Genomic DNA, 115,343 nt, shown 5'->3' with positions numbered 1-115,343 from the left:
CGGTGTCCACCCCCAGTTCGCCCCATGGGATCTCTGCCGCAGCGGGATGCGCGCTGAACGAGAGCCGCTTGCTGCCAATGACAATGGCCTTGTCACCCTCGGCGCGGATATTCTCGCGCCACCTGCCTTGCACCGTATCGAACGCGAGCAAATGCGCGGTTGCGTTTGCTTCGCCCTTGATTTCGTTCAGATGAACGACTTCCAGGCGATTGCCGGCGCGGGGGTCATCGGGCTGGCGCTCTGCGGCGCCTAGCGCCGCACGAAGGGCCAAACGACCGATGCGGCCCATCCCGTTGATGCCCACTTTCATCACTTTCATCGCATGCCTCTTTTCCTTTATCCATCAAGGGTAGCATGATCGAATGACAGTTAGATGACTGGCACCTGAAGTGAAACAACATCCAAAAAATCCTCAGAGCCAATCCGCGCACGAGAGAATGCGCTTGAATACCAGATCGATCCGGGGATCAAGGTCGCCCGGATTCATGAACGAGGATGCACGCTGCGCCAACGGCTCCCGACGCGAAAGTGTATTTCATAAGCCGCGCATCAACACTAGAATTGCGCTTCGCCTTTTCGGCGATATGGGGGTGGCCGCCGGCCGCCCCGCCACCGCACCCTTCTGGAGATTTGTGCATGACCGCTCGCATCGAGGCCGCCTCGCCCCATTTGATGAACACCTATGGCCGCGCACCGATCGCGCTGGTGCGCGGGCAGGGCTGCCGAGTCTGGGACGTGAACGGCAAGGAATACCTCGACGGCCTGAGCGGAGTCGGCGTGAACACGCTGGGCCATAACCACGCCAAGCTGGTTGCGGCCTTGCAGCAGCAGCTCACGCAGATCATCCATTCCTCCAACTACTACCACGTGCCCCTGCAGGAGGCGCTGGCCGCGAAGCTGGTGGAACTGTCGGGAATGCGCAATGTGTTCTTCTGCAACTCGGGGCTGGAGGCGAACGAGGCGGCGCTCAAGATCGCGCGCAAGTACGGCGTGGACCAGGGCATCGCCCGGCCCGAGATCGTGGTCTACGAGAAGGCCTTTCATGGCCGCTCCTTCGCCTCCATGGCGGCCACGGACAACCCCAAGGTCCGCAGCGGCTTTGGCCCGCTGGTCGAGGGCTTCGTGCGCGTGCCGCTGAACGACATCCGGGCCATCGAACAGGCCACCGCGAACCGGCCCGACGTGGTCGCCGTGTTCTTCGAGAGCATACAGGGCGAGGGCGGAGTCAACCCCCTGCACACCGAGTATCTGCAGCAGCTGCGCAGGCTCTGCGACGCGCGCGGCTGGCTCATGATGGCCGACGAAGTGCAGTGCGGAACGGCGCGCACCGGCAAATGGTTTGCCCACCAATGGGCGGGCATCGTCCCCGACGTGATGCCCCTGGCCAAGGGCCTGGGGTCGGGTGTTCCGATCGGCGCCGTCGTGGCCGGCCCCAGGGCCGCGAACGTGCTGCAACCGGGCAACCATGGCAGCACCTTTGGCGGCAATCCGCTGGCCATGCGCGCGGGCGTCGAGACGCTGCGCATCATCGAAGAAGACGGCCTGCTGCACAACGCCGCCACCGTGGGCGCGCAGCTGCGGGCGGCGCTCGAGCGCAAACTCGGCGGCTTGGCCGGAGTCAACGACATCCGGGGCCAGGGCCTGATGCTGGGTATTGAGCTGGACCGGCCCTGCGGCGCGCTGATCGCGCGCGCGGCCGAAGCCGGGCTGCTGCTGAACGTGACCGCAGACCGCGTGATCCGCCTCCTGCCCCCGCTGATCCTGTGCAGCGCCGAGGCCGACGAGATCGTCGCGAAACTGGTCCCGCTGGTGCGGGCGATTCTGGCCGAGTGAGGCGCAGCAGGAAACCCCATGAAGCATTACCTGCAATTCAACGACCTGGACGCCGACGAATACGCCCACCTGTTCGAGCGCGCGGCGCACATCAAGAGGAAGTTCAAAGCCTACGAAAAGCACCACCCGCTGGTGGACCGCACGCTGGCCATGATCTTCGAGAAGGCGAGCACGCGCACGCGCGTGAGCTTCGAAGCGGGCATGTACCAGCTCGGCGGCAGCGTGGTGCATCTGACCACGGGGGACAGCCAGCTGGGCCGCGCCGAGCCCATCGAGGACAGCGCCCGGGTCATCAGCCGCATGGTCGATCTGGTGATGATCCGCACCTACGAGCAGGCGCGCATCGAGCGCTTCGCCGCGCACTCGCGCGTTCCCGTGATCAACGGCCTGACGAATGAGTTCCACCCCTGCCAGATCCTGGCGGACATCTTCACCTTCATCGAACACCGCGGCCCCATCCAGAGCCGCACGGTGGCCTGGGTGGGCGACGGCAACAACATGGCCAACACGTGGCTGCAAGCCGCCGCGCTGCTCGGCTTCAAGGTGCACGTGAGCACGCCGTGCGGCTACGAAATCGATGAAAAATGGACCGCAGGCGCGCGGGACGTCGGCACCGAAAGCTACCGGTTCTTTGCCGACCCGCTGGCCGCCTGCGCGGGCGCCGACCTGGTCACCACCGACGTCTGGACCAGCATGGGCTACGAGGCCGAGAACGAGGCGCGCAAGAGGGCCTTCGCCGACTGGTGCGTGGACGCCGAGATGATGGCCGCGGCCCGGCCCGACGCGCTGTTCATGCACTGCCTGCCCGCGCACCGCGGCGAGGAGGTGCAGGCCGACGTGCTCGACGGCCCCCAGTCCGTCGTCTGGGACGAGGCAGAGAACCGCATGCACGCGCAGAAGGCGCTCATGGAATACCTTCTGCTGGGCCGCGACGCATAAGCGCCCGGCTCAGGGCAACTCAAACCCCAGCCGCTGCAGCGCCGCCTGCGCCGCCGGTTGCCGCAGCGCCCGGGCAAATGCCTGCGCTGCGGGGGCTGCGCCCTGGCGCAGCGTCATCGCGTAAGCCGCCCCGACCTGCAGCGCCGGGGGGAGTGGCAGCACCCGCAGGCGCGGCCGTTCGGCCCGCGCTGCGACCGCGTTCGTGCAATAGGTCAGCAACACGTCGGCCCGGTCTTGCTCCATCAGCCACAGGTAGGCGTTGCGGCCCGCGGGCGGCGTGGGCGAGTCGGCGCCGCCCGTGAGCTTCAGGGCCTTGGCGTCGAGCAGCGCGTAGGCCCCGGGTCGCAGCGCGTCGGCCCGGCGAAAGAACTCCCAGGCGTAATCCCCCGAGGGGTCGGCCCGGGGCGTGGAGGTGCCCACCCGCACGTCGCTGCGCAGCAGGGTCGCGAGCAGGGTGTCGGGTGTGGCGTCGATCTTCTCGCTGCCGAGCGCGCACAGGGTATTGCGCGCAAACACCACCGGTGCCTGCCAGCCGGCGCCTGCCGCCAGGCGCTCGGGATGCGCGGTATTTGCCGAGGCAAACAGCTGCGCGGGCGCGCCCTTTTCGATGCGCTCGCGCAGCAGGCCCGACGCGCCAAAGGTCAGCGCCACCTTCTGCCCCGTGCGCGCCTGGTGCTCGCGCGCGATTTCGGTCAGGGCTGCGCGCAGGCTTCCGGCGGCGTAGACCTGCACGGCGTCGGCGTCAGCATCAACGTCGGCCCCGGGCGCGGTCGGCGTGGAGCAGGCGCCAAGCAGCATGGCGCACGCGGCAATCGCCGCAGTTGCCCGGGAACGGCAGGCCATGGCGCTATTTGGGGGCGTTCGGGAAGAACAGCTGCTCGCCGCCGATCCGGTAGTCGGCGATGGCCGCCTGCCCGGCGGGCGAGAGCACCCAGTCGATGAACTTTTGCGCGTCCTGCGCCTTCACGTGCGCGTGCCGGGCGGGGTTGACGGCGATCACGCCGTACTGGTTGAAGAGCCTGGTGTCGCCCTCGACCAGGATCGCCAGGTCGGCGCGGTTCCTGAAGTTCAGCCAGGTGCCGCGGTCGGTCAGCGCGTAGGCACCGCTGGACGCCGCGATGTTCAGCGCAGGGCCCATGCCACAACCGCACTCCCTGTAGCCGCTGCCCTTGCCCGCGTCAGCGTCGGCGCCGGCGAGCTTCCAGTAGCGCAGTTCGGCCGCGTGGGTGCCGCTCTTGTCGCCGCGCGAGACGAAGCTGCCGTTCGCCGCAGCCAGCTTCTGCAGCGCCTGCACGATGTCCTTGCCGCGCGTGCCTGCGGGGTCGTCCTTCGGGCCCACCAGGATGAAGTCGTTGTACATCACGGGGTAGCGCTTCACGCCCCAGCCGTCGGCGACGAACTTCTCTTCGGCCACCTGGTCGTGCACGAACAGCAGGTCGGCGTCGCCCCGGCGCCCCATGTCGAGCGCCTGGCCGGTTCCCAGCGCGACCACCTTGACGTCCAGTCCGCTGGCCTTTTTGAACGCGGGAAGCAGCTGGCCAAACAGTCCCGATTGCTCGGTGGAGGTGGTCGATGCGAGCGTGATGCTCTGCGCGGACGCAGCGGCCCCGCAGGCCAGCAGAACGCCGGCCAGAAGAAAAAGACGGACCCGCGCCGGGGCGCGAAAAAACCTGCAATGCGTCATACCAGTTCTCCTTTGACGAACAAACGGGCGGCCTCGGGCAGCGGGCCGTTGAAGAAATCGTGCACCGGCAGGTCGGCGACCAGGCGGCCATGCTCCATATAGATCACGCGCCGGGCCAGGCGCTTGACTTGGCCCAGATTGTGGCTGCTGAACACCATGGTCACGGGCTGCGCGGCGCCGGCGGCAGCAGCAGCGAAGTCGGCGAGCAGCGCCTCGACCTCGCGCTTGGCGTGCGGGTCCAGGCTGGCGGTGGGCTCGTCGAGCAGCAGCACGTCCGGCCTCAGGGCCCAGGCGCGCGCAAGCGCCAGGCGCTGCTGCTGGCCCGCCGACAGGGTGCGCGCGTTCCGCGCGGCAACCTCCTGCAGTTCCACGCGCTGCAACGCCGCCAGCGCCTGCAGGCGCGCGTCGCGCCAGCGCGTGCCGCGCAGCCACAGCGCCAGCGCCACGTTGTTCTGCGCGCTGGTGCGCAGCATGTGCGGGCGCTGGAACAGCATGGCCTGGCGCAGTGCGGCGTCGCACTGCAGGCCGCCGGCGTGGGCACCGACCAGACCGTGCAGCAGGCGCAGCAGCGTGCTCTTGCCGCTGCCGTTCGCGCCCACCAGCGCCACGCGCTCGCCGGGCGCGATGCGCAGCGTGACCCCGGCGAGCGCCTGCACGTGGCCGTAGCGCAGCGTCACCTGGCGCAGTTCGACCCAGGGTCTGGTGGCGCCGCCGCTCATGCCGCAGCCCCTGCGGGGACGCTGTGCACGACGGCGCCGTCAACGCGCTCGCGCCAACGGCGCAGCGCGGCGATGAGCACGTTCAGCGCGAGCACCACGGCCAGCAGGATCAGGCCCAGCGCCAGCGCCAGGGGCAGGTCGCCCTTGCTCGTCTCGAGCGCGATGGCCGTGGTCATCACGCGCGTGAAGCCGTCGATGTTCCCGCCCACGATCATCACCGCGCCGACCTCGGAGATGGCGCGGCCAAACGCCGCGAGCAGCACGGTGAGCAGGGCGTAGCGCTCGTCCCAGGCGAGCAGCAGACTGCGCAGCGCGGCGCCCGCGCCCATGGAGCGCAGCTGCTCGCCGTGCGCGCGCTCGGCGTCTTCGACCACCTGGCGCGTGAGCGCCGTGACCACCGGCAGCACCAGGATGGTCTGCGCCAGCACCATGGCCTGGAAGCTGAAGAGCCAGCCCAGCGCGCCCAGCGGCCCGCTGCGCGAGAGCAGCAGGTAGACCACCAGCCCGACCACCACCGAGGGCACGGCGAGCAAGGTGTTGAGCAGCGCCAGCGCCGCGCCACGCCCGGCAAAGCGCGCCACGCCGAGCCAGGCGCCCAGCGCCAGACCCAGGCCGCAGGCCAGCAGGCAGGCGCTGGCGCTGACCGAGAGCGAGCGGCGCACGATGCTCCACAGCACGGGATCCAGGGACAGGGCAAGTTGCAGCGCGGTGCGCGCGCTTTCGGTGAATGTGGACATGGCTTGGGCTATCGTATGTGCCCGCACCATATCCAGCGATAGGAAAATCCGTGCATAGGGTTCAACTGCACTACACGCTCAGCCGGGACGCCGGCGATGCACGCATCCGCAATCCGCTGCCCGAACTGCTCCAAGCCGTCGCCGGGCAGGGCTCGATTTCGGGCGCCGCTCGCCGTCTGGACCTGTCGTACCGCCATGTCTGGGGCGCGCTCAAGCGCTGGGAGGAGCAACTCGGTGGCGCGCTGATCACCTGGAGCAAGGGCCAGCCGGCGCGGCTCAGCGAATTCGGCAGCAAGCTGCTTTGGGCCAAGCGCCAAGCGCCAAGCGCAGGCGCAGGCGCGGCTCGCGCCGCAGATTGCCGCGCTGCACGCCGACCTGGAGCGCACGTTTGCCGTGGCCTTCGACGCCCGGGCGCACGTGCTCACCCTGTACGTATGCGCCCCCACCATATCCAGCGATAGGAAAATCCGTGCATAGGGTCCAACTGCACTACACGCTCAGCCGGGACGCCGGCGATGCACGCATCCGCAATCCGCTGCCCGAACTGCTCCAAGCCGTCGCCGGGCAGGGCTCGATTTCGGGCGCCGCGCGCAGTCTGGACCTGTCGTACCGCCATGTCTGGGGGGCGCTCAAGCGCTGGGAGGAGCAACTCGGTGGCGCGCTGATCACCTGGAACAAGGGCCAGCCGGCGCGGCTCAGCGAATTCGGCAGCAAGCTGCTCTGGGCCGAGCGCCAGGCGCAGGCGCGGCTCGCGCCGCAGATTGCCGCGCTGCACGCCGACCTGGAGCGCGCGTTTGCCGTGGCCTTCGACGACCGGGCGCACGTGCTCACCCTGTACGCCAGCCACGACGATGCCCTGGCGGCGCTGCGCGCGCATGCGGCCGCGCAGGCCGACGCGGGCGCGCTGCATCTGGACATCCGCTTTTGCGGCAGCGTGGACGCGATCCGTGCGCTGAACGAGGGGCGCTGCACGCTGGCGGGCTTTCACACGCTGGAGCAGCCGGCGGCCGACTCGCTGAGCGCGCGCATCTACCGGCCGCTGCTGCAACCGGGGCTGCACAAGATCATCGGCTTTGCCCAACGCACGCAGGGCCTGATCGTGGCGCCGGGAAATCCGCTGGCCCTGCGCAGCCTGGCGGACGTGGCGCGCAGCGGCGCGCGCTTCGTGAACCGGCCGCTGGGCACCGGAACGCGCGTGCTGCTCGACGAACTGCTCGCGCAGGCGGGACTGGACGCGCAGGCCATCGCGGGCTACGCGCTGAGCGAGCCCTCGCACACGGCGATCGCGCAGGCCGTGGCCGCCGGTGCGGCCGACGTGGGCCTGGGAATCGAGGTTGCGGCCCGGGCCCACGGGCTGGACTTCGTGGCCCTGGTGCACGAGCGCTACCACCTGGCCTGCCTGAAATCCAGCCTCGAGCAAGACGCCACGCGGGCCCTGCGCAGCCTCCTGCAAACGCCCCGGTGGCAGGCGCAAATGGCGGCGCTGCCGGGCTACCAGCCCTGGCACTGCGGCGCGGTGCTGGCCATGAAGCAGGTTCTGCCCTGGTGGCGCTTCGCGCACGAGAAACGCCGCGCGGAGCCTGGGGAAGAATCCGCATAGCCGCCCCCTGCGCCCCAAAGGCCGGGGATTTCGGCAGTCCTTTTTTCATCGCTGAAGAATCCGTGTTTTTCCGGGGATACCCCCGTCATGATCCAGTCATGCTTGGCCTGCGGCGGCTCGTAGAATCGGGCGCGCTTTCCTGGTGTGCGCCCGGGCCGGGGTAATGCACACCGCTTTTATCCCTTGGAGACAGCATGCAGGCTTTGCTCAAATTCTCGCGCGGGGTCGACTGGCTCAGCACCCAAATCGGCAAATACGTGATCTGGCTGATCCTGGCCTCGACCGTGATCAGCGGCATGAACGCCGTCGTGCGCAAGGCGTTGAACACGAGTTCGAACGCGTTTCTGGAGGTGCAGTGGTACCTGTTCTCCGCGTCGTTCCTGATCGCCGCGGGCTACACGCTGCTCCAGGGCGAGCACGTGCGCGTGGACGTTCTCTCCAGCCGCCTGCCCAAGCGCCAGCAAATCTGGATCGACATCTTCGGCTTCAGCTGCTTTCTCGCCCCCATGTGCCTGGCCATTCTCTGGTACGGCGTACCCTACTTCCTGCGCGCCTACCACTCGGGCGAAATGTCGAACAACGCCGGCGGCCTGATCCGCTGGCCCGTGTACCTGATGATGCCCCTGGGCTTCGGGCTGTTGCTGCTGCAGGGCAGTTCCGAGCTGATCAAGCGCGTTGCCTTCCTGCGCGGCCTGATCGGGGACCCGACGGCGAAGAAAGCGGAAAAGAGCGCCGAGGAGGAACTCGCCGAATCCATCCGCCGCCTGGCCGAAGCCGCCCAGGGCAGCGGCGGCAAGGCCGGCAAGAGCGTTTGAGCGGGGAACCCCAGAACCATGGAATTCCTCCTGCACAACCTGGCCCCGATCATGTTCGCGGGGCTGATCGTCTTTCTGCTCATGGGCTTTCCCGTGGCCTTCAGCCTGGGCGCCTGCGGCCTGTTCTTTGCCTTCATCGGCGTGGAGTTCGGCGTTCTGCCCGAGGCCCTGCTGCAGGCCGTGCCGCTGCGCATCTTCGGCATCATGCAGAACGACACCCTGCTGGCGATTCCGTTCTTCACGCTCATGGGGCTGATCCTGGAGCGCAGCGGAATGGCCGAGGACCTGCTCGAGACCATCGGCCAGCTGTTCGGCCCGATCCGCGGCGGCCTGGCGCTGGCCGTGATCTTCGTCGGCGCGCTGCTCGCCGCGACCACGGGCGTGGTCGCAGCGTCGGTGATCTCCATGGGCCTGATCTCGCTGCCCATCATGCTGCGCTACGGCTACGACCGGCGCCTGGCGTCCGGCGTGATCGCCGCGTCGGGAACGCTCGCGCAGATCATTCCGCCCTCGCTGGTGCTGATCATCCTGGCCGACCAGCTCGGCCGCTCGGTGGGCGACATGTACAAGGGCGCTTTCCTGCCGGGCCTGATGCTCACGGGCTTCTACGCCACCTACGTGATCCTGCTGGCGATCGTCAAACCGCACTGGGTCCCCGCCCTGCCCGCCGAGGCCCGCACCCTGCGCGAAGACAGCGGCCAGAGCGGCCTGCCCTCGCTGCTGGTGCTGACGGCCATCTGCACGGCCGCGTCGATCACCATGGGCCGGAACATGCCCGCGCTGCGCAGTTGGTGGTCGCAGGTGCCGATCGAGCACGTGGCGCTGGACGAGACCATCGTCGTTTCGCTGTGCTTTGGCGTGGCGCTGGCCTTCGTCGCCGCCAGCGTGAACCGGATCGCCCGCCTGGGCCTGCTCTCGCGCATGGCCGAGCGCGTGACCTTCGTCCTCATCCCCCCGCTGCTGCTGATCTTCCTGGTGCTCGGAACCATCTTCCTGGGCGTGGCCACGCCCACCGAAGGCGGCGCCATGGGCGCGCTGGGCGCATTCATCATGGCCATGGCGCGCGGCCGCCTGAGCCTGAGCCTGCTCAGGCAGGCGGTGAACACGACGACCAAGCTGTCGTGCTTCGTGGTGTTCATCCTGGTCGGCGCGACGATCTTCAGCCTGACCTTCCAGGGAGTGGACGGCCCGGTGTGGGTGGAGCATCTGCTCAGCGGCCTGCCCGGCGGTCCGCTGGGCTTTCTGATCGTGGTGAACATCATGATCTTCTTCCTGGCGTTCTTCCTGGACTTCTTCGAGCTGTCGTTCATCGTCGTTCCTCTGCTCGCGCCCGTGGCCCACAAGCTGGGAATCGACCTGATCTGGTTCGGCGTGCTGCTGGGAATCAACATGCAGACCTCGTTCATGCACCCGCCGTTCGGCTTTGCGCTGTTCTACCTGCGCAGCGTGGCACCCGCCGGGGAATACCTGGACAAGGTGAGCAAAAAAATGATCCCGCCCGTGACGACGATGCAGATCTATTGGGGCGCCGTTCCCTTCGTGGCGATACAGATCCTCATGGTCGGCCTGGTGATTGCCTTCCCCGGAATCGTCTCCAACGGCCTGGACAAGGACGAGGCCTACGACCTGGACAAAATCCGCCTGGAGATGGAAGCCGCCATGCCCGACCCCGCAGGAGCCGCCACCGACGACCCCGGCGCGGACATGGACGGCGCCGCCCCCGCAAGCGACCCGTTGAAGGACTTGCTCGACTCGCTGGCCAAGGAAAAGAAGTGAGTGCGCGTGCAATGGGCCGGGCCAGCGCCAGCGCGGCCCGGTCGCACTGCATCGCGTAGCAGCGCGCGGGGGCGCGTGCGCCGCGGCCATGGTGCGCGAGCCATGCACGCACCACCCGGCGCAACCCGCAGGCCACCGCATCACCGCACCGCCAGGGGCTGCCGGGCGCGCAGCGCATTTGCGAACAAATCTGAGCGCGCGCAGCGCACGCCATGCCATAGCATTTGGCGATAGCTCAAAGTTCAAAATCCCGCTTGTGCATGGGCGCAGCCCGATCCACACTCTGACCCGCTTTCTTGCAGACAACGCGATTGCCACAGGAGACGCCGATGCCACACCGCCCCTTTCTCCGCGCCTGGGCTGCTGCCGCCTTCGCCTTGTTCCCGGGGCTTGCCGCGCTGCCCGCAGCGGCCCGGGACGATGCGTTCAAGATCGGCCTGATCCTGCCCATGACCGGCCAGCAGGCCAGCACCGGCCGCCAGATCGAGGCCGCAGCCCGGCTCTGGATGGCGCAAAACGGCGACACCGTGGCCGGCAGAAAGGTCCGGCTCATCGTCCGGGACGACACCAGCCTGCCCGACGTGACGCGCCGCCTGGCGCAGGAGCTGGTGGTGAACGAGAAGGTGGACGTGCTCGCGGGAATGGGCATCACGCCTTCGGCGATGGTCACGGCGCCTCTGGCGACGCAGTCGAAAACCCCGCTGGTGGTCATGGCCGCGGCCACCTCGGGAATCACCGAGGCCTCGCCCTACGTGGTGCGCAGCAGTTTCACCCTGCCCCAGGTGTCGGTGGCGCTGGCCGATTGGGCGCCCAGGAACGGCATCAGAAAAGTGGTCACGCTGGTGAGCGACTACGCCCCCGGAATCGACGCCGAGAAGTTCTTCAGCCAGCGCCTGCTGTTCAACGGCGGCCAGGTCACCGAGGCCCTGCGCGTGCCGCTGCGCGGCCCGGACTTCGCCCCCTTTCTGCAAAAGGTGCGCGACGCCCGGCCCGACGCGCTGTTCGTCTTCGTTCCCTCCGGCGCCGGCGCAGCGGTGATGAAGCAGTTCCTCGAACGCGGCCTGGACAAGGCGGGGATCCGCCTCATCGCCACGGGCGACGTGACCGACGACGACCAGCTCAACGGCATGGGCGACGGCGCGCTGGGCGTGATCTCGTCGCACCACTACTCGGCCGCGCACCCCTCGCCGCTGAACAAGAAATTCGTCTTGGCCTTCGAGAAGGCGAACCCGGGTCTGCGCCCGAACTTCATGGCCGTGGGCGGCTACGACGGCATGCGCATGATCTATGAGGCCCTCAAGAGCACCCGGGGCGCGGGCGGCGGCGACGCGCTGCTGGCCGCGCTGAAGGGCCAGGTGTTCGAAAGCCCGCGCGGCCCCGTGCACATCGACGCGCAGACGCGCGACATCGTGCAAAACGTCTACCTGCGCCGCGTCGAGCGCGTCAACGGCCAACTCTACAACGTGGAATTCGACACCATCGAGGGCGTCAAGGACCCCGGCAAGAGCCGCTGACCCAGGCCGCCGCAGGCGCCCTGCCGCATGCACCGAACCGGCACCGACCCCGACTCCATGCTGACCCTTCTTTTCGACGGCCTGGCCTACGGCATGCTGCTGTTCATTCTGGCGCTGGGCCTGGCCGTGACCATGGGCCTGATGAACTTCGTCAACTTGGCGCACGGCGCCTTTGCCATGGCTGGCGGCTACGCCGCGGTGCTGCTCATGCAGCGGCTCGACGTGCCCTTTCTCTTCTGTCTGCCGATCGCCTTTGCGGGGACGGCGCTGCTGGGCGCGGCGCTCGAGTGCACGCTGTACCGCCCGCTCTACCGCAGAAGCCATCTGGACCAGGTGCTGCTGTCCATCGGCCTGGTGTTCATGGCCGTGGCCGGCGTGGACTATTGCGTGGGCCCGACGCAGCAGATCATGCAACTGCCCGAATGGCTCAAGGGCCGCACGGAATGGGGCAGCGGCGCGCTCACGCTGGGCATGGGGCATTACCGTTTGTTCGTCATCGCCGTGTGCGCGGTGCTCACTGCGGGCCTGCAGTACGTGCTGGTGAAGACCCGTTTCGGCAGCCGCCTGCGCGCCGCGGTGGACGACCAGCGCGTCGCCGCGGGACTGGGAATCGACGTGAACCGCGTGTTCCTCGTGACCTTTGCCTGCGGCTCGGGTCTGGCCGGCCTCGGCGGCGCGCTCGGGGCCGAGATGCTGGGTCTGGACCCGGGATTCCCGCTCAAGTTCATGGTCCATTTCCTGATCGTCGTCGCGGTCGGCGGCACCACGTCCATCACCGGACCGCTGCTGGCCGCGCTGCTGCTGGGAATTGCCGACGTGGCGGGAAAGTACTACATCCCCAAGCTGGGCGCGTTCATCGTCTACAGCCTCATGATCCTGATCCTGCTGTGGCGCCCGCAGGGGCTTTTTGTGCGCAAGGGCGGCTGACGTGAAGCCCCCCCGAACCTTGCTATTGCAGGCCCGCCGCCTGCGCTGGTGGGAGCCGGTGTTCTGGCTGCTGGCGTTTGCCACGCCCCTGGTTTTTCCCGGCCAAGCGCTGATCACCTGCGAAATCGCCATCGCCGCGCTGTTCGCCCTGTCGCTGGATCTGATTCTGGGCTACGCCGGAATCGTCTCGCTCGGCCACGCGGCCTTTCTTGGCCTGGGCGGATACGCTGCGGCGCTGTTTGCCAAGCACGTCCATCCCGACCCGCTCGCGGGGCTGGCGCTGGGCATGGGCGCTGCGGCGCTGCTGGGCGCCGTGGCCTCGCTCACCATCCTGCGCGGCAGCGACCTCACGCGCCTGATGGTCACGCTGGGCATGAGCCTGGTGCTGCTGGAACTGGCGAACAAGCTCGACTGGCTGACCGGCGGCGCCGACGGCCTGCAAGGCGTGGTGCCGGGCCCGGTGCTCGGCCGGTTCGCGTTCGACTTGCAGGGGCGCACGGCGGCCTGGTACGCGCTCAGCGTGCTGCTCGCGTGCTTTGCGCTCGCGCGGCGCGTCGTGCAGTCGCCGTTTGGCGCCACGCTCGTGGCGATCCGCGAGAACCGGCTGCGCGCCCTGGCCATCGGCATTGCGGTGAACACCCGGCTGGCGCAGGTCTACACCCTGGCCGCAGCGCTGGCCGGCGCCGCCGGCGCGCTGCTCACGCAGACCACGGGATTTGCGTCGCTGGACCTGTTCGATTTCCACCGCTCGGCGGACGCGCTGCTGACCCTGGTGATCGGCGCCACGGGCTGGCTCTACGGCGGCATCGTCGGGGCCGTGGGCCTGAAGCTGCTGCAAAACCTGATCGCCGCGTACACGCCGCAGTACTGGATGTTCTGGATCGGTCTGCTGCTCGTGCTGCTGGTCCAGCGCGAGCGCCTGTTTGCCTGGTTCCGGGGGCGCCGGGCATGAGCGCGGGCGGCGTGCCAGCGCCCGCCACGCCGGCGGAGAACGGCCAGACCGTGCTGCTGGCGCAGGGTCTGGTGAAGCGCTTTGGCGGAATCAGCGCCACCAACGGCGTCACGCTCGACCTGCGGAAGGGCGCACGCCATGCGCTCATCGGCCCCAACGGCGCGGGCAAGACCACGCTCATCAACCTGCTCACGGGGGTGCTTGCGCCCACCGGGGGGAGCATCGCGCTCGACGGCCAGGACATCACGCGGCTGGCGCCGCACCAGCGCGTGCGCCGCGGCCTGGTGCGCACCTTTCAGATCAACCAGCTGTTCGACCGCCTCACGCCGCTGGAGACCCTGGCGCTCACCGTCTCGCAGCAGCAGGGCCTGGGCGGCGCATGGTGGCAGCCCCTGGGCGCGCGCCGCGCGGTCATGGAGCGCTGCGCGCAACTGCTCGAGCAGTTCCACCTGGACTCCGTCATGGCCGAGCCCACGCGCGCGCTCGCCTACGGCAAGCGCCGCCTGCTCGAAATCGCCATTGCACTGGCCTGCGCGCCGCGCGTGCTGCTGCTCGACGAGCCCGTGGCCGGCGTGCCCGCGGGCGAGCGCGAGGAGCTTTTGCAGACCGTTTCGGCGCTGCCCGCCGACGTGTCGGTGCTGCTGATCGAACACGACATGGACCTGGTGTTCCGCTTTGCCCGGCGCATGACGGTGCTGGTCAACGGCGCGGTGCTCACCGAGGGCACGCCCGACGCCATCGCCCGCGACCCGCAGGTCAGGGCGGTCTACCTGGGCGACCACGGGGAAGGCAGCAGCGCGCAGGCAGGGGATCGCCATGGCTGAGGCGCTTTTGCGCATCGACGGGCTGAGCGCGGGCTACGGCGCGGCGGTGGTGCTGCAGGGCGTCTCGCTGGCGCTGCCCGAGGGGGACACGCTGGCGCTGCTCGGGCGCAACGGCACCGGCAAGAGCACGCTCATCGACACCCTGGCCGGCGCCACGCGCCAGCATGCGGGGTCGATCACGCTGGGCGGCGTGGCGCTGCACCGGCTGCCCGCGCACGCGCGCGCCGCCGCGGGCATCGGCTGGGTGCCGCAGGAGCGCAGCATCTTCCAGTCGCTGAGCGTGCACGAGAACCTCACGGCCGTGGCGCGGCCCGGTCGTCCGGGGTCGGGCGCCCGGCCCTGGACGCCCAAGCGCGTGTACGAGATGTTCCCGCGCCTGGCCGAGCGCAAGACCCACCTCGGAGGGCAGCTCTCGGGCGGCGAGCAGCAGATGCTGGCCGTGGGCCGCGCGCTGGTGCTCAACCCGCGCCTGCTGCTGCTCGACGAACCGCTCGAGGGCCTGGCGCCCATCGTCGTGCAGGAACTGCTGCACGCCATCCGGCGCATCACGCGCGAGGAGGGCCTGTCGGCGATCATCGTCGAACAGCACCCGCAGGCGATCCTGGCGATTTCCGAGCACGTCGCCGTGCTCGACCGGGGCCGCATCGTGCACACCGGCGCGGCCGCGCAACTGCGCGCGCAGCCCGCGCTGCTCGACCGCCTGCTGGGCCTGGCCAGACAGGACCCTGTCGATCCGCAGATTCCGTACATCAAATAGCCAGTCATGCCGTAACTCGCATGCCCATATTTTTGGCTTTTCTGCCGTGCCCATGGCGCTTGCATCGGGCGGGGCTCTGCCCTGGCGGGGTCGCGCAAGAGGGCGCTGGCCCGGGATCCGCCGCGCATGCCATCGGGATCGGCAGATCCCGCCCGATCGACGCGCATCCCGGCCGCGCGCTGAACGCCCATCGGCTCCCTGCGGGCAACTTCCTGCGCAAGGGAATTTCGCAGCGGAGACGCACGTCGCGGGCCAGCCGGGTAATTCGTCGATTCCGAAGAAATTCGCCGCTGTCACCACCGTGCCAAGCAGCAATTTGCTATACACTCCCGCGCATCACAGATGTAACTCATTTGCCTCTGTAATACCCACCGATTGATCAGCGATTGATCAGTTTTTCGCCATTTTTTTATTGTTCTCGCGTGGGGTAGCTGGTGTCGCGTAAACCCGGAATATCGGTCTTGGCCTGCGCGTCTGGCATACGACGCGGGGGCGTTGCCCCGCACATGCTTGCACGAAATGAAATCGCTGCATGCGCACCCAGGGCAAGGCGCACACCGCAACACGGGTCGGAGCCCGCGTGAGGATCGGTAATACCCCCCTGGGTGCGAAGGCACGGTATGTGCAAGTATTTGCGAAGCAGCGTACCCAAGTACCGGCGCAGCTCACGGGGTGCCCATGTTCCGGTCCCCATGCTGCGCCAAGGATGGATGTCGAGCGCCGCCGTGTCCCATCAGTGCCCACCCCATGCACCCAAAGGAGATTGAGCACCATGAAAGCCAAATCGGAATCTGAATCCAGAAAACCCTCCTCCGTGCCAGCGCTCGGCAGCGATGCGCACACTGAGCGTTTCGTTGCAGCGGCCAAGCTGTTCGGCCCCGACCTGACGGAGGGCTTCCGGCCGACGTACTTCGAATTCGAGGCCAAGTCGGCGACGCTGAACATGCGGCTGCCCAAGGAACTGCTGGGTGCCTTGAAGGCCAAGGCGCAAGCGCAGGGCATCCCGTACACGCGCTACGTGCGCCAGGTTCTGGAATACGTCGTGACGCGCTGACGGGTGTCCGCTCTAGGAAACCCGGTACAAGGCCTGCAAGGTACTGCGGATGAGTTGCGCCATGGCCTGCTGCGTGAGCGTGGCCGGCCCCCGGGCCCTGCACGGCGAGCGCAAGGCCTACGCCGACGTGCCGCCGTTTGCTACCAGTTGGAACAGTAGCTGCGATGAGCCCCCCGGGCCGGCTGCTGCGGCAGGTAGCGGCGCACGCGCCCGGTAGAATCCGCCGCCCGACAGACTCCGGAAAGAAGCCCCCTTGTCCGACCGCCTCGCCGTACTGCCCCAGTACCTTCTGCCCAAGTGCGCGCTCAGCACCCTGGCCGGAAAATTCGCGTCGGCCCGGCTCGGTGGACTGACGCGCGCGGCGATCCGCGGCTTCGTCGCGCACTACGGCGTGGACATGGCCGAGGCGGCGCAGCCCGACGTGGCGGGCTACGCGTCGTTCAATGACTTCTTCACGCGCGCCCTGCGGCCCGGCGCGCGCCCGCTGGCCCCGGCGGACCTGATCTGCCCCGTGGACGGCGCGATCAGCCGCTTCGGCCCGATCGAGCAAGACCAAATCCTGCAAGCCAAGGGCCACGCCTACTCCGTCACCGCGCTCGTGGGCGGCGACGCGGCGCTCGCAGCGCATTTTGCAAACGGGCACTACGCCACGCTGTACCTGAGCCCGCGCGACTACCACCGCGTGCACATGCCCTGCGCGGGAGAACTGCTGCACATGCTGCACGTGCCGGGCACGCTGTTCTCGGTCAACCCCGCGACGACGCGCACCGTCCCGGGGCTGTTTGCGCGCAACGAGCGGGTGGTGTGCTGCTTTGAATCCGCCCACGGGCCGTGGCTGCTGGTGCTCGTCGGCGCGGCCATCGTCGGCAGCATGGCCACCGTATGGCACGGCCAGGTGAACCCGCCGCGCACCGGCCGGCTCCGGCAATGGGACTACGCCCGGGGCCAGGTGAGCCTGCGCCAGGGCGAGGAAATGGGGCGTTTCCTGCTCGGCTCGACGGTGCTGCTGCTGCTCCCCCCGGGCCCCCTGCGCTTTGACCCGCACTGGGCGCCGGCGCGGCCGATCCGGCTCGGCGAAGCCATGGCGCAGCGCTCTGCGCACTGACCCCCTTCCATTCAAGGGACCGCGCGCGCCGCCGCAGAGGCAAACGCCAGCATGGCCTCGAACATGCGCCGCAGCAGCGGCTGCACGCCCGCAGCGACGGCGGGCAGGTAGTCGAAAGGCAGGGCCTCCTGCATGTAGCTGCACTGCGTCATCTCCAGTTGGACCGCGTGCACGCGCTGCGCCGGCTGGCCGTAGTGGCGCGTGATGTACCCACCCTTGAAGCGGCCATTGAGCACCGCCGTATGGCCCGGGGCAGAGCGGGCAATCGCCAGCAGTTCCTGCTCCAGCGCGGGGTCGCAGCTCTTGCCGTCGGCCGTTCCCAGGTTCAGATCGGGCAGCCGGCCGACAAAAAAGCGCGGCAGCACCGAGCGGATCGAATGCGCGTCCCAGAGCATCGCCACGCCATGCCGGGCGCGGATGCGCTCGAGCTCGGCGCGCAGCTGCGCGTGGTACGGAACCCAGATGGCGTCGCGGCGCGCGGCGATTTCGGCAGCGTCGGGCGTATCGCCGTGGGCATAGAGGGGCTGCTCGTCAAAACTGTCCACCGGGCACAGCCCGGTCACGCTCTGCCCCGGGTACAGGCTGCTGTCGTCGGGCGGGCGGTTCAGGTCAATCACATAGCGCGAATGCGTGGCCGCAAGCGTGGACACCCCCATGTCGCGCGCAAAAGCATAAAGGCGCTCCATATGCCAGTCGGTATCAGGCACCTGCCGCGCCTGCGGACCAAAGCGGGCAGCCAGTGCGGGCGGTACATGGGTGCCGGTGTGCGGCATGGAGAGCAGCAGCGGCTGCGTGCCTTGGTGGAAGATAAACGGTGCCGGGGGGGTATCGGTCATGGCGGGTTGGTGGGTTGGCAAATTGGTGGGGCAGGACACTATAAGCCTTGGTGGTGACTCCCCACCACGGCGCGATGGGGGGGGCTGCTGGCTGCGCCAGAGGGCTTGGGATGCGTTGCGCAGGGGTTGCGGGCTACAGGGGCCGCTCTCGAAGGACCGTGAGTCTCTTGCTTTCCAGCGATTTTGATTTACGATGGACACCCATCCGATGGAGGTGCCACATGACAGAAATAACACTTACGACCAAAGGCCAGTTCACCTTCAACCAGCAATTGCTGGATCATCTGGGCGTCAAAGCCGGCGAAAAGGTCCTTGTAAAAAAACTTCCTGACGGTAGTTTAAAAATAGAAGCTGAAAAGAATCAGATCGACATTCTTTCCCTGTCCAGGTCCATGCAAAGCGACATTCAAGCGACGGATGCCGAATTGCAAGATTCGATCCGGCAGTCCTATATCCAACGTGGAAGATCATGAACAGCATCATCGTTGATACGAATGTGCTCGTTCGTTTTCTTGTAGGCGATGACAAGCAGCAAAACAAAATCGCGGAAAGACTTTTCGAGACCGTCGAAGAAATAATCATTCCAACGCATGTTTTTTGCGAACTCGTATGGGTTTTGCTGTCTGTTTACAAATCCAGACCAGAGGAAGTGCACGCAAAGATTTGCGGAATCATAAAAAGCCGGAAAGTTGTAGTCAGAAATGATGAAATAGAAGCCGGTTTGCAGATGATGGAAAAAGGCGGTGACTTTGCGGACGGGGTGAATGCGTATAGCGGTGAGATCATGGCGCATGGCCCATCCGTATTTATCTCGTTTGACCGCCAAGCCGTGCGCCTGCTCGCCAAGCAAGGCATCTCCGCATTGGTGCCAGAATGACTTGGCACCCTCAACATCCGCACTACATCTGCTGTGCCAAGTAGTGGGAAGATCCGCGCCATTCTATCTGTTACAGTCGAGCAATCAAAACAGGAATCTGTTGTGCCAAAAAACAATGTTCCCAAGGTATTCATTTCCTATTCGCATGATTCTCAAGACCATAAAAAGTGGGTTCTTGACTTGGCCACCCGTCTTTGCAATAACGGTATTGATGCGATTCTTGATCAATGGGAACTTGGTCCCGGACAAGACTTGCTGCAATTCATGAACAAGCACTTGCGTGCAGCCAATCGGATTCTGATGATATGCACTGAAAACTACGTTAAAAAGGCCAATGATGGCACTGGCGGGGTGGGATATGAAAATATGATCATCACCGGTCAGCTGTTCAATAACACTGACTCCAACAAGTTCATCCCGTTAATCCGACAAATCGGCACTTCCACCGTACCATCGTTCTTGCAATCCAAAATACGCCTGGATTTTTCAGACAGTCAATTTGAATTCTCGTTCGATGAGCTAATCCGTTCGATTCTTGGTGCCCCGCTATACAAGAAGCCAGCCATCTCAAACAATCCATTCTCCCCTGTATCAAATACACCGGTAGAAAAGACAGGCGACGGGCTTCTGAAGCTCATGAAGATCATCGTTGAGCAATTTGAATTGCAATCCTATTCCAGCGGTGGAATTGTGCCCTCAACCTTACGCGCAAGAATGAACATTTCACGAACCTTGTTTGAGACACTCTTGGATCAAGCAGAAGAGCAGGAACTTATAGGACGATCTTATAGTTTGAACAAAAGCGAATCACTCTATCTCACTAGGAAAGGAAGGGCATATGCAATCCAACATCAACTGGTCCCCTCTGAGTAGCCCCTATCAGCCCTTTTCCCTTCTGTCTTGATATTTTTCCCGTCCTATCCTTCCCCGGCATTCAACAGCAGCTACTCTCCTTGAATTAACCGGGTTCCGGTTCCTATTGCTTGTGCCCCCCTCACCCCTCCTCCCCCTCCCCCAAAAACCCCCCGCTCTGATGCCCCCATAGCCGCGCATACACCCCACCCTGCGTCAGCAGTTGGGCATGCGTCCCTTCTTCAACAATACGGCCCGCGTCCAGGACGATCAGGCGGTCCATTGCCGCAATGGTTGACAGGCGGTGGGCGATGGCGATTACGGTTTTGCCTTGCATCAGGCCGTCCAGGCTTTGCTGGATGGCTGCTTCGACCTCGGAGTCAAGCGCGCTGGTGGCCTCGTCGAGCAGCAGGATGGGGGCGTCCTTGAGCATGACCCGGGCTATCGCCACGCGCTGGCGCTGGCCCCCGGAGAGTTTCACGCCGCGCTCGCCCACATGGGCCTCGTAGCCGCTGCGGCCTTGCAGGTCGGCCAGGCCGGCGATGAAGTCGGTGGCCTCGGCGCGGCGCGCGGCGGCGTGCAGTTCGGCTTCGCTGGCGTCGGGGCGGCCGTACAGGATGTTCTCGCGGATCGAGCGGTGCAGCAGCGAGGTGTCCTGCGTCACCATGCCGATCGCGCGGCGCAGGCTGTCCTGCGTGACCAGGGCGATGTCCTGCCCGTCGATCAGGATGCGGCCTGCGCGCAGGTCGTGAAAGCGCAGCAGCAGGTGGACCAGCGTGGATTTTCCCGCGCCCGAGCGGCCGATGAGCCCGATTTTTTCGCCCGGGCGGATGTCCAGGTTCAGGCGCTCGATGACCGGGTGGCCGGCGCCGTAGGCAAAGTCCAGGTTCTCAAAGCGCACCTCGCCGCGCGTCACCTCCAACGACCGGGCATCGGGTGCATCGACCACCGTGCGCGGGTGGGTCAGGGTGTTGATGCCGTCCTGTATGGTGCCGATGTTTTCAAACAGCATGGTCATCTCCCACATCGCCCAGTGCGCGAGGTTGGACAGGCGCAGCGTCATCGCCGTGACGGCGGCCACGGCCCCGACGCCGACTTGGCCGTGCGACCACAGCCACAGCGCGGTGCCGCAGGCGCCCAGGATCATCAGCGTCACCAGGAAGTGGTTCGTGATTTCAAACTGACTCACCAGGCGCATCTGCGCGTAGCCGGTGCGTCTGAAGGCGTCCATCGCGGCGCGGGCAAATTCGGATTCGCGCCGGGTGTGCGAGAACAGCTTCACGGTGGCGATATTGGTATACGCGTCGGTAATGCGCCCGGTCATCGCCGCACGCGCGTCGGCCTGCTGCTTGCCCATCCGGCCCAGGCGCGGAACGAAGTACGCGCAGGCCAGGCCATAGGCCAGCACCCAGAGCACGAACGGCACGAGCAGGCGCGCGTCGAAGCCGGCCAGCAGCGCCAGGATGGTGACCAGGTAAATACCCGTTCCCACGAGCACATCGACGCCGATGAAGACCATGTCGCGCAGCGCCAGCGCGGTCTGCATGATCCGGGAGGTGATGCGGCCGGCAAACTCGTCGGCGTAGAAGGCCATGCTCTGGCCCAGCATCAGGCGGTGAAAATTCCAGCGCAGCCGCAGCGGGAAGTTGATCGCCAGCAGCTGGTGCTTGATGCCGGTGTGCAGCGCCACGAGCAGCACCGAGCCCAGCATCAGCGCGCTGATGCCGATCAACGCGCCCTGGCGCTCGGCCCAGAGCCGGCCCGGGGTCGGGGTCGAGAGCCAGTCAACCACGTGGCCCAGCACCGCAAACAGCAGGGCCTCGTACACCACGACGGCCGCCGACAGGCCCGCCATCGCGGCGATGTAGCCGCGCAGGCCCCGGGTGCCATCCCACACGAAGGCCAGGAAGCCCTTGGGCGGCAGCGCGGGGTCGGCGGCAGGATAGGGGGGCAGGCGACGCTCGAAAAAATGGAACAAGGCCAAAACTCCTTGAGGGGCTGCGATGGCAGGGGCAATGGATGCGCGCGCGGCGGGTACGCGCAGGCACGCCCGCTGCGGACCAGCGCAGCGGGCGTGCCCTTCGTACCCACTCCGATCGCCTGGAAAGCCCGATTGTTCCGCAACCAGTCAAGCAAGGAGTGACAGCAGGGAAATTACCTCATTCGCCGAGCCGCGCGCGCATGGCGTCGATCACCGCCCGGTAGTCGGGCTGGCCAAAGATCGCACTGCCTGCGACAAAGGTGTCGGCGCCCGCATCCGCGACGCGGCGGATGTTGCCGGTCTTGATTCCGCCATCGACCTCCAGGCGGATGTCCTTGCCGGATGCGTCGATGCGCTTGCGCGCCGCTTCGATCTTGCGCAACGCCGAGTCGATGAACTCCTGCCCGCCAAAACCGGGGTTCACGCTCAGGATGAGGACCAGGTCGATGTCGTCGATCACCCAGTCGAGCACGTCCAGCGACTCGGTCGGGTTGAATGCCAGGCCCGGCTTCGCGCCCCGGGCGCGGATCGCCTGGACGCTGCGGTGCACGTGCACCGAGGCGTCGGGGTGGAAGCTGATGTAGTCGGCGCCGGCGTCGGCGAAGGCCTGCGCGAGCGCGTCCACCGGCTCGACCATCAGGTGCACGTCCACGGGAGTGGCCACGCCGCTCGCCGTTCGGGCATGCGGCCTGAGCGCCTGGCACACCATGGGGCCCAGGGTGAGGTTGGGCACGTAGTGGTTGTCCATGACGTCAACGTGGATCCAGTCGGCGCCGGCGGCGATGACCTGGCGCAGTTCTTCGCCCAGGCGGGCGAAGTCGGCGGAGAGGATGGAGGGGGCGATGCGAAAGCGGCTCATGCCCGATTGTCACGAAATGCCGGGGCAAGTAAAGAAGCCCAAGGACCCCGCAGGCCAGGGACTCCGGGTATCGCCCCCCCTTGACCTGTGAGGGAGATGCGCCGCAGGCGACTCGGGGGTGTTTCCCAGCAGCCGCGTCCACGGTTACCATGCGCCCCATGCCAAAGTATCAGTTTGACGTGCAAGTGCTGCCCGAATACCTGCCCGAGCAGTCTGCGCCGGACTCCGGGGTGTTCGGCTTTGCCTACACCATCACCATCACCAACTCGGGCCAAGGCCCGGCGCAGCTGATTGCGCGGCACTGGATCATCCGCGACGCGCACGGCCATACCGAGGAGGTCAAGGGCCTGGGCGTGGTCGGGCAGCAGCCCCTGCTCAAGCCCGGCGAAGCCTTTCAGTACACCAGCGGTTGCCGGCTGCGCACGGCCAGCGGCACCATGCAGGGCACGTTCCATTGCGTGGCCGAAGACGGCGCGCCCTTCGACACCCCGGTGCCGCTGTTCGTGCTCGATGCCTCGGATGCGCCGGACCCCCGCGCGCCGGACGCGCTCCCGAATGGACGGGTACTGCATTGAAGCACCGGGCGACGACCGACCTGGCCACCCTGCTGGCCGCGCTGGACCCCGAGGCCGACCTGGCGCAACGCCACCTGTGGCTCATCGAACTGCTGGACTGGGTGCGCGGCGCGCGCGACAGCGTCCCCGCCACCGTGGCCCGGGTGCAGGAATTTCTGGACGCCGTCCAGGCCCGACCCGACATCCGGCTGCGCTGGCAGGCCTGGTGGGCTGCCTTGCTCGACCGGGTGGACATCACGACCTTGCTCGCCGATTTCGGATTCGCCCCGCGCACCGGGCTGCTCAGCGAAATGGCCGAGCGCCTGCGCACCCGGCTGCTGCCGGCCAGCCCCGAGACCCTCGACGCGTCGGAACTCTTCATGCTGGCCCTGCCCTGCGGGTTCGACGCGCAATGGCTCGCGGCGCTCGGAGAGGCCCCGCTGCAGCGGCTTGCCGAGTTGCTCACGCCCGCGGCAGGGGCCGCAGCAGACACTGCGCGGGCGACGCGCTGGCAGCAGGCGCTGCTCGACGCCATCACCTACTGCGCGGGGCAGATTCTGGCCACCGGCTTTGTTCCGGAGATGCGCCTGCGCATGAGCGCATCCGCGCGCGCGGCGCAGCCCTTCCACATGCTCATCCACGACGTGGAAGACCTGCGCGTGCAGCTGCTGCATGCGCAGCGCAACCCCGAGCACATCGAAGCGGCCGCGCAGCGCCTGCGCGAACGCCTGGAGGCCTGCCGCGCGGCCGCAGCCACCGTGTACGCGCATTTCGAGGAGAACGGCGTTTCCGTGGGCCTGGTGTTTCGCCTGCGGCAATTGCGCGTGCGCATCCTGCGCGTGCGCGAACTGCTCGACTGCCTGCTCTCGCCCCGGCCCGCGGCGGCGGCCGCACGCCTCATGGTGCGCCTGGTCGTGGTGGGGCAGGAGCGGCGCAGCCTGCGCGCGCTGCTCGCCGCGAACTCCTCGCTGCTCGCCGCGAAGGTGGCCGAGCGCAGCGCCGAAAGGGGCGAACACTACATCGCCCGCACCGGCGCCGAGTACCGCACCATGCTGCGCAAGGCCGCGGGGGGCGGGGCCCTGATGGCCGGCACCACGCTGATCAAGCTCTGGCTCCATGCGCTGGCGCTGTCCGCGTTCTGGGGCGGCTTCCTGTCCGGGGTGAATTTCACGCTCAGCTTCGTGCTGATCCAGCTGCTGCATTTCACGGTGGCCACGAAGCAGCCGGCGATGACGGCGCCGGCCATGGCCGTGAAGCTCAAGGAGCTGGGCGCGAGCGACGCCATCGAGTCCTTCGTCGACGAGATCGCGCACTTGGTGCGCTCGCAGGTGGCGGCCATTTTGGGGAACATGCTCGCGGTGCTGCCCGCGGTGCTCGGGCTGGCCGCGCTCATCGCCTGGGCCAGCGGCAGCCCCATCATGAACCGGCAGCAGGCCGAGCAGGCGCTCGCCTCCCTGCACCTGCTCGGTCCCTCGCTGGGGTTTGCCGCGTTCACCGGCGTGCTGCTCTTTGCCTCGAGCATCGTCGCGGGCTGGGCGGAGAACTGGTTCGTGCTCAACCGCCTGCACTCGGCCCTGCACTACAACCCGCGCATCACCCGGCGGCTCGGCACGCAGCGGGCCGCCCGCTGGGCGTGCTTTCTGCGCGAGAACATCTCGGGCTTTGCAGCCAGCATCTCGCTGGGCTTCATGCTCGGCCTGGTGCCGGTGTTCGCCAAGTTTTTCGGAATCGGCCTGGACGTGCGCCACGTCACCCTGTCCACGGGCCAAGTCGCCGCCGCCAGCGCCGTGCTCGGCCCGCAGGTGCTGCATCTGCCGGCCTTCTGGTGGGCCGTGGCGGCGCTGCCCCTGTTCGGCGCGCTGAATGTGTCGGTGAGCTTCTACCTGGCCTTTCGCCTGGCGATGCGCGCGCAGAACGTCAGCGGCGTGGACCGCGCGCGCATCTACGCGGCCATGCGCGCGCGCATGCTCCGCGCGCCCTGGGGCTTCTTCCTTCCCGCCCGCCGTGCACGCCCTTAAAAATCCGCACCGCGAGCAGGGGCAGGCGCCGTTCCTGCCTCGTACGGGAAAACCCTGTAAATTCGGGCCCAGGCGCTCTGCGCCCGCTCCTTCACCGCGTCGGCCGCTCCCCGGCCGGCGCAAACCGGGCATGACATGAATGAAATCCTGAGCTTCTGGGCGCAATGGCTGCGCCCCTCGGCCGGCCTGCCCACCGTGCAGTGGTCGCTGCTGCTCGCGGTGGCGGCCATGGTCGGCTACCTCGTGCAGCGCCACACGGGGCTGCCGAAGATGGTCGGCTACTCCCTGGTGGGCACCGTCGCGGGCCTGGCGGGTTTCAGCGGCGCCGTCTGGCCGTTGCAGGGAATCAGCCTGTTCCTGCTGGAGCTGGCCGTGGCCATCGTGCTGTTCGAATGCGGCGGGCGCATCCCGCTGCGCTGGTTCCGGCACAACCCGATGGTGCTCGTGCAGAGCATTGCCGAATCGGTGCTGACCTACTTTGCCGTGTACTGGACGCTGATCTGGCTCGACCTGCCCGTGCAGGTCGCGGGCCCGCTGGCGCTGGTGGCGCTGGCCGCGTCGCCCACGGTGCTCACCCGCGTGGTCGCAGACACCCGCGCCGCCGGCCCCGTGACCGAACGCGCCATCGTCCTGACCACGCTGTCCACGCTGTACGCGCTGACGCTGGGCAGCGCCCGCGCGGAGGTCATCGACCGCAAGGGCCTGACGCTGCTGGAGAGCATCTACCCCGTGGTGGTGGTGCTCGGCGTGTCCATCGTCGTGGCGACGGTGCTGGCCCTGGCGCTGCGCACGGCGCTGCGCCTGATGAGCCCGGCGAGCGAAAACACCTCCATGCTGTTCCTGGCGCTGGTCGCCGCGGGAACGGCCGTGGCCGCGCACATGGGCGGCTCGGCCCCGCTCGCGGCGCTGCTCGGCGGCATGCTGCTCAAGCAGCTCAACCCGCGCCCCTGGGCCTGGCCGCACCAGCTGGGCAACGCCTCGTCGCTGCTCACCATGCTGATGTTCGTGCTGGTCTCCACCGTGGCCGCGCAGGCCGCCTGGAACGCGCCGGTGGCCGGCGTGGTGCTCGCGCTGATCGCCGTGCGCCTGCTGGCCAAGGTCACCGGCGTGGCGCTGGGCAACGTGGGCAGCGGCGCGAGCTGGAAGCAGGCGCTGTGGGTGGGCTGCGCGATGACGCCGATGTCGGCGATTGCGCTGCTCATCGCGTCGCGCTTCGTGCAGGCCGCGCCCGCCACCGGCCAGGCAATCGCCGGCGTGACGCTGCCCGCGATCCTGCTCATGGAGATGCTCGGCGCGATCATCGCCAGCTTCGCCATCTACCGCGCGGGCGAAAGCGCCAAACCCTGGGCGCCCCGCGGCCCCGACGGAGACGGTCATGGGTCTTGAAGCCTTCAGCCACTCGGAGCCGCTGACGCTGGGCGTCGAGCTCGAACTGCAACTGGTGAATACCAACGACTACGACTTGGCGCCGTACGCCGAGGACATGCTGCGCCTCATGAAGAAGACCCCGCTGCCCGGCAGCGTGGTGCCCGAGATGACGAACAGCATGATCGAAATCTCCACCGGCGTCTGCCACTCGTGCAGCGAGGTCCTGGGCCAGCTCACGCTGATCCGCAACGCGCTGGTGAAGAGCGCGGACAAGCTCAACATCGCCGTGCTCGGCGGCGGCACGCACCCCTTTCAGCAATGGCACGAGCGGCGCATCTACGACAAGCCGCGCTTTCGTGAGCTGTCCGATCTGTACGGCTACCTGTCCAAGCAATTCACCATCTTTGGCCAGCACGTGCACATCGGCTGCCCCGACGCGAACGCCGCGCTGCTCATGCTGCACCGCATGTCGCGCTACATCCCGCATTTCATCGCGCTGTCGGCGTCCAGCCCGTACGTGCAGGGGCAGGACACGGCGTTCGACTCCGCGCGACTGAACTCGGTGTTTGCCTTCCCGCTGTCGGGCCGCGCGCCGCTCGCGCTGACCTGGGAGGACTTCAACGCGTACTTCGAGAAAATGGCGCGCACCGGTGTGGTCAAGAGCATGAAGGATTTTTACTGGGACATCCGCCCCAAGCCCGAGTTCGGCACCGTCGAGATCCGCGTGTTCGACACGCCGCTGACCATCGAACGCGCCGCCGCGCTCGCCGGCTACGTGCAGTCGCTGGGCGCCTGGTTCTTGGCCAGCCAGCCCTTCATGCCCGAAGAGGACGACTACCTCGTCTACACCTACAACCGCTTTCAGGCCTGCCGCTTCGGCATGGACGCGGTGTACGTCGAGCCGGCCACGGGCAAGCACATGCCGCTGCGCGAACACATCCTCAGAACCATGGACCAGATAGCCGAGCACGCCGCAGCGCGCGGCGCGTCGAACGCCCTGCACATGCTGCGCACCGAAGTCGAGGCGGGCCAGAACGACGCACGCTGGCTGCGCGAATGCCAGCGCACGCAGCAACTGCTCGCCGAAGTCAGCCGCCAGGCCGCGCGGCGCTTTCGCGGCGTGCCGCTCTGAGGCCGAGCGGGGCGCGGCAGGAATGCATGATCATGTGCGTCAAAATTTGAATGCAAATCTTTCTCGTTTGTATTTATAATTTTTCGCATCCTCCCTTTCTCGAAAAACGGCGCCGCCACTGCACCACCGATAGGCCGGACACATGTTTCAGGAGCACCCCCCATGACTTACGCAGCACCTGCGCGACCCAACAGGAATTGGCTCGTCATTGGCATCCTCGCCTTTCTGGTCCAGGGCGGGTGGACACTCTGGGTCAACCTTCCCCATGGACTGGGCCGATCCGCAATTTCGGCCGCGATGCAGGGGCTACTCAGCGGTGTCAGCGCGAGCGTGATGACGCTGATCATGGAGTGGATCTACCGCACGCTGTCGCCATCGCCGTTGCGCCCGATCGCAAGCGCCCTGGGCCCGATCCTGCTCATGGCCGGCGTTCTCTATGCCGTGCATCGTGTGATCGGTACGCCGGAGATCGCGGCAACGATGGCGCTTCCGATGATTGCCATCGTGGCCTACGCCATCGTCTACACCGCCAAGCTTTCGCGTCGCAGCCGCAGCGCGACCGTGCCCACGACAAAGAAAACGCCATAAGCCGGGCCACCGCTCCACGGCCCGCACCTGCTGCCACCCGATTGCCCGGCGGCAGGCCGCGCAGTTACCATCGCGGGCGCAAGCCCCCCAACACCCCCAACCACCGCAGGCGTGCCCCATGAAAATCTACTTCGCCCCCTTCTCGCCCTATGTGCGCAAATGCCTGGTGACGGCGCACGAGCTCGGTTTGAGCGAGCGTGTGCAGTTGCTGCCCGCGAACGCGAATCCGGTGCAGCGCGACCAGGAACTCATCGCGCAGAACCCGCTGGGACAGATCCCGACCTTTCTCACCGACGAGGGCAGCGTGCTGTACGACAGCCGCGTGATCTGCGAGTACCTCGACGCGCTCGGCGGCGGCACGCTGTTCCCGCGCAGCGGCGCGGCGCGCTGGGATACGCTGACGCTTGCGGCGCTGGGCGACGGCGTCCTCGACGCGGCGCTGCTCGCGCGCTACGAGGATGCGGCCCGGCCCGAGGCGCTGCGCTGGGCCGCGTGGCGCGCCGGGCAGTTGGACAAGGCCGAGACCGCGCTGGCGCACCTCGGCGCGCACCCCGCGCTGCTCGCACCCGGCCGCGTCGACATCGGCACGCTGACCGTCGCCTGCGCGCTCGGCTACCTCGACGTGCGCTTTGCCGAATTCGACTGGCGCAGCCGCCACGCGGCGGTGGCGCAGTGGTACGCGGAGTTTTCCCAGCGGCCGTCGCTGCGCGCCCGCTGGACGCTGTAATCAACGGCTGGTGTCGGCCCCCTCAAAGGGGTGACTCGGGAGTGCTCTGCGTCACCGCTCCAGCCACCACTGAATCACCACCTTGGCCAAGAACCCCAGAAAGCCCACACCCAGGCCCAGGAACAGCACAAAGGTGCCAAAGCGCCCCGCCTTGGACTCCCACGCCAGCTGGCCGATGATGAACAGCATGTACAGGATGAACGCCCCCACGCCGTAGGTGAGGAAAAAGCCCGCGATCTGCGCCTCGGTAAAGCCGAAGATCACGCTGCCCCTCCATCACCACCACCCGTCCCGCCGCCGCGTGCGGGCGCAGGCGCGTCGCGCAGCGGCAGATGCGCTGCATCGACCAGGTCGCGGTAGGCATGCCAGCTGGCGTGGCCCAGCAGGGGCATGACGGCGATCAAGCCGAGCAGCAGCGACCCCAGGCCGAGCAGCGTGAACCCCAGGATCAGCGCGGCCCAGAACGCCATCGGCAGCGGATTGCCGAGCACCGCCTGCCAGCTCGTGAGCACGGCCTGGAGCAGGCTCGCGCGGCGGTCCAGCAGCAGGGGCATGGCGACCACGCTGGACGCAAAGATCGGTGCGGCCATGAGGCTGCCCAGCGCCAGCCAGAGTTCAAACAACCAGCCGTCCCCGGCCAACACCACGTGGCGCAGAAAATCCAGCGGCGTCAGGACGGGAACGGGCGCAAGCAGTGTGATGAGCGCGGCGGAGGTCACGACCCAGCCCGTCGCTGCGAGCGCCAGCAAGGCGCCGAACTGCGCCATGCACCAGTAGTCGCGGCCCCATTTGTCGACATGGCCGTCCTGCCAGTTGAGCCACGTCCTGAGCACCACGCCCGTGTTCGCCGGTTCCCCGCGCTCGAGCGCGCGGCTCAGCGCGTACAGGCTCGCGGCCAACGCGGGAGCGACCACCAGAAAACCCGACAACGCGCCCGCCAGCAGCCAGAACCGGTTGTGCGCTACCGCAAGGATGAGCGCACCAAACAGCGCAAGCGCCAGGCCATGCGCAAAGCTGATCCAGCCCGCGCGGGCCATGTCGCGCCAGGCCAGGGCCAGCCACGCCAGGGGCTGCATCAGGCCGATCGTGCGGATGGCGGGCAGGGCGCAGGGATGGCGGGGCATGGCTTGGCGGGTCGGCGCGCGACGGGTGGAGTGTCGCGGCATCGGCCCGCGGGATCAAGCCATGCGCGCGCGGCAGCGCGCCAAAGCCTTGATCCAGGACAAGATTCCGTGCCCTTGCATGGACGGGGGCGGGCGACGGCGCGCAGCTCAGGCCGGCGGCGGCGGCGCAGCCAGTTTGCGCGCCGCCCAGCGGCGCAGCAGGCGCGGCAGGATGAGCAGCGCGAGCACGACGACGATCAGCGCCAGCGAACCCGGGCGCTCCAGAAAGATCGACCACCGGCCTTCGCCAATCGACACGGCGTTGCGCAGCTGCGCCTCGGCCAAGGGCCCGAGGATCATGCCCACCACCACCGGCGCGGCCGGAAAATCGAAGCGGCGCATCAACACCCCCAAGAGGCCCATCGCGTACAGCAGCACCAGGTCGAACGCGCTCTGGCGCATGCCGTACACGCCCAGCGTGGAGAACACCAAAATGCCCGCGTACAGATAGGGCTTGGGAATATTCAGCAGCTTCACCCACAGGCCCACCAGGGGCAGGTTCAGGATGAGCAGCATCACATTGCCGATGTACATCGAAGCGATCAGCGCCCAGACCAGCCCCGCGTTGGTGTCGAACAGCTGCGGGCCGGGCTGTATGCCGTAGTTCTGGAACGCGCCGAGCAGGATGGCCGTGGTATTGGACGTGGGAATCCCCAACGTGAGCAGCGGAATCAGCGTCGCCGTAATGGCCGCGTTGTTCGCCGCCTCGGGGCCGGCAACGCCCTCGATGGCGCCGGTGGTGCCGAACTCCTGCGGGTAGCGGCTCAGCTTCTTTTCCGCCGCGTAGCTCAGAAAGGTGGGAATCTCGCTGCCGCCCGCGGGCACGGTGCCGAACGGAAAACCGATGGCCGTGGCGCGCAACCAAGCGGGCCAGGAGCGGCGCCACTCCTGCCGGGTCATGTGCGTGCCGCTCAGGCGGTTGCGGGTTTCCTGCGTCCGGCCCTCGTACATCACGTTGTACAGAGCCTCGCCCACGGCAAACAGCCCCACGGCGATCAACACCACCTCGATGCCGTCCATCAACTCGGGAACGCCGCCCGTGTAGCGCGCCTGCCCGGTAATCTGGTCGATTCCGACAAGCCCCATGGCCAGACCGACGAACAGCGCCACCATGCCGCGCAGCGTGCTCCTGCCGAGCACCGCGCTCACGGTGGTAAAGGCCAGCACCATCAGCATGAAGTATTCGGGCGGCCCCAGCCGCACCGCGTACCGCGCCACCAGCGGCGCACAGAACGTGACCAGCACGGTGGCAATGCTGCCCGCAACGAACGAGCCGATCGCCGCCGTGGCCAGCGCCGCGCCGGCGCGCCCGTTGCGCGCCATCTTGTTGCCCTCCATGGCCGTGACCATGGAGCCCGCCTCGCCCGGCGTGTTCAGCAGGATCGACGTGGTCGACCCCCCGTACATGGCGCCGTAGTAGATGCCGGCAAAAAAGATCATCGAGGCCGTGGCCTCGACCTTCACCGTAATGGGCAGCAGCATGGCCACGGCCACGGCCGGGCCAATGCCCGGCAGCACGCCCACTGCCGTGCCGATCATGCAGCCCAAAAAGGCCCACAGCAGGTTCATGGGCGTTGCCGCAGTGGCAAAACCCTGCATCAGGAGATTCAGCGTTTCCATGGCGTGCAGACCCTACAGCCACCCTGTGCTGGTCAGGCCGGGCAGGTTGATGGCGAGCAACTGCGCAAACATCCAGAACACCGGGGCAGCCAGGGCCACGCCGATGAGGAAGTCCACGACCCAGGCGCGCAGGCGCAGGTCCAGCCGGCCTTCGGAACTCTTGAAACCCCGCACCGACAGCACGAAGCACAGCGCGCAGCTCAGGATGAAACCGATCCGGGTGATCAGCAGGGCATTCAGCAGCAAGCCGGCCGACACCCAGACAAAGCCCGGCCAGTGCGCACGCGCTTCGCCGGAGCTTTCCTCCAGATCACGAAAGCCCCCCGTGAGCGCCTGCACCACGCAGAGCGCGCCGCAGACCAGCAGCGCCACGCTGACCACCCAGGGGAGGAAGTTCGGCCCCACGCCGCCATAACCCGCCTCGGCGCTGACCGAACTCGCGCCCCAGGCCAGAAACAGCGCAAGCGCCACCAGCCCCGCCCCCACCAGGGTCTGCAAGGGCCTGGAGTGCGATGAATGTCGTTGTGTCATATGTCTCCCCGCCTGCCACTCAGATCATCCCGGATTTGGCCATCGTGGCGCGCAGGCTGGCGAACTGCGCGTCCACGAAGTGGGCAAACTCGTCGCCCGCGAGCCATGCGGGCGTCCAGCCGTTCCTGTCCATGGCGTCCTGCCAGGACTTGTGCTTGACGGTCCTGGACAGGGCGTCGATCAGCGCCTTGCGCTGCGCGGCCGTGATTCCCGGGGCACCGTACACGCCGCGCCAGTTGCCGATTTCCACGTCGATGCCCTGCTCCTTGAGCGTGGGCACGTTCACCCCCTTGAGGCGGACGTCCGAGGTCACGCCCACGGCGCGCATCTTGCCGGTCGCGATGTACTCGGCAAACTCGCTGTAGCCGCTGCCGCCCACGGTGACGTTGCCGCCCAGGACCGCGGCCGTCGCCTCCCCGCCCCCACGGAACGCCACGTAGTTGATCTTCGCCGGGTCCACCCCCACCGCGCGGGCGATCATGGCCGCGGCAATGTGCTCGGTGGAGCCGCGCGAGCCGCCGCCCCATTTCACGCTGCCCGGGTCCTTTTTGAGCTGTCCGACCACGTCCTGCATGGTCTTCAGCGGCGAATCGACGGGCAGCACGAACACGTTGTATTCGCTCGTCAGGCGCGCCAGCGGCGTGACCTTGTCCAGACCCACAGGGGGCTTGCCCGTGATGAGCCCGCCGAGCATCACGGCGCCCATCACCATCAGGGCGTTCGGGTCGCCCTTGCTCGCGTTGACGAACTGCGCCAGGCCAATCGCCCCGGCAGCGCCGCCCTTGTTGTCATACGACACCGACGTTGCCGCACCCGCGTCCTGCATCGCCTTGCCCAGGGCGCGGCCGGTGGCATCCCAGCCACCGGCCGGGTTGGCAGGAATCATCATCTTCAGGGCCAACGCCGTCTGGGCCGGCGCGGGCAACGCGCCCGCGGCAGCCAGGGCGGCCAGTGACTTCAAAAAACCATCGCGACGCATGGAGCCTCCAGAGCAAGATTTGCAAACCATCCAATGATGCGCGATCCCGCATGGCAAACGACCCCCTCGGCCCCCAGGGAAAACACCTACGCAGCAGGCGCAGCGACCGGCATGGGGCGGGACCATCTGTTGCCGCGCGCACACGGCACAATCGCCCCATGAACGACACGACGATGCGCCTGGACAAATGGCTCTGGTGCGCCCGCTTCTACAAGACCCGCGGACTGGCCACCGAAGAAATCGGCAAGGGCCGCGTCACGGTCAACGGCCAGTTGGCCAAACCCGCGCGGGAACTGCGCTGCGGCGACACCGTGGCCCTGCGCCAGGGGCCCGTTGCGCGCACCGTGATCGTGCGCGGCCTGTCCGCCACCCGCGGCCCCGCGCCCGTGGCCCAGCAGCTATACGAGGAAACCGCAGACAGCCTGGCCGCACGCGCGCAGGCCGCGCAGCAACGGCGCCTGGCCCCCGAACCCGCAGCCAGCCTGCAAGAAGGCCGCCCCACCAAGCGCGACCGGCGCGCCATGGAGCGCATGGGCGCGCACGGCTGGGACGACCGCTGGAGCGCTTCGATCGAGGAGTGAGCGCCCCTGACTCAAGCCCCTTGGCGCAGCTTTTTGATGGCTGCAAGGGCCAAACCGCTGGCCTGCGCGATGGCCTCATCATCATCGAGCAAGGCCAAAAGATTGCGCGCAACCGCCAGTCTTCCCTTCTCGATGCCCTCCTGCAACCCCGCAACCCGCCCCTTCTCAATGCCCTCCTCCATCCCCTCAACCCGCCCCTCCTCCATCCCCTGCGCCCGTCCCTTGGTCTCGGCATCGAGCAGAAAGCTTTTCTCGTTGCTCAGCGCATCGAGATACTTCTGATAGCTCTCGATTTCGACCGCGCTATAGCCCTTGAACTCGGTGAGCTTGACCGCGTTGGCCACCGGCGGATAAGACAGAAAGGCTTCATCGGGTACGAAACCAGACTTGCCGGTCTCGCACAGAAAGCGCAACCACAGCGCAGTCACTTGCTTTTCGACCCGCGTTTGGGGCGTGAATTTGGGCAACTCCAAAATGACGAACTGCAAGCCTTGCAAAACCTTGTCGTGCTCGGCGAGTCTGGTGATCTTGTAGTGGTGCAGCCAGCGGTCTTTCTCGCTGGGGGCTTTCTCGAAAACATCGTTGAGCACCGTGACCGAGTAGACCCGGCACAGCGACTGGTAGGCCGCGCCCGAGGAGAGTTGGTTGATGATGGCCTGGGCACCACTGAACAGGATGCGCGAGAAGTAAGCGTCGGTCCACAGCATCTGCATTTCGACGATGAACACCTGACCGCTCTGGTCGCAGCATTTGACGTCGACGATGGAAAACCGCATGCCCGGGACTTGCGGCGCCTGCTCGGTGGGCAGATAGGTCAGGGACTCGATGGGCGCGTCCAAGGGCAGGACGGCGTTCAGAAAGTCCAAGAGCAGATTCGCGCGCGAGAAGACGCGCTTGAAGACCAAGTCGATCTTGGGATCAAGGTAGCTCAGGTTCATGAACGGGTGCTCCTGCTTTGGCTGCGCAGTCTATCGCAGGCGGACGGGGCAGGCGGCAAGGTCAACGGTCGGCCAAACGGGATGCGCTGACTCTGCAACTATCCAGGCGCCAGCGCCTGCACACACCGCACCTGCAAGCGTTCGCGCTGCGCGAGCGTCGCGCCAAAGCGCACGGCGCTCAGGCAGCCGCCCCACACGCAGCCGGTGTCCAGCCCCAGCAGATCGCTGCGCTCGATCCAGCCCAGCGTGGACCAATGCCCGAAGGCCGTGAGCGTGCCCGCCGTGCGCCGCCCCGGAACGTCGAACCAGGGCATCAGGCCCGGCGGCGCCGCGCTCGCGCTCTCCGAGCAGTCAAAGTCCATTGCCCCGCCGGCGGAACAAAACCGCAGCCGGGTGAGTGCATTCACGATCACCCGCAGGCGCTCGGTGCCGGCCAGACCGTCGCTCCAGCGCTCGGGCGCATTCCCGTACATGGCGTGCACAAATGCCGGCAGTTCGGCGCTGCGCAGCACCGCGTGGACTTCTTGCGCAAGCGCCAAAGTATCCGCAGCCGACCAGGCGGGCAGCACGCCCGCGTGCACCATGAGCAGGCTCTGCCCGGCGTGCTCGTGCGCACGGGCCAGGGGCTGCTGCCGCACCCAGTCAAGCAATGCGTCGCGATCCGGGGCGTCCAGCACCGTACCCAAGGTATCGCGGCGCGACGGCTTGCGGGCGCCGTGCGCGACGGCCAGCAGATGCAGATCGTGGTTGCCCAGCAGGCAGCGGATGGCGTCGCCGCTGCCCATGCAGCGGCGCAGCACGGCAGCAGAGTCCGGGCCCCGGTTAACGAGATCGCCCAGCAGATAAACGGTGTCGCGGCTCGCAGAGAAACCGATCCTGTCCAGCAAACGCGCCAGCGCGTCGGCGCAACCCTGAATATCGCCAATACAGTAAAGCGCCATGCGGCCTTCCATGGAATAAAGCCCAAGGGTAACCGGGCCGACGCCGCAGCCCGATGCAACCGCGACCCGCCCCCGGAACACGCGCGCACGCCGGGCCGGTAAAGCCCGTCGCGCGCAGCCCTGCGCTAACGCCCAAACGGCCGCCATCGCCGTGGCGCGCGCCCCCTTGGCCCCCAAACACCATGGCCAAAAATTGAGCGCTTACCTGATTAGCAAAAAATTCACGATTTATTACCCTATGATACGTGGCATGTGGAACCTGCCTGCCCTTGCACATGCCTGCCAACCAAGCAGAAGGTCGGGTTGGCACATGCTGAGGGCCGACCTCCTGAAGGGGCCGTTGTGCGCCGCAGCCGCCCCCCTGCCTGATACCGGGAGGCCCCACCGCGGCGGCCTGCCCGCACCAATCCCCATAAAGCAAGGCTAACCACCGGCTTTGCTCCGGGGCTGCGCCTGATGCCGCCCCTGGACCGGGTTGCGCTGCCTTTTTCTGCGTACCTTGGGAAACGGGAAGCACCCGCCCATCGCGGCTTGCCCGCACCAATCCCCACAAAGCAAGGCCCATTACCGGCCTTTCTCCGAGTCTGCGCATGCAGTCCACGGACCAGATTGCGCTGCCTTCTTCTGCACACCTTGAGGCGGAAGACCCCCGCCCATGGCGGCCTGCCCGCACCCATTCCCATAAAGCAAGGCCCATTACCGGCCTTTCTCCGAGTCTGCGCATGCAGTCCACGGACCAGATTGCGCTGCCTTCTTCTGCACACCTTGAGGCGGAAGACCCCCGCCCATGGCGGCCTGCCCGCACCCATTCCCATAAAGCAAGGCCAAGCACCGGCTTTTCTCCGGGCTTGCACATGCAGCCCACGGACACCCGGTTGCGCTGCCTTTTTCTGCGCACCTTGGAAGCGGGGACCCCGCCCATGGCAGCCAGCCGAAACCAGCCCCCCATGAAGTAACGCCCATCACCGACGCATGCCCACAAAGGGAATGCGCCCAAACCCCATCCAACACCCACCCACCCACCACGAAAAGCACCATGAGCATCCATCTGAACATCACGCTGGCCAACACCCGCCTCAAGGCAGGCGACGCCACCACCGTCACCTTTGCCTTCAACGAGGCCGTCAGCGGATTCGCCAACGACGACGTCGTGCTCACCGATGCCAACGGCACGCTGGGCACGCTCACCCCCAACGCCAACCGCACGGTCTGGACCGCCACCTTCACGCCCACGGCCAACGTCGAGGACGCCAGCAACACCATCAGCGTGAACCTGGCTGGTGTGATCGACGCCGCAGGCACCGCCGGCACCGGCACCGCCAGCAGCGCCAACTACTCCATCGATACCAAGCGGCCCTTGGTGAACTCCATCACCATCGCTGACACCAAACTCTGCGCCGGCGAATCAACCACCGTCACCCTCACCTTCTCCGAAGCAATCGATCGGGACAGTTTCACCCTGAATGACCTGGGCTTCATGCCCAATGCCAGCACCAATGTCGGCACACTGTCCAACCTGCGCACCACCGACGGCATTACCTGGCAGTTCACGCTCACTGCCCCAACTTCCGGTACCTCATCGACTGGCAATAACCTCGGCATGTCTGGAGATTCCATGACCGATATCGCGGGCAATGCGGGTGGTGTAAGGGGGTTGGTAGTTTTCGATGATGCCCCCTTCGACTTTGACCTCGTTCGCCCCACCGCCACGATCACCCTGGCCGACAACGCGCTCACCGTTGGCGAAACCACCACCGTCACCTTCGCCTTTAGCGAACCCGTCACCGGCTTCACGCACGATGACATCGTGCTCACCGACGCCAACGGCACGCTGGGTCCGCTCACGGCCAACGCCGACGGCAAAACCTGGACAGCGACTTTCACGCCCACGGCCAACGTCAACGACACGACGAATACCATCCGCGTCAACCTCACGGGCGTGAACGATATCGCGGGCAACGCCGGTGTCGGCACCGCCAGCAGCAGCAACTACACCGTGAGCACCCGGTCAGCGAACACCGCAGACCCCACCGTCACCATCACGCTGGCCGACACCAGCCTGACCGTGGGCGAAACCACCGCCGTCACCTTTGCCTTCAGCGAGGCCGTCCGCGGATTCACCAACGACGACGTCGTGCTCACCGATGCCAACGGCACGCTGGGCCCGCTCACGGCCAACGCCGACGGCAAAACCTGGACCGCCACCTTCACGCCCACGGCCAACGTCGAGGACAACAGCAACACCATCGGCGTAAACCTGGCTGGTGTGACCGACGCCGCAGGCAACGCCGGAGTTGGCAGTGCCAGCAGCACCAACTACTCCATTGATACCAAGGAGCCCTTTGCGGACTCCATCACCATCGAGAACACCAAACTCTGCGCCGGCGAATCAACCACCGTCACCCTCACCTTCTCCGAAGCACTGAATCGGGCCAGTTTCACTCTGGCGCGCATTCGATCTACCTCCGATGCCGCCGCCAATCCCGCCACATTGTCCGACCTGCGTACCACCGACGGCATTACTTGGCAGTTCACGCTGACGGCCCCGACTACCGGCGCCTCATCGACCGGCAATTACATCCGCGTGCATTTGGGGAATACCGTGACCGATGTCGCAGGCAACATAGGTTGGGGAGTGACGTCTTTCTTTGGCACCCCCTACGACATTGACCTCGTTCGCCCCACCGCCACGATCACCCTGACCGACAACGCGCTCACCGTCGGCGAAACCACCACCGTCACCTTTGCCTTTAGCGAACCCGTCACCGGCTTCACGCGCGAGGACATCGTGCTCACCGACGCCAACGGCACGCTGGGCCCGCTCACGGCCAACGCCGACGGCAAAACCTGGACAGCGACCTTCACGCCCGCGGCCAACGTCAACGACACGACGAATACCATCCGCGTCAACCTCACGGGCGTGAACGATATCGCGGGCAACGCCGGCCAGGGCAGCGCCAGCAGTGGCAACTACACCGTCCAAACACAGCGGCTCACGGCCACGATCACGCTGGCCGACACCAGCCTCATCGCCGGCGAAACAACGACCGTCACCATCGTCTTCAACGAGACCGTCACCGGCTTCACGCGCGAGGACATCGTGCTCACCGATGCCAACGGCACATTGAGCAACCCCACGACCCCTGACAACGGAAAAACCTGGATCGCCACCTTCACGCCCACGGCCAACGTCGAGGACAACAGCAACACCATCGGCGTGAACCTGGCTGGCGTGACCGACGCCGCAGGCACCGCCGGTACCGGCTCCGCCAGCAGCGCCAACTACTCCATCGATACCAAGCGGCCCACTCCGACCAACCTCACCATCGAGGACCCCAAGCTCTGCGCCGGCGAATCAACCACCGTCACCCTCACCTTCTCCGAAGCGCTCAATCAGGACAGTTTCACTCTGGCGCGCATTCGCTCTGCCGCCACCGCCACCGCCAATCCCGGCACATTGTCCGACCTGCGTACCACCAACGGCATGACTTGGCAGTTCACGCTGACGGCCCCGACTACCGGCGCCTCATCGACCGGCAATTACCTCTGCGTGAATATGACGAGTACCGTGACCGATGTCGCAGGCAACGGGAGTCGGACCGAAACGACGTATTTCGATGTCCCCCTCTACGACATTGACCTCGTTCGGCCCACCGCCACGATCACCCTGGCCGACACCGCGCTCACCGTCGGCGAAACCACCACCGTCACCTTCGTCTTCAGCGAGCCCGTCACCGACTTCACGCGCGAGGACATCGTGCTCACCAATGCCAACGGCACATTGGGCCCGCTCACGGCCCATGCCGACGGCAAAACCTGGACCGCCATCTTCACGCCCACGGTCAGCCTCAGCGATACGACCAACACCATCAGCGTCAACCTCGCGGACGTGGCCGACACCGCAGGCAACGCCGGTGTCGGCACCGCCAGCAGCGCCAACTACACCGTGGACACCCTGCGGCCCAGCGCCACGATCACACTCGCCGACACCCGCCTCATCGCCGGCGAAACAACGACCGTGAGCATCGTCTTCAACGAGACCGTCGCCGGCTTCACGCGCGCTGACATCGTGCTCACCGATGCCAACGGCACATTGGGCGACCCCACGACCCATGACAACGGCAAAACCTGGACCGCCACCTTCACGCCCACGGCCGACGTCGAGGACAGCAGCAACACCATCGGCGTGAACTTGGCTGGCGTGACCGACGCCGCAGGCAACGCCGGTACCGGCTTCGCCACCAGCGCCAACTACTCCATCGATACCAAGCGGCCCTTTCCGACCTCCATCACCATCGCTGACCCCAAGCTCTGCGCCGGCGAATCAACCACCGTCACCCTCACCTTCTCCGAAGCGCTCAATCGGGACAGTCTCACTCTGGAACAGCTTGGCTTTACCCGCGATCTCACCGCCAATTCCGGCGCAGGCACATTGTCCGACCTGCGTCCCACCGACGGCATGACTTGGCAGTACACGCTCACCGCCCCGACTACCGGCGCCTCATCGACCGGCAATTACCTCAGCGTGCTTACGACGGCCGTGACCGATGCCGCGGGCAACACGGGTCAGTCCGGATCGACGTATTTCGATAACGTCCTCTACGACATTGACCTCGTTCGGCCCACCGTCACGATCACCCTGGCCGACAGCGCGCTCACCGCGGACGAAACCACCACCGTGACCTTCGCCTTCAGCGAGACCGTCACCGGCTTCACGCGCGATGACATCGTGCTCGCAAACGGCACATTGAGTGACCTCACGACCCATGACAACGGCAGAACCTGGACGGCCACCTTGACGCCCACGGCCAACGTCCACGCCGCGGCGAACACCATCCGCGTGAACCTCAGCGGTGTCACCGACGTCGCTGGCAACACCGGCACCGCCACCGCCACCAGCGCCAACTACTCCATCGATACCAAGCGGCCCACTCCGACCAACCTCACCATCGAGGACCCCAAGCTCTGCGCCGGCGAATCAACCACCGTCACCCTCACCTTCTCCGAAGCGCTCAATCGGGACGACTTCACCCTGAATGACCTGGGCTTCATGTCCAATGCCAGTGTCGGCACACTGTCCGACCTGCGCACCACCGACGGCATTACCTGGAAATTCACGCTCACTGCCCCGACTTCCGGCGATTCATCGACCGGCCATGCCATCAGCCTTAACCTGCGCGGCATCACCGATGTCGCGGGCAACACGGGTCAGCACGTGGAGATGTATTTCCGTGACGTCCTCTTCGACTTTGACCTCGTGCGCCCCACCGCCACGATCACCCTGGCCGACAGCGCGCTCACCATCGGCGAGACCACCACCGTCACCTTCGCCTTCAGCGAGCCCGTCACCGACTTCACACGCGAGGACATCGTGCTCACCGATGCCAACGGCACGCTGGGCCCGCTCACGGCGAATGCAGACGGCAAAACCTGGACCGCCACCTTCACGCCTGCGGCCGACGTCAACGACGCGACCAACACCATCAGCGTCAACCTCGGCGGCGTGACCGACACCGCAGGCAACGCCGGTGTCAGCACCGCCAGCAGCGCCAACTACACCGTGGACACCCTGCGGCCCAGCGCCACGATCACGCTGGCCGACACCCGCCTCATCGCCGGCGAAACAACGACCGTCACCATCGTCTTCAACGAGCCCGTCACCGACTTCACGCGCGCTGACATCGTGCTCACCGATGCCAACGGCACATTGGGCGATCTCACGACCAATGACCATGGCAAAACCTGGACCGCCACCTTCACGCCTACGGCCAACGTCAACGACGCGACCAACACCATCAGCGTCAACCTCAGCGGCGTGACCGACACCGCAGGCAACGCCGGTGCCGGCACCGCCAGCAGCGCCAACTACACCGTGGACACCCTGCGGCCCAGCGCCACGATCACGCTGGCCGACAGCGCGCTCACCATCGGCGAGACCACCACCGTCACCATCGTCTTCAACGAGACCGTCACCGGATTCACAAACGACGACGTCGTGCTCAGCGACGCCAACGGCACGCTGAGCCCGCTCACGGCGAATGCAGACGGCAAAACCTGGACCGCCACCTTCACGCCCACGGCCAACGTCAACGACGCGACCAACACCCTCAGCGTCAACCTCAGCGGCGTGACCGACACCGCAGGCAACGCCGGTGTCGGCAGCGCCAGCAGCGCCAACTACACCGTGGACACCCTGCGGCCCACCGCCACGATCACGCTGGCCGACACCAGCCTCATCGCCGGCGAAACAACGACCGTCACCATCGTCTTCAGCGAGCCCGTCACCGGATTCACGCGCGACGACATCGTGCTCAGCGACGCCAACGGCACGCTGGGCACGCTCACGGCCCATGCCGACGGCAAAACCTGGACAGCGACCTTCACGCCCACGGCCAACGTCAACGACACGACGAACACCATCAGCGTCAACCTCACGGGCGTGACCGACACCGCAGGCAACGCCGGTACCGGCAGCGCCAGCAGCGCCAACTACACCGTGGACACCCTGCGGCCCAGCGCCACGATCACGCTGGCCGACACCCGTCTCATCGCCGGCGAAACAACGACCGTCACCATCGTCTTCAACGAGACCGTCACCGGATTCACAAACGACGACATCGTGCTCAGCGACGCCAACGGCACGCTGGGCCCGCTCACGGTGAATGCAGACGGCAAAACCTGGACAACGACCTTCACGCCCACGGCCAACGTCAACGACACAACCAACACCATCAGCGTCAACCTCACGGGTGTGACCGACACCGCAGGCAACGCCGGTACCGGCAGCGCCAGCAGCGCCAACTACACCGTGGACACCCGACCCGCAGACACCACTGGCCCCACGGCCACCATCACCCTGGCCGACAGCGCGCTCACCGTGGGCGAGACCACCCCCGTGACCATCCGCTTCAGCGAACCCGTCACCGGCTTTGACGCCAGCGACGTCGTCCTCACCAACGCCAACGGCACGCTCAGCCCGCTCACCCCCACCGCCAACCGCACGGTCTGGACAGCGACCTTCACGCCCACGGCCAACGTCAACGACACGACCAATACCATCAGCGTCAACCTCGCCGGCCTGACCGACGACGCTGGCAACGCCGGTACCGCCACCGCCAGCAGCGCCAACTACACCGTGGACACCCGACCCGCAGACACCACCGGCCTCACGGCCACCATCACGCTGGCCGATAGCGCGCTTACCGTGGGCAAGACCACCACCGTGACCATCCGCTTCAACAAGCCCGTCACCAGCTTCGCAAACAATGACATCGTGCTCACCGATGCCAACGGCACGCTCAGCCCGCTCACCCCGAACGCCAACCGCACGGTCTGGACAGCCACCTTCACCCCCACGGCCAACGTCAACGACACGACCAACACCATCAGCGTCAACCTCACCGGCCTGACCGACGACGCGGGCAACGCCGGCGTCAGCAGCGCCAACTACACCGTGGACACCCGGCCGGACACGACGCCCCCGGTGCTCAGCACCGCCATGGTCAGCAACAACCAGCTGGTGCTCACGTACACCGAAGCCAACAGCCTGGACGCAACCCATATCCCGCCCACCACGGCCCTTGAGGTGCGCGTCGATAACGTGCTCACTGCCGTCACCGCCATCACGGTGAACGCGCAGGACAAGACCGTCAGCCTGACGCTGGCCACCGCTGTTTCCACGGGCCAGACGGTGACCGTCGCCTACAACGACCCCACGACCGGCGACGATGCCAACGCCATACAGGACGCGGCCGGCAACGACGCGGCCAGTGTCCCGGCCACGCCGGTGAACAACCGCACACCCGCGCCACAGAGTCCGGCTCCTGCCTCGAGTCCGAATCCGGCCCCGAGCTCGGCCTCGGCCCCGGCCCCGAGTTCGGCCCCGTCGGACAAGGACAGCAAGGACACCAAGGACACGGACGGCGACGGCATTCCCAACAGCGTCGAAGACCTGACCCCCGGCATCCCCGGCCCCGCTGGCGCTGCCCCGGTAGCCGGCGACGGCAACGGAGACGGCGTCAAGGACAGCATGCAGGCAGCAGTGAGTTCGACCAGCCTCGTGCGCAGCCCCACCGGAGAAAGCAGGCCGGCAGGCGCGGCCAGCACCCATGTGACCCTGGTGGCCGACAGCCTGGACGGCAAGCCCAACCCGGGCAGCAGCGCACGCATCACCCACCTGGAACAAAAGAACGCACCCACCGAATTGCCCAAGGGGATGGAAATGCCCCTCGGTCTGCTCCGCTTCGAGGCGACACAGGCCACGGGCCACGGCAGCGAGAAGTTCAGCCTGTACGTGGACCCGGTGCTGGGCGTCAACGGCTACTGGCTCCCGGACAGCACCGGCACCTGGGTCAACTTGGCGAGCAGCCCTTACGGCGGCAAGATGGCAATGGAAGGCGGGCAGCTGCGGCTGGACTTCGAGATCAGCGACGGCGGGCAGTTCGACGCCGACGGCAAGACCAACGGCGTCATCACCGCGCCCGGCGCCGCAGCGAAGATGCCGCTGTCCATCGTGGGGCAGGCGACGGATCTGGCGCATGGCGGGTTCTGGATCTGAGGGCCTTGGGATCAGTGTCCTGCCCCTCAGGGATTGAGACCCACCCCATGATTCCGCTGCGGGACCATGACGCAAACCATGGGATCGCGCCAGCGGGTGCTGGATGATTCCGTAGCCGCCCGTTCATTGAGGGCCTTGGCCATCAAGCCGGGTCCGGTTGCCCGATCGGCATAAAACTCACTGTTTGTCACGATATGATACGTGGCATGAGGAACCTGCCTACCCTTGCACATGCCTGCCAACCAAGCGGAAGGCGGGGTTTGCATATGCTGAGGGCCGACCTCCTGAAGGGCATCGCCGTGCGCTGCGGCCGACGCTGCGACATGATATCGGGGGGGCGGGGGGTCACGGGCCACCATGGCGGCCTGCCCGCACCCATTCCCATTGAAGCAAGGCCAAGCACCGGCTTTTCTCCGGGCTTGCACATGCAGCCCACGGACCCATGGTGCGCTGCCTTTTTCTGCGCACCTTGGGAGCGGGGTGCCCATCCATCGCGGCTTGCCAAAACCAGCCCCCATGAAGTAACGCCCATCACCGGCGCATGCCCACGGAGGGCATGCGCCCAAACCCCATCCAACACCCACCCACCACGAAAAGCACCATGAGCATCCATCTGAACATCACGCTGGCCAACACCCGCCTCAAGATAGGCGAAACCACCACCGTCACCTTCGCCTTCAGCGAGCCCGTCACCGGCTTCACGCGCGATGACATCGTGCTCACCGACGCCAACGGCACGCTGGGCCCGCTCACGGCCAATGCCGACGGCAAAACCTGGACAGCGACCTTCACGCCCACGGCCAACGTCAACGTCAACGTCAACGACCCGACCAACACCATCAGCGTCAACCTCACCGGGGTGACCGACGACGCTGGCAACGCCGGTGTCAGCACCGCCAGCAGCGCCAACTACACCGTGGACACCCTGCGGCCCACCGCCACGATCACCCTGGCCGACAGCGCGCTCACCGTCGGTGAAACCACCACCGTGACCTTCGCCTTTAGCGAGCCCGTCACCGGCTTCACGCGCGATGTCGTGCTCGCAAACGGCACATTGGGCGCCCCCACGACCCATGACAACGGCAGAACCTGGACGGCCACCTTGACGCCCACGGCCAACGTCTACGCCGAGGCGAATACCATCCGCGTGAACCTCACCGGTGTCACCGACGTCGCTGGCAACGCCGGTACCGCCACCGCCAGCAGCGCCAACTACACCGTGGACACCCGGCCAGCGAACACCGCAGGCCCGACCGCCACCATCACGCTGGCCGACACCAGCCTGACCGTGGGCGAAACCACCACCGTCACCTTTGCCTTCAGCGAGACCGTCACCGACTTCACGCGCGAGGACATCGTGCTCACCAATGCCAACGGCATGCTGGGCACGCTCACGGCCAACGCCGACGGCAAAACCTGGACCGCCACCTTCACGCCCACGGACGACATTGAGGACGCCAGCAACACCATCGGCGTCAACCTGGCCGGTGTGCGCAACGCCGCAGGCACCGCCGGTACCGGCTCCGCCAGCAGCGCCAACTACTCCATCGATACCAAGCGCCCCTATCCGACCAACCTCAGCATCGCGGACACCAAACTCTGCGCCGGCGAATCAACCACCGTCACCCTCACCTTCTCCGAAGCGCTCAATCGGGACAGTCTCGCTCTGGCGCACCTTGGTCTTACCCCCGATCTCACCGCCAATCCCGGCACATTGTCCAACCTGCGTACCACCGACGGCATTACTTGGCAGTACACGCTGACGGCCCCGACTTCCGGCGCCTCATCGACCGGAAATTTCCTCCGCATGGATATGGTTTTCATGACCGATGTCGCTGGCAACAGGGGTCAGGCCGGGGTAGTGACTTTCCGTGACGTTCTCTACGACATTGACCTCGTTCGCCCCACCGCCACGATCACCCTGGCCGACAACGCGCTCACCGTTGGCGAAACCACCACCGTCACCTTCGCCTTTAGCGAACCCGTCACCGGCTTCACGCACGATGACATCGTGCTCACCGACGCCAACGGCACGCTGGGTCCGCTCACGGCCAACGCCGACGGCAAAACCTGGACAGCGACCTTCACGCCCACGGCCAACGTCAACGACACGACCAACACCATCAGCGTCAACCTCGCGGGCGTAACCGACACCGCTGGCAACGCCGGTGTCAGCACCGCCAGCAGCGCCAACTACACCGTGGACACCCTGCGGCCCACCGCCACGATCACCCTCGCCGACAGCGTGCTCACCGTGGGCGAAACCACCACCGTCACCTTCGCCTTTAGCGAGCCCGTCACCGGCTTCACACGCGATGACGTCGTGCTCGCAAACGGCACATTGGGCGACCCCACGACCCATGACAACGGCAGAACCTGGACGGCCACCTTGACCCCCACGGCCAACGTCTACGCCGGGGCGAATACCATCCGCGTGAACCTCACCGGTGTCACCGACGTCGCTGGCAACACCGGTACCGCCACCGCCAGCAGCGCCAACTACACCGTGGACACCCGGCCAGCGAACACCGCAGGCCCGACCGCCACCATCACGCTGGCCGACACCAGCCTGATCGTGGGCGAAACCACCGCCGTCACCTTTACCTTCAGCGAGACCGTCCGCGGATTCACCAACGACGACGTCGTGCTCACCGATGCCAACGGCACGCTGGGCACGCTCACCCCCAACGCCGACGGCAAAACCTGGACCGCCACCTTCACGCCCACGGTCAACATTGAGGACAGCAGCAACACCATCAGCGTCAACTTGGCTGGCGTGACCAACGCCGCAGGCAACGCCGGTACCGGCTCCGCCAGCAGCGCCAGCTACTCCATCGATACCAAGCGGCCCTTTGCAACCGACATCACCATCGCTGACACCAAGCTCTGCGCCGGCGAATCAACCACCGTCACCGTCACCTTCTCCGAAGCACTGAATCAGGACCGTTTCACCCTGGATAGCCTTCTTGTTAGCCGCAATTTCCTCGTGGTCACCAATCCCGGCACATTCTCCGACCTGCGCACCACCGACGGCATTACCTGGCAGTTCACGCTCACTGCCCCGACTTCCGGTACCTCATCAACCGGCAATTACATCAGCACGCATGGAGGTTACATGACCGATGTCGCGGGCAATGCGGGTCGTTACACGATGATAGTTTTCGATGATGCCACCTTCGACATTGACCTCGTTCGGCCCACCGCCACGATCACCTTGGCCGACAGCGCGCTCACCATCGGCGAGACCACCACCGTCACCTTTGCCTTTAGCGAACCCGTCACCGGCTTCACGATCGGTGACATCGTGCTCACCGATGCCAACGGCACGCTGGGCATGCTCACGGCCGCCGACGGCAAAACCTGGACAGCGACTTTCACGCCCACGGCCAACGTCAACGACACGACGAATACCATCCGCGTCAACCTCACGGGCGTGAACGATATCGCGGGCAACGCCGGTGTCGGCACCGCCAGCAGCAGCAACTACACCGTGAGCACCCGGTCAGCGAACACCGCAGACCCCACCGTCACCATCACGCTGGCCGACACCAGCCTGACCGTGGGCGACACCACCACCGTCACCTTTGCCTTCAGCGAGGCCGTCCGCGGATTCACCAACGACGACGTCGTGCTCACCGATGCCAACGGCACGCTGGGCCCGCTCACGGCCAATGCAGACGGCAAAACCTGGACCGCCACCTTCACGCCCACGAACAACATCGAGGACAGCAGCAACACCATCGGCGTCAACCTCGCTGGCGTGACCAACGCCGCAGGCACCGCCGGTACCGGCCCCGCCAGCAGCGCCAACTACTCCATTGATACCAAGCGGCCAACACCGACCTCCATCACCATTGATGACCCCAAGCTCTGCGCCGGCGAATCAACCACCGTCACCCTCACCTTCTCCGAAGCGATCAATCGGAACAGTCTCACTCTGGCGCGCCTTCTTGGCTTTACCCCCGATCTCACCGCCAGTTCCGGCACAGTGTCCAATCTGCGTACCACCGACGACATTACTTGGCAGTACACGCTCACTGCCCCGACTACCGGCGCATCATCGACCGGCAATTTCCTCAGCGTGCTTACAAGTGCCGTGACCGATGTCGCAGGCAACACGGGTCAGGCCGGAGCGACGTATTTCGATAACGTCCCCTACGACATTGACCTCGTTCGCCCCACCGCCACGATCACCCTGACCGACAACGCGCTCACCGTCGGCGAAACCACCACCGTCACCTTCGCCTTTAGCGAACCCGTCACCGGCTTCACGCGCGATGACGTCGTGCTCGCAAACGGCACATTGGGCGACCCCACGACCCATGACAACGGCAGAACCTGGACGGCCACCTTGACCCCCACGGCCAACGTCTACGCCGGGGCGAATACCATCCGCGTGAACCTCACCGGTGTCACCGACGTCGCTGGCAACACCGGTACCGCCACCGCCAGCAGCGCCAACTACACCGTGGACACCCGGCCAGCGAACACCGCAGGCCCGACCGCCACCATCACGCTGGCCGACACCAGCCTGATCGTGGGCGAAACCACCGCCGTCACCTTTGCCTTCAGCGAGACCGTCACCGACTTCACGCGCGATGACATCGTGCTCACCGATGCCAACGGCACGCTGGGCCCGCTCACGGCCAATGCAGACGGCAAAACCTGGACCGCCCCCTTCACGCCCACAGCCGACGTCGAGGACGCCAGCAACACCATCGGCGTGAACCTGGCCGGTGTGCGCAACGCCGCAGGCACCGCCGGTACCGGCTCCGCCAGCAGCGCCAACTACTCCATCGATACCAAGCGCCCCTATCCGACCAACCTCAGCATCGAGGACCCCAAGCTCTGCGCCGGCGAATCAACCACCGTCACCCTCACCTTCTCCGAAGCGCTCAATCGGGACAGTCTCACTCTGGAACAGCTTGGCTTTACCCGCAATGTCACCGCCAATCCCGGCACATTGTCCAACCTGCGTACCACCGACGGCATTACTTGGCAGTACACGCTCACTGCCCCGACTTCCGGCGCCTCATCGACCGGCAATTTCCTCAGCGTGCTTACGAGTGTCGTGACCGATGTCGCAGGCAACAGGGGTCGGTCCGCAGTGACGTATTTCGATGACGTCCTCTACGACATTGACCTCGTTCGACCCACCGCCACGATCACGCTGGCCGACAGCGCGCTTACCGTCGGTGAAACCACCACCACCACCACCGTCACCTTCACCTTTAGCGAACCCGTCACCGGCTTCACGCGCGAGGACATCGTGCTCACCGACGCCAACGGCACGCTGGGCCCGCTCACGGCCAACGCCGACGGCAAAACCTGGACAGCGACTTTCACGCCCACGGCCAACGTCAACGACGCGACGAATACCATCCGCGTCAACCTCACAGGCGTGAACGATATCGCGGGCAACGCCGGCCAGGGCAGCGCCAGCAGTGGCAACTACACCGTCCAAACACAGCGGCTCACGGCCACCATCACGCTGGCCGACACCAGCCTCATCGCCGGCGAAACAACGACCGTCACCATCGTCTTCAACGAGACCGTCACCGGCTTCACGCGCGAGGACATCGTGCTCACCGATGCCAACGGCACATTGAGCAACCCCACGACCCCTGACAACGGAAAAACCTGGATCGCCACCTTCACGCCCACGGCCAACGTCGAGGACAACAGCAACACCATCGGCGTAAACCTGGCTGGCGTGACCAACGCCGCAGGCACCGCCGGTACCGGCTCCGCCAGCAGCGCCAACTACTCCATTGATACCAAGCGGCCCTTTCCGACCAACCTCACCATCGAGGACCCCAAGCTCTGCGCCGGCGAATCAACCACCGTCACCCTCACCTTCTCCGAAGCGCTCAATCGGGACAGTCTCACTCTGGCGCGCCTTGGCTTTACCCGCGAGGTCCCCGTCAATCCCGGCACATTGTCCGACCTGCGTACCACCGACGGCATTACTTGGCAGTACACGCTGACGGCCCCGACTTCCGGCGCCTCATCGACCGGCAATTACCTCAGCGTGCTTACGACGGCCGTGACCGATGCCGCGGGCAACAGGGGTCAGGCCGGGGTAGTGACTTTCCGTGACGTTCTCTACGACATTGACCTCGTTCGCCCCACCGCCACGATCACCCTGGCCGACAACGCGCTCACCGTTGGCGAAACCACCACCGTCACCTTCGCCTTTAGCGAACCCGTCACCGGCTTCACGCACGATGACATCGTGCTCACCGACGCCAACGGCACGCTGGGTCCGCTCACGGCCAACGCCGACGGCAAAACCTGGACAGCGACTTTCACGCCCACGGCCAACGTCAACGACACGACGAATACCATCCGCGTCAACCTCACGGGCGTGAACGATATCGCGGGCAACGCCGGTGTCGGCACCGCCAGCAGCAGCAACTACACCGTGAGCACCCGGTCAGCGAACACCGCAGACCCCACCGTCACCATCACGCTGGCCGACACCAGCCTGACCGTGGGCGAAACCACCGCCGCCACCTTTGCCTTCAGCGAGGCCGTCCGCGGATTCACCAACGACGACGTCGTGCTCACCGATGCCAATGGCACGCTGGGCACGCTCACGGCCAATGCCGACGGCAAAACCTGGACCGCCACCTTCACCCCCACGGCCAACGTCGAGGACAGCAGCAACACCATCGGCGTGAACCTGGCTGGTGTGACCGACGCCGCAGGCACCGCCGGTACCGGCTCCGCCAGCAGCGCCAACTACTCCATCGATACCAAGCGGCCCTTGGTGAACTCCATCACCATCGCTGACACCAAACTCTGCGCCGGCGAATCAACCACCGTCACCCTCACCTTCTCCGAAGCACTGAATCGGGACAGTTTCACCCTGAATAACCTTTGTATTACGCGCGATTTCCTCTTGCTCACCAATCTCACCAATCCCGGCACATTCTCCAACCTGCGCACCACCGACGGCATTACCTGGCAGTTCACGCTCACTGCCCCAACTTCCGGTACCTCATCGACTGGCAATAACCTCGGCATGTCTGGAGATTCCATGACCGATATCGCGGGCAATGCGGGTGGTGTAAGGGGGTTGATAGTTTTCGATGATGCCCCCTTCGACTTTGACCTCGTTCGCCCCACCGCCACGATCACCCTGGCCGACAGCGCGCTTACCGTCGGCGAGACCACCACCGTCACCTTCACCTTTAGCGAACCCGTCACCGGCTTCACGCGCGAGGACATCGTGCTCACCGATGCCAACGGCACGCTCAGCACGCTCACCCCCAACGCCAACCGCACGGTCTGGACAGCCACCTTCACCCCCACGGCCAACGTCAACGACACAACCAATACCATCAGCGTCAACCTCACCGGCCTGACCGATGACGCAGGCAACGCCGGTGTCGGCAACACCAGCAGCAGCAACTACACCGTGGATACCCGGCCAGCAGACACCACCGGTCCCACGGCCACCATCACCCTGGCCGACATCGCGCTTACCGTGGGTGAAACAACGACTGTCACCATCCGCTTCAACGAGCCCGTCACCGGCTTCGCAAACGATGACATCGTCCTCACCAACGCCAACGGCACGCTGGGCACGCTCACCCCCAACGCCGACCGCACGGTCTGGACAGCGACATTCACCCCCACGGCCAACGTCAACGACCCGACCAATACCATCAGCGTCAACCTCACCGGCGTGACCGACGACGCTGGCAACGCCGGTGTCGGCACCGCCAGCAGCAGCAACTACACCGTGGACACACGGTCAGCAGACACCACCGGTCCCACGGCCACCATCACCCTGGCCGATCAGCGCGCTTACCGTGGGTGAAACGACCACCGTCACCATCCGCTTCAACGAGCCCGTCACCAACTTTGACGCCAGCGACATCGTCCTCACCGACGCCAACGGCACGCTGGGCACGCTCACGGCCAACGCCGACGGCAAAACCTGGACCGCCACCTTCACCCCCACGGCCAACGTCGAGGACAGCAGCAACACCATCGGCGTGAACCTCACCGGACGTGACCGATGAACGCAGGCAAGCCGTGTATCGAGCACGCCAGCAGCGCAACTACATCGTGAACACCCGGCCCATCAGACACCACCGGTCACGGCCACCCGTCACCTGGCCGACAGCTACACTACCGTGGGCGAACACCACCGTCACCTTCACATCCGCTTCACGACTCCGTCAACTGTTGCGCCAGAGACATCGTGCCGTGGGAATGCCAACGGCACGCTCAGCACGCTCACGTGGCCGACGCACGTCTGGACAGCGACCCGCCGGCGTCAACGACACACGCCAATACCATCAGCGTCCATCTCACGGGCGTGACCGAGGACCGCAGGCAACGCCGGTGTCAGCACTGCAGCCACCACTACACCGTGGACACCCGGCCGCAGGCACACCACCGACGCCACCATGATCAGCGCGCTCACCGGGGCGAGAGACCACCGGATAGCCGCAACGAGCCCGTCACCAACTTTGACGCCAGCGGACATGCTCACCGACGCCAACGGCACGCTGGGTACGCTCACCCACCGCCGACCGCACGCTGGACAGCGACATTCACCCCACGGCCAACGTCAACGACGACGGAGCGTCAATACCGTAACCGATCAGGACCAACGCGTCACCTGCAGCACGGTGAATCCGTGACAGGACACCCACCGACAGCCAACCCGGCCGACAGCGCTGTGGGCGACCACCACGCTTACACACCGTCCCGCTGACGGCCAGGACGGATCCTCACGAGCGCAATGGCACGCTGGGCAGCTCCGGCCAACGCGACGCGGACCGCCACCTTCACCCCACGGCCACGTCGAGACAGCAGGACACCCGGCGTGAAACTGGGCTGGTGTGACGACGCCAGCAGACCGCCGTTACGGCTCCGCCAGCAGACTACTCATCGATACGGCGGCCCTTGGGAACTCATCGCCATCGCTGACGCCAACGGCCGGCGAACACGCCGGCGTCACCTCGCGGCCGACGCACGATCGGGAGCCACTTCCACCGGTGAACAACCCGGCGATTTCCGCTGCCACAGAGTCCGGCTCCGTAGCGCACGGCAACGGAGACGGCAATCCTGCCCAACCCGGTATGCACGCAGCAATGGCTCGGCATCAGCGGTCGAGTATCGCGGGCCACCGGGCCGGAAAGCACAGCGAATAGCAGGCGCACGCAGCACCGCACGTGAACCCTGCACTGCCCGTCAGAGCGCACGGACGTCACCTTCACTTAGCCAACCGTGCCGCAGCGCGCGGATGAAGCGCCCGATGCCAACGGCACGCACCGTGAACGCAACGCCGCCATTGCACGGTCTGGAAGCCGACTTCACTCGGATCTGCTCGCATCGCGTCGAAGCTCACCGGCCACCGATGACACAGCAAGCGAACGCAACGCGCCGCTCACCTGAACACGCCGCCCGCACGTGGACCCACGCGCTGCGAACGGCTTCCTCACGGGACCGCGCACCGGCACGAACTGGTCCCTGGACGCAGCCGGGCGCAACGGCGCTGACGGCACGGGCCAGCTGCGGCCACCTTTGAATCAAAGCGACATGGCGGGCACGTTCGACGACCCGACCAATACCAACAGCGTCATCTACGGCGCCCCGGCGAGCGGTGTCAGATGCCCAGCGCGCGTGAACACAGGCGACGTGTGACTGGCGAATGCCGCAGCTATCACGTTGGCCGATAGCGCACCTCAGGGTAAACAACGACTGTCCCCAATTCAACCGTCACCAGTCACCCACGACTTGACTCCACCGACGCGACAGATCGCGCGTCAACCGACAGCAACGGTCTGCACGTGCTCACGCTCACAGCCAACGCGACACCCGGTCACAGCGAGGTTTCTGTCGGCCCCTCAGTCGGACCAATCAGCGTCAACCTCGACGGCCAATGACCGCTGTCAATCGGTGACAGACGCGATTTCCTCTTGGCACGTCACGACTGGGACAACGCAGACGGCAACACCTCCCGATCCGTGACGCAGGCACCTGCAGCACCGACTACGACTCGAACGATCCAGCGGGGTAGTCGCCGTGGTGAAACACTGTAGAAACTTCCCCAGTCGACACCGGCGTCGACCGACATACGCACGCGGCGACCGCACGGCCGGATCAACGCCGCACCTCGCCAACGTCGCAGCGGGCATCAGCAAGCCGGTTGCGGGTAACGACAGGGCTGCATAGTCAGCACTGAGCCCAACACCGACGGCTTGCCGCCAGAACAGCCACATACACCGCCACCGTGCCCGAGACCGCGTCTTACCGCTCGGCGAGACCACCCCGTCACCTTCACCTCTTACGCGAGACTGGCTGACGCGAGGAGCAAACGGCACGCGGACCTCACCGGCCAACCGCTCACGCTGGCCGGGCTTGCACCGACCGCACGACCGGTTGCAGCGACCTCACAACGCACCTTGGCCGTCAACGACACGCGACCCGACGAACACGCCATCAGCGTCAACTTGACGCCCCTGCACCGACCATCGCAGGCAACGCCGGTGCGACAACGCCACCGAGCGACCAACACCATACCACGACAAACACCCGGCCCGGTATCGACAGACACCACCGTGAACACCCACGGCAAACCATCACGCTGGCCGACTAGCGCGCTTACCGTGGGCGAAACCACCAGCCGTCACCATCCGCTTCAAGAGCCCGTCACTGGCTTCGCAAACGATGACATCGTGCTCACCGATGCCAACGGCACGCTCAGCACGCTCACGGCCAACGCCGACCGCACGTCTGGACAGCGACATTCACCCCCACGGCCAACGTCAACGACACGACCAAGAACACCATCAGCGTCATCTCACCGGCCTGACCGACGACGCGGGCAACGCCGGTGTCAGCATCGCCACCAGCGCCAACTACACCGTGGACACCCGGCCGGACACGACGCCCCCGGTGATCAAAACCGCCACGGTCAGCGACAACCAGTTGGTGCCTCACGTACACCGAAGCCACCGCCTGGCCGCGACCCATATCCCGCCCACCACGGCCCTTGAGGTGCGCGTCGATAACGTGCTCACTGCCGTCACCGCCATCACGGTGAACGCGCAGGACAAGACCGTCAGCCTGACGCTGGCCACCGCGCTGTCTCCAGGGACCAAGCGGTGACCGTCGCCTACAACGACCCCACGACCGGCGACGATGCCAACGCCATACAGGACGCGGCACACGGCAACGACGCGGCCAGTTTCCCGGCCATGCCGGTGAACAACCGCACCCCGCGCCATCACAGAGTCCGGCCCCGGCGGACAAGGCACAGAGTCCGGCTCCGCGGACAAGGACACGACGGACAAGGACATCAAGGACGACAAGGACACGGACGGCGACAGCGACGGCGTTCCGAGCAGCGTCGAAGACCTGGCCCCCGGCATCCCCGGCCCGCTGGCGCTGCCCCGATCGCCGGCGACGGCAACGAGACGACGGCGTCAAGGACAGCATGCAGGCAGCAGTGAGTTCGGTCAGCCTCGTGCGCAGCCCCACCGGAGAAAGCAGGCCGGCAGGCGCAGCCAGCACCCATGTGACCCTGGTGGCCGACAGCCTGGACGGCAAGCCCAACCCGGGCAGCAGCGCACGCATCACCCACCTGGAGCAAAAGAACGCACCCGCCGAATTGCCCAAGGGAATGGAAATGCCCCTCGGTCTGCTCCGCTTCGAGGCAGCGCAGGCCACGGGCCACAGCAGCGAAAAATTCAGCCTGTACGTGGACCCGGCGCTGGGCGTCAACGGCTACTGGCTGCGGGACAGCACCGGCACCTGGGTCAACTTGGCGAGCAGCCCTTACGGCGGCAAGATGGCGCTGGAAGGCGGGCAGCTGCGGCTGGACTTTGAGATCAGCGATGGCGGGCAGTTCGACGCCGACGGCAAGGCCAACGGCGTCATCACCGCGCCCGGCGCCGCGGCGCAGATGCCGCTGTCCATCGTGGGGCAGGCGACGGATCTGGCGCATGGCAGCTACTGGTTCTGAGGACCTTGGGGACCAGCCTGCCCGGCAGTCCCGGGTTGAGACCCACCCCTTGATATCGAGCCCCGCTTGCCGGACTCGCGCCAGCGGGTGCTCGATGATTCCGTAGCCGCCCGCTCATTGAAGACCTTCGCCATAAAGCCGGGTTCGGTTGCCCGATCGGCATAAAGCTCACCGTTTGTCACGTTATGATACGCGGCATGCGGAACCTGCCTGCCCTTGCACACGCCTGCCAACCAAGCGGAAGGCGGGGTTTGCATATGCTGAGAGCCGCCCTCCTGAAGTGGCCGCCGTACGCCGCGGCCGCCCCCCTGCCTGATATCGGGGGGGGGGGGGGGGGGGCCCACCATGGCGGACTGCCCGCACCTAATCCCCATAAAGCAAGGCTAACCACCGGCTCTGCTCCGGGGCCGCGCATGATGCGGCCCCCGGTCCGGGTTGCGCTGCCTTTTTCTGCGCGCTTTGAAACGGGAAGCCCCCGCCCATGGCGGCTTGCCGCCACCAATCTCCACATAGCAAGGCCAATTACCGGCCTTTCTCCGAGTCTGCGTCTGCGCATGCAGTCCACGGACCAGATTGCGCTACCTTCTTCTGCGCACCTTGAAGCGGGAGCCCCCCGCCCATCGCGGCCTGCCCGCACCAATTCCCACAAAGCAAAGCACCGGCTTTTCTCCGGGCTTGCACATGCAACCCACGGACCCGGTTGCGCTGCCTTTTTCTGCGCACCTTGGAAGCGGGGACGCCCGCCCATCGCGACCGGACGAAACCAGTCCCCATGAAGTAACGCCCATCACCGGCCATGCCCGCAGAGGGAGTGCGCCCAGACCCCATCCAACCCCCACCCACCACGACAAGCACCATGAGCATCGATTTGAACATCACCCTGGCCAACACCCGCATCAAGGCAGACGAAACCACCACCGTCACCTTTGCCTTCAGCGAGGCCGTCACCAACTTCACACGCGAGGACATCGTGCTCACCGATGCCAACGGCACGCTGGGCACGCTCACGGCCAATGCAGACGGCAAAACCTGGACCGCCACCTTCACGCCCACGGTCAACATTGAGGACAGCAGCAACACCATCGGCGTCAACTTGGCCGGTGTACGCGACGCCGCAGGCAACGTCGGTACCGGCTCCGCCAGCAGCGCCAACTACTCCATTGATACCAAGCGGCCCACTCCGACCGACATCACCATCGATGACACCAAGCTCTGCGCCGGCGAATCAACCACCGTCACCATCACCTTCTCCGAAGCGCTCAATCGGGACAGTTTCACTCTGGCGCACATTAGCTCCAATGCCTCCGCCAATCCCGGCACATTGTCCGACCTGCGTACCACCAACGGCATTACTTGGCAGTTCACGCTGACGGCCCCGACTTCCGGCGCCTCATCGACCGGCAATTACCTCCGCGTGCATTTGAGTACCGTGACCGATGTCGCAGGCAACAGTGGTTGGGGCGGAGTGACGTCTTTCGTTGACATCCGCTACGACATTGACCTCGTTCGACCCACCGCCACGATCACCTTGGCCGACAGCGCGCTCACCGTCGGCGAAACCACCACCGTCACCTTCGCCTTCAGCGAGCCCGTCACCAGTTTCACGCGCGATGACATCGCGCTCGCAAACGGCACATTGGGTGACCTCACGACCCAGGACAACGGCAGAACCTGGACGGCCACCTTGACGCCCACGGCCAACGTCTACGCCGGGGCGAACACCATCCGCGTGAACCTCATCGGTGTCACCGACATCGCTGGCAACATCGGTACCGCCACCGCCACCAGCGCCAACTACACCGTGGATACCCGGCCAGCGAACACCGCAGGCCCAACCGCCACCATCACGCTGGCCGACACCAGCCTCATCGCCGGCGAAACAACGACCGTCACCATCGTCTTCAACGAGACCGTCACCGGCTTCACGCGCGAGGACATCGTGCTCACCGATGCCAACGGCACATTGGGCGACCTCACGACCCATGACAATGGCAAAACCTGGACCGCCACCTTCACGCCCACGGCCAACATTGAGGACAGCAGCAACACCATCGGCGTGAACTTGGCTGGCGTGACCAACGCCGCAAACACCGCCGGTGCCGGCCTCGCCACCAGCACCAGCTACTCCATCGATACCAAGCAGATCACACCGACCGACATCACCATCGCCATCGCTGACACCAAACTCTGCTCCGGCGAATCAACCACCGTCACCCTCACCTTCTCCGAAGCGCTTAATCGGGACAACTTCACCCTGCGTGACCTGGGCTTCATGCGCAATGCCAGCACCAATATCGGCACACTGTCCAACCTGCGCAGCACCGACGACATCACCTGGAAATTCACGCTCACTGCCCCGACTTCCGGCGATTCATCGACCGGCCATGCCATCCTCCTTAACCTGCGCGGCATCACCGATGTCGCGGGCAACGAGGGTCAGCGCGTGTTGGTGTATTTCTCTGACGCTCCCTTCGACTTTGACCTCGTTCGCCCCACCGCCACGATCACCCTGGCTGACAACGCGCTCACCGTTGGCGAAACAACCACCGTCACCTTCGCCTTTAGTGAGCCCGTCACCGGCTTCACGATCGATGACATCTTGCTCACCGACGCCAACGGCACGCTGGGCACGCTCACGGCCAATGCCGACGGCAAAACCTGGACCGCCACCTTCACGCCCACAGCCAACGTCAACGACGCGGCCAACACCATCAGCGTCAACCTCGCGGGCGTGACCGACACCGCAGGCAACGCCGGTGTCAGCACCGCCAGCAGCGCCAACTACACCGTGGACACCCGGTCCGCAGACACCACCGGTCCCACGGCCACCATCACGCTGGCCGATAGCGCGCTGACCGTGGGTGAAACGACCACCGTCACCTTCCGCTTCAGCGAGCCCGTCACCGGCTTCGCAAACGACGACGTCGTGCTCACCAACGCCAACGGCACGCTGGGCCCCCTCACCCCCAACGCCGACCGCACGGTCTGGACAGCCACCTTCACCCCCACGGCCAACGTCAACGACACGACCAACACCATTAGCGTCAACCTCACCGGCGTGACCGACGACGCTCGCAATGCCGGTGTCGGCACCGCCAGCAGCGACAACTACACCGTAAACACCCGGCCCGCAGACACAACAGGACCCACGGCCACCATCGCGCTGGCCGATAGCGCGCTGACCGTGGGTGAAACGACCACCGTCACCTTCCGCTTTAACGAGCCCGTCAACGGCTTCGCAAACGACGACGTCGTGCTCACCAACGCCAACGGCACGCTCAGCCCACTCACCCCCAACGCCGATCGCACGGTCTGGACAGCGACATTCACCCCCACGGCCAACGTCAGCGACACGACGAATACCATCAGCGTCAACCTCACCGGCCTGACCGACGACGCTCGCAACGCCGGCGTCGGCACCGCCAGCAGCGCCAACTACACCGTGGACACCCGGCCCGCAGACACCACCGGTCCCACGGCAACCATCACGCTGGCCGATAGCGCACTCACCGTGGGTGAAACAACGACTGTCACCATCAACTTCAACGAACCCGTCACCAACTTTGACGCCAACGACATCGTCCTCACCAACGCCAACGGCACACTGAGCACGCTCACCCCCAACGCCAACCGCACAGTCTGGACAGCCATCTTCACCCCCACGGCCAACGTCAACGACACAACCAACACCATCAGCGTCAACCTCACCGGGGTAACCGATGACGCAGGCAACGCCGGTGTCAGCACTGCCAGCAGCGCCAACTACACCGTGAACACCCGGCCCGCAGACACCACCGGTCCCACGGCAACCATCACGCTGGCCGATAGCGCACTCACCGTGGGTGAAACAACGACTGTCACCATCAACTTCAACGAACCCGTCACCAACTTTGACGCCAACGACATCGTCCTCACCAACGCCAACGGCACACTGAGCACGCTCACCCCCAACGCCAACCGCACAGTCTGGACAGCCATCTTCACCCCCACGGCCAACGTCAACGACACAACCAACACCATCAGCGTCAACCTCACCGGGGTAACCGATGACGCAGGCAACGCCGGTGTCAGCACTGCCAGCAGCGCCAACTACACCGTGAACACCCGGCCCGCAGACACCACCGGTCCCACGGCAACCATCACGCTGGCCGATAGCGCACTCACCGTGGGTGAAACAACGACTGTCACCATCAACTTCAACGAACCCGTCACCAACTTTGACGCCAACGACATCGTCCTCACCAACGCCAACGGCACACTGAGCACGCTCACCCCCAACGCCAACCGCACAGTCTGGACAGCCATCTTCACCCCCACGGCCAACGTCAACGACACAACCAACACCATCAGCGTCAACCTCACCGGGGTAACCGATGACGCAGGCAACGCCGGTGTCAGCACTGCCAGCAGCGCCAACTACACCGTGAACACCCGGCCCGCAGACACCACCGGTCCCACGGCAACCATCACGCTGGCCGATAGCGCGCTTACCGTGGGCGAAACGACCGCCGTCACCTTCCGCTTCAACGAACCCGTCACCAACTTTGACGCCAGCGACATCGTGCTCATCGACGCCAACGGCACGCTGGGCACGCTCACCCCTAACGCCGACCGCACAGTCTGGACAGCCACCTTCACCCCCACGGCCAACGTCAACGACGCGGCCAATACCATCAGCGTCAACCTCACCGGGGTGACCGATGACGCAGGCAACGCCGGTGTCGGCACCGCCAGCAGCGCCAACTACACCGTGGCCACCCGGCCCGCAGACACCACCGGCCCCACGGCCACCATCATCCTGGCCGACAGCGCGCTCACCGTGGGCGAGACCACCACCGTGACCATCCGCTTCAGCGAACCCGTCACCGGCTTTGACGCCAGCGACGTCGTCCTCACCAACGCCAACGGCACGCTGGGTACGCTCACCCCCACCGCCGACCGCACGGTCTGGACAGCCACCTTCACCCCCACGGCCAACGTCAACGACACGACCAATACCATCAGCGTCAACCTCACCGGCGTGACCGATGACGCAGGCAACGCCGGTGTCGGCAACGCCAGCAGCGCCAACTACACCGTGGACACCCGGCCCGCAGACACCACCGGTCCCACGGCAACCATCACGCTGGCCGATAGCGCGCTTACCGTGGGCGAAACGACCGCCGTCACCTTCCGCTTCAACGAACCCGTCACCAACTTTGACGCCAGCGACATCGTCCTCACCAACGCCAACGGCACGCTGGGCGCGCTCACGGCCAATGCCGACCGCACGGTCTGGACAGCCATCTTCACACCCACAGCCAACGTCAGCGACCCGACCAATACCATCAGCGTCAACCTCACCGGGGTAACCGATGACGCAGGCAACGCCGGTGTCAGCACTGCCAGCAGCGCCAACTACACCGTGAACACCCGGCCCGCAGACACCACCGGTCCCACGGCAACCATCACGCTGGCCGATAGCGCGCTTACCGTGGGCGAAACGACCGCCGTCACCTTCCGCTTCAACGAACCCGTCACCAACTTTGACGCCAGCGACATCGTGCTCATCGACGCCAACGGCACGCTGGGCACGCTCACCCCTAACGCCGACCGCACAGTCTGGACAGCCACCTTCACCCCCACGGCCAACGTCAACGACGCGGCCAATACCATCAGCGTCAACCTCACCGGGGTGACCGATGACGCAGGCAACGCCGGTGTCGGCACCGCCAGCAGCGCCAACTACACCGTGGCCACCCGGCCCGCAGACACCACCGGCCCCACGGCCACCATCATCCTGGCCGACAGCGCGCTCACCGTGGGCGAGACCACCACCGTGACCATCCGCTTCAGCGAACCCGTCACCGGCTTTGACGCCAGCGACGTCGTCCTCACCAACGCCAACGGCACGCTGGGTACGCTCACCCCCACCGCCGACCGCACGGTCTGGACAGCCACCTTCACCCCCACGGCCAACGTCAACGACACGACCAATACCATCAGCGTCAACCTCACCGGCGTGACCGATGACGCAGGCAACGCCGGTGTCGGCAACGCCAGCAGCGCCAACTACACCGTGGACACCCGGCCCGCAGACACCACCGGACCCACGGCCACCATCACCCTGGCCGATAGCGCGCTTACCGTGGGCGAAACGACCACCGTCACCATCCGCTTCAACGAACCCGTCACCAACTTTGACGCCAGCGACATCGTGCTCACCGACGCCAACGGCACGCTGGGCACGCTCACGGCCAATGCCGACGGCAAAACCTGGACAGCGACCTTCACACCCACGGCCAACGTCAACGACACGACCAACACCATCAGCGTCAACTTGGCCGGCCTGACCGACACCGCAGGCAATGCCGGTGTCAGCACCGCCACCAGCGCCAACTACACCGTGGACACCCGGCCCGCAGACACCACCGGACCCACGGCCACCGTCACGCTGGCCGATAGCGCGCTTACCGTGGGCGAAACCACCGCCGTGACCATCCGCTTCAACGAGCCCGTCACTGGCTTCGCAAACGATGACATCGTGCTCACCGATGCCAACGGCACGCTCAGCACGCTCACCCCCAACGCCGACCGCACGGTCTGGACAGCGACATTCACCCCCACGGCCAACGTCAACGACACGACCAACACCATCAGCGTCCATCTCACCGGCCTGACCGACGACGCGGGCAACGCCGGTGTCAGCATCGCCACCAGCGCCAACTACACCGTGGACACCCGGCCGGACACGACGCCCCCGGTGATCAAAACCGCCACGGTCAGCGACAACCAGTTGGTGCTCACGTACACCGAAGCCAACCGCCTGGACGCGACCCATATCCCGCCCACCACGGCCCTTGAGGTGCGCGTCGATAACGTGCTCACTGCCGTCACCGCCATCACGGTGAACGCGCAGGACAAGACCGTCAGCCTGACGCTGGCCACCGCTGTCTCCAGGGACCAAGCGGTGACCGTCGCCTACAACGACCCCACGACCGGCGACGATGCCAACGCCATACAGGACGCGGCCGGCAACGACGCGGCCAGTTTCCCGGCCATGCCGGTGAACAACCGCACCCCCGCGCCACAGAGTCCGGCCCCGGCGGACAAGGCACAGAGTCCGGCTCCGGCGGACAAGGACACGACGGACAAGGACATCAAGGACGACAAGGACACGGACGGCGACAGCGACGGCGTTCCGAGCAGCGTCGAAGACCTGGCCCCCGGCATCCCCGGCCCCGCTGGCGCTGCCCCGATCGCCGGCGACGGCAACGGAGACGGCGTCAAGGACAGCATGCAGGCAGCAGTGAGTTCGGTCAGCCTCGTGCGCAGCCCCACCGGAGAAAGCAGGCCGGCAGGCGCAGCCAGCACCCATGTGACCCTGGTGGCCGACAGCCTGGACGGCAAGCCCAACCCGGGCAGCAGCGCACGCATCACCCACCTGGAGCAAAAGAACGCACCCGCCGAATTGCCCAAGGGAATGGAAATGCCCCTCGGTCTGCTCCGCTTCGAGGCAGCGCAGGCCACGGGCCACAGCAGCGAAAAATTCAGCCTGTACGTGGACCCGGCGCTGGGCGTCAACGGCTACTGGCTGCGGGACAGCACCGGCACCTGGGTCAACTTGGCGAGCAGCCCTTACGGCGGCAAGATGGCGCTGGAAGGCGGGCAGCTGCGGCTGGACTTTGAGATCAGCGATGGCGGGCAGTTCGACGCCGACGGCAAGGCCAACGGCGTCATCACCGCGCCCGGCGCCGCGGCGCAGATGCCGCTGTCCATCGTGGGGCAGGCGACGGATCTGGCGCATGGTGGGTTCTGGTTCTGAGGACCTTGGGGTCAGCCAGGGCGGCAAGGTCGCCTCCGGCAGCCACACCCGCATCACCAGCCTGGAGCAAAAGGCAGCGCCCGCCCAGACACCCAAGGCGCTGGAGACGCCCATCGCGCTGACGAGCTTCAAGGCCACGCTGGAGACCGCCGGCAGCACCGAGACCTTCAGCCTGTACGTGGACCCGAAGATCGGCGCCAACGGCTACTGGCTGCAAGACCACAGCGGCACCTGGGTGAACCTGGCGAGCAGCCCTTACGGCGGCAAGATGGTGGACGAAGGCGGGCGGCTGCGGCTGGACTTCACGATCACCGACGGCGGAGCGTTCGACGCCGACGGCCAGGCCAACGGCAGCATCACCGCGCCCGGCGCCGCAGCGCAGATGGCCTTGTCCCTCATGGGGCAGGCGCCGGACGCGGCGGGCGGCCTCTGGTTCTGACGGTGCCGCGCGGGGCCTGGACAGCGGCGGCCCAAGCCTGTCCGCCCCGGCGGACGGCTTGAACCCGAAGGGGCTCCCGGGTTGGCGCCGCATTCGCCGGCATGGTGTGGGCACATGGTCGCCTACGCGAGGCGGCCGAGCGCGAAGGGCACCGGGGCAACAGATGCATCGTCGGACCGTGTTTAAATATGCGCCATTTTGTTAGGCGGGTGTCCTGTGGAGTCAATTCCACGCAGTGAGCACGCCAAATACGTATCCGTACATCACCCCCTTCTTGAAAGGAAACATCATGGCTGTTAATTCCGTCAAAATTTGGGCCCAGGGACACACGTCCGACCGCAATGGATACGTTCTGCGCATTGTGGCCGGCGATACGGTCGAGAATTTCCTGGCGACCAGGGTGCATTTCGAGTTCAACGAAGCGCCCCTGGCGTCGAGTTTCAGCCTCTCCGACTGCACCATTCCGAAGAATACCTACTGGTCCACCGAGTCCGATGAAGGATTGACGCAGGACCCCGACAATCCCAAGCACTACTACGCCTTCCTGATAGCGAACAAGAACGTGGAGAGCACCGGTGAATACGTCTCCCTGGACCTTGCCAAGGTGACAGATGCCGCCGGCAATCGGGGCTCAGGGACCTTCCATTCCGAAGGGGTGTTTACCATCGACACCGTCCCGCCCACGCTCAGCGCGCCCACGCTCGGCAGCGCCACGGTCAACGGCGACCAGTTGGTGCTCACGTACATCGAAGGAACCACCCTGGACGGGGCCGCACTGACGGACAACGCAGGCTTTACGGTCAGCAACACCGCAGGCACGGCCATTACCGTGCGCAGCGCCGTGGTGAACGCAACGGCCAAGACCGTCACGCTCACGCTGAGCCGCGCCGTGACCCAGGCTGAGACGGTGAAAGTCAGCTACACCAAACCCACATCCGGCGCCGTGATACAGGACGCAGCCGGCCACGACGCAGTGAGCTTCAGCGACCGGGCGGTGACGAACAACACGCCCGCGCCAGCAGACACCACGCCCCCGGTGATCAACACCGCCACGGTCAACGGCGACCAGCTGGTGCTCACGTACACCGAAACCAACACCCTGGACCCGGCAGCGCTCGCGGGCAACGCGGGCTTTGCGGTCAGCACCACCCCGGGCACCGCCATTACCGTGCGCAGCGCCGTGGTGAGCGCAGCGGACAAGACCGTCACCCTCACGCTCAGCCGCGCCGTCACCAGCGTGGAGACGGTGAGCGTCAGCTACACCAAACCCGAATCCGGCGCCGTGGTGCAGGACGCTGCCGGCAACGACGCAGTGGACTTCAGCAGCCGGACTGTCATCAACAACACACCACCCGACACCACACCCCCGGCGATCCACAGCGCCACGGTCACCGACGACCAGCTGGTGCTCACTTACACCGAAGCGGGCACCCTGGACCCGGCAGCGCTCGCGGACAACGCAGGCTTTACGGTCAGCAGCACCACAGGCACCGCCATTACCGTACGCAGCGCCGTGGTGAACGCAACGGACAAGACCGTCACCCTCACGCTCAGCCGCGCCGTCACCAGCGTGGAGACGGTGAGCGTCAGCTACACCAAACCCACATCCGGCGCCGTGGTGCAGGACGCTGTCGGCAACGACGCTGTGGACTTCAGCAGCCGGACTGTCATCAACAACACACCACCCGACACCACACCCCCGGTGTTCCACAGCGCCACGGTCACCGGCGACCAGCTGGTGCTCACGTACACCGAAGCGGGCACCCTGGACCCGGCAGCGCTCGCGGGCAGCGCAGGCTTTGCGGTCAGCAGCACCCCGGGCACGGCCATTCCCGTGCGCAGCGCCGTGGTGAACGGGGCGGCCAAGACCGTCACCCTGACGCTGAGCCGCGCCGTAACCAGCGTGGAGACGGTGAAGCTCAGCTACACCAAGCCCGCATCCGGCGCCGTGGTGCAGGACGCTGCGGGCAACGACGCAGTGAACTTCAGCGACCAGGAGGTGACGAACAACACGCCCGCGCAAAAAGCAGACACCGCGGCCCCGCTGTTCATCGACGCCTCGGTCAACGGCAACCAGCTGGAGCTCCACTACGCCGATGCAAACCACCTGAACGCAAACTACACCGCGCCCGCATCGGCGTTTGCGCTGAGCAGTCCCGGCGCTGCGGCCATCAGCGTGAGCGACGTTGCCATCATGGGCAAGACCGTCACGCTGACGCTCAGCCGCGCCGTGGCCAACGGCGAGAAGCTCACGCTCAGCTACACCAAGCCGGCGACCGGCGACGACGCGATACAGGACGTTTCCGGCAACGCCGCGGCGGACTTGCGCAACGAGGCCGTGAACAACTTCACGCCCGGACCCGCGCCCGCACCGGCGCCCGGACCCGCGCCCGGACCCGCGCCCGCGCCCGCACCCACACCGGAACACGACCCCGGCGCACCCAATGCGGACCACGACGGCGTGCCCGACGCGCAGGAAAATCAGGCCATCGGCCCCAAGGGTTCCGCCACCGGCGACGGCAACAACGACGGCATCCAGGACAGCACGCAGGCCGCAGTCACTTCCTTCAGCGCCAAGACCAGCAGCGGTTCCGACACCTCGGTGACCCTGGTCGCAGACAGCCAGGGCGGCAAGGTCCCCTTGGACAGCACCACCCGCATCACCAGCCTGGAGCAAAAGGCAGCGCCCACCCAGACACCCAAGGCGCTGGAGACGCCCATCGCGCTGACGAGCTTCAAGGCCACGCTGGAGACCGCCGGCAGCACCGAGACCTTCAGCCTGTACGTGGACCCGAAGATCGGCGCCAACGGCTACTGGCTGCAAGACCACGGCGGCACCTGGGTGAACCTGGCGAGCAGCCCTTACGGCGGCAAGATGGTGGACGAGGGCGGGCGGCTGCGGCTGGACTTCACGATCACCGACGGCGGAGCGTTCGACGCCGACGGCCAGGCCGACGGCAGCATCACCGCGCCCGGCGCCGCAGCGCAGATGCCGCTGTCCATCGTGGGGCAGGCGTCGGACGTGGCGCATGGCGGGTTCTGGTTCTGAGGGCCGCCCCGAATCGGGCATTCGTCCGGAAAAAAAACCGCTATTGCGCCTGCACGACCCTGGCCTGATTCACTACCACGGCATGCCCGCGGCCATGTAACCAATCTGCTCCCGCAGCAGCGCCAAGGCACGCTCCCTTGGCAGCGCCGCAGCGTCCCTTGCGGCAGAGGACACCAGGGCCCAAGCGGCATCCTGCCTGCTTGGGTGAACCTCCAGATCCCCGACCCGCCAACGGCGTCGGGCTGTGCGCGCCCGACCAGCCGAAAGACCGGCGCGATGCCGCTTTCGTAGCGCCCGATCCCGCGCAACGCCAAGGCTTCCACCGGGGTGTTGCAAGCATCCATGCCCGCCTCTCCGAGCGTCCGATGGACAAGCTAACACTTACTATTTTCTAAAATTAAATTGCAATTATTCACATACAATTCGCGACATGTTGGGCCGTCCCTTCTCCCCATGCAGCCCCTCCTGAAACATGGGCAGGACCATGGCACTGCCTGAACGCCGTGCATCCCCGCACGCGGTAAGAACCGCTGCTCAGGCTGCACGGCGGGCTGCTGATTTCGCCCCCACGGGCGCCCAACCGCGGGGGTCGGACGGGACCACAGGACGCCACCTGCCCCCTGCTGACCAAATCAGTCACGCACGCCTGCACCACCCCGCAATGACACCCCTGCCGGATCGGCAAGGGTCCAACGCATTCAAGAAACCGTTCACGGCCCTCGCCGGGGACTGCGCATGCAGTCCATGGTTCGGGCAGCGTTGTCGATTCCCGCACAGAAGGGATGGCCTCCTGGCACGCGCCGCCGCCGCCAGAGAGACGCAACGCACCCCTTCGGACAAGACCGCGAACAGGCGCTGCCCCCCGGAATCGCCCCGGGTGCCTTCCCTGTCCACAGGGCCATGCGCCCAAACCCCGGCCACCCCCCATCCCACTCCCAAAGCACCATGAGCATCGATGCGCACACCCCCCCCGGCCTCCGCTCGGGCGAGACCACGAACACCGGGGGCACCCGGCGCCCCATGCTCGCAGCGATCAACCCGATCACCATCGGCAAGGACAAACTGGGCATTGGCGCGAGCACCACCGTCACCATCCGCTTCGCCGAAGCCATCGCGATCGACAGCTTCACCACCGCCGACCTGATCGTGGAGGGCAGAGGCGTGACGCTGTCCAACGACCTGAGGAGCACCGACGGCGGCATCACCTGGACGGTCACGCTGCAGGCTCCGACGCAGACGGTTCTCAACAACGCCGAATACGCCCTCCTCCACGGGCACAACTCAACGGGCAACCATATCCGCGTCAAACTCACCGACGTGACCAACCCCGCAGGCAACGCCGGTGTGGGCCAGGCCGTCTCCGCAGTCACCTACGACATCGACGTCCGGAGGCCCGACGTCGGCATCAGGCTGAGCGACGACACCCTCACCGCGGGCGAAACCACCACCGTCATCTTCAGCTTCAACGAGCCCATCGACGGCTTTGGTTTCAACAACATCGACATGACAAGGGCCAACGGCACGCTGGGTCCGCTGACCCTCCTCGAAGATGGCAGGACCTGGATCGCCACCTTCACGCCCACAGCGGGTATCAGTGAGAACAACGAAATCCGCGTCAAATTGTTCGGCGTGGCGGACTTGGTGGGCAATACGACGGACATCCCCTCCGCCTCCGCCATCAGCGACCGCTACACCATCAACACCGGCACCACAGACCAGACAACCCGCCTGAGCGCACGCGTCACGCTGACCGATGAGCCCCTTACGACGGGAGAAAAGACGACCGTCGTCATCGCCTTCAACAAGCCCGTCAACGCCAACACCTTCACGCGCGATGACGTGGACCTGACACAGGCCAACGGCACGATCAGCAACCCCATACGCAGCGCCGACGGCCGAACCTGGACGGCCACCTTCACGCCCACGGACAACGTCATCGACGAGACCAACACCATCAGCGTGAACCTCGCGGGCGTGACCGACGCCGCAGGCACCGCCGCAACCGGCCGCGCCACCAGCGACAACTTCCGCGTGACCACCGCGCTACCTAACGCCACGATCACGCTGGCCGACAGCGCGCTCACCACGCACGAAACAACGCTCGTCACCTTCACCTTCAACCAACCGGTCTTCGACTTCATGAGGGATGACGTCGTGTTCGACGGCACCACCAGCGAGCTCAGCGAGCTCAGCGCGATCAACGGGTCCACGCCCCAAGACAGATTCAAAATCTGGACCGCCACCCTCACACCCAAGTCCAACGTCAACGACCAGACCAACACCATCAGCGTCAACCTGGCCGGCGTCATCACCCCGGCAGGCAAGTCCGGTACCGGCACCGCCCGCAGTGCCAACTACACGGTCAACACCGGGCTGCTCAGCGCCGCCAACCGCCCCACGCTCGCAGCGACCAACCCGATCACGATCGGCGACGACAAACTGAGCATGGGCGAGAGCACCACCGTCACCATCCGCTTCGCCGAAGCCATCGAGACCGACAGCTTCAGCATCACCGACCTGACCGTGGGCGGTTCCGCGACGCTGAGCAACCTGCAAAGCACCGACGGTGGCACCACCTGGACGGTCACGCTGAAGGCTCCGGAGCGCAGTGACATCCTCGGCGGCGACTTCGCCCGGTACAACTCAACGGGCAACCGGATCAGCGTCAACCTCGCCGGCGTGACCAACCCCGCAGGCAACGCCGGTGTGGGCCAGGCCGTCTCCACGGTCACCTATGACATCGACGTCTCGGCGCCCGGCGCCGCCATCACCCTGGCCGACAACGCCCTCACCGCAGGCGAAACCACCACCGTCACCATCACCTTCACCGAGCCCGTCACCGGCTTTGACGCCAGCGACGTCGTGCTCACCGACGCCAACGGCACGCTGGGCCCGCTCACGCCGAACGCCGAGCGCACGGTCTGGACGGCGACATTCACGCCCACGGACAGGGTCAATGACGCGGCGAATACGATCAGCCTGAACCTCAGCGGCGTGCGCGACGACGCGGGCAACGCCGGGGTGGGCAGTGCCAGCAGCGCCAGCTACAGCGTCAACACCCAGTTGTCAGACACCACGGCCCCGCAGCTGATCACCACCGGCAACTATAGCCCCAGGGCCTTGAACAACGAGTTGCTGCTCAACTTCAGCGACCAGAGCGACATACCCACAGCCTCGGACCGCCTGCCGACGACCGGGGATTTCACCGTGCGCGTCAACGGCGTACCGAATCTCGTCACGAACGTCCGTGTCGGCACGGACCCTCGCTCCAAGGTGGTGGTCCTGACGCTGGCCACCCCCCTGGAGCCTGGTCAGGGCGGCGTGACCGTTGCCTACAACGACAGCACGCCCGCGGACAACAAGGGCATACAGGACACGGCAGGCAACTGCCTGACCAGCTTTCCGACCACGGCGGTGCGCAACATGACGCTGGACAACTCGCCCCCGGTGCTGATCACCACCGGTACCAGGAGCCCCTGGGTCAACGGCGACCAGCTGGTGCTCAGCTTCCAGGACGCCAGCAACCTGTCGACCGACAAGCCGGCCAAGGAGACTTTTACGGTGCGCGTGAATGGCAACGCCCGGGTCGTCAGCGACGTCGCCGTGCATGCCGAGGCCAAGACGGTGACGCTGACGCTGGCCACTGCCGTCACCCGGGGTCAGTCGGTGACCGTTGCCTACGACGACCCCACCCCGGCCGCCGACGACGCCTACGCAATACAGGACGTTCACGGCCATGACGCAGCCAGCTTTGCGGCCACCGCGGTGACGAACAACACCCCGGCAACAGACACCACCGGCCCGACCGCCACGATCACACTGGCCGACAGCGCGCTCACCGTGGGCGAGAGCACCGCCGTCAGCTTCCGCTTCAGCGAGCCCGTCACCGGCTTTGACGCCGAAGACATCGTGCTCACCGACGCCAACGGCACGCTGGGCCCGCTCACGGCGGGCGCCGAGCGCACGGTCTGGACGGCGACCTTCACGCCCACGGCCAACGTCAGCGCCCTGGCCAATACCATCCGTGTGAACCTCAGCGGCGTCGCCGACGACGCGGGCAATGCCGGCACCGGCAGCGCCAGCAGCGCCAACTACTCCGTGGACACCGTGCGCCCCACGGCGACCATCACGCTGGCCGACACCGCGCTCACCGCGGGCGAGAGCACGACCGTCAGCTTCCGCTTCAGCAAGCCCGTCACCGGCTTTGACGCCAGCGACATCGTGCTCACCGACGCCAACGGCACGCTGGGCCCGCTCACGGCGGGCGCCGAGCGCACGGTCTGGACGGCGACCTTCACACCCACGGCCAACGTCAACGACAGGGCGAATACGATCAGCGTAAACCTCAGCGGCGTCGCCGACGACGCGGGCAACGCCGGCACCGGCAGCGCCAGCAGCGACAACTACTCCGTGGACACCGTGCGCCCCACGGCGACCATCACGCTGGCCGACAGCGCGCTCACCGTGGGCGAGACCACGACCGTCAGCTTCCGCTTCAGCAAGCCCGTGAACGGCTTTGACACCGACGACATCGTGTACACCAACGGCACGCTGACAACGCCCACGGCCAACGCCGAGCGCACGGTCTGGACGGCCACCTATACGCCTACGGAGGACATCAGCGCCCGGGCGAACACCATCCGCGTGAACCTCGCTGGCGTGACCGACGACGCGGGCAACGCCGGGACCGGCAGCGCCTCCAGCGCCAACTACTCCGTGGACAACACGCGCCCCACCGCGACGAGCATCACGCTGGCCGACAGGGCGCTCACCGCGGGCGAGAGCACGACCGTCAGCTTCCGCTTCAACGAGCCCGTCAACGGCTTTGACGCCAGCGACATCGTGTGCACGAGCGGCACGCTGAGCACGCCCACGGCCAACGCCGAGCGCACGGTCTGGACAGCGACCTTCACGCCCAATGCGAACGCCAACGCCTGGACGAACACCATCCGCGTCAACCTCGCCGGCGTGACCGACGACGCGGGCAACACCGGGACCGGCAGCGCCAGCAGCGCCAACTACAGCGTGCACACCACGCGCCCCACGGCCACCATTACGTTGGCCGACAGCACGCTCACCGTGGGCGAGAGCACAACCGTCCGCTTCATCTTCAACGAGCCCGTCACCGGCTTGGACGCCAGCGACATCGTGTGCCCCAACGGCACGCTGAGCACGCCCACGGCGAACGCCGAGCGCACGGTCTGGACAGCGACCTTCACGCCCAACGCGAACGCCAATGCCCGGACGAATACCATCCGCGTGGACCTCGCCGGCGTGACCAACGACGCAGGCAACACCGGGACCGGCAGCGCCAGCAGCACCAACTACTGCGTCGATACCGTGCGCCCCACGGCGACCATCACGCTGGCCGACAGCACGCTCACCGCGGGCGAGAGCACAACCGTCACCATCACCTTCAGCGAGCCCGTCACCGGCTTGGACGCCAGCGACATCGTGTGCACGAGCGGCACGCTGAGGGCGCCCACGGCGAACGCCGAGCGCACGGTCTGGACAGCCACCTTCACGCCCATGGCCAACGTCAACACCCTGGCGAATACCATCCGTGTGAACCTCACCAATGTGCGCGACGACGCAGGCAACGCCGGGACCGGCAGCGCCATCAGCACCAACTACTCCGTGAATACCGAGCGACCCACGGCGACCATCACGCTGGCCGACCGCGCGCTCACCGTGGGCGAGAGCACAACCGTCACCATCACCTTCAGCGAGCCCGTCAACGGCTTGGACACCAGCGACATCGTGCTCACGGACGCCAACGGCACGCTGACAACGCCCACGGCCAACACCGACCGCACGGTCTGGACAGCGACCTTCACACCCACGGCCAACGTCAACACCCCGACCAATACCATCCGCGTAAACCTCAGCGGTGTGCGCAACGACGCGGGCAACGCCGGGACCGGCAACGCCAGCAGCGCCAACTACTCCGTGGACACCCGGCCGGCAGCAGACACCGCCGGCCCCACGGCCACCATCGCGCTCGCCGACAACGCGCTCACCGCGGGCGAGAGCACAACAGTCACCTTCCGCTTCAACGAGCCCGTCAACGGCTTGGACGCCAGCGACATCGTGTGCACGAGCGGCACGCTGAGCTTGCCCACGGCCAACACCGAGCGCACGGTCTGGACAGCGACCTTCACACCCACGGCCAACGTCAACGCCCGGACCAATACCATCCGCGTAAACCTCAGCGGTGTGCACGACGACGCGGGCAACGCCGGAACCGGCAGCGCCAGCAGCGACAACTACTCCGTGGACACCCGGCCCGCAGACACCACCGGCCCCACGGCAACCATCGCGCTGGCCGACAACGCGCTCACCGCGGGCGAGACCACAACCGTCACCTTCCGCTTCAACGAGCCCGTCAACGGCTTGGACGCCAGCAACATCGTGCTCACGGACGCCAACGGCACGCTGAGCACGCCCACGGCCAACACCGAGCGCACGGTCTGGACAGCGACCTTCACGCCCACGGCCAACGTCAACGCCCGGACCAATACCATCCGAGTAAACCTCGCCGGCGTGCGCGACGACGCGAACAACGCCGGGACCGGCAGCGCCAGCAGCGACAACTACTCCGTGGACACCCGGCCCGCAGACACCACCGGCCCCACGGCAACCATCGCGCTGGCCGACAACGCGCTCACCGCGGGCGAAAGCACAACCGTCACCATCACCTTCAACGAGCCCGTCAACAACTTTGACGCCAGCGACATCGTGCTCACGGACGCCAACGGCACGCTGAGCACGCCCACGGCGAACACCGAGCGCACGGTCTGGACAGCGACCTTCACACCCACGGCCAACGTCAACGCCCGGACCAATACCATCCGAGTAAACCTCGCCGGCGTGCGCGACGACGCGAACAACGCCGGGACCGGCAGCGCCAGCAGCGACAACTACTCCGTGGACACCCGGCCGGCAGACACCACCGGCCCCATGGCCACCATCGCGCTGGCCGACAGCGCGCTCACCGCGGGTGAGAGCACAACCGTCACCTTCCGCTTCAACGAGCCCGTCAAAGACTTTGACGCCAGCGACATCGTGCTCACGGACGCCAACGGCACGCTGAGCACGCCCACGGCGAACACCGAGCGCACGGTCTGGACAGCCACCTTCACGCCCACGGCCAACGTCAACACCCTGGCGAATACCATCCGCGTCAACCTCAGCGGTGTGTGCGACGACGCGGACAACGCCGGGACCGGCAGCGCCATCAGCGCCAACTACTCCGTCAATACCACGCGCCCCACGGCGACCATCGCACTGGCCGACAGCGTGCTCACCGCGGGCGAGAGCACAACCGTCACCTTCCGCTTCAGCGAACCCGTCAAAGACTTTGACGCCAGCGACATCGTGCTCACGGACGCCAACGGCACGCTGACAACGCCCACGGCCAACACCGGGCGCACGGTCTGGACAGCGACCTTCACACCCACGGCCAGCATCAGTGCCCGGACGAACACCATCCGCGTGGACCTCAGCGGTGTGCGCAACGACGCGGGCAACGCCGGGACCGGCAGCGCCATCAGCACCACCTACTCCGTCAATACCACGCGCCCCACGGCGAGCATCGCGCTGGCCGACAGCGCACTCACCGCGGGCGAGAGCACAACCGTCACCATCACCTTCAGCGAGCCCGTCAACGGCTTGGACACCAGCGACATCGTGCTCACGGACGCCAACGGCACGCTGAGTCCCCCCACAGCCAACACCGGGCGCACGGTCTGGACAGCCACCTTCACGCCCACGGACAACGTCAACACCCGGGTGAATACCATCCGTGTGAACCTCAGCGGCGTAAGCAACGACGCGGGCAACGCCGGCACCGGCAGCGCCATCAGCGCCAACTACAGCGTGAAAACCACGCGGCCCACGGCCACCATCGCACTGGCCGACAGCGCGCTCACCGCGGGCGAGAGCACAACCGTCACCATCACCTTCAGCGAGCCCGTCAACGGCTTTGACGCCAGCGACATCGTGCTCACGGACGCCAACGGCACGCTGACGACGCCTACGGCGAACACCGAGCGCACGGTCTGGACAGCCACCTTCACACCCACGGCCAACGTCAACGCCCGGACCAATACCATCCGCGTAAACCTCGCCGGCGTGCGCGACGACGCAGACAACGCCGGGACCGGCAGCGCCAGCAGCGACAACTACTCCGTGGACACCCGGCCCGCAGACACCACCGGCCCCACAGCCACCATCGCACTGGCCGACAGCGCGCTCACCACGGGCGAGAGCACAACCGTCACCATCACCTTCAACGAGCCCGTCAACGGCTTGGACACCAGCGACATCGTGCTCACGGACGCCAACGGCACGCTGACAACGCCCACGGCGAACACCGAGCGCACGGTCTGGACAGCCACCTTCACACCCACGGCCAACGTCAACGCCCGGACGAACACCATCCGCGTCAACCTCAGCGGCGTGCGCGACGACGCGGGCAACGCCGGCACCGGCAGCGCCAGCAGCGACAACTACTCCGTCGATACCACGCGCCCCACGGCGAGCATCACGTTGGCCGACAGTGCGCTCACCGCGGGCGAGACCACGACCGTCACCTTCCGCTTCAACGAGCCCGTCAACGGCTTTGACGCCAGCGACATCGTGTGCCCCAACGGTACGCTGAGTTGGCCCACGGCCAGCGCCGAGCGCACGGTCTGGACAGCGACCTTCACGCCCACGGCCAACGTCAGCGCTCCGACGAATACCATCCGCCTGAACCTCGCCGGGGTGACCAACGACGCGGGCATCGCCAGGACCGGCAGCATGGTCAGCGCCAACTACTCCGTGGACACCCGGACGGACACCACCGGCCCGACCGCCACGATCACGCTGGCCGACACCCACCTGACCGTGGACGAAACCACAACAGTCACCTTTGTCTTCAACGAGCCCGTCACCGGCTTCACGCGCGACGACGTCGTGCTCAGCGATGCCAACGGCACCTTGACCGACCCCACGACGAATGACCAGGCCAGAAGAACCTGGACAGCGACCTTCACGCCCACGGCAGGCGTCGAGAACAGCAACAACACCATCGGCGTGAACTTGGCGGGCGTGCGCAACACCGCAGGCCGCACCGGCACCGGCCACGCCCATGGCCCCAGCTACCAGATCGACACCCGGGCCCCGGTGCTCGCCAGCGCCACGGTGAACGCCATCCAGCTGGTGCTGCGCTACACCGAAGGAAGCAGCCTGGACGCAACGCATATCCCGCCCATCACGGCCTTCACGGTGCGCGCCGATAACGTACTCACCGCCGTCACCGCCATCGCGGTAAATGCGCAGGAAAAGACCGTCAGCCTGACGCTGGCCACCACGGTCACCAACGGCCAGGCAGTGAGCGTCGCCTACACCGACCCGACGACCGGCAACGATGCCGACGCCATACAGGACATAGCCGGCAACGACGCGGCCAGTTTCGCGGCCATGCCGGTGGACAACCGCACACCCGCGCCACCGAGCCCGGCTCCAAGTCCGAGCCCAAGTCCAGCTTCAAGCCCGAGCCCATCGGCCCCGGAAGGCCCGACGTACAAGGACACCAAGGACACGGACGGCGACAGCATTCCCGACAGCCTCGAAAACCCGCCCCCCTTCCTCTCCGGCCCCTCTGGCGCAGCCCCCGGCGACGGCAACGGAGACGGCGTCCAGGACAGCACGCAAGCGGCAGTGGGATCGACCAGTTTCAAAGTCCGCTCCACCGGAGAAAGCGCAACCAGCACCTCCGTGACCCTGGTAGCAGGCAGCCAGAACGGCAAGCTGGACCCGCACAGCGGTGCCCGCATCACCCGCCTGGAGCAAAAGGACGTCCCCGCCCAATTACCCCCGGGAATGGAAATGCCCCTCGGGCTGCTCCGCTTCGAGGCGAGGCTGGCCCCAGGCCACAGCAGCGAAAAGTTCAGCCTGTATCTGGACCCCGCGCTGGGCGTCAACGGCTACTGGGTGAAAGACGGCACCGGCACCTGGACCAACCTGAGCAGCGCGCCCCACGGCGGCAAGATGGTGAGCGAAGGCGGGCGACTGCGGCTGGACTTTGCAATCACCGATGGCGGACCGTTCGACGCCGACGGCCAGGCCAACGGCGCCATCACCGCGCCCGGCGCCGCAGCGCAAATGCCGCTGTCCATCGTGGGGCAGGCCTCCAACGTGGCGCATGGCGAGTTCTGGCTCTGAGGCCCGCCCCCGAATCGGGCCTGCATCCGGAAAAGAACCACCATGGCGCCTGCACGGTTCTGGCCTGATTCGCCACCACAGCATGCCCGCAGTCATGTAGGCGATCTGCACCCGCAGCAGCGCCAAGGCCGCTCCCTTGGCTGCGCCGCAGCGCCCCTTGCGGCAGGGGACACCAGGGCCCAAGCGACATTCGGACAAGACCACGAACAGGCGCTGCCCCCCGGAATCGCCCCGGGTGCATCCCCTGTCCACAGGGCCAGGCACTGCCCAACCCCGGCCACCCCCCATCCCACTCCCAAAACACCATGAGCATCGATTCGCACGCCACCCCCGGCCTCCGCGCGGGCGAGACCACGAACACCGGGGGCACCCAGCGCCCCACGCTCGCAGCGACCAACCCGATCACGATCGGCAACAACAAACTGGGCATTGGCGCGAGCACCACCGTCACCATCCGCTTTGCCGAAGCCATCGCGACCAACAGCTTCAGCACCTCCGACCTGAGCGTGGGCGGTTACGCGAAGCTGACCAACCTGCAAAGCACCGACGGCGGCACCACCTGGACGGTCACGCTGACGGCTCCGGGGTGGGCTGATTTCCCCTTCGGCTACTCCCTCAACCACAACTCAACGGGCAACCAGATCCGCGTCAACCTCGCCGGCGTGACCAACCCCACAGGCAACGCCGGTGTGGGCCAGGTCGTCTCCACGGTCACCTACGACATCGACACCCTCGAGCCCAGCGCCGTCGTCACGCTGGGCGACAGCGCCCTCACCGCGGGCGAAACCACCACCGTCACCATCAGCTTCAGCGAGCCCGTCACCGGCTTCACCGCCAACAACATCGACCTGTCAAGGACCCAGGGCACGCTGGGTCCGCTAACCGCCCTCGGAGACGGCAGGACTTGGACCGCCACCTTCACGCCCACAGTGAATATCAACGCTGCCACCAACAGCATCGGCGTCAACTTCAACGGCGTGACGGACTTGGCGGGGAATACGTCGGGCACCTCCTTCAACAGCAACTACAGCATTGACACCCGGCCCGGCAGCACGGGCCAGACATCCGGCCTGAGCGCACGCGTCACACTGACCGATGACCGCCTCACGACGGGAGAAAAGGCGACCGTCATCATCGCCTTCAACAAACCCGTCAACGGCTTCACGCTCGATGACGTGGACGCGACCCATGCCAACGGCACGCTCAGCGACCTCGTATGCAGCGCCGACGGCCGAACCTGGACGGCCACCTTCACGCCCACGGCGGGCGTCATCGCCGAGAGCAACACCATCCGCGTGAACCTCGCGGGCGTGACCGACGCCGCAGGCACCGCCGGCACCGGCAGCGCCACCAGCGACAGCTTCATCGTGAACACCGCGCCAATTGCCGCAACGATCACACTGACCGATACCGCGCTCACCACGGGCGAAACGACGACCGTCACCTTCACTTTCAACCAAGTGGTCCTCGGCTTCACGATGGATGACGTCGTGCTCGACACCAACACCGGCACGCTCGGCGCGCTCAGGACCACCGGCAACCAAATCTGGATCGCCACCTTCACACCCAAGGCCAACGTCAGCGACGCGACCAACACCATCAGCGTCAACTTGGCCGGCGTAGCCAACATGGCAGGCCGCTCCGGTACCGGCACCGCCATCAGCGCCAACTACACGGTCAACACCGAGGGACAGCCCACCACCACCAACCGCCCCACGCTCGCAGCGACCAACCCGATCACGATCGGCGACGACAAACTGATCATGGGCGAGAGCACCACCGTCACCATCCGCTTCGCCGAAGCCATCGCGACCGACAGCTTCCGCATCGCCGACCTGAGCGTGAGCGGTTACGCGACGCTGTCCAACCTGCGCAGCACCGACGGCGGCACCACCTGGACGGTCACGCTGACGGCCCCGACCGAGCAGGAGATATATGCGAACGGAAACTACGACATCGGCAAGTACAACTCAACGGGCAACCAGATCCGCGTCAACCTCGCCGGCGTGACCAACCCCGCAGGCACCGCCGGTGTGGGCCAGGCCGTCTCCACGGTCACCTACGACATCGACACCTTCGCGCCCAGCGCCACCATCACGCTGGGCGACAGCGCCCTCACCGCGGGCGAAACCACCACCGTCACCATCAGCTTCAGCGAGCCCGTCACCGGCTTTGACGCCAGCGACATCGACCTGACACAGGCCCACGGCACGCTGGGTCCGCTGACCGCCCTCACCGATGGCAGGACCTGGACCGCCACCTTCACGCCCACAGCGAATATCAACGCTGCCAGCAACAGCATCCGCGTCAACTTGGACGGCGTGACGGACTTGGCGGGCAACAGGCCGAACACCGCTTCCCCCGGCAGCAGCAACTACAGCATTGACACCCGGCCCGGCACCACAGGCCAGACATCCGACCTGAGCGCACGCGTCACGCTGACCGATGACCGCCTTACGACGGGAGAAAAGGCGACCGTCATCATCGCCTTCAACAAACCCGTCACCCGCTTCAGCTTCACGATCGATGACATGGACGCGACCCGGGCCAGCGGCACGCTCAGCGAACCCATACTCAGCGCCGACGGCCGAACCTGGACGGCCACCTTCACGCCCACGGCCAACGTCAACGCCGCGACCAACACCATCAGCGTAAACCTCGCGGGCGTGACCGACGCCGCAGGCACCCCCGGTACCGGCAGCGTCACCAGCGCCAACTTCCGCGTGGACACCGCGCTACCCAACGCCACGATCACGCTGAGCGATACCGCGCTCACCACGGGCGAAACGACGACCGTCACCTTCCGCTTCAACCAAACGGTCATGGGCTTCACGATCGATGACGTCGATCTGACTCAGGCCAACGGCACATTGAGCGCACTCGTATACACACCCGACTCCGACAGCAAAATCTGGACCGCCACCTTCACCCCCAATACCAACGTCAATGTCGCGACCAACACCATCCACGTCAACCTGACCGGCGTAGCCAACCTGGCAGGCCGCTCCAGTACCGGCACCGCCAGCAGCGCCAACTACACGGTCAACACCGGGCAGTCCACCGCCACCAACCGCCCCACGCTCGCAGCGACCAACCCGATCACGATCGGCGACGACAAACTGATCATGGGCGAGAGCACCACCGTCACCATCCGCTTCGCCGAAGCCATCGCGACCGACAGCTTCCGCATCGCCGACCTGAGCGTGAGCGGTTACGCGACGCTGTCCAACCTGCGCAGCACCGACGGCGGCACCACCTGGACGGTCACGCTGACGGCCCCGACCGAGCAGGAGATATATGCGAACGGAAACTACGACATCGGCAAGTACAACTCAACGGGCAACCAGATCCGCGTCAACCTCGCCGGCGTGACCAACCCCGCAGGCACCGCCGGTGTGGGCCAGGCCGTCTCCACGGTCACCTACGACATCGACACCTTCGCGCCCAGCGCCACCATCACGCTGGGCGACAGCGCCCTCACCGCGGGCGAAACCACCACCGTCACCATCAGCTTCAGCGAGCCCGTCACCGGCTTTGACGCCAGCGACATCGACCTGACACAGGCCCACGGCACGCTGGGTCCGCTGACCGCCCTCACCGATGGCAGGACCTGGACCGCCACCTTCACGCCCACAGCGAACATCAACGCTGCCAGCAACCGCATCCGCGTCAACTTGGGCGGCGTGACGGACTTGGCGGGCAACAGGCCGAACACCGCTTCCCCCGGCAGCAGCAACTACAGCATTGACACCCGACCCGGCACCACAGGCCAGACAGCCGACCTGAGCGCACGCGTCACGCTGACCGATGACCGCCTTACGACGGGAGAAAAGGCGACCGTCATCATCGCCTTCAACAAACCCGTCACCCGCTTCAGCTTCACGATCGATGACATGGACGCGACCCGGGCCAGCGGCACGCTCAGCGAACCCATACTCAGCGCCGACGGCCGAACCTGGACGGCCACCTTCACGCCCACGGCCAACGTCAACGCCGCGACCAACACCATCAGCGTAAACCTCGCGGGCGTGACCGACGCCGCAGGCACCCCCGGTACCGGCAGCGTCACCAGCGCCAACTTCCGCGTGGACACCGCGCTACCCAACGCCACGATCACGCTGAGCGATACCGCGCTCACCACGGGCGAAACGACGACCGTCACCTTCCGCTTCAACCAAACGGTCATGGGCTTCACGATCGATGACGTCGATCTGACTCAGGCCAACGGCACATTGAGCGCACTCGAATACACCCCCGAATCCGACAGCAAAATCTGGACCGCCACCTTCACCCCCAATACCAACGTCAATGTCGCGACCAACACCATCCGCGTCAACCTGGCCGGCGTAGCCAACCTGGCAGGCCGCTCCGGTACCGGCACCGCCAGCAGCGCCAACTACACCGTGGGCTGGCCGCCGGACACCACGCCCCCGGTGTTCAGCAGCGCCACGGTCAACGGCGACCGGTTGGTGCTCACGTTCAGCGAGCCGCTGGACGGCAGCAGCGCACCACCGGCCACGGGGTCTTTTCCAGTGAGCGTCGAAGGCGACCAACTCAACAGCTACTGGGTTCGCGCAGTGGCCGTGAATGGACCCGCAGGGACCATCACGCTGACACTGACAAAAGCCGTGACGCCCGGCCAAGTGGTGAGAATCGGCTACCAGGCCCCCGGCGGCCCCCCAAACCAACCATGGGGCGTCATACAGGACGTCGCCGGCAATGACGCTGCCACCTTCGTGCGCCAGACCGTGACGAACAACACGCCCGCGCCAGCAGCAGACACCACGCCCCCGGTGTTCAGCAGCGCCACGATCAACGGCAACCAGCTGGTGCTCACGTACACCGAAGCGGGCACCCTGGACCCGGCCGCACTCTCGGGCAACGCCGGCTTTACGGTGACCAGTTCCATAGGCACGGCCATTACCGTGCAAAGCGCCGTGGTGAACGCGACGGCCAAGACCGTCACACTCACGCTGAGCATCTTGGTGACCCGCATGGACATAGTGAACGTCCGCTACACCAAACCCGCATCCGGCGCCGTGGTGCAGGACGCTGCCGGCAACGCCGCAGCAAGCTTCGGCGACCGGTTCGTGACGAACGACACGCCAGCAGACACCACGGCCCCGCAGCTGATTACCATCGGCAACGCAGGCCCCGGCGACTACCTGGCCCCCACCGTCAACGACCAGGGCGACGAACTGGAGCTCGTATTCGACGACGCGAGCCGTCTGGACGCAAGACTGGACCGCACGCCGGCCGCCACGGACTTCACGGTGCTCGTGGATGGTGTCGCCAGAGCTGTCAGCCGTGTCACCGTGCCGGAAAATACCAAGACCATCCGGCTGACGCTGGCCACCCCCGTGACCCATCGTCAGCACGTGAGCATCGCCTACCAGGACAGCACACCCAACGACGCCAGAGCCATACAGGACGCGGCAGGCAATCGCCTGGACAGCTTTCAGACCACGGGGGTAGTGAATACCGCATTGGACAAGACTGCCCCGCAGCTGATCACCACCGGCGCCACGCGCCCCACGGTCAACGACAAGCAACTGGTGCTCCGCTTTAGCGACACCAGCGAGCTGAACGCGGACCCGGCCCGCAAGCCGGCCGCCGGGGACTTTGCGGTGCGCGTCGCTGGCGTCGCGAATGCCGTCACCGCAGTCACCGTGAACGGGGCGGACAAGACCATCACGCTGACGCTGAGCACCGCCGTGACACCGGGCCAGACAACGACCGTCGCCTACGCCGACAGCACACCCAACGACACCAGCGGCATACAGGACGCAAGAGACAACCGGCTGGCCAGCTTTGCAGCCACGCAGGTGAATACCGACACCACGCCCCCGGTGATCCACAGCGCCACGGTCAACGGCGACGAACTGGTGCTCACGTACACCGAAGCGGGCACCCTGGACGCGTCCGCGCTCACGGGCAACGCCGGCTATGCGGTGAGCAGCAGCACGGGCACGGCCATTACCGTCAGCAGCGCCGTGGTCAACGGGACGGCCAAGACCGTCACGCTCACGCTGAGCCGCGCCGTGACCCGCGTGGAGACGGTGAGCGTCAGCTACACCAAACCCGAATCCGGCGCCGTGGTGCAGGACGCTGAGGGCAACGACGCAGCAAACTTCAGCAGCCGGGAGGTGACGAACAACACGCCCCGGGAGCCCAACAGGGGGCTCAACGCCACCATCAGGATCACCGACCGCGCGCTCACCGCGGGCGAGAGCACAACAGTCAGCTTCACCTTCACCGAGCCCGTCAACGGCTTTGACGCCAGCGACATCACGTGCACCAACGGCACACTGAGCACGCCCACGGCCAACGCCGCGCGCACGGTCTGGACAGCCACCTTCACGCCCACGGCCAACGTCAACGCCCCGGTGAATGTCATCAACGTAGACCTCGCCAAGGTGAGCGACAACGCTGGCAACCCCGGCGTGGGCAGCGTCAGCAGCGCCAACTACTCCGTGGCCACCCGGGATACCGTGGCCCCGGTGATCAGCAGCGCCGCGGTCACCGGCGACCAGCTGGTGCTCACTTACATCGAAGCGAACACCCTGGACCCGGCAGCGCTCACGGGCAACGCCGGCTTTACCGTCAGCAGTACCGCTGGCACCGCCATTACCGTGCGCAGCGCCGTTGTGGATGCGACGGCCAAGACCGTCACCCTGACACTGAGCCGCGCCGTCACCAGCGTGGAGACGGTGACCGTCAACTACGCCAAGCCCGCAACCGGCGGGGTCCAGGATGTTGCCGGCAACGCCGCAGCAAACCTCATCGACCAGGCCGTGACGAACAACACGCCTGCGCCAGCGGACACCACGCCCCCGGTGATCAGCACCGCCACAGTCATCGGCGACCAGCTGGTGCTCACGTACATCGAAGCGGGCACCCTGAACGGGGCCACGCTCGCAGGCAACGCCGGCTTTACGGTCAGCAGCACCACGGGCACGGCCATTGCCGTGAGCAGCGCCGTGGTCAACGGGGCGGCCAAGACCGTCACCCTGACACTGAGCCGCGCCGTCACCAGCGTGGAGACGGTGACCGTCAACTACGCCAAGCCCGCAACCGGCGGGGTCCAGGATGTTGCCGGCAACGCCGCAGCAAACCTCATCGACCAGGCCGTGACGAACAACACGCCTGCGCCAGCGGACACCACGCCCCCGGTGATCAGCACCGCCACAGTCATCGGCGACCAGCTGGTGCTCACTTACACCGAAGCGGGCACCCTGAACGCGGCCGTGCTCACGGGCAACGCCGGCTTTACGGTCAGCAGCACCACGGGCACGACCATTACCGTGAGCAGCGCCGTGGTCAACGGGGCGGCCAAGACCGTCACGCTCACGCTCAGCCGCGCCGTGACCCGCGCTGAAACAGTGACCGTCAACTACGCCAAGCCAGCGGCCGGCGGGGTCCAGGATGCTGCCGGCAACGCCGCAGCAAACCTCATCGACCAGGCCGTGACGAACAACACGCCTGCGCCAGCAGACACCACGCCCCCGGTGATCAGCACCGCCACAGTCATCGGCGACCAGCTGGTGCTCACGTACATCGAAGCGAACACCCTGAACGGGGCCACGCTCACGGGCAATGCCGGCTTTACGGTGAGCAGCACCACGGGCACGGCCATCACCGTGAGCAGCGCCGTGGTCAACGGGGCGGCCAAGACCGTCACCCTGACACTGAGCCGCGCCGTCACCAGCGTGGAGACGGTGACCGTCAACTACGCCAAGCCCGCAACCGGCGGGGTCCAGGATGCTGCCGGCAACGCCGCAGCAAACCTCATCGACCAGGCCGTGACGAACAACACGCCTGCGCCAGCGGACACCACACCCCCGGTGATCAGCACCGCCACAGTCATCGACGACCAGCTGGTGCTCACGTACATCGAAGCGAACAGCCTGAACGGGGCCACGCTCACAGGCAATGCAGGCTTTACGGTCAGCAGCACCACGGGCACGGCCATCACCGTGCGCAGCGCCGTGGTGAACGCAACGCTCAAGACCGTCACGCTCACGCTCAGCCGCGCCGTGGCCAACGCAGAGGTGCTGAGCGTCAGCTACGCCAAACCCGCGACCGGCAATGGGGTCCAGGATGCCGCCGGCAACGCCGCAGAAAACTTCAGCGACCAGGCGATTAGCAACAACACACCGGACACCACGGCCCCGGTGATCCACACCGCCACGGTCACCGGCGACGAACTGGTGCTCACGTACACGGAAGCGAACACCCTGGACGCGGCTGCGCTCACGGGCAACGCAGGCTTTACGGTGAGCAGCAGCACGGGCACGGCCATTACCGTCAGCAGCGCCGTGGTCAACGGGGCGGCCAAGACCGTCACGCTCACGCTGAGCCGCGCCGTGACCCAGGCTGAGACGGTGAACCTCAGCTACTCCAAGCCCACATCCGGCGCCGTGGTGCAGGACGCTGCGGGCAACGACGCAGCAAACTTCAGCAGCCGGGAGGTGACGAACAACACGCCCCGGGAGCCGCTCGGCGTCCGCATCACGATCGCCGACCGCGCGCTCACCGCGGGCGAGACCACCACCGTTACCTTCTTCTTCACCAAGCCCGTCAACGGCTTTGACACCAGCGACATCCTGTCCCCCAACGGCACGCTGAGCACGCCCACGGCCAACGCCGAGCGCACGGCCTGGACGGCCACCTTCACGCCCACGGCCAACGTCAGTGCCGAGGCGAATGCCATCCGCGTAGACCTCGCCGGGGTGACCGACAACGCTGGCAACGCCGGCGTGGGCGGCGTCAGCAGCGCCAACTACTCCGTGGACACCCGAGATACCGTGGCCCCGGTGATCAACACCGCCACGGTCACCGGCGACCAGCTGGTGCTCACGTACACGGAAGCCAACACCCTGGACCCGGCAGCGCTCACGGGCAACGCCGGCTTTGCGGTCAGCAGCAGCACGGGCGCCGCCATTACCGTGCACAGCGCCGTGGTCAGCGCAGTGGACAAGACCGTCACGCTCACGCTCAGCCGCGCCGTCACCAGCGTGGAGACGGTGAGCGTCAGCTACACCAAGCCCGCGACCGGCGCCGTGGTGCAGGACGCTGCCGGCAACGACGCAGTGGACTTCAGCAGCCGGGCGGTGACGAACACCACGCCCGCACCAACGGACACCACGCCCCCGGCGTTCCACAGCGCCGCGGTCACCGGCGACCGGCTGGTGCTCGCGTACACAGAAGCCAACACCCTGGACCCGGCAGCCCTGGCGGGCAACGCAGGCTTTACGGTCAGCAGCAGCACGGGCACGGCCATCACCGTGCGCAGCGCCGTGGTCAACGCAACGGACAAGACCGTCACGCTCACGCTCAGCCGCGCCGTGACCAGCGCGGAGACAGTGACCGTGAGCTACACCAAACCCACATCCGGCGCCGTGGTGCAGGACGCTGCCGGCAACGACGCAGCGGACTTCAGCGCAAAGCCCGTGGCGAACAACACGCCGGCGCCATCGGACACCACGGCCCCGGAGTTCAGCAGCGCCGCGGTCAACGGCAGCCAACTGGTGCTCACGTACACGGAAACCAACACCCTGGACCCGGCAGCCCTGGCGGGCAACGCAGGCTTTGCGGTCAGCAGCAGCACGGGCACCGCCATTACCGTGCGCAGCGCCGTGGTCAACGCAACGGACAAGACCGTCACGCTCACGCTCAGCCGCGCCGTGACCAGCGCGGAGACAGTGACCGTGAGCTACACCAAGCCCGCGACCGGCGCCGTGGTGCAGGACGCTGCCGGCAACGACGCAGTGGACTTCAGTGCAAAGCCCGTGGCGAACAACACGCCGGGGCCATCGGACACCACGGCCCCGGAGTTCAGCAGCGCCGCGGTCAACGGCAGCCAACTGGTACTCACGTACACGGAAGCCAACACCCTGGACCCGGCAGCGCTGGCGGGCAACGCAGGCTTTGCGGTCAGCAGCAGCACGGGCACGGCCATTACCGTGCGCAGCGCCGTGGTCAACGCAGTGGACAAGACCGTCACGCTGACGCTGAGCCGCGCCGTGGCCAACGGCGAGACGGTGACCGTGAGCTACACCAAACCCACATCCGGCGCCGTGGTGCAGGACGCTGCCGGCAACGACGCGGCGGACTTCAGCGCAAAGCCCGTGGCGAACAACACGCCGTCACCATCGGACACCACGGCCCCGGAGTTCAGCAGCGCCGCGGTCAACGGCAGCCAACTGGTGCTCACGTACACGGAAGCCAACACCCTGGACCCGGCAGCGCTCACGGGCAACGCCGGCTTTGCGGTCAGCAGCAGCACGGGCACCGCCATCACCGTGCGCAGCGCCGTGGTCAGCGCAACGGCCAAGACCGTGACGCTGACACTGAGCCGCGCCGTGGCCAACGGCGAGACGGTGACCGTGAGCTACACCAAACCCACATCCGGCGCCGTGGTGCAGGACGCGACAGGCAACGACGCGGCGGACTTCAGCGCAAAGCCCGTGGCGAACAACACGCCGTCACCATCGGACACCACGGCCCCGGAGTTCAGCAGCGCCGCGGTCAACGGCAGCCAACTGGTACTCACGTACACGGAAGCCAACACCCTGGACCCGGCAGTCCTCACGGGCAACGCAGGCTTTACGGTGAACACCGCCGCTGGCGCGGTGGCCATCACCGTGAACAGCGCCGTGGTCAACGCAGCGGCCAAGACCGTGACGCTCACGCTCAGCCGCGCCGTGACCAGCGCTGAAACAGTGACCGTCAGCTACACCAAACCCACATCCGGCGCCGTGGTGCAGGACGCAGCCGGCAACGACGCAGTGGACTTCAGCAGCCGGGAGGTGACGAACAACACGCCCCGGGATCCACTCAGCGTCCGCATCACGATCGCCGACCGCGCGCTCACCGCGGACGAAACCACTACCGTTACCTTCTTCTTCACCAAGCCCGTCAACGGCTTTGACACCAGCGACATCCTGTCCCCCAACGGCACGCTGAGCACGCCCACGGCCAACGCCGAGCGCACGATCTGGACGGCCACCTTCACGCCCACGGCCAACGTCAGTGCCGAGGCGAATGCCATCCGCGTAGACCTCGCCGGGGTGACCGACACCGCTGGCAACGCCGGCGTGGGCAGCGTCAGCAGCGCCAACTACTCCGTGGACACCCGAGATACCGTGGCCCCGGTGATCAGCACCGCCACGGTCACCGGCGACCAGCTGGTGCTCACGTACACCGAAGCGGGCACCCTGAACGCGGCCGCGCTCACGGGCAACGCAGGCTTTACGGTCAGCAGCAGCACGGGCACCGCCATTACCGTAAACAGCGCCCGCGTAAACGGGGCGAAGACCATCACCCTCACACTCAGCCGCGCCGCGGCCAACGGGGAGACGCTGAGCGTCAGCTACGCCAAGCCCGCGACCGGCAATGGGGTCCAGGACGCCGCAGGCAACAACGCGGTGGACTTCAGCAACCAGGCTATTACCAACAACACACCGGACACCACACCCCCGGTGATCCGCACCGCCACGGTCAACGGCGACCAACTGGTGCTCACGTACACGGAAGCCAACACCCTGAACGGGGCCGCACTGACAGGCAACGCAGGCTTTACGGTCAGCAGCAGCACGGGCACCGCCATTGCCGTAAACAGCGCCCGCGTGAACGGGGCGGACAAGACCGTCACCCTCACGCTCAGCCGCGCCGCGGCGAACGGCGAGAAGCTCACGCTCAGCTACACCAAGCCGGCAACCGGCGGCAACGCGATACAGGACGCTGCCGGCAACGCCGCGGCGGACTTGCACAACCAGCCCGTGGGCAACGTCACGCCCGCGCCAGCACCCGCACCCGCACCCGCAGCGCCCGCGCCCGCGCCCGCGCCCGCACCAGAGCCCGCACCAAAAACAAACCCCGACGCGCCCAATGCGGACCACGACGGCGTACCCGACGCGCAGGAAAATCAGGCCATCGGCCCCAAGGGTTCCGCCATCGGCGACGGCAACGGCGACAGAATCCAGGACAGCACGCAGGCCGCAGTCGCCTCCTTCAGCGCCAAGACCAGCAGCGGTTCCGACACCTCGGTCACCCTGGTAGCAGACAGCCAGGACGGCATGACCGCCTCCGGCAGCAACACCCGCATCACCAGCCTGGAGCAAAGGGCAGCGCCCAGCCAAACGCCCCGGGCGCTGGAGACGCCCATCGCGCTGACAAGCTTCAAGGCCACGCTGGAGACCGCCGGCAGCACCAAGGCCTTCAGCCTGTACGTGGACCCGAAGATCGGCGTCAACGGCTACTGGCTGCAAGACCACGGCGGCACCTGGGTGAACCTGGCGAGCAGCCCTTACGGCGGCAAGATGGTGATGGAAGGCGGGCGGCTGCGGCTCGACTTCTCGATCCAGGACGGCGGACCGTTCGACGCCGACGGCCAGGCCAACGGCGTCATCACCACGTTCGGCGCCGCAGCGCAGATGCAATTGTCCATCGCGGGTCAGGCGTCCGACGTGGCGCATGGCGAGTTCTGGATCTGAGGCCAGCCCCCGAATCGGGCATGCATCCGGGAAAAAACCGCCATGGCGCCTGCGCGGTTCTGACCTGATTCACCGCCACGGCATGCCCGCGGCCATGTAAGCGATCTGCACCCGCAGCAGCGCCGCAGCGCCCCTTGCAGCAGGGGACACCAAGGAGACCGGCGCGGTGCCAATTTCGCAGCGCCCGATCCCGCGCAGCACCAGGGCTTTCACCCGGGTGTTGCGATCGCCCCTGTCCGTCTGTCCGAGAAACATGCCCGCCTGTCCGGCGGCCCGATGAATGGGCTGTGAAGTTACCGTTTTCAGCCATGAAATTTCAATCAGTCACGTACAATTCGCGACATGTTTGACACTTTCTCCCTTCCATGCAGCGCCTCCTCAAACATGGGCACGCTGCCTGAATTCCGCGCATCGCCGCACGCAGCAAGAACCACTGGTCAGGCTGCACGGCGGGCTGCTGATTCCGCCCCCACTGGCGCCAAAACGCGGATGTCGGACAGGGCCACCGGACGCGACCTGCCACCTGCTGCCCAAAGCAGTCACGCACGCCAGAACCGTCCCACGATGACCTCTCTGCCGAATCGGAAACGGTTCAAAACATTCAAGAAACCGTTCCCGGATTTCCTCAGGGACTGCGCATGCAGCCCATGGCCCGGGTTGCGTTGTCGGTCCCCGCACAGCGGCGCGCAACGCACCCCTTCGGGCAAGACCGCGAACAGGCACTGACCCCGGAATCGCCCCGGAAGCATCCCCTGTCCCCAGGGCCATGCCCCCAAACCCCGTCCACCCCCCATCCCACGACCAAAGCACCATGAACACCGATTCGCACACCACCCCCAGCCTCCGCTCGGGCGAGACCACGAACACCACCGGCCCGACCGCCACGATCACGCTGGCGGACACCGCGCTCACCGCGGGCGAGACCACCACCGTCACCTTCACCTTCAGCGAGCCCGTCACCGGCTTTGACGCCAGCGACGTCGTGCTCACCGACGCCAACGGCACGCTGGGTGCGCTCACGGCCAACGCCGACGGCAAAACCTGGACGGCCACCTTCACGCCCACGAACGACATTGAGGACAGCAGCAACACCATCCGCGTGAACCTGGCTGGCGTAACCAACGCCGCAGGCAGGGCCGGGACCGGCAGCGTCGCCAGCACCAGCTACGCCATGGATACCAAGCGGCCCGACGTGGTCTCCCTCACCTTCGATAAGCCCAAGCTCCGCGCCGGCGAATCGACCACCGCCACCATCACCTTTTCCGAAGCGCTCAATCGGGACAGTTTCACCCTGGCAAAACTTAACCCTCCGCCCGATACAGGCACCTTGTCCAACCTGCACACCACCGACGGTATTACCTGGACGTTCACGCTCACTGCCCCGGCTTCCGGCAGATCAGGGACCGGCGTCCTCGGCATCCAGCTGAGCAACGTCACCGACGTCGCGGGCAACACGGGGATCACGCGGTATTTGGATCAAAGCCCCTACGTCCTTGACTTCGATCCGCCCACTGCCACGATCACCCTGGCGGACAACGCGCTCACCGCGGGCGAGACCACCACCGTCACCTTCACCTTCAGCGAGCCCGTCAACGGCTTTAACGCCAGCGACGTCGTGCTCACCGACGCCAACGGCACGCTGGGCGCGCTCACGCCCAACGCCACCCGCACGGTCTGGACGGCCACCTTCACGCCCACGGCCAACGTCAACGCCGCGGCGAACACCATCCGGGTGAACCTCTCCGGTGTGCGCGACGACGCTGGCAACGCCGGCACCAGCACCGCCACCAGCGCCACCTACACCGTGGACACCCGGCCGGACACCACGCCCCCGGTGATCGATACCGCCACGGTCAACGGCAACCAGCTGGTGCTCACGTACACCGAAGCGAACACCCTGGACCCGGCAGCACTCACGGGCAGCGCAGGCTATGCGGTGAGCAGCAGCACGGGCACGGCCATTACCGTGCGCAGCGCCGTGGTGAACGGGACGGCCAAGACCGTCACGCTCACGCTGAGTCGCGCCGTGACCCACACGGAGACGGTGCAAGTCAGCTACACCAAACCCGAATCCGGCGCCGTGGTGCAGGACGCTGCGGGCAACGACGCGGCGAACCTCAGCGATCGGGCGGTGATGAACAACACACCGAACCCCGACGCCCCGCAGCTGATCACCACCGGCGACGATCGCCCCTCGGTCGTTGGCTGGGAGGATGTGCAGCTCCGATTCAGCCACAGCAACCAAGGGAACGCCTTCGACGAGAGCCACGGACCAGCCAAAGGGGACTTCACGGTGCTCGTGGATGGCGTACCCAACGCCGTCAACGAGATCGTCCTATTCGGCACGTCCAATGCCACGCTCCTCACACTGGTTCTGAAAAACCCCCTGCGACATGGCCAGAAAGTGACCGTCTCCTACCAGGACAGCACGCCCCTTGACGGCAACGGCATACAGGACACAGCGGGCAATCGCCTGGCCAGCATCCCGACCACGGAGGCGGTGAATACCCGGCCGGACATGCTTGCCCCGGAACTGATCACCACCGACGACACACGGGGCCCCAAGGTCACTGGTGACCAGCTGGTGCTTAGCTACGAGGATTCGAGCAAGCTGCAAGGGCGCACGTTCGCGGACAACGCAGGCTTTACGGTCAGCAGCGCCACAGGCCCCTCCATTGCCGTCACCGGCGCCGTGGTGGATGCGACGGCCAAGACCGTCACGCTCACGCTGAGCCGCGCCGTGGCCCAGGGGGAGGCGCTGAGCGTCAGCTACACCAAACCGGCGACCGGCCATGCGGTACAGGACGCTGTCGGCCACGGCGCAGCGAACTTCAGCGACCAGGCCGTGACGAACAACACACTGGACACCATGCCCCCGGCGTTCCACAGCGCCGCAGTCAACGGCGACCAGCTGGTGATCCGCTACACCGAAGCCAACACCCTGGATGGAGCCACGCTCGCGGACAACGCAGGCTTTACCGTCAGCAGCACCACGGGCATCGCCATTACCGTGCGCAGCGCCGCGGTGAACGCAACGGACAAGACCGTCACGCTCACGCTGAGCCGCTCCGTGGCCAACGGCGAGACAGTGAACGTCAGCTACACCCAACCCACATCCGGCGCCGTGGTGCAGGACGCCGCCGGCAACGACGCGGCGGACTTCAGCAACCGGGCCGTGACGAACAACACGCCGGACACCACGCCCCCGGCGATCTACAGCGCCACGGTCAACGGCGACCAGCTGGTGATCAGCTACGCCGAAGCCAATACCCTGGACCCAGTCACGCTCGCGGGCAACGCAGGCTTTACCGCCAGCAGCAGCACGGGCATCGCCATTACCGTGCGCAGCGCCACGGTGAGCGCAGGGGACAAGACCGTCACCCTCACGCTGAGCCGCTCCGTGGCCAACGGCGAGACCGTGAACGTCAGCTACACCAAACCCACATCCGGCGCCGTGGTGCAGGACACCGCCGGCAACGACGCGGCGGACTTCAGCAACCGGGCGGTGACGAACAACACACCCGACACCACGCCCCCGGCGATCCACACCGCCACGGTCAACGGCGATCAGCTGGTGCTCACGTACACCGAAGCCAACACCCTGGACCCGGCAGCGCTCACGGACAACGCAGGCTATGCGGTCAGCAGCACCACGGGCACGGCCATTACCGTGAATAGCGCCGCGGTCAACGGGGCGGCCAAGACCGTGACACTCACGCTGAGCCGCTCCGTGGCCCACGGCGAGACGGTGAACGTCAGCTACACCAAACCCACATCCGGCGCCGTGGTGCAGGACGCCGCCGGCAACGACGCGGCGGACTTCAGCAGCCGGGCGGTGACGAACAACACGCCGGACAACACGGCTCCGCAGCTGATCACTACCAGCAACGTTGCCACCGGCAACGAGCACCAGCTCCCCACCGTCAGCGGCGGCGGCAGCAACCTGGTGCTCACATTCAGCGACACGAGCAATTTGAACGGGGACGCAGACCGCAAGCCGGCCGCCGGGGACTTCACGGTGTCCGTGGATGGTGCCGCCAGGACTGTCAACAGTGTGACCGTGAATGCAACAGGCAAGATCATCTTGCTGGCGCTGGCTACCCCCGTGGCCGCTGGCCAGCACGTGACCGTCGCCTACCAGGACAGCACGCCCGACGACGGCAAGGGCATACAGGACACAGCGAACAACCGCCTGGCCAGCTTCCAGACCACGGAGGCGGTCAATAACGTATTGGACATGGATGCCCCGCAACTGATCACCACCGGTGCCGCGCGCCCCACGGCCAGCGGCAACCAACTGGTGCTCCGCTTTAGCGACGTGAACAACCTGAGCGCGGACCTGGCCCGCAAGCCGGCCGCCGGGGACTTTTCGGTGCTCGTCGCTGGCGTCGCGAATGCCGTCACCGCAGTCGCCGTGAACGGGGCGGACAAGACCATCACGCTCACGCTGAGCACCGCCGTGACACCTGGCCAGACAACGACCGTCGCCTACACCGACAGCACACCCAACGACACCAGCGCCATACAGGACGCAAAAGGCAACAGCCTGACCCGCTTTGCAGCCACGCAGGTGAATACACCCGACACCACGCCCCCGGAGTTCAGCAGCGCCGCGGTCAATGGCAACCAGCTGGTGATCAGCTACACCGAAGCCAACACCCTGGACGCGGCAGCACTCACGGGCAACGCCGGCTTTACCGTCAGCAGCACCACGGGCACAGCCATTACCGTGAACAGCGCCGTGGTGAACGGGGCGGCCAAGACCGTCACGCTCACGCTGAGCCGCGCCGTGACCCAGGCTGAGACGGTGAAAGTCAGCTACACCAAACCCGAATCCGGCGCCGTGGTGCAGGACGCTGCGGGCAACGACGCTGCGGACTTCAGCAGCCAGGCGGTGAGCAACAACACGCCGGCGACACCAGCAGACCCCACGGCCCCGCATCTGATCACCACCGGCACCGCAGGCCCCAGGGTCCTTGGCAGCGACCTGGTGCTCGAATTCAGCGCCGCGAGCAACCTGGACGCCGCCGAGGCCCACAAGCCGCTCCGCGGGGACTTCACGGTGCTTGTGGATGGCGCAGCCAATACCGTCGCCTCGGTCACCGTGGGTGCAAACGGCAAGCTCGTCTACCTGACGCTGAGCACCTCCGTGCGACATGGTCAGAGCGTGAGCATCGCCTACAACGACAGCACGCCCACCGATGCCAGCGCCATACAGGACACTGCCGGCAATCGCCTGACCAGCTTCTCGTCCACGGCGGTGGACAACCGCGCGCAGGACCGCGAGAGCCCGCAGCTGATCACCACCGGCGACCATCGCCCCCAAGTCACGGGCAACCAACTGGTGCTCAGCTTTGGCGACACGAGCCACCTGAACGCGGACCCGACGCGCAAGCCGGCGAACGGGGCCTTTACGGTACTCGTGGATGGCGTCGCAAATGCCGTCACCCACGTCACCATCGATGCCCAAACCAAGACCGTCACGCTCACGCTCACCACGGCGGTCAGCAACGGCCAGTCGGTCACCGTCGCCTACACCGACCCCACGAGCGGCGACGACGCCAACGCGATACAGGACGCCACAGGCAACGACGCGGCCAGCTTTGCAGCCACCGCGGTAGTCAACAACACACGCGACACCACACCCCCGCTGCTCCACAGCGCCACAGTCACCGGCGACCAGCTGGTGCTCACGTACACCGAATCCAACAGCCTGGACCCGGCCGCGCTCGCAGGCAACGCCGGCTTTACCGTGAGCAGCAGCACGGGCACCGCCATCACCGTGCGCAGCGCCACGGTGAGCGCAACGGACAAGACCGTGACGCTCACGCTGAGCCGCGCCGTGGCCAACGGCGAGACCGTGAACGTCAGCTACACCAAGCCCGCGACCGGCGCCGTGGTGCAGGACGCTGCGGGCAACGACGCGGCGGACTTCGGCAACCGGGCAGTAAGCAACAACACACCCGACACCACACCCCCGGCGATCCACAGCGCCACGGTCACCGGCGACCAGCTGGTGCTCACGTACACCGAAACCAACAGCCTGGACCCGGCCGCTCTCGCGGGCAATGCAGGCTTTACCGTGAGCAGCAGCACGGGCACCGCCATTACCGTGCGCAGCGCCACGGTGAGCGCAACGGACAAGACCGTCACCCTGACGCTGAGCCGCGCCGTGGCCAACGGCGAGACCGTGAACGTCAGCTACACCAAGCCCGCGACCGGCGCCGTGGTGCAGGACGCTGCGGGCAACGACGCGGCGGACTTCGGCAGCCGGGCCGTGACGAACAACATGCCAACGCCAGCAGACACCACGCCCCCGCTGCTTGGCGACGTCACGGTCAACGGCAACCAGTTGGAGCTCCGCTACACCGATGCAAACCAACTGGACGCAAGCCACATCGCGCTCGCATCAGCGTTTGCGCTGAGCAGTTCCGGCGCTGCGGCCATCCGCGTCAGCAGCGTTGCCGTCACGGGCAAGACCGTCACACTGACGCTGAGCCGCGCCGTGGCCAGCAATGAGACGCTCACGCTCAGCTACACCAAACCGGCGACCGGCGACAACGCGATACAGGACGCGATAGGCAACGACGCAGCAAGCTTCGGCGACCAGGCCGTGGAGAACCTCACGCCCGCACCTGCACCCGCGCCTGGACCTGGACCTGCCCCCGCACCCGCACCGGAAAAAAACCCCGGCGCGCCCAATGCGGACCACGACGACGTGCCCGACGCGCAGGAAAATCAGGCCATCGGCCCCAAGGGCTCCGCCCCCGGCGACGGCAACAACGACGGCATCCAGGACAGCGCGCAGGCCGCAGTCGCCTCCTTCAGCGCCAAGACCAGCAGCGGTTCCGGCACCTCGGTGACCCTGGTCGCAGACAGCCAGAACGGCAAACTCCCCTCCAGCAGCAGCACCCGCATCACCAGCCTGGAACAAAAGGCCGCGCCCGCCCAAACACCCAAGGCGCTGGAGACGCCCATCGCGCTGACAAGCTTCAAGGCCACGCTGGAGACCGCCGGCAGCACCGAGACCTTTAGCCTGTACGTGGACTCGGCGCTGGGCGCCAACGGCTACTGGCTGCAAGACCACAGCGACACCTGGGTAAACCTGGCGAGCAGCCCTTACGGCGGCAAGATGGTGGACGAAGGCGGGCGGCTGCGGCTGGACTTCACGATCACCGACGGCGGCCAATTCGACGCCGACGGCAAGGCCGATGGCGTGATCACCGCACCCGGCGCCGCAGCGCAGATGCCGCTGTCCATCGTGGGTCAGGCGCCGGATGGGACGCACGACGGCTTCTGGTTCTGAGGTCCGCCCTCCCCCGAGTCGGATCCGATCTCTGCAGCCATGGCTTGCCTCTTGCGCAGCGCCAAGGCTTCCTGCGGGTTGTCGAAATCACCGATGCCCGCGGGTTCCCGACGATCGATTGCCGGCCACCGAAGACTTCACGCAGTGCTCGTGGACGTACAGCAGGCCGTCAGGCGTTTTCGACTCTTGGGATGTCATCCTCGATCCCTTACCATTGCGATGAGTTTCGATAAGAAAGGGTGCCTATGCGACCGTCCGTTGTGCTCGACATAAAGCGAAGTGCAGTGCGCGAAGCGGTGAGCCGTTTTCGCACGGCGAACCCGCGCGTCTTCGGTTCGGTGCTGCATGGGACCGACCGGGACGGGAGCGACCTCGATCTGCTGGTCGATGCGCTACCCGGTGCGACGTTATTGGACTTGGGTGATTTGGAAGACGAACTGAAATTGCTGCTCGGCGTTGATGTCGATTTGCTGACACCCGGCGATCTGCCGCCGAAGTTCCGGGCCAAGATACTCGCGGAGGCACAACCGCTATGAGCGGGAACCGATTACCCGATTACCTCGATCACATACAGCAGGCCGCAGCCAATGCGCGCAGCTTCGTGGAAGGGTTGGCCAAAGACGACTTTCTGGCCGACAATCCCCGACCCGCCCACGGCGTCGGGCCGCGCGCGCCCGACCCACAGGAAGACCGGCGCGGTCCCGCTTGCGCAGCGCCCGATCCCGCGCAATGCCAGGGCTTCCACCCGGGTGTTGCGATCACCCCTGTCCGCCTGTCCGAGAACCATGCCCGCCTGTCCAACAGTCCGATGGACGGGCGCGCAAGTTACCGTTTTCATCCATGAAATTTCAATCCGTCACGTACAATTCGCGACATGTCGGGCCCTTCCTCCTCCCCATGCAGCGCCTCCCCAAACAGGGGCAGGACCATGGCGCGGCCTGCACGCTGCGCATCCCCGCACGCTGCAAGAACCGCTGCTCAGGCAGCACGGCGGGCTGCTGATTTCGCCCCCACTGGCGCCAAAACGCGGGTATCGGAAAGGAACATCGGACGCAAGCTGCCTCCGGCCACCCAAAGGAGTCCCGCACGCCCGCACCGCCTCGCGATGACCCCCCTGCCGGATCGGCAAGGGTTCAGAACATTCAAGAAACCGTTCACGACCCTCCCCGGGGACTGCGCATGCCACCCATGGTTCAGGCTGCGTTGTCGGTCCCCGCACAGAGGCGATGGCATCCTGGCGCACGCCGCCGCCAGAGGCGCGCAACACACCCCTTCAAACAAGACCACGAACAGGCGCTGCCCCCGGAATCGCCCCGGGCGCACCCCCTGTCCCCAGGGCCATGCCCCCAAACCCCGTCCACCCCCCATCCACTCCCAAAGCACCATGAACACCGATTCGCACACCACCCCCAGCCCCCGCTCGGGCGAGACCACGAACACCGCCGGCCCGACCGCCACGATCACGCTGGCGGACACCGCGCTCACCGCGGGCGAGACCACCACCGTCACCTTCAGCTTCAGCGAGTCCGTCTCCGGCTTTGACGCCAGCGACGTCGTGCTCACCGACGCCAACGGCACGCTGGGCGCGCTCACGGCCAACGCCGACGGCAAAACCTGGACGGCCACCTTCACGCCCACGGACAAGGTCGAGGACAGCAGCAACACCATCAGCGTGAACCTGGCTGGCGTGACCAACGCCGCAGGCAGGGCCGGGACTGGCAGCGCCGCCAGCACCAACTACTCCGTGGATACCAAGCGGCCCGACGTGGTCTCCCTCACCTTCACCAAGTCCAAGCTCAGCGCCGGCGAATCGACCACCGCCACCCTCATCTTTTCCGAAGCACTCAATCGGGACAGTTTCACCCTGGCAAAACTTAACCCTCAGCCCGATACAGGCACCTTGTCCAACCTGCACACCACCGACGGTATTACCTGGACGTTCACGCTCACTGCCCCGGCTTCCGGCAGATCAGGGCCCGGCATCCTCGGCATCCAGCTGAGCAACGTCACCGACGTCGCGGGCAACACGGGGATCTCGGGGTATTTGAATCAAAGCCCCTACGTCCTTGACTTCGGTCCGCCCACTGCCACGATCACCCTGGCGGACAGCGCGCTCACCGCGGGCAAAACCACCACCGTCACCTTCACCTTCAGCGAGTCCGTCAAAGGCTTTGACGCCAGCGACGTCGTGCTCACCAACGCCAACGGCACGCTGGGCGCGCTCACGCTCACGCCCGACACCGACAACAAAATCTGGACGGCCACCTTCACACCCACGGCCAACGTCAATGCCGCAGCGAACACCATCCGGGTGAACCTCTCCGGCGTGACCAACAACGCTGACCGCGCCGGTACCGTCACCGCCGCCAGCGCCAACTACACCGTGGACACCCGGACGGACACCACGCCCCCGGCGATCGATACCGCCACGGTCAACGGCAACCAGCTGGTGCTCACCTACGCCGAAGTCAACACCCTGAACGCGGCCGCGCTCACGGGCAACGCCGGCTATGCGGTGAGCAGCAGCACGGACACGGCCATTACCGTGAGCAGCGCCGTGGTGAACGCAGCGGCCAAGACCGTCACGCTCACGCTGAGCCGCGCCGTGACCCAGACTGAGACGGTGCAAGTCAGCTACACCAAACCCGCATCCGGCGCCGGGGTGCAGGACGCTGCGGGCAACAACGCGGCGAACTTCAGCGACCGGGCGGTGACCAACAACACAGACAACACGGCCCCGCAGCTGATCACCACCGGCAACGAGTACCAGTTCCCCACCGTCAACAGAAACGGTGGACAACTGTTGCTCACATTCAGCGACACGAACCATCTGGACAAGGACCACATGCCGGCCGCCGGGGACTTCACGGTGCGCGTGGATGATGTCCTCCGGACTGTCAACAGTGTGACCATGGATGCAGAGAACAAGGTCATCTTCCTGGTGCTGGCTACCCCCGTGGCCGCTGGTCAGCGAGTGACCGTCGCCTACCAGGACAGCACACCCACCGACACCGAGGGCAACGGCATACAGGACACGGCAGGCAATCGCCTGGACAGCTTCCCGGCCACGGAGGCAGTCAATAGCGTATTGGACACGGGTGCCCCGCAGCTGATCACCACCGGTGCCATGCGCCCCACGGCCAGCGGCAACCAACTGGTGCTCAGCTTTAGCGACGCGAACAACCTGAGCGTGGACCCGACCCGCAAGCCGGTCACCGGGGACTTTGCGGTGCGCGTCGCTGGCGTCGCGAATGCCGTCACCGCAGTCACCGTGGACGGGGCCGCCAAGACCGTCACGCTCACGCTGACCACCGCCGTGACCCCTGGTCAGACAACGACCGTCGCCTACGCCGACAGCACACCCAACGACATCAGCGCCATACAGGACGAAAGAGGCAACCGCCTGACCGGCTTTGCGGCCACGGAGGTGAATACGACACCCGACACCACGCCCCCGGTGTTCAGCAGCGCCACGGTCCGCGGCAACCAGCTGGTGATCAGCTACGCCGAAGCGGGCACCCTGGACGCGACCGCACTCCCGGGCAACGCAGGCTTTACGGTGACCAGCCCCACGGGCACGGACATCACCGTGAGCAGCGCCGTGGTGCATGCGACGAACAAGACCGTCACGCTCACGCTGAGCCGCGCCGTGACCCCGGCGGAGACGGTGAAAGTCAGCTACACCAAACCAGCATCCGGCGCCGTGGTGCAGGACGCTGCGGGCAACGACGCGGCGAACCTCAGCGAGCAGGCGGTGACCAACAACACACCCAGCGGCACGGCGGACACCACGGCCCCGGAGCTCTTGACCACAGGCATCCATCGCCCCGAGCTCCTCGGCGGCACCATGTTGACGATCAGATTCAGCGACACGAGCAATCTGGACGCGGACCGGGACCACGCGCCGGCCATCGGGGACTTTACGGTGCGCGTCAATGGTGCCCTCCGCACCGTCAGCGGTGTGGCTGTGGATGGACCGGGAAAGTACATCCTGCTGGAACTGGCCAACCCCCCCGTGGTCGCTGGTCAGAGCGTGACCGTCGCCTACCAGGACAGCACGTCCACCGACAACAAGGGCATACAGGACATTCACGGCAACCGCTTGACCAGCTTTTCGGCCACGGAGGTGGTGATCGGCGCCACAGCAGACACCGAGGGCCCGGAACTGATCACCACCGGCACCGCGTCCCCCAAGGTCAACGGCAATCAGCTGGTGCTCAGCTTCATCGACGCACGGTCGCTGGAAGCGAACAACAAGCCAGCCAACGGGGCTTTTGCGGTGCTTGTCAATGGCGTCGCGAACGCCGTCACCAACGTCACCGTTGATGGCCAGGCCAAGACCGTGACGCTGACGCTGACCACGGCGGTCACCCACGGCCAATCGGTCACCGTCGCCTACACCGACCCCACGGGCCGCAACGACACCGACGCGATACAGGATACTTTGGGCCAGGACGCGGCCAGCTTTGCTGCCACCGATGTAGTCAATAACACGCCCGCAGCGGCAGACACCACGCCCCCGGAGTTCAGCAGCGCCACGGTCAACGGCAACCAGCTGGTGATCAGCTACACCGAAGCCAACACCCTGGACCCGGCCGCGCTGGCGCGCACAAGCTTTACGGTGAGCAGCGACCTGAGCACGGACCTTACCGTGACGGACGCCGTGGTGAACGCGACGGCCAAGACCGTCACGCTCACGCTGAACCACGACGTGGCCCGCGTGGAGACGGTGCGCGTCAGCTACACCAAACCCGCATCCGGCGCCGTGGTGCAGGACGCTGCGGGCAATGACGCGGCAAACTTCAGCAACAAGGCCGTGACGAACAACACGCCAGCAGACACCACGGCCCCGCAGCTGATTACCACCAGCAACGCAGGCCCCGGCAAGGAGTACTTGGCCCCCTACGTCAACGACAAGGGCGACGAACTGGTGCTCACATTCGACGACACGAGCCGTCTGGACGCGAAGCCGGACCACGCGCCGGCCGCCACGGACTTCACGGTGTTCGTGGCTGGTGCCACCAGGGCTGTCAGCAGTGTCACCGTGCCGGAAAATACCAAGGTCATGTTGCTGACGCTGGCTACCCCCGTGACCGCTGGTCAGAGCGTGACCGTCGCCTACCAGGACAGCACACCCAATGACGACAGAGCCATCAAGGACACGACAGGCAATCGCCTGGACAGCTTTCCGACCACGGCGGTAATCAATAAGGCATCGGACAAGGCGGCCCCGCAGCTGATCACCACCGGCGCCACGCGCCCCTCGGCCAGCGGCGACCAGCTGGTGCTCCGCTTTAGCGACGCGAACAACCTGAGCGAGGACCTGACCCGCAAGCCGGCCACCGGGGACTTTACGGTGCTTGTGAATGGCGCCGCGAATGCCGTCACCGCAGTCGCCGTGAACGGGGCGGACAAGACCATCACGCTCACGCTGAGCACCGCCGTGATAGCTGGCCAGACGGCGACCGTCGCCTACCAGGACAGCACACCCAACGACACCAGCGGCATACAGGACACAAAAGACAACCGGCTGGCCAGCTTTGCGGCCACGGAGGTGACTACACCGCCCGACACCACGCCCCCGGCGTTCAACAGCGCCGCGGTCACCGGCAACCAGCTGGTGATCAGCTACACCGAAGCCAATACCCTGGACCCGGCAGCACTCCCGGGCAACGCCGGCTTTACCGTGAGCAACGCCACGGGCACGGCCATTCCCGTGAGCAGCGCCGTGGTGAACGGGGCGGCCAAGACCGTCACGCTCACGCTGAACCGCGCCGTGACCCCGGCTGAGACGGTAAAGGTCAGCTACACCAAACCCGCATCCGGCGCCGTGGTGCAGGACGCTGCGGGCAACGACGCGGCGGACTTCAACAGCCAGGCGGTGGCGAACAACACACCCCGGGTGCCCAACGAGGGGCTCAACGCCACCATCAGGATCACCGACCGCGCGCTCACCGCGGGCGAGAGCACAACAGTCAGCTTCACCTTCACCGAGCCCGTCAACGGCTTTGACGCCAGCGACATCACGTGCACCAACGGCACACTGAGCACGCCCACGGCCAACGCCGCGCGCACGGTCTGGACAGCCACCTTCACGCCCACGGCCAACGTCAACGCCCCGGTGAATGTCATCAACGTAGACCTCGCCAAGGTGAGCGACAACGCTGGCAACCCCGGCGTGGGTGAGGCCACGAGCGCCAACTACGCCGTGGACACCCGGGATACCACGCCCCCGCTGTTCCACAGCGCCACGGTCACCGACGACCAGCTGGTGATCAGCTACACCGAAACCAACATCCTGGACGCGGCAGCGCTCGCGGGCAACGCGGGCTTCACGGTGAGCAGCAGCACGGGCACGGCCATTACCGTCAGCAGCGCCGTGGTGAACGGGGTGGCCAAGACCGTCACCCTGACGCTGAGCCGCGCCGTGACCAGCGTGGAGACGGTGAAGCTCAGCTACACCAAGCCGGCATCCGGCGCCGTGGTGCAGGACGCTGCCAGCAACGACGCAGTGAACTTCAGCGACCAGGAGGTAAAGAACGACACGCCCGCGCAAGCAGACACCGCGGCCCCGCTGTTCATCGACGCCTCGGTCAACGGCAACCAGCTGGAGCTCCACTACGCCGATGCCAACCACCTGAACGCAAACCACACCACGCCCGCATCGGCGTTTGCGCTGAGCAGTCCCGGCGCTGCGGCCATCAGCGTGAGCGACGTTGCCATCACGGGCAAGACCATCACGCTGACGCTCAGCCGCGCCGTGGCCAATGGCGAGAAGCTCACGCTCAGCTACACCAAGCCGGCGACCGGCGACAACGCGATACAGGACGCGGCAGGCAACGCCGCGGTGGACTTGCACAACCAGACCGTGTACAACTTCACGCCCGCACCGGCCCCCGCGCCCGGACCCGGACCCGCGCCCGCGCCGGAACACGACCCCGGCACGTCCAATGCGGACCACGACGGCGTGCCCGACGCGCAGGAAAATCAGGCCATCGGCCCCAAGGGCTCCGCCCCCGGCGACGGCAACAACGACGGCATCCAGGACAGCACGCAGGCCGCAGTCGCCTCCTTCAGCGCCAAGACCAGCAGCGGTTCCGGCACCTCGGTGACCCTGGTCGCAGACAGCCAGGACGGCAAGGTCCCCTTGGGCAGCACCACCCGCATCACCAGCCTGGAGCAAAAGGCAGCGCCCGCCCAGACGCCCCAGGCGCTGGAGACGCCGATCGCGCTGACAAGCTTCAAGGCCACGCTGGAGACCGCCGGCAGCAGCGAGACCTTCAGCCTCTACGTGGACCCGAAGATCGGCGCCAACGGCTACTGGCTGCAAGACCACGGCGGCACCTGGGTGAACCTGGCAAGCAGCCCTTACGGCGGCAAGATGGTGGACGAGGGCGGGCGGCTGCGGCTGGACTTCACGATCACCGACGGCGGAGCGTTCGACGCCGACGGCGAGGCCAACGGCAGCATCACCGCGTCCGGCACCGCCGCGCAGATGCCGCTGTCCATCGTGGGCCAGGCGCCGGACGTGGCGCATGGCGGCTTCTGGCTCTGAGGCCGGCCCCCGAATCGCGCACGCATCCGGAAAAGAACCGCCATTGCGCCTGCGCGGTTCTGGCCTGATTCCCTGCCACGGCATGCCCGCGGCCATGTAACCAATCTGCACCCGCAGCAGCGCCGCAGCGCCCCTTGCGGCAGGGGACACCAAGGCCCAAGCAGCACCCTGCCTGCTTGGGTCGGAAACTCCTGATCCCCGAGACCCGCGCGCGGCATCAGGCTGCGCGCGCCCGACCTACAGGAAGACCCGCGCGGTGCCGCTCTCGCAGCGCCCGATCCCGTGCAACGCCAGGGCTTCCACCCGGGTGTTGCCATCATCCATGTCCGTCTGTCCGAGAACCATGCCCGCCTGTCCGACCGTCCGACGAACGGGCGCACACTTACCTTTCTCAGCCATGAAATTGCAATCCGTCACGTACAATTCGCGACATGTCGGGCCCTTCCTCCTCCCCATGCAGCGCCTCCTCAAATAGGGGCAGGACCATGGCGCTACCTGAACGCTGCGCATCCCCGCACGCTGCAAGAACCGCTGCCCAAGCTGCACGGCGGGCTGCTGATCTCACCCCCACTGGCGCCCAAACGCGGGTGTCGGACAGAGCCCCCGGACGCAAGCTGCCACCTGCTACCCAAAGCAGTCACGCACGCGCGCACCGTCCCGCGATGCCCCCCCTGCCGGATCGGCAGGGATTCAAAACATTCAAGAAACCGTTCACGTCCCTCCCCGAGGACTGCGCATGCCCCCCACGGTTCAGGCTGCGTTATCGGTCCCCGCACAGCGGGGATGGCCTCCTGGCGCACGCCGCCAGAGGCGCGCAACACATCCCTTCGGACAAGACCGCGAACAGACGCTGAGCTCCGGAATCGCCCCGGGTGCATCCCCTGTCCACAGGGCCATGCCCCCAAACCCCTCTTTCACCCCCCATCCACGACCAAAGCACCATGAACACCGATTCGCACACCAGCCCCAGCCTCCGCTCGGGCGAGACCACGAACACCGGGGGCACCCAGCTCCCCACGCTCGCAGCGACCAACCCGATCACGATCGGCGGCGCCAATCTTGGCGACGCCAAACTGAGCATTGGCGAGAGCACCACCGTCACCATCCGCTTCGCCGAAGCCATCGCGATCGACAGCTTTACCACCGCCGACCTGCGCGTGGGCGGAGGCGCGACGCTGTCCAACCTGCGCAGCACCGACGGCGGCACCACCTGGACGGTCACGCTGAAGGTTCCTGGGGTGGATGATGTCCCCTTCGGTAGCATCACCAACTACAACTCAACGGGCAACCAGATCCGCGTCGACCTCACCGGCGTGACCAACCTCGCAGGCAACGCCGGTGTGGGCCAGGCCGTCTCCACGGTCACCTACGACATCGACACCATCGGGCCCGGCACCATCATCACGCTGGGCGACAGCGCCCTCACCGTGGGCGAAACCACCACCGTCACCTTCAGCCTCAGCGAGCCCGTCACCAGCTTTACCGCCGCCAACATCGACCTGACACGGACCAACGGCACGCTGGGTCCGCTAACCGCCCTCGGAGACGGCAGGACCTGGACCGCCACCTTCACGCCCACAGCGAATATCAACACCACCGGCAACAGCATCGGCGTCAGAAGCCTGACGGACTTGGCAGGCAATACGTCGGGCGCCTCCTTCAGCGACAACTACAGCATTGACACCCGGCCCGGCAGCACGGGCCAGACATCCGGCCTGAGCGCAAGCGTCACGCTGACCGATAGTCGCCTCACGACGGGAGAAAAGGCGACCGTCATCATCGCCTTCAACAAACCCGTCACCGGCTTCACGCTCGATGACGTGGACGGGACCCATGCCAACGGCACGCTCAGCGACCTCACACTCAGCGCCGACGGCCGAACCTGGACGGCCACCTTCACGCCCACGGCGGGCGTCATCGACGAGACCAACACCATCAGCGTGAACCTCGCGGGCGTGACCGACGCCGCAGGCACTGCCGGTACCGGCCGCGTCACCAGCAGCAACTTCATCGTGACCACCGCGCTCCCTGCCGCCACGATCACGCTGACCGATACCGCGCTCACCGCGGGCGAAACGACGACCGTCACCTTCAGCTTCAACCAAGTGGTCCGCGGCTTCATGCTGGATGACATCGATCTCACGCAGGCCAACGGCACATTGAGCGAACTCGTATACATACCCGACACCGGCAACAAAACCTGGACCGCCACCTTCACACCCAAGGCCAACTTCAGCAACGCGAGCAACACCATCAGCGTCAACCTGACCGGCGTAGCCAACGTGGCAGGCCGCTCCGGGACCGGCAGCGCCAGCAGCGAGAACTACACCGTGGACACCCGGACGGACACCACGCCCCCGGCGTTCAGCAGCGCCGCGGTCAACGGCAGCCAACTGGTGCTCACGTACACCGAAGCGAACACCCTGGACCCGGCAGCACTCGCGGGCAGCGCCGGCTTTACCGTGAGCAGCACCACGGGCACGGCCATCACCGTAAGCGGCGCCGTGGTGCATGCGACGAACAAGACCGTCACGCTCACGCTGAGCCGCGCCGTGGCCGCAACGGAGACGGTGACCGTCAGCTACACCAAACCCGAATCCGGCGCCGTGGTGCAGGACGCTGCGGGCAACGACGCAGTGAGCTTCAGCGCCCAGGCCGTGACCAACAACAGCCCGCCAGCAGACACCACGCCCCCGGTGCTGCGCAGCGCCGCGGTCAACGGCGACCAGTTGCTGCTCACGTTCAGCGAGCCGCTGGACGGCAGCAGCAGACCACCGGTCTTGTCGGCTTTCGTGGTGAGCGTCGTAGGCGACGAATTCCGCAACAGCTACTGGGTTTCAGCAGTGGCCGTGAATGGACCCGCAGGGACCATCACGCTGACACTGGCAAAAGCCGTGACGCCCAGCCAAGTGGTGAGAATCGGCTACGAGGCCCCCCACGGCGGCAGGAACGAACCATGGGGCGTCATACAGGACGTCGCCGGCAATGACGCTGCCCCCTTCGGGGGCCAGCCCGTGACCAACAACACGGCAGCGGCAGCAGACACCACGCCCCCGGCGTTCAGCAGCGCCGCGGTCAACGGCAGCCAACTGGTGCTCACGTACACCGAAGCCAACAGCCTGGACGCGGCAGCCCTCGCGGGCAGCGCCGGCTTTACGGTGAGCAGCACCACGGGCACGGCCATTACCGTGAGCGGCGCCGTGGTGCATGCGACGAACAAGACCGTCACGCTCACGCTGAGCCGCGCCGTGACCCCGGCTGAGACGGTGAAGGTCAGCTACACCAAGCCAGCATCCGGCGCCGTGGTGCAGGACGCTGCGGGCAACGACGCAGTGAGCTTCAGCGAGCAGGCGGTGACGAACAACAGCCCGCCAGTAGCGGGAGGCACCCGGCTCCCCACGCTCGCAGCGACCAACCCGATCACGATCGCCGACGACAAGCTGAGCATTGGCGAGAGCACCACCGTCACCATCCGCTTCGCCGAAGCCATCGCGACCGACAGCTTCACCATCGCCGACCTGACCGTGGGCGGTTACGCGACGCTGTCCAACCTGCGCAGCACCGACGGCGGCACCACCTGGACGGTCACGCTGACGGCTCCAACCGCGCGGGATATATGGGAGACCGGATACTACAACCCCGGCAAGTACAGCTCAACGGGCAACCAGATCAGCGTCAACCTCACCGGCGTGACCAACCCCGCAGGCAACGCCGGTGTGGGCCAGGCCGTCTCCACGGTCACCTACGACATCGACGCCATAGCGCCCACCGTCGCCATCACGCTGGGCGACAGCGCCCTCACCACGGGCGAAACCACCACCGTCACCATCAGCTTCAACGAGCCCGTCACCGGCTTTGACGCCGACGACATCGACCTGACACAGGCCCACGGCACGCTGGGTCCGCTGACCGCCCTCACCGATGGCAGGACCTGGACCGCCACCTTCACGCCCACAGCGAATACCAACGTTGCCGAGAACAAAATCATCGTCAAATTGGACGGCGTGACGGACTTGGCGGGCAACAAGGCGAGTGCCAACGTCATCTCCACCAGCAGCAACTACAGCATTAACACCCAGCCCGGCAGCACGGACCAGACAACCGGCCTGAGCGCAAGCGTCACGCTGACCGATGAGCGCCTCACGACGGGAGAAAAGGCGACCGTCATCATTGCCTTCAACAAACCCGTCAACGACTTCACGCTCGATGACGTGGACGGGACCCGGGCCCACGGCACGCTCAGCGACCTCACACGCAGCGCCGACGGCAGAACCTGGACGGCCACCTTCACGCCCACGGCCAACGTCATCGCCGAGACCAACACCATCAGCGTGAACCTCGCGGGCGTGACCTACGCCGCCGGTACCGCCGGTACCGCCGGTACCGGCCGCACCACCAGCGACAACTTCATCGTGCACACCGCGCTCCCTGCCGCCACGATCACGCTGGCCGATACCGCGCTCACCGCGGGCGAAACAACGACCGTCACCTTCCGCTTCAACCAAGTGGTCTTCGGCTTCACGATGGATGACATCGTGCTCGACACCGCCACCGGCACGCTCGGCGCGCTCACGACCACCGACAACCAAACCTGGACCGCCACCCTCACACCCAAGGCCGACGTCAGCGGCGCAACCAACACCATCCGCGTCAACCTGACCGGCGTAGCCAACGTGGCAGGCCGCTCCAGTACCGGCACCGCCGACAGCGCGAACTACACCGTGGACACCCGGCTGCCGGACACCACGCCCCCGGCGTTCAGCAGCGCCGCGGTCAACGGCAGCCAACTGGTGATCACGTACACCGAAGCGGGCACCCTGGACGCGGCAGCCCTCGCGGGCAGCGCCGGCTTTACCGTGAGCAGCACCACGGGCACGGCCATCACCGTAAGCGGCGCCGTGGTGCATGCGACGAACAAGACCGTCACGCTCACGCTGAGCCGCGCCGTGACCCAGGCTGAGACGGTGAAAGTCAGCTATACCAAACCAGCATCCGGCGCCGTGGTGCAGGACGCTGCGGGCAACGACGCAGTGAGCTTCAGCGACCAGGCGGTGACGAACAACAGCCCGCCAGCAGCGGGAGGCACCCGGCTCCCCACGCTCGCAGCGACCAACCCGATCACGATCGCCGACGACAAGCTGAGCGTTGGCGAGAGCACCACCGTCACCATCCGCTTCGCCGAAGCCATCGCGACCGACAGCTTTACTATCGCCGACCTCACCGTGGGCGGTTACGCGAAGCTGTCCAACCTGCAAAGCACCGACGGCGGCACCACCTGGACGGTCACGCTGACGGCCCCGGGGCAGGAGGATTTCCGAAACACCCCGAACTACGACAGCAGCCGGTACAACTCAACGGGCAACCAGATCCGCGTCAACCTCACCGGCGTGACCAACCTCGCAGGCAACGCCGGTGTGGGCCAGGCCATCTCCATGGTCACCTACGACATCGACGTCTTCTCGCCCGGCGTCAGCATCACGCTGGGCGACAACGCCCTCACCGCGGGTGAAACCACCACCGTCACCTTCAGCTTCAGCGAGCCCGTCAATGGCTTTACCGCCGCCAACATCGACCTGTCACAGGCCCACGGCGCGCTGGGTCCGCTGACCGCCCTCGGAGATGGCAGGAGTTGGACCGCCACCTTCACGCCCACAGCGGATACCAACACTGCCACCAACAGCATCCGCGTCAACTACCGCGGCGTGACGGACTTGGCGGGCAATACGTCGAACGGCACCTCCCCCAGCGACAACTACAGCATTGACACCCGGCCCGGCAGCACGAACCAGCCATCCGACCTGAGCGCACGCGTCACGCTGACCAATAGCCCCCTCATGACGGGAGAAAAGGCGGCCGTCATCATCGCCTTCAACAAACCCGTCAACAGCTTCACGATCGATGACGTGGACGGGACCCGGGCCAGCGGCACGCTCAGCGACCTCGCATGCAGCGCCGACGGCAGAACCTGGACGGCCACCTTCACGCCCACGGCCAACGTCATCGACGAGACCAACACCATCAGCGTGAACCTCGCGGGCGTGACCGACGCCGCAGGCACCGCCGGCACCGGCAGCGTCACCAGCGACAACTTCATCGTGCACACCGCGCTCCCTGCCGCCACGATCACGCTGGCCGATACCGCGCTCACCACGGGCGAAACGACGACCGTCACCTTCACCTTCAACCAAGATGTCACCGACTTCACGCTGAATGACATCGATCTGACTCAGGCCAACGGCACATTGAGCGCACTCGTATACATACCCGACACCGGCAACAAAACCTGGACCGCCACCTTCACGCCCAAGGCCAACTTCAGCAACGCGAGCAACACCATCAGCGTCAACCTGGCTGGCGTAACCAACATGGCAGGCCGCTCCGGTACCGGCACCGCCATCAGCGAGAACTACACCGTGGACACCCGGACGGACACCACGCCCCCGGCGTTCAGCAGCGCCGCGGTCAACGGCAGCCAACTGGTGCTCACGTACACCGAAGCCAACACCCTGGACCCGGCCGCACTCGCGGGCAGCGCCGGCTTTACCGTGAGCAGCACCACGGGCACGGCCATCACCGTAAGCAGCGCCGTGGTGCATGCGACGAACAAGACCGTCACGCTCACGCTGAGCCGCGCCGTGACCCCGACTGAGACGGTGAAAGTCAACTACACCAAACCAGCATCCGGCGCCGTGGTGCAGGACGCTGCGGGCAATGACGCAGTGAGCTTCAGCGACCAGGCGGTGACGAACAACACGTCCACGGACACCACGCCCCCACGACTCATCACCACGGGCACCGGGCTCCCCACGCTCACCGGCGACGTTGCATTGGTAATCAGATTCAGCGACACGAGCGATCTGGACGAGGACCTGGACCACGCACCGGCCAGCGGGGACTTCACGGTGCTCCTCGATGGCGCCCGCATCGCCGTCCGCAGCGTGACGGTGGATGGAAGGTACAAGTACATCCAGTTGGTATTGGACACTCCCATAACACCACGTGGCAAGAGCTTGACCATTGCCTACCAGGACAGCACGCCCACCGGCGGCAAAGGCATACAGGACATACACGGCAACCGTTTGGACAGCTTTTTGGCCGCCGAGGTGTTCGACAACACAACAGACATCTATGGCCCGCAGCTGATCACCACCGGCGCCAAGCGCCCCACGGCCAGCGGCAACCAACTGGTGCTCAGCTTTAGCGACGCGAACAACCTGAGCGTGGACCCGACCCGTAAGCCGGTCACCGGGGACTTTACGGTGCGCGTCGCTGGCGTCGCGAATGCCGTCACCGCAGTCGCCGTGGACGGGGCCGCCAAGACCATCACACTCACGCTGACCACCGCCGTGACACCTGGCCAGACAACGACCGTCGCCTACGCCGACAGCACACCCAACGACATCAGCGCCATACAGGACGCACAAGGCAACCGCCTGACCGGCTTTGCGGCCACGGAGGTGAATACGACACCCGACACCACCCCCCCGGTGTTCAGCAGCGCCGCGGTCAACGGCACCCAACTGGTGATCACGTACACCGAAGCCAACAGCCTGGACGCGGCAGCCCTGGCGGGCAGCGCCGGCTTTACCGTGAGCAGCAGCACGGGCACGGCCATCACCGTGAGCGGCGCCGTGGTGCACGCGACGAACAAGACCGTCACGCTCACGCTGAGCCGCGCCGTGACCCCGGCTGAGACGGTGAAAGTCAACTACACCAAACCAGCATCCGGCGCCGTGGTGCAGGATGCAGCGGGCAACGACGCAGTGAGCTTCAGCGAGCAGGCGGTGACGAACAACACACCGGCGACACCCGCAGCGCCAACAGACAACACGGCCCCGGTGTTCAACAGCGCCGCGGTCAACGGCGACCAGCTGGTGATCACATACACCGAAGCCAATACCCTGGACCCAGCCGCACTCGCGGGCAACGCCGGCTTTACGGTGAGCAGCACCACGGGCACGGCCATTACCGTGAGCGGCGCCGTGGTGCATGCGACGAACAAGACCGTCACGCTCACGCTGAGCCGCGCCGTGACCCCGACTGAGACGGTGAAAGTCAACTACACCAAACCAGCATCCGGCGCCGTGGTGCAGGATGCAGCGGGCAATGACGCAGTGAGCTTCAGCGACCAGGCGGTGACGAACAACACACCGGCGACACCCGCAGCGCCAACAGACAACACGGCCCCGGTGTTCAACAGCGCCGCGGTCAACGGCGACCAGCTGGTGATCACATACACCGAAGCCAATACCCTGGACCCAGCCGCACTCGCGGGCAACGCCGGCTTTACGGTGAGCAGCACCACGGGCACGGCCATTACCGTGAGCGGCGCCGTGGTGCATGCGACGAACAAGACCGTCACGCTCACGCTGAGCCGCGCCGTGACCCCGACTGAGACGGTGAAAGTCAACTACACCAAACCAGCATCCGGCGCCGTGGTGCAGGATGCAGCGGGCAATGACGCAGTGAGCTTCAGCGACCAGGCGGTGACGAACAACACGCCGGCGGCACCCGCAGCGCCAGAAGACACCACGCCCCCGGTGTTCAACAGCGCCGCGGTCAACGGCAGCCAACTGGTGATCACATACACCGAAGCCAATACCCTGGACCCGGCCGCACTCGCGGGCAATGCCGGCTTTACGGTGAGCAGCACCACGGGCACGGCCATTACCGTGAGCGGCGCCGTGGTGCATGCGACGAACAAGACCGTCACGCTCACGCTGAGCCGCGCCGTGACCCCGACTGAGACGGTGAAAGTCAACTACACCAAACCCGCATCCGGCGCCGTGGTGCAGGACGCTGCGGGCAACGACGCAGTGAGCTTCAGCGAGCAGGCGGTGACGAACAACACGCCAGCAGCAACAGACACCACGCCCCCGGCGTTCAGCAGCGCCGCGGTCAACGGCAGCCAACTGGTGATCACATACACCGAAGCCAATACCCTGGACGCGGCCGCACTCCCGGGCAACGCCGGCTTTACGGTGAGCAGCAGCACGGGCACGGCCATTACCGTGAGCAGCGCCGTGGTGCACGCGACGGACAAGACCGTCACGCTCACGCTGAGCCGCGCCGTGACCCAGGCTGAGACGGTGAAAGTCAACTACACCAAACCAGCATCCGGCGCCGTGGTGCAGGATGCAGCGGGCAATGACGCAGTGAGCTTCAGCGACCAGGCGGTGACGAACAACACGCCGGCGGCACCCGCAGCGCCAGAAGACACCACGCCCCCGGCGTTCAGCAGCGCCGCGGTCAACGGCACCCAACTGGTGCTCACGTACACCGAAGCCAATACCCTGGACCCAGCCGCACTCGCGGGCAACGCCGGCTTTACGGTGAGCAGCACCACGGGCACAGCCATCACCGTGAGCGGCGCCGTGGTGCACGCGACGGACAAGACCGTCACGCTCACGCTGAGCCGCGCCGTGACCCCGACTGAGACGGTGAAAGTCAACTACACCAAACCAGCATCCGGCGCCGTGGTGCAGGACGCTGCGGGCAATGACGCAGTGAGCTTCAGCGAGCAGGCGGTGACGAACAACACGCCGGCGGCACCCGCAGCGCCAGAAGACACCACGGCCCCGGTGTTCAACAGCGCCGCGGTCAACGGCACCCAACTGGTGCTCACGTACACCGAAGCCAATACCCTGGACCCAGCCGCACTCGCGGGCAACGCCGGCTTTACGGTGAGCAGCACCACGGGCACAGCCATCACCGTGAGCGGCGCCGTGGTGCACGCGACGGACAAGACCGTCACGCTCACGCTGAGCCGCGCCGTGACCCCGGCTGAGACGGTGAAAGTCAGCTACACCAAACCAGCATCCGGCGCCGTGGTGCAGGATGCGGCGGGCAATGACGCAGTGAGCTTCAGCGAGCAGGCGGTGACGAACACCAGCCCGCCAGCAGGGGGAGGCACCCAGCGCCCCACGCTCGCAGCGACCAACCCGATCACGATCGCCGACGACAAGCTGAGCATTGGCGAGAGCACCACCGTCACCATCCGCTTCGCCGAAGCCATCGCGACCGACAGCTTCACCATCGCCGACCTGACCGTGGGCGGTTACGCGACGCTGGCCAACGACCTGAGGAGCACCGACGGCGGCATCACCTGGACGGTCACGCTGACGGCTCCGACCATGCAGGATCTGTTTGCGCCCGAA

The 115,343-nt window shown here is 66.3% G+C and carries 55 protein-coding genes and 1 pseudogene (2 of these 56 cut by a window edge); 39 read left to right on the top strand and 17 right to left on the bottom strand.

All coding sequences use genetic code 11. The annotated features are described in order from the left end of the window. Positions 1-310 carry the 5' portion of an ArsJ-associated glyceraldehyde-3-phosphate dehydrogenase gene (locus D5041_RS08835; RefSeq protein WP_010107782.1) on the bottom strand. The gene continues 734 nt to the left of window position 1, outside the view, so only the first 310 of its 1,044 coding nucleotides appear in the window; the start codon lies at positions 308-310; its stop codon lies beyond the left edge, outside the window. A gap of 326 nt (positions 311-636) precedes the next feature. Here D5041_RS08835 and D5041_RS08830 point away from each other — a divergent pair, with 326 nt between their 5' ends. Beyond that, a complete protein-coding gene (locus tag D5041_RS08830) occupies positions 637-1,833 on the top strand; it encodes an aspartate aminotransferase family protein (RefSeq protein WP_010107777.1) in 1,197 nt (398 codons plus the stop codon). Between the two features lie 18 nt (positions 1,834-1,851). Further along, positions 1,852-2,772, top strand: a complete 921-nt coding sequence (gene argF / locus D5041_RS08825) for an ornithine carbamoyltransferase (RefSeq protein WP_265284462.1) — start codon at positions 1,852-1,854, stop codon at positions 2,770-2,772. A gap of 9 nt (positions 2,773-2,781) precedes the next feature. Here the strand turns inward: argF and D5041_RS08820 are convergent, their stop codons facing one another. Genes D5041_RS08820 through D5041_RS08805 form a run of 4 tightly spaced genes read right to left on the bottom strand, consistent with a single transcriptional unit; the run spans position 2,782 to position 5,912 of the window. Next, positions 2,782-3,615, bottom strand: coding sequence for a molybdate ABC transporter substrate-binding protein (locus D5041_RS08820; RefSeq protein ID WP_265284461.1), 834 nt, complete (start codon positions 3,613-3,615; stop codon positions 2,782-2,784). A 4-nt stretch (positions 3,616-3,619) separates the two neighbouring features. Next, on the bottom strand, positions 3,620-4,456 hold the full coding sequence (locus D5041_RS08815; RefSeq protein WP_265284460.1) for an ABC transporter substrate-binding protein: 837 nt from the start codon (positions 4,454-4,456) through the stop codon (positions 3,620-3,622). Further along, positions 4,453-5,175: an ATP-binding cassette domain-containing protein gene (locus D5041_RS08810; RefSeq protein ID WP_265284459.1), complete on the bottom strand. Its 723-nt coding sequence runs from the start codon at positions 5,173-5,175 to the stop codon at positions 4,453-4,455. Before D5041_RS08810 ends, D5041_RS08815 begins: the two co-directional genes overlap by 4 nt. Then, positions 5,172-5,912, bottom strand: coding sequence for an ABC transporter permease (locus tag D5041_RS08805; protein WP_265257605.1), 741 nt, complete (start codon positions 5,910-5,912; stop codon positions 5,172-5,174). The genes D5041_RS08810 and D5041_RS08805 overlap by 4 nt, the downstream gene beginning before the upstream one ends. Before the next feature lie 50 nt (positions 5,913-5,962). Between D5041_RS08805 and D5041_RS08800 the strand changes: the two are divergent. From D5041_RS08800 to asd, 12 genes and pseudogenes are all read left to right on the top strand, one after another. Further along, positions 5,963-6,344 (top strand): annotated as a pseudogene (locus D5041_RS08800) (winged helix-turn-helix domain-containing protein); the annotation flags it as partial. Between the two features lie 37 nt (positions 6,345-6,381). Next, positions 6,382-7,512, top strand: a complete 1,131-nt coding sequence (locus tag D5041_RS08795; RefSeq protein WP_265284458.1) for a substrate-binding domain-containing protein — start codon at positions 6,382-6,384, stop codon at positions 7,510-7,512. 194 nt (positions 7,513-7,706) lie between these two features. Beyond that, positions 7,707-8,327 (top strand): TRAP transporter small permease subunit, encoded by a 621-nt coding sequence (locus D5041_RS08790; RefSeq protein ID WP_265281820.1) that lies wholly within the window; start codon positions 7,707-7,709, stop codon positions 8,325-8,327. Between the two features lie 18 nt (positions 8,328-8,345). Further along, a complete protein-coding gene (locus D5041_RS08785; protein ID WP_265281822.1) occupies positions 8,346-10,103 on the top strand; it encodes a TRAP transporter large permease in 1,758 nt (585 codons plus the stop codon). A 329-nt stretch (positions 10,104-10,432) separates the two neighbouring features. Next, the gene (locus D5041_RS08780; protein ID WP_265284457.1) at positions 10,433-11,617 is read left to right on the top strand and encodes an ABC transporter substrate-binding protein; all 1,185 of its coding nucleotides are present in this window, start codon (positions 10,433-10,435) and stop codon (positions 11,615-11,617) included. Between the two features lie 57 nt (positions 11,618-11,674). Further along, a complete protein-coding gene (locus D5041_RS08775; protein WP_010106135.1) occupies positions 11,675-12,544 on the top strand; it encodes a branched-chain amino acid ABC transporter permease in 870 nt (289 codons plus the stop codon). 1 nt (position 12,545) lies between these two features. Continuing rightward, positions 12,546-13,496: a branched-chain amino acid ABC transporter permease gene (locus D5041_RS08770; RefSeq protein ID WP_265284456.1), complete on the top strand. Its 951-nt coding sequence runs from the start codon at positions 12,546-12,548 to the stop codon at positions 13,494-13,496. Next, on the top strand, positions 13,493-14,320 hold the full coding sequence (locus D5041_RS08765) for an ABC transporter ATP-binding protein (RefSeq protein ID WP_265281826.1): 828 nt from the start codon (positions 13,493-13,495) through the stop codon (positions 14,318-14,320). The genes D5041_RS08770 and D5041_RS08765 overlap by 4 nt, the downstream gene beginning before the upstream one ends. Further along, positions 14,313-15,077, top strand: coding sequence for an ABC transporter ATP-binding protein (locus D5041_RS08760; protein WP_265284454.1), 765 nt, complete (start codon positions 14,313-14,315; stop codon positions 15,075-15,077). Before D5041_RS08765 ends, D5041_RS08760 begins: the two co-directional genes overlap by 8 nt. Positions 15,078-15,849: 772 nt before the next feature. Further along, positions 15,850-16,131, top strand: a complete 282-nt coding sequence (locus D5041_RS08755; protein ID WP_010106139.1) for a CopG family antitoxin — start codon at positions 15,850-15,852, stop codon at positions 16,129-16,131. Between the two features lie 61 nt (positions 16,132-16,192). After that, on the top strand, positions 16,193-16,348 hold the full coding sequence (locus D5041_RS08750; RefSeq protein WP_265284453.1) for a hypothetical protein: 156 nt from the start codon (positions 16,193-16,195) through the stop codon (positions 16,346-16,348). Positions 16,349-16,384: 36 nt separating this feature from the next. Next, entirely contained in the window at positions 16,385-17,236 is an 852-nt protein-coding gene (gene asd / locus D5041_RS08745) for an archaetidylserine decarboxylase (RefSeq protein ID WP_265257614.1), read from the top strand. A gap of 11 nt (positions 17,237-17,247) precedes the next feature. On the opposite strand, the gene hutG is transcribed toward asd, so the two are convergent. Further along, complete coding sequence (gene hutG / locus D5041_RS08740) at positions 17,248-18,072, bottom strand: N-formylglutamate deformylase (protein ID WP_265284452.1); 825 nt, start codon at positions 18,070-18,072, stop codon at positions 17,248-17,250. 221 nt (positions 18,073-18,293) lie between these two features. Here hutG and D5041_RS08735 point away from each other — a divergent pair, with 221 nt between their 5' ends. From D5041_RS08735 to D5041_RS08725, 3 genes are all read left to right on the top strand, one after another. Beyond that, positions 18,294-18,545 (top strand): hypothetical protein, encoded by a 252-nt coding sequence (locus D5041_RS08735; protein WP_265284451.1) that lies wholly within the window; start codon positions 18,294-18,296, stop codon positions 18,543-18,545. Continuing rightward, positions 18,542-18,949, top strand: a complete 408-nt coding sequence (locus D5041_RS08730) for a type II toxin-antitoxin system VapC family toxin (RefSeq protein ID WP_010106145.1) — start codon at positions 18,542-18,544, stop codon at positions 18,947-18,949. The genes D5041_RS08735 and D5041_RS08730 overlap by 4 nt, the downstream gene beginning before the upstream one ends. A 102-nt stretch (positions 18,950-19,051) precedes the next feature. Further along, a complete protein-coding gene (locus D5041_RS08725) occupies positions 19,052-19,822 on the top strand; it encodes a toll/interleukin-1 receptor domain-containing protein (RefSeq protein WP_265284450.1) in 771 nt (256 codons plus the stop codon). Between the two features lie 121 nt (positions 19,823-19,943). Here D5041_RS08725 and D5041_RS08720 read toward each other — a convergent pair whose 3' ends face one another. Both D5041_RS08720 and rpe read right to left on the bottom strand, forming a co-directional pair. Beyond that, the gene (locus D5041_RS08720; protein ID WP_265284448.1) at positions 19,944-21,779 is read right to left on the bottom strand and encodes an ABC transporter ATP-binding protein; all 1,836 of its coding nucleotides are present in this window, start codon (positions 21,777-21,779) and stop codon (positions 19,944-19,946) included. Between the two features lie 181 nt (positions 21,780-21,960). Further along, positions 21,961-22,641, bottom strand: a complete 681-nt coding sequence (rpe, locus tag D5041_RS08715; RefSeq protein ID WP_010106150.1) for a ribulose-phosphate 3-epimerase — start codon at positions 22,639-22,641, stop codon at positions 21,961-21,963. 158 nt (positions 22,642-22,799) lie between these two features. On the opposite strand from rpe, the gene apaG reads away from it, so the two are divergent. The 6 genes from apaG (at position 22,800) to D5041_RS08685 (ending at position 29,028) form a co-directional block, all read left to right on the top strand. Further along, positions 22,800-23,216 carry a Co2+/Mg2+ efflux facilitator ApaG/CorD gene (gene apaG / locus D5041_RS08710; RefSeq protein ID WP_029554491.1) on the top strand — a complete coding sequence of 139 codons (417 nt, stop codon included), beginning with the start codon at positions 22,800-22,802 and terminating at the stop codon, positions 23,214-23,216. Beyond that, positions 23,213-25,213 (top strand): transporter-like protein TlpB, encoded by a 2,001-nt coding sequence (tlpB, locus tag D5041_RS08705; protein ID WP_265281834.1) that lies wholly within the window; start codon positions 23,213-23,215, stop codon positions 25,211-25,213. The genes apaG and tlpB overlap by 4 nt, the downstream gene beginning before the upstream one ends. A gap of 135 nt (positions 25,214-25,348) precedes the next feature. Beyond that, positions 25,349-26,599, top strand: a complete 1,251-nt coding sequence (locus D5041_RS08700; RefSeq protein WP_265284446.1) for a cation:proton antiporter — start codon at positions 25,349-25,351, stop codon at positions 26,597-26,599. Next, a complete protein-coding gene (locus tag D5041_RS08695; RefSeq protein WP_265284445.1) occupies positions 26,589-27,713 on the top strand; it encodes a YbdK family carboxylate-amine ligase in 1,125 nt (374 codons plus the stop codon). The genes D5041_RS08700 and D5041_RS08695 overlap by 11 nt, the downstream gene beginning before the upstream one ends. 162 nt (positions 27,714-27,875) lie before the next feature. Then, positions 27,876-28,301, top strand: a complete 426-nt coding sequence (locus D5041_RS08690) for a hypothetical protein (RefSeq protein WP_010106161.1) — start codon at positions 27,876-27,878, stop codon at positions 28,299-28,301. 118 nt (positions 28,302-28,419) lie between these two features. Beyond that, complete coding sequence (locus tag D5041_RS08685; RefSeq protein ID WP_265281851.1) at positions 28,420-29,028, top strand: glutathione S-transferase; 609 nt, start codon at positions 28,420-28,422, stop codon at positions 29,026-29,028. Positions 29,029-29,079: 51 nt separating this feature from the next. Here D5041_RS08685 and D5041_RS08680 read toward each other — a convergent pair whose 3' ends face one another. The 5 genes from D5041_RS08680 to D5041_RS08660 all read right to left on the bottom strand — a co-directional run bounded on the left by D5041_RS08680 (position 29,080) and on the right by D5041_RS08660 (position 33,321). Beyond that, positions 29,080-29,292, bottom strand: a complete 213-nt coding sequence (locus D5041_RS08680) for a DUF2788 domain-containing protein (RefSeq protein ID WP_010099644.1) — start codon at positions 29,290-29,292, stop codon at positions 29,080-29,082. Next, positions 29,289-30,152 (bottom strand): DUF2189 domain-containing protein, encoded by an 864-nt coding sequence (locus tag D5041_RS08675; RefSeq protein ID WP_010099642.1) that lies wholly within the window; start codon positions 30,150-30,152, stop codon positions 29,289-29,291. The genes D5041_RS08680 and D5041_RS08675 overlap by 4 nt, the downstream gene beginning before the upstream one ends. Positions 30,153-30,299: 147 nt before the next feature. Beyond that, positions 30,300-31,811, bottom strand: coding sequence for a tripartite tricarboxylate transporter permease (locus D5041_RS08670; protein WP_265284444.1), 1,512 nt, complete (start codon positions 31,809-31,811; stop codon positions 30,300-30,302). 12 nt (positions 31,812-31,823) lie between these two features. After that, the gene (locus D5041_RS08665) at positions 31,824-32,342 is read right to left on the bottom strand and encodes a tripartite tricarboxylate transporter TctB family protein (protein WP_265257627.1); all 519 of its coding nucleotides are present in this window, start codon (positions 32,340-32,342) and stop codon (positions 31,824-31,826) included. A 19-nt stretch (positions 32,343-32,361) separates the two neighbouring features. Beyond that, the gene (locus D5041_RS08660) at positions 32,362-33,321 is read right to left on the bottom strand and encodes a Bug family tripartite tricarboxylate transporter substrate binding protein (RefSeq protein ID WP_010099636.1); all 960 of its coding nucleotides are present in this window, start codon (positions 33,319-33,321) and stop codon (positions 32,362-32,364) included. A 158-nt stretch (positions 33,322-33,479) separates the two neighbouring features. On the opposite strand from D5041_RS08660, the gene hslR reads away from it, so the two are divergent. Continuing rightward, positions 33,480-33,902 (top strand): Hsp15 family ribosome-associated heat shock protein, encoded by a 423-nt coding sequence (gene hslR, locus D5041_RS08655; protein WP_265284442.1) that lies wholly within the window; start codon positions 33,480-33,482, stop codon positions 33,900-33,902. An 11-nt stretch (positions 33,903-33,913) separates the two neighbouring features. Here hslR and D5041_RS08650 read toward each other — a convergent pair whose 3' ends face one another. Both D5041_RS08650 and D5041_RS08645 read right to left on the bottom strand, forming a co-directional pair. Beyond that, positions 33,914-34,840, bottom strand: coding sequence for an Rpn family recombination-promoting nuclease/putative transposase (locus D5041_RS08650; protein WP_265284441.1), 927 nt, complete (start codon positions 34,838-34,840; stop codon positions 33,914-33,916). A 98-nt stretch (positions 34,841-34,938) separates the two neighbouring features. Beyond that, positions 34,939-35,781 (bottom strand): symmetrical bis(5'-nucleosyl)-tetraphosphatase, encoded by an 843-nt coding sequence (locus tag D5041_RS08645; protein WP_265284439.1) that lies wholly within the window; start codon positions 35,779-35,781, stop codon positions 34,939-34,941. Positions 35,782-36,817: 1,036 nt separating this feature from the next. Between D5041_RS08645 and D5041_RS08640 the strand changes: the two genes are divergently transcribed. The 11 genes from D5041_RS08640 (at position 36,818) to D5041_RS08590 (ending at position 90,325) form a co-directional block, all read left to right on the top strand. Then, a complete protein-coding gene (locus D5041_RS08640) occupies positions 36,818-44,338 on the top strand; it encodes a beta strand repeat-containing protein (protein WP_265284437.1) in 7,521 nt (2,506 codons plus the stop codon). Positions 44,339-44,939: 601 nt separating this feature from the next. Next, positions 44,940-52,166, top strand: coding sequence for an Ig-like domain-containing protein (locus D5041_RS08635; protein ID WP_265284436.1), 7,227 nt, complete (start codon positions 44,940-44,942; stop codon positions 52,164-52,166). Further along, positions 52,159-52,371: an Ig-like domain-containing protein gene (locus tag D5041_RS08630; RefSeq protein WP_265284435.1), complete on the top strand. Its 213-nt coding sequence runs from the start codon at positions 52,159-52,161 to the stop codon at positions 52,369-52,371. The genes D5041_RS08635 and D5041_RS08630 overlap by 8 nt, the downstream gene beginning before the upstream one ends. A 1,399-nt stretch (positions 52,372-53,770) precedes the next feature. Then, positions 53,771-54,004 carry a hypothetical protein gene (locus D5041_RS08625; RefSeq protein WP_265284434.1) on the top strand — a complete coding sequence of 78 codons (234 nt, stop codon included), beginning with the start codon at positions 53,771-53,773 and terminating at the stop codon, positions 54,002-54,004. Between the two features lie 1,044 nt (positions 54,005-55,048). After that, entirely contained in the window at positions 55,049-55,471 is a 423-nt protein-coding gene (locus D5041_RS08620) for a SwmB domain-containing protein (RefSeq protein WP_265284433.1), read from the top strand. Positions 55,472-55,799: 328 nt separating this feature from the next. Continuing rightward, positions 55,800-56,327, top strand: a complete 528-nt coding sequence (locus tag D5041_RS08615; protein ID WP_265284432.1) for a choice-of-anchor U domain-containing protein — start codon at positions 55,800-55,802, stop codon at positions 56,325-56,327. An 856-nt stretch (positions 56,328-57,183) separates the two neighbouring features. Further along, positions 57,184-64,131, top strand: a complete 6,948-nt coding sequence (locus tag D5041_RS08610; protein ID WP_265284431.1) for an Ig-like domain-containing protein — start codon at positions 57,184-57,186, stop codon at positions 64,129-64,131. Beyond that, positions 64,112-64,570, top strand: a complete 459-nt coding sequence (locus D5041_RS08605; RefSeq protein WP_265284430.1) for a choice-of-anchor U domain-containing protein — start codon at positions 64,112-64,114, stop codon at positions 64,568-64,570. Before D5041_RS08610 ends, D5041_RS08605 begins: the two co-directional genes overlap by 20 nt. A gap of 289 nt (positions 64,571-64,859) precedes the next feature. Continuing rightward, positions 64,860-67,619, top strand: a complete 2,760-nt coding sequence (locus D5041_RS08600; protein WP_265284428.1) for a SwmB domain-containing protein — start codon at positions 64,860-64,862, stop codon at positions 67,617-67,619. Positions 67,620-68,564: 945 nt separating this feature from the next. Beyond that, a complete protein-coding gene (locus D5041_RS08595) occupies positions 68,565-77,828 on the top strand; it encodes an Ig-like domain-containing protein (protein ID WP_265284427.1) in 9,264 nt (3,087 codons plus the stop codon). Between the two features lie 305 nt (positions 77,829-78,133). Further along, positions 78,134-90,325, top strand: a complete 12,192-nt coding sequence (locus D5041_RS08590) for a SwmB domain-containing protein (RefSeq protein ID WP_265284426.1) — start codon at positions 78,134-78,136, stop codon at positions 90,323-90,325. Positions 90,326-90,394: 69 nt separating this feature from the next. On the opposite strand, the gene D5041_RS08585 is transcribed toward D5041_RS08590, so the two are convergent. Beyond that, positions 90,395-90,580, bottom strand: coding sequence for a hypothetical protein (locus D5041_RS08585; RefSeq protein WP_265284425.1), 186 nt, complete (start codon positions 90,578-90,580; stop codon positions 90,395-90,397). Between the two features lie 556 nt (positions 90,581-91,136). On the opposite strand from D5041_RS08585, the gene D5041_RS08580 reads away from it, so the two are divergent. Further along, a complete protein-coding gene (locus D5041_RS08580) occupies positions 91,137-97,631 on the top strand; it encodes a SwmB domain-containing protein (RefSeq protein ID WP_265284424.1) in 6,495 nt (2,164 codons plus the stop codon). 245 nt (positions 97,632-97,876) lie between these two features. Continuing rightward, positions 97,877-98,167, top strand: coding sequence for a nucleotidyltransferase family protein (locus D5041_RS08575; protein ID WP_010108277.1), 291 nt, complete (start codon positions 97,877-97,879; stop codon positions 98,165-98,167). Positions 98,168-98,178: 11 nt separating this feature from the next. Here the strand turns inward: D5041_RS08575 and D5041_RS08570 are convergent, their stop codons facing one another. Beyond that, a complete protein-coding gene (locus D5041_RS08570) occupies positions 98,179-98,418 on the bottom strand; it encodes a hypothetical protein (RefSeq protein ID WP_265257716.1) in 240 nt (79 codons plus the stop codon). A gap of 597 nt (positions 98,419-99,015) precedes the next feature. Here D5041_RS08570 and D5041_RS08565 point away from each other — a divergent pair. Further along, the gene (locus D5041_RS08565; protein WP_265284423.1) at positions 99,016-105,186 is read left to right on the top strand and encodes a SwmB domain-containing protein; all 6,171 of its coding nucleotides are present in this window, start codon (positions 99,016-99,018) and stop codon (positions 105,184-105,186) included. Positions 105,187-106,127: 941 nt separating this feature from the next. After that, on the top strand, positions 106,128-115,343 hold the 5' portion of the coding sequence (locus D5041_RS08560) for a SwmB domain-containing protein (RefSeq protein WP_265284422.1). 3,510 nt of this gene lie beyond the right edge of the window; 9,216 of the gene's 12,726 nt are visible here — the first part of the coding sequence; the start codon lies at positions 106,128-106,130; its stop codon lies off the right edge, out of view.

It is taken from the genome of Verminephrobacter aporrectodeae subsp. tuberculatae, from assembly GCF_026127385.1.
GTDB lineage: Bacteria > Pseudomonadota > Gammaproteobacteria > Burkholderiales > Burkholderiaceae_C > Acidovorax > Acidovorax aporrectodeae.
This window is presented reverse-complemented; position numbering and strand designations above follow the sequence as displayed.

What these genes read in the sequence shown, in the direction of transcription:
- D5041_RS08590 (WP_265284426.1), top strand. Translation starts at nt 78,134, where the DNA reads ATGAGCATCGATTCGCACGCCACCCCCGGCCTCCGCGCGGGCGAGACC.
- D5041_RS08760 (WP_265284454.1), top strand. Translation starts at nt 14,313, where the DNA reads ATGGCTGAGGCGCTTTTGCGCATCGACGGGCTGAGCGCGGGCTACGGC.
- argF (WP_265284462.1), top strand. Translation starts at nt 1,852, where the DNA reads ATGAAGCATTACCTGCAATTCAACGACCTGGACGCCGACGAATACGCC.
- D5041_RS08610 (WP_265284431.1), top strand. Translation starts at nt 57,184, where the DNA reads ATGAGCATCGATTTGAACATCACCCTGGCCAACACCCGCATCAAGGCA.
- D5041_RS08820 (WP_265284461.1), bottom strand. Translation starts at nt 3,615, where the DNA reads ATGGCCTGCCGTTCCCGGGCAACTGCGGCGATTGCCGCGTGCGCCATG.
- D5041_RS08665 (WP_265257627.1), bottom strand. Translation starts at nt 32,342, where the DNA reads ATGACACAACGACATTCATCGCACTCCAGGCCCTTGCAGACCCTGGTG.
- D5041_RS08575 (WP_010108277.1), top strand. Translation starts at nt 97,877, where the DNA reads ATGCGACCGTCCGTTGTGCTCGACATAAAGCGAAGTGCAGTGCGCGAA.
- D5041_RS08635 (WP_265284436.1), top strand. Translation starts at nt 44,940, where the DNA reads ATGAGCATCCATCTGAACATCACGCTGGCCAACACCCGCCTCAAGATA.
- D5041_RS08700 (WP_265284446.1), top strand. Translation starts at nt 25,349, where the DNA reads ATGAATGAAATCCTGAGCTTCTGGGCGCAATGGCTGCGCCCCTCGGCC.
- D5041_RS08735 (WP_265284451.1), top strand. Translation starts at nt 18,294, where the DNA reads ATGACAGAAATAACACTTACGACCAAAGGCCAGTTCACCTTCAACCAG.
- D5041_RS08650 (WP_265284441.1), bottom strand. Translation starts at nt 34,840, where the DNA reads ATGAACCTGAGCTACCTTGATCCCAAGATCGACTTGGTCTTCAAGCGC.
- hutG (WP_265284452.1), bottom strand. Translation starts at nt 18,072, where the DNA reads ATGACCGATACCCCCCCGGCACCGTTTATCTTCCACCAAGGCACGCAG.
- D5041_RS08585 (WP_265284425.1), bottom strand. Translation starts at nt 90,580, where the DNA reads ATGTTTCTCGGACAGACGGACAGGGGCGATCGCAACACCCGGGTGAAA.
- D5041_RS08755 (WP_010106139.1), top strand. Translation starts at nt 15,850, where the DNA reads ATGAAAGCCAAATCGGAATCTGAATCCAGAAAACCCTCCTCCGTGCCA.
- D5041_RS08695 (WP_265284445.1), top strand. Translation starts at nt 26,589, where the DNA reads ATGGGTCTTGAAGCCTTCAGCCACTCGGAGCCGCTGACGCTGGGCGTC.
- D5041_RS08580 (WP_265284424.1), top strand. Translation starts at nt 91,137, where the DNA reads ATGAACACCGATTCGCACACCACCCCCAGCCTCCGCTCGGGCGAGACC.
- D5041_RS08805 (WP_265257605.1), bottom strand. Translation starts at nt 5,912, where the DNA reads ATGTCCACATTCACCGAAAGCGCGCGCACCGCGCTGCAACTTGCCCTG.
- D5041_RS08640 (WP_265284437.1), top strand. Translation starts at nt 36,818, where the DNA reads ATGAGCATCCATCTGAACATCACGCTGGCCAACACCCGCCTCAAGGCA.
- D5041_RS08660 (WP_010099636.1), bottom strand. Translation starts at nt 33,321, where the DNA reads ATGCGTCGCGATGGTTTTTTGAAGTCACTGGCCGCCCTGGCTGCCGCG.
- D5041_RS08595 (WP_265284427.1), top strand. Translation starts at nt 68,565, where the DNA reads ATGAGCATCGATGCGCACACCCCCCCCGGCCTCCGCTCGGGCGAGACC.
- D5041_RS08685 (WP_265281851.1), top strand. Translation starts at nt 28,420, where the DNA reads ATGAAAATCTACTTCGCCCCCTTCTCGCCCTATGTGCGCAAATGCCTG.
- D5041_RS08605 (WP_265284430.1), top strand. Translation starts at nt 64,112, where the DNA reads ATGGTGGGTTCTGGTTCTGAGGACCTTGGGGTCAGCCAGGGCGGCAAG.
- D5041_RS08675 (WP_010099642.1), bottom strand. Translation starts at nt 30,152, where the DNA reads ATGCCCCGCCATCCCTGCGCCCTGCCCGCCATCCGCACGATCGGCCTG.
- D5041_RS08830 (WP_010107777.1), top strand. Translation starts at nt 637, where the DNA reads ATGACCGCTCGCATCGAGGCCGCCTCGCCCCATTTGATGAACACCTAT.
- D5041_RS08775 (WP_010106135.1), top strand. Translation starts at nt 11,675, where the DNA reads ATGCTGACCCTTCTTTTCGACGGCCTGGCCTACGGCATGCTGCTGTTC.
- D5041_RS08565 (WP_265284423.1), top strand. Translation starts at nt 99,016, where the DNA reads ATGAACACCGATTCGCACACCACCCCCAGCCCCCGCTCGGGCGAGACC.
- D5041_RS08620 (WP_265284433.1), top strand. Translation starts at nt 55,049, where the DNA reads ATGCCAACGGCACGCTCAGCACGCTCACGGCCAACGCCGACCGCACGT.
- D5041_RS08810 (WP_265284459.1), bottom strand. Translation starts at nt 5,175, where the DNA reads ATGAGCGGCGGCGCCACCAGACCCTGGGTCGAACTGCGCCAGGTGACG.
- D5041_RS08750 (WP_265284453.1), top strand. Translation starts at nt 16,193, where the DNA reads ATGGCCTGCTGCGTGAGCGTGGCCGGCCCCCGGGCCCTGCACGGCGAG.
- D5041_RS08615 (WP_265284432.1), top strand. Translation starts at nt 55,800, where the DNA reads ATGCAGGCAGCAGTGAGTTCGGTCAGCCTCGTGCGCAGCCCCACCGGA.
- D5041_RS08600 (WP_265284428.1), top strand. Translation starts at nt 64,860, where the DNA reads ATGGCTGTTAATTCCGTCAAAATTTGGGCCCAGGGACACACGTCCGAC.
- D5041_RS08765 (WP_265281826.1), top strand. Translation starts at nt 13,493, where the DNA reads ATGAGCGCGGGCGGCGTGCCAGCGCCCGCCACGCCGGCGGAGAACGGC.
- D5041_RS08570 (WP_265257716.1), bottom strand. Translation starts at nt 98,418, where the DNA reads ATGGTTCTCGGACAGGCGGACAGGGGTGATCGCAACACCCGGGTGGAA.
- D5041_RS08670 (WP_265284444.1), bottom strand. Translation starts at nt 31,811, where the DNA reads ATGGAAACGCTGAATCTCCTGATGCAGGGTTTTGCCACTGCGGCAACG.
- rpe (WP_010106150.1), bottom strand. Translation starts at nt 22,641, where the DNA reads ATGAGCCGCTTTCGCATCGCCCCCTCCATCCTCTCCGCCGACTTCGCC.
- apaG (WP_029554491.1), top strand. Translation starts at nt 22,800, where the DNA reads ATGCCAAAGTATCAGTTTGACGTGCAAGTGCTGCCCGAATACCTGCCC.
- D5041_RS08780 (WP_265284457.1), top strand. Translation starts at nt 10,433, where the DNA reads ATGCCACACCGCCCCTTTCTCCGCGCCTGGGCTGCTGCCGCCTTCGCC.
- D5041_RS08785 (WP_265281822.1), top strand. Translation starts at nt 8,346, where the DNA reads ATGGAATTCCTCCTGCACAACCTGGCCCCGATCATGTTCGCGGGGCTG.
- D5041_RS08690 (WP_010106161.1), top strand. Translation starts at nt 27,876, where the DNA reads ATGACTTACGCAGCACCTGCGCGACCCAACAGGAATTGGCTCGTCATT.
- hslR (WP_265284442.1), top strand. Translation starts at nt 33,480, where the DNA reads ATGAACGACACGACGATGCGCCTGGACAAATGGCTCTGGTGCGCCCGC.
- D5041_RS08645 (WP_265284439.1), bottom strand. Translation starts at nt 35,781, where the DNA reads ATGGCGCTTTACTGTATTGGCGATATTCAGGGTTGCGCCGACGCGCTG.
- D5041_RS08815 (WP_265284460.1), bottom strand. Translation starts at nt 4,456, where the DNA reads ATGACGCATTGCAGGTTTTTTCGCGCCCCGGCGCGGGTCCGTCTTTTT.
- D5041_RS08730 (WP_010106145.1), top strand. Translation starts at nt 18,542, where the DNA reads ATGAACAGCATCATCGTTGATACGAATGTGCTCGTTCGTTTTCTTGTA.
- D5041_RS08790 (WP_265281820.1), top strand. Translation starts at nt 7,707, where the DNA reads ATGCAGGCTTTGCTCAAATTCTCGCGCGGGGTCGACTGGCTCAGCACC.